Source organism: Paraburkholderia terricola (assembly GCF_900142195.1).
Taxonomy (GTDB): Bacteria; Pseudomonadota; Gammaproteobacteria; order Burkholderiales; family Burkholderiaceae; genus Paraburkholderia; species Paraburkholderia terricola.
In genome coordinates, this window is the sequence record NZ_FRAB01000003.1 from 1 (window position 1) to 113,771 (window position 113,771).

Sequence of the window (113,771 nt, forward strand, 5' to 3'; positions counted from 1 at the left end):
CTAGCAGGCTGTTGAAAAGCGCCCCGTCACGAGGACCGAAGCTATGTTCAGGAGGCTTGCGCGTGCGATTTCCCGCTGAATTACCGGTTCGCCGCGCAATCTGCGCGGGGCATGCGCACGCATGCAGCCCTTGTGGCGCGCAGTCTTCGCGCCGTAGCGGCTCATCGCGTCGCTCCTTGGGGCACCACACCTGGCATTCGGGCCATGCGGGTCAGATTGCTCGCAACCATCGTCAGCTTGAAGTGCTGGTCGACACGCTTGATACCGCGATAGACGGTCTGCCGGATCCGTCCGATGGTCTTGCCCCAGCCGAAATGCTCTTCGATTCGTTTGCGGATGATCTGGCTAATCCGGTAGCCCGCATGCCGCGAAGTGCGACCGTCGATTGCGCTGCCGCCCCAACGCTCATCGTTGCGCGCGACATGCGGTGTCACGTTGCGAGCGCGGCAATCGTTCACGAAGTCGCGGGTGTCATACGCCTTGTCGGCGCCAACTGTCTTCGCATGAGCGCCTGGCACGCAATCGAGCAATTGCAACGCGCTGGCCCGCTCGGCGAAACCATCCGCGTGACTAACCACGGCGCCGACCACCAGCCCCGAGCGATTCTCCATCAGGATGTGCCCGTGGTAGCACAGGATGGCCGGGCTCTTGTGGCTCTTCTTGAACAATCGCGCATCCGGATCAGTAGTCGACTCGTGCGTGGCATTGCTACGTCGCTCGCCTTTCCAGTCAGTGTCGGCGTTGCGGCCACCGCCGGCTGGCGGACCATCGTCCGGGCCGTCCTTGCGGCGGAAGCTCTTGTGACTGGCCCACGCCTGAAGCAGCGTGCCGTCCACCGAGAAATGGTCTCTCGACAGCAAGCCCCGTTTGTCCGCCAGGCTCATGACTTCGGTGAAGAACGCTTCCACGACTTCATGCTCCAGCAACCGGTCGCGGTTCTTCGAGAACACCGAGTGGTCCCACACGGCGTCCTCAATCGCCAGCCCGACGAACCAGCGGAACAGCAGGTTGTAGCGCATCTGCTCCATGAGCATGCGCTCGCTGCGCACCGAGTAGAACACCTGCAACAGCAGCGCCCGCATCAGCTTCTCAGGCGCAATCGAGGCACGGCCGGTGTCCGCGTAGATGACGCTGAACAGCCCGTTGAGCCGTTTCAATGCATCATTCACCAGCAACCGGATCGGTCGCAACGGGTGATCTGCCGGAACGAAGTCCTCCAGCTTGACCGTCGTGAACAGGGGCTCCTGCATCTCATCCATTCCGCGCATCGCATCCGCTGCCAAAGATCATGAACACGATATCCATAACGCCTGTCCCTCAAACCCCGTTTACACGGGATCCAAATTCAACAGCCTGCTAGAACGCCACGCGCGCGCCAGATAATGAAAATTTCAGTTGCGGCGAAGTGCGAGCAGGCGTTATTCGTCGCCATGCTGGCAGAAGCGGCGGCCCGGTATGTGCGATACCACGGCCTGGGCGATTTCGAACGGCGTGCTTTCCGCGGGCACCACGCGGCGGCTGGATTCGGGCGTGTGCTTCATCGTCCATTCGACGAGGCGATACGAACGTCCCCAAGGATGCTGCAGCGGGTCCGAGACCTTGCACGTGTGGATCTGGCGCACCCATTCGTTGCCGGGCATGGCGCGCAGATGCGCAAATACCGTATCTTCAACCATGGTTTGACTCCTTCTTCGCAGGCATGCAGCCCATCTTTCGGCGCGTCGGCGACACCCCTTAAAAAAAGCGCCGCCGATGCTCTGGCGGCTCAACAGGGGGATGGTGAGCGCCATGGTTGCAGGGAAGAATTAAGCCAGACTTAAGATCGGATAAAAGCGCATGCGCCAGCGCCCAGCCGTCCCAACTGTTTTACGGCAACGCCGTTTCCGAAACCGGCTTCGTCCTGCCGAGTTCCTTCTTCACGCCTTCGGCGTAACCGGGGTCGACCTTGTCGAACAGCGCCAATTGCCGGTTGACGATGTCCGGCGCGACGCCCGCCATCGCTTCGGCGATATTGCGGAAAAAACGCTCGCGCTGCGGCGCGTCGAACAGCTTGTACAACGCGCGCGGATGGCTGTAGTAGTCGTCGTCCTCGCGATGGTCATAGCGCTGGATCGCGCCATCCACGGCGAGCGGCGGCTCGTTCACCGAGGCGTCCTGCGGGAATGCCCCGAACCGATTCGGCTCATAGTTCGGCGTGTTGCCGAGATTGCCGTCCGTGCGCATGCCGCCGTCGCGATGATAGGAATTCAGGTTCGCCGTGCGCGGCGCATTCACCGGAATCTGATGATGGTTGATGCCGAGCCGATAGCGCTGCGTGTCGCCATATGAGAAGAGGCGGCCCTGCAACAGGCGATCCGGCGAGAAGCCGATGCCCGGCACGACATTGGCGGGCGTGAACGCGGCCTGCTCGACATCGGCGAAATAGTTGTCCGGATTCCTGTTCAGTTCGAGCACGCCGACGTCGATCAGCGGAAACTCCTTGTGCGACCACACTTTGGTGATGTCGAACGGATTTTCCGCGCGCGCATGCGCGTCGGCTTCCGTCATCACCTGAATGCAGAAGCGCCATTGCGGGAAGTTCTTCTTGTCGATCTGCTCGAACAGATCGCGCTGCGCGCTTTCCCGATCGCGGCCGATCAGCTCGGCGGCCTCGGCATTCGTATAGTTTTCGATGCCCTGTTTCGACTTGAAATGGAACTTCACATAGAAGCGCTCGTTTTGCGCATTGATCAGCGAGAACGTATGCGAACCGAAGCCGTGCATCTGCCGGTAGTTCTTCGGGATGCCGCGGTCGCTCATCAAGATCGTGACTTGATGCAGCGATTCCGGATTGCGCGACCAGAAATCCCACACCATGTTGGCGTCGCGCAAATTGGTTTGCGGATTGCGCTTTTGCGTGTGAATGAAGTCGGGGAACTTGAGCGGATCGCGAATGAAAAACACCGGCGTGTTATTGCCGACAATGTCCCAATTGCCTTCTTCGGTATAGAACTTCACCGAGAAACCGCGCACGTCCCGCTCCGCATCGGCCGCGCCGCGCTCGCCCGCCACGGTGGAAAAGCGCATGAACGTCGGCGTGACCTTGCCGACTTCGAACACCTTCGCTTTGCTGTACCGGCTGATGTCGTGCGTGACGGTGAGCGTGCCGAATGCGCCGGAGCCTTTGGCATGAACACGGCGTTCTGGAATGACTTCGCGGTCGAAGTGCGCGAGCTTTTCGAGCAGCCAGAAATCTTGCAGCGTGATCGGGCCGCGCGGGCCGGCGGTTTCGGAGTTCTGGTTATCGCCGACCGGCGCACCGGCGGCGGTCGTCAAGATTCGATTCGTCATGGCGTTTCCTTTGCTTGCCTGGGCGGGGGAGAATGCATCGACCGCTTGCGTGGCGATCGATGCGCAATGGCGCGCCGGATTGCCGGATGTCCGGCGCGCGGCCCAGTCTAGCAATGCTTCTGCCGCGCCACGCAATAAAACGTTGTTAAGAGATCTAAATCGAGGCGGTTACATTACGTCGGGCGCATTGGCAGTGCGTGTATCGTGCTTCCCCGTCAAATCATTGCTAACGAATCTGTCAAACGCCCGGCGCATCCGGCGGCACCCCGAGCAACTGCAGCGCGCCGCCCGTCACTCCGCTGAACACCGGCCCCGCCACCGTGCCCCCATAGAACGCCTTGCCCGCCGGGTCGTCGATCATCACGGCGACGATCAGCCGCGGGTCGCTCATCGGCGCCATGCCGACGAAAAGCGCGCGATAGCGGTTTTTCGCGTAAGTCGCGCCCACCTGCTTGCGCGCCGTGCCGGTCTTGCCGCCGATCCGGTAGCCGGGCACCGCCGCGGCGCGCCCGGTGCCGCCTTCGCCGGTGGCCATTTCCAGCATCGAGCGAATCGCGCGCGCGGTAGCCGGCGTCGTGACCGCATGGCCGGTTTGCGCTGATTGCATGACCGCACCCGCGCCGTCGCGCACCAGACTCACGCGATGCATCGTGCCGTCGCCGGCATAGGCGGTGTAGACCTGCGCCATCTGCAGCAGCGAAGCGGACAACCCGTAGCCGTAGGCCATCGTCGCCTGTTCGATCGGACGCCAGCGTTTGTACGGCCGCACCTTGCCGGACGCCACGCCCGGAAAAGTCAGATCGGGCCGCGAGCCGAGCCCGTATTCCTGATATTTGGTCCAGATCTTTTCGGCCGGCAGATTCAGCGCGAGCTTGGCGAGCGCGATATTGCTCGACTTCTGCACCGCTTCGGCGACCGTCATCATGCCGTGGTTCGAGGTGTCGTGAATCACCGCCGGGCCGATCTTGTACCAGCCAGGGGCGGTATTGATGACGCTTTGCGGCCGCACCTTGCCCTCGTCGATCGACAGCGCGACGACCAGCGGCTTGATGGTCGAGCCGGGCTCGAAAGTGTCGACCACCGCGCGATTGCGCAGTTGCCGCCCGGTCAGCCGGGCGCGGTCGTTCGGATCGAAGCTCGGATAGTTCGCGAGCGCCAGGATCTCGCCGTTGCGCGCATCGAGCACGACCACGCTGCCGGCTTCGGCGTGGTGTTTGGCAATGGCTTCCTTCAGTTGCGCATAGGCGAGTTGCTGAATGCGCCGGTCGATCGTCAGGTGGATGGTCGCGCCGTTTTGCGCGGGCACCAGCGGCCGGGTCTCGGACACCACGCGGCCGAGCCGGTCGCGGATCACCTCGCGATGACCGGGCACGCCGAGCAACTGCTCGTTGGCGGCGAGTTCGACGCCTTCCTGGCCGTTGTCCTCGATATCGGTGAAGCCGACCACGTGCGCCGCCGACTCGCCTTCGGGATAAAAGCGCTTCGAATCCGCGATCTGCGTGATGCCCGCAAGCCCCAGCTTGTTCAGATGACCGGCGGTGTCGGCATCCACCTGGCGCTTGAGCAGCACGAAGCTCTTGTCGCCGTTCAGACGCCGGCGCAATTCCGCGAGCGGCAGATCGAGCAGCTTCGAGAGCGGCGGCAGCGCGGCCTCGTCGAGCTGTTTGGGCGAGGCCCAGATCTCATAGGTCGCGAGACTGACCGCGAGCATCGAACCATTGCGGTCGACAATGCGCCCGCGTGTCGCATCGAGTTCGATGGTGCGCTGATAGCGCTTTTGCCCTTGATCGACGTAGAAGTCCTGGTTCATCACCTGCACCCAGAACGCGCGGCCCGCCAGCGAGGCGAACGCCGCGAACACCAGCAGGACGATGAGCTTCGAGCGCCACATCGGCAGGCGTGCGGTCAGCAACTGGTTCTTCGCGACGGGCGCGTAGGGTGCGTGCTCGGACTTCTTCTTCTGGGTCATGGGCTTTGCATCTTTGAAAGACAAACAGCAATGAACAGCGGATCGGCCAGCGCCGCCCGAACCGGCGCCGCCGCTCCGATTGTAATCAGAACGTAATCTGTATGCGAGGCCTCCGCAAACCGATCGTGGATGCGCGGCACGTCGCGCACGCCCAAGCAGCATGAAAAAAGCCGCGCGGACTTGAAAATCCGCGCGGCTCGTTCGTTCGATTAATGCGTCAACTCCGACGCGGCGTGTTAAAGAGGCGCTCCCTGCTGTCGAGCGCCTTCTTTCTTTGCGCTTCCGCTAACCTCCGTCAGCGTCCAAATTTATCCTCAAGCCGGCAGCGCAAAGCTCGAAATCGCCTCGCGCAGCACGCCCACCTGATCCTTCAGCGAATGAGCCGCGGCGGCGGCCTGCTCGACCAGCGCGGCATTCTGCTGGGTGACCTGATCCATTTCGCCGACGGCGCGATTGACCTGTTCGATGCCCGCGCTCTGCTCGCGCGACGCGTTGCTGATTTCCTCGAGGATTTCGTTGACGCGGCGCACCGACTGCACGATCTCGCCCATCGTCGAGCCGGCGTTGGACACCAGCGACGCGCCGGCCTCCACGGTATGCGTCGAGGTCTCGATCAACGCCTTGATTTCCTTCGCCGCCGTGGCCGAGCGCTGCGCGAGGCTGCGCACTTCGGCGGCGACCACGGCGAAGCCGCGCCCCTGTTCGCCCGCGCGCGCCGCTTCCACGGCCGCGTTGAGCGCGAGAATGTTGGTCTGGAAGGCGATGCCGTCGATCACGCCGATGATGTCGCCGATCTGCCGCGAGCTGCTGGTGATCTCGCCCATCGTGCGGACCACGTCGTCGACCACGCGGCTGCCGCGCGTGGCGACATCGGCGGCCTGACCGGCGAGCTGCGACGCTTGCTGCGCGCTGTCCGCGTTCTGCTTCACGTTGACCGTCATCTGGTCCATGCTCGACGCGGTTTGGACGAGCGCGGCCGCCTGTTCCTCGGTGCGTTGCGAGAGATCGGTGTTGCCGGCGGCGATTTCGGTCGCGCCGATGTTGATGTTTTCCGTGCCCAGGCGCACGCGCGAAACGGTGTCGACCAGACCGGCCTGCATCGTGCTCAGCGCATGCAGCAGACTTTGCGTGTCGCCCGGCGCGACCGGCACGCGTGCCGCGAGATTGCCGCGCGCCATCAGTTGCGTGGCTTCCACGGCGACTTCGAGATCGCCGCCGAGCGAGCGGCGGATGCTGCGCAACACCAGCAGCATCGCGGCGGTGGCGATCGCGCCGAGCGTGACGGTGATGAGAAGCCAGCGCAGCAGATTCGCATAAAACGCGCGCTGCACGTCGTCCATGTACATGCCGGTGACGAGATACCAGTCCCACGGCGTGAAATGCAACGAGTAGCTGGTTTTCGCCACCGGCTGGTCGCTGCCCGGCTTCGACCACAGGTAATCGACGAAGCCGCCGCCATCGTGATTGCCCGCCTTGACGATGTCGACGAACAGATGGTTGCCCGCCGGATCGGCGAATTGCGCGAGGTTCTTGCCGATCATCTCCTTCTTGAACGGGTGCATCAGCATGACGGGCTGCGAGTCGTTGATGGAGATGTAGCCGTCCTTGCCGTAGCGCATCGACGCGAGTGTGTCGAGCGCCTGCTTTTTCGCGTCTTCCTCCGACATCGCGTGCTGTTGGGCAAGCGTGTGGTAGCGGGCCACGATGTGGTTGGCCTGGTCGATCAACGCGGTCAACTGATCGCGGCGGTCCGCGATCATCGAGGCGCGGCTTTGCCATGCGCCGAAGCCGCCGATCAGAATCAGGCCGATCCAGAGGATGGCGATCATGGAAGCGAGTTTTTTGTTCAGAGTCATAGCGATGGGTTTTGCTTTCGCACAGTGGTCGGTCAGAGGTCGGCTCCGCGTGTTCGCTGGCCGCGGATGGTTTGTCGCTCACTCTGTTTACGGCGTAATGGCCTGCTATCCGCAGTGAGGGGAAACCCGCTGTTTCGCGTTTTTATTCGTCTGAATAAATTGGCGCTTTTCCGGCATTGAACGCATTGGCGGTTATACGTTTTTTCCGCTTGGAGCGGGTTGCTCCAGGTATTTTCGAGTTTCAAGTCACGGGCGCCAGCGCATTGAAAAGTTAATGAAAACCGCGAATTAAATGCGATATTGGAAATGGGCGAATAATTCGCCCGCCAAAAAAGGATGAATGGACAAACCCTTAATCGGAGGACTGGCGCGGCTTGCATCAAGTCTCCACAAAACGCCAACAAAACCCAAAGTCCGGGGCACCGTCCGGGTCACCGCACGGGCGCAAAAAACGACACAGTTTTCCACGTAAGCGCAACGGAACATGCGCTCTGTCATCAAAAAGACAAATAAATAAAAATTCCGCTATAGTCGCCATTTTCCGGCCGACAGCCGGGCAAAAAACAGCACCAATAAGCCCGCCACAGGAGAGAACAGAACATGAACGCCCGCGAACCCGCATTCGTTTCCGCTTCCCGCAGCGCGCGCCTGCGCCAGATGCTGGTCAGCAACGAACTCGAATTCATGATGGAGGCGCACAACGGCCTCTCCGCGCGCATTGTCCGCGAAGCCGGCTTTAAAGCCATCTGGGGCTCCGGCCTCGCCATCTCCGCGCAATTCGGCGTACGCGACAATAACGAAGCAAGCTGGACGCAAGTCGTCGACAACCTCGAATTCATGGCCGACGCCAGCGACCTGCCGATTCTGCTCGACGGCGACACCGGCTACGGCAACTTCAACAACGTGCGCCGTCTGGTGCGCAAACTCGAACAGCGCGGCATCGCCGGCGTGTGTATCGAGGACAAGCAATTTCCCAAGACCAATAGCTTCATCAACGGCGAAGCGCAGCCGCTCGCCGACATGGACGAGTTCTGCGGCAAGATCAAGGCCGGCAAGGACTCGCAGTCGGACGAAAACTTTTCGATCGTCGCGCGCGTCGAGGCGTTGATCGCCGGTTGGGGCATGGACGAAGCGCTGCGTCGCGCGGAAGCCTATCGCCGCGCCGGCGCGGACGCGATCCTGATTCACAGCAAGCTCTCGCGTCCCGACGAAATCCTGGAGTTCGCGCGCGAATGGGCCGGCCGCGGTCCGCTCGTGATCGTGCCGACCAAGTACTACAGCACGCCCACCGAGGTATTCCGCGAAGCCGGCATCAGCACCGTGATCTGGGCGAATCACCTGATTCGCGCGGCCACCTCGGCAATGCAGGCCGTCGCCAAGGAAATTCATTCGAGCCAGACGCTCGTGAACGTCGAGGACAGCATTGCCGCCGTCAACGAAATTTTCCGCCTGCAAGACGCCGACGAATACTCGGAAGCCGAAGACCGCTATCTGACGAGCGGCCGCGCGGCCGGTTCGGCGGTGGTGCTCGCGGCGAGCCGCGGCGCGGGCCTCGAAGCCGTCACCGAGGACCGTCCGAAGGTCATGCTGCCGATCGCCGGCAAACCGCTGCTGCGCTGGCTCGTCGATGCGTTCAAGAAGCAGGGTGTAAACGACATCACGGTGGTCGGCGGTTATCGCGCGGACGCGATCGACACGGCGGGCATCAAGCTGGTCGTCAACGAACGGCATGCGCAAACCGGCGAACTGGCGTCGCTCGCTTGCGCGGTCCAGGGCGACAAACTCGCGGGCGACACTGTGATCTCCTACGGCGACCTGCTGTTCCGCAGCTATATCCTGCGCGACCTCGTGGAGAGCGAAGCGGCGTTCAGCGTGGTGGTGGATTCGTCGCTGACCGACGCGGAAAACGCCAGCGTGCGCGATTTCGCGTGGTGCTCGGCGGCCGACGACCGCGGCCTGTTCGGCAACAAGGTCACGCTGCGCCATGTGTCGAGCGGGCAGGAGGCTTCGTCCGCGATCGCCTCGCAAACGCCGCACGGCCGCTGGGTGGGTTTGCTGAACGTGCGCGGCGAAGGGCGCGAGCGTCTGCAAGCGGTGCTCGGCCAGTTGCAGGCGCGTCCGGATTTCGATTCGCTCGACATGCCCGCGCTGCTGAACGCGCTGATCGAAGCCGGTGAATCGATCGAAGTGCAATACGTGCACGGCCACTGGCGCGGTGTGAACGACCTGGAAGACTTCCGTCGCGCCGGCGATTTCGCGCATGCGCAAGCGCCGTTCGCGGCAACGGCGGTCAACAAGGCCGCGGACGCAACCGGCGGAGCCGCGCAATGATCGAGGCGGCACAGTTCGTCGAGGCGGCGCGCGAACGCGGCTTCGACTGGTATGCGGGCGTGCCGTGTTCGTATCTGACGCCGTTCATCAATTACGTGTTGCAGGACGAATCGCTGCACTACGTGTCGGCGGCGAACGAGGGCGACGCGGTCGCGCTGATCGCGGGCGTCACGCTCGGCGCACGCAACGGCCGGCGCGGCATCACGATGATGCAGAACTCCGGGCTCGGCAACGCGGTGAGCCCGTTGACCTCGCTCACTTGGACCTTCCGTTTGCCGCAATTGCTGATCGTCACGTGGCGCGGCCAGCCCGGCGTCGCCGACGAACCGCAGCACGCGCTGATGGGCCCGGTCACGCCCGCGATGCTGGAGACGATGGAGATTCCCTGGGAGACGTTCCCGACCGAGGCCGACGCGATCGGCCCGGCGCTCGATCGCGCCATCGCGCATATGAATGAAACCGGCCGCCCGTACGCGCTCGTCATGCAAAAGGGCAGCGTGGCGCCGTACGAGTTGAAAGACGCTGGCGCGGGCGCGCGCCGCGTGCCGGCGGCGGCGCGTTCGCAGTTCAGGAACGTGGCCGCGAGCGAATTGGCTTCACGTCACGAGGCGTTGAAGAAGGTTATCGCGCATACGCCGCTCGAATCGACGGTGGTGCTGGCGTCGACCGGCTTTTGCGGCCGCGAGCTGTATGCGATCGACGACCGTCCGAACCAGTTGTACATGGTCGGCTCGATGGGCTGCGTGACGCCGTTCGCGCTGGGCCTCGCGCTCGCGCGTCCCGACCTGCACGTGGTCGCGCTCGACGGCGACGGCGCGGCGCTCATGCGCATGGGCGCGTTCGCGACGCTCGGCGCGTACGGCCCGTCGAATCTCACGCACGTGCTGCTCGACAACGGCGCGCACGACTCGACCGGCGGTCAGGCGACGGTATCGTCGCAAGTTTCGTTTGCGGGAGTGGCGGCGGCGTGCGGTTATGCGTCGGCGATTGAAAGCGACGACCCGAGCGTGATCGACGAGTTGTTCGACGCGGCACCGGCGCCGCACGGCCCGCGCTTCGCGCGTCTCGCGATTCGCCGCGGCACGCCCGACGGCCTGCCGCGTCCCACCATCACCCCGCCCGATGTGAAAACGCGCCTGATGCGCCACATCGGCGCCGCTTAAGGAGTCCGCGAATGCTGCTGCTCAATCCCGGCCCGGTGACGCTCACCGAACGCGTTCGCAACAGCCTGCTGCAGACGGACCTGTGCCACCGCGAAAGCGAGTTTTTCGACTTGCAGGAAGAAGCCCGCACGCGTCTGGTCGATCTGTACGGTCTGAACGCGAGCGAATGGCAGGCGGTGTTGATGACCGGCTCCGGCACGGCCGCCGTCGAGAGCATGACCGCCGCGCTGGTGCCGCAAAACGGCAAGCTGCTGGTGGTGGAAAACGGCGTGTACGGCGAACGCATTGCGCAGATCGCCACGCAATACGGCATCGCGCATGAATCGCTGAAGCACGACTGGATGCAGGCGCCGGATCTCGCGAAAATCGCCGAACGGCTCGACGCCGACAAGGCGTTCACGCACCTCGCCGTGATCCATCACGAAACCACCACCGGCCGCCTGAACGATCTGCCGGCGCTCGCCGCGCTGTGCCGCGCACGCGGTCTGCGTTTGCTGGTGGACGGCGTCAGCAGCTTCGGCGCGGAAGCGATTGATTTCGCGGACGTGAGCCTCGACGCGGTCGCGGCGACGGCGAACAAATGCCTGCACGGCGTGCCGGGCGCGTCGTTCGTGCTGGTGCGGCGCGCCGCGCTTGCGCAGGCGGCGAGCCGCACGTACTACCTGGACCTCGGGCGTCTCGCGCGTTTGCAGGATCAGCGCAACACGCCGTTCACGCCGTCGGTGCATGCGTACTACGCGCTCGTCGAGGCGTTGCGCGAACTGGCCGACGAAGGCGGCTGGCACGCGCGTCACGCGCGCTATGCCGCGCTCGCCGAGCAGACGCGCGCGGGTCTCGCCGAGCGGGGTATCGGCAGCGTGTTGCCGGCGGAGCAATCGTCGGTGGTGCTGCGCGCGTATCGCTTGCCGGCCGGCGTGTCGTATCCGCAACTGCACGACGCGCTCAAGGCGCGCGGCTTCGTCATCTATGCGGGGCAGGGCGGGCTGTCGGCGGAACTGTTCCGCATCTCGACGATGGGCAACCTCCACGCCGCCGACATCGACCGGCTGTTGCAGGGCTTTACCGATCTCATGCGCTGATCGCGGGCGGCTCGGGTTCAGGCGCCGGGCCGCTTTCGGCTCGGCGCCGATTCACGCTTCGGCCTCGCGCCAATTCACGCGTCAAGCCCACGGCGGCGCCAATCCTCATACCGGGTCTTTGTCCGGCGGCCCCTCGGGTTGCTGCGGCTCATCGGTGTGATGCCCCGGCGACGGCGGCACGAGCGGATCGGCTTCCGGGTCGCGGGTCGGATCGGCGTTGGGATCGGGAATCGGGCTGGTATGCATGTCGTAGCTCATTGCATCACCTGTGAGTGGAGAAGAAGGCGTGGCCGGCGATGAAATGCGCGCCGGCCATTTCCTTCAATCGTAGGCGATCCGGCGTGCATGGCGCCGCCTACTTTTTCAAGCGGCGGCCCACGCTCAACTGCCAGTAACGCTCGGTGGCGAACACGTCGTCGTAATTGCCCGCGCCGAACGCACGCAACTGGCTTTCGTAGGCGAGCACCGCTTCGCGTTTGAGCAGCGCGCGGCGCTGAACGTCGATGGTGTGCCCCGCGCTCGGATGCGCCGGCGTCGCGACGATGCCGCGCTGCGCGAGATCGGCGAGCCGCGCCTGCACGACGCCGGGCGTGCGCCGGTGAATCGCTTCCTCATAGCCGAACCACGTCAGATGCGACAGGCGCGGCAGGATTTCGCAGCAGGCTTCGAACACCCGCACGTGGTCGTCGTGATACAGGCCGAGCGGCATCAGCAAGGTGTTCGCGGTCGAGCGATAGATGGTTTCCTCCAGCGCCGCCGCCATCCTGCTGATCGACGGCGAGTCCGAATACTGGGCGTCGCGAAACGGCATGCGCAACGGAATCGCGTCGAGTAGCTCGAGCGCGCGGTTGTCTTCGAGCGTGCGTTCGTGAATCGCCTGATGCGCGTTCGCGAAGCCCGACTTTTCATCCCATTCGGTATGCATCTGCTGCTCGGGCGGCGCGGCGAACACCGTGCAGACCGCCGCGTCGGGATGCGCGGCGAGCAACGCGCCGCAACTGAAGACGGCGTCGTCGAAATGGGGCGAGACGATGAAGAGGCGTCGGCTGGTTTCGCTCATGGACGTGTGGTGGTGTCGAACGCGCGGGGCCGCATTCGAGGCGTAAGCGTGGGCGCAAATCGCGATGTCACCTCAGCTTAGGCGGAATCGGGACGGCTTGCGCAACATCTGATGAGCGCAAGGCGCATGCCTGGGCGCGCCGGGCTGCCGGCAGTCGTCTGCGCACCAGCATCGCGGCCACGCCGCCTACACGTTGCGCAAATCTTCCGGCGTATCGACATCGCGCAAGATGCCCGGATCGTCGACGTCCAGCCGCGTGACATGCTGCGACATCAACAGGGAGCGCGCGCCCGCGTCGCCGTCGAGCTTCAGCAGCGCATCGCGGTGCGCGACGCCGAAGCCGACCGGATGCCCGCGCTGCCCCTCGTAAAACGGCGCGACCAGCGACGCGCCGCCATCCAGCGCACGCGCGAGCGCTTCGATCGTCGTCACGGCGATGCGCGGCATGTCGGCGAGCGCGACGATCCAGCCTTCGGCGTCGTCGCTCGCCTCGATGCCCGCGGCGAGGCTCGCGCCCATGCCGCGCTCGGCGGCCGGGGCGAACACCACCTCGCAGCCGGCGTCGTTCAGCAGGCGCGCAAGGGCGTCCGAGCCGGGCCGCACCACGGCCACCACGCGCGGCACGACCGCGAGCAGCCGATGCGCGGCTTCATGCGCGACCGGCGTGCCGTCGCGCATGCGCGCGAGCAGCTTGTTGTGCATGCCGTCCGGGTCGAAGCGCGAGCCGAGACCGGCGGCGAGCAACACGCCAGTGGCGAGCGAGGCATAGGCCATGAGCGGGCACCGGGAGAAAGGATGAAACCGATTGTGCGTTGCAACGCATGACGAGGCAAGCGCGAAAGCATCCCTTCAAACCCGCACCTGCCCCATCACCTTATCGAGCGTGATCGGCAAATCGCGCACGCGCACGCCGGTCGCGTGAAACACCGCATTCGCAATCGCCGCCGGCACGCCCGTAATGCCGATCTCACCGATGCCGCGCACGCCGAGCGAGTTGATATACGGATCCGGCCGGTCAATGAAGGTAATGTCGAGGGAGCCGATATCCGCGTTCACCGGCACGTGGTACTCCGCGAGGTTCGCGTTGGTGAAGCGTCCAGTGCGCGTATCGAGCGAGCTTTCCTCCTGCAACGCGGCCCCCACGCCCCACACGATGCCGCCCAGCATCTGGCTGCGCGCGGTCTTCTCGTTGAGCACGCGGCCCACGTCGTAGACGGCGACGACCCGCGGCACGCGGATCGTGCCGAGATCCGCGTCGACGTGAACCTCGACGAATACCGCGCCGAACGAGTGAAACGAGTACTTCTGCTTCTCGTCGCCGGGCTTGACGCTCGAGGCCGCCTCGATCGGCTTGCCGCCCGAGCGCGCGATGATCGCCGCCGCCGGATCGCGCTTCGCGGGCTGTGAGCGGCTCATCACCCAGCCGTTTTCCACGGTGACGTCGTCGAGCGCGAGGCCGTGCACGGGCGAGGCCTGATCCGCGAGCGCCAGTGCGATCAACTGGCTGCGCGCCTGGCTCGCGGCGTCGCGCACGGCCGGCGATACGCTCGCCGCCGATTGCGAGCCGCCCGACACCGGCGCGCGAGGCAGCGACGAATCGCCGAGCGCGAAGCGGATGCTTTCGGGCGCGAAGCCGAGCGCGTCGGCGGCCACCTGGGTCATCACGGTGTAGGTGCCGGTGCCGATGTCCTGCGTGCCGGAGGCGACCATCGCGGTGCCGTCCGGCAGAATCCGCGCAATCGCCGCGGCTTCGCTGCGGTTGGCCGGATACGTGGCGGTCGCCATGCCCATGCCGATCAGCGTATTGCCGTTACGCATCGAGCGGGGCGCGCCGCTGCGCCGCGACCAGCCGAACTTCTGCGCGCCGATCTGGTAACACTCGCGCAAGGATTTGCCCGACCACGGCTTGTTTTCCTGCGGATCGGCGTCGGCGTGATTCTTCATGCGCAGCGCGAGCGGGTCCATGTTCAACGCCGCCGCGAGTTCGTCCATGGCCGATTCGAGCGCGAACGAGCCGGTCGTTTCGCCGGGGGCGCGCATGAAGGTCGGCGTGCCGAGGTTCAACTGCACGAGCCGGTGCGTGGTGATCTGATTAGGCACCGCGTACAGCATGCGCGTGACCATGCAGCAGGTCTCGGTCCAATCCTCGATCGTCGACGTGTTCGAGATGCTGTCGTGGCGCATCGCGGTCAGCGTGCCGTCGCGCCGCGCGGCGAGCACCAGGTGCTGCTCGGTTCGCGGACGCGCGCCGACCGGGCCGAACATCTGCGGCCGTTGCAGCACGAGCCGCACCGGGCGTCCCGTCTGCTTCGCCGCCATCGCGCACAACGACACATGCGACCACGACGAGCCCTTGCAACCGAACCCGCCGCCGACGAACGGCGAGATCACGCGCACGTCGCCGGGCGCGATGCCGAACGTTTTGGCGACCGCCTGCGCCGCGCCGCTCACGCCTTGCGTCGAATCGTAGAGCGTGAGTTGCGGGCCGTCCCAGCGCGCCATCGTCGCGTGCGGTTCCATCGGATTGTGATGCTCGATCGGCGTGGTGTAGGTCACGTCGACGTGCACCGCCGCGCCGCGCATGCCGTCCTCGAAGCTGCCGCGCCGCGTATCGGTCTGCCGGCCTTGCGGCTTGTCCGGCGCATGGCTGTTCGACTTGGCCCGCGTGAAATCGAGCATCGCCGGGCTCGCCTGGTAAGCGATGCGCAACTGACGCGCGGCGTCGGTCGCCTGTTCGAGCGTGTCCGCGACCACCACCGCGACCGGCTCGTTGTTGTAGTGAACCTCGTTGTCCTGCAGCAGCGAGAGGCGGCGGCCGGCCGGCGGCGCCAACGCGGGCTTGCCGCCGTTCGGCAGGCGCGGCGCGTTCTGATACGTCATCACGAGCAGCACGCCGGGCAGCGCCTGCGCGCGGGCCGCGTCGATCGACGCAATCGTGCCGCACGCGATCGTGCTGGTGACGAGCACCGCATGCGCGAGACGCGCCTCGGGAAACTCGCCGGCATAGCGCGCCTCGCCGGTTACCTTGAGCAGACCGTCGGTGCGGTCGAACGGTTGTCCGATCAGATTCATGCGACACCTCCGGCACGGCCAGCGGCCTGGTTCACCGCGCGCACGATCGCGCGTTGCGCGAGCTGCACCTTGAAACGGTTGTCGTGTTGGGGCCGCGCATCGCGCAGCGCGGCGGCGGCGGCGTCTCGCAGCGTCGCTTGCGTGAGCGGCCGGCCGTCGAGCATCTGTTCGGCGGCGCTCGCGCGCCACGGTTTATGCGCGACGCCGCCCAAGGCGATACGCGCGGTCTTCACGCGCTCGCCGTCCATCTGCAAGGCGGCGGCGACCGAGACGAGCGCGAACGCATAACTGGCCCGGTCGCGCACTTTCAGGTAATGCGAACGCGCGCTGAAGAGCGCTGGCGGCAGATCCACCGCGGTAATCAATTCACCGGGCTGCAAGGTGGTGTCGAGCTCGGGCCGATCGCCGGGGAGCCGGTGAAAATCGGCGAACGCAATGGTCCGCTCGCCTGCCGGGCCGCTCACGCGCACCACCGCATCGAGCGCGGCAAGCGCCACGCTCATATCCGACGGGTTCACGGCGATGCATTGCGCACTCGCGCCGAGAATCGCGTGCGTGCGATTGTGGCCGTCGAGCGCGGCGCACCCGCTGCCGGGCGTGCGTTTATTGCATTGCGTGAAGGCGGTGTCGTAAAAGTAGCCGCAGCGGGTTCGTTGCAGCAGATTCCCGCCGACCGTCGCCATATTGCGCAGTTGCGCCGATGCGCCCGCCAGAAATGCTTGCGACAACAGCGGGTATTGCTCGCGCACCAGCGCATGATTCGCCGCATCGCTGTTGCGCACGAGCGCGCCGATGCGGATGCCGCCGTCGGGGAGCGTCGTGATCGTATCGAGTCCGCGAATATGCGTGATATCGATGAGCCGCACGGGCCGCGTCACGCCGCCCTTCATCAGATCGAGCAGATTCGTGCCGCCGCCGATGAACACCGCGCCGGGTTGCTGAACCGCGCGCACCGCGCCGGCGATATCGCCGGCGCGTTCGTAAGAGATTGCATCCATGCTGGTCGCTCCGTCAGGCGTTGCCGGTGCCGTTGCCATCGCTCGCGGCGCTGCCGCTCTGGCTACCGCCTTCATGCACCGCGCGCACCGCGGCGACGATGTTCGCGTACGCGCCGCAACGGCAAATATTGCCGCTCATGCGCTCGCGAATCTCGTCGTCGGAAAATTGAGCTGGGCGGCGGCGCACATCGGCCGTCACGGTGCTGGCCGCGCCGTCGCGGAATTCGCTCAGCAGGGCCGTCGCGGAACATAACTGACCCGGTGTGCAATAACCGCACTGGAAAGCATCGTGTTCGATGAAGGCGCGCTGCATCGGACTCAGCGCGCCGTTGGCGGCGAGCCCCTCGACCGTCGTGATGTTCTGGCCTTCATGCATGACGGCGAGCGTCAGGCACGAGTTGATGCGGCGGCCGTCGGCGAGCACGGTGCAGGCGCCGCACTGCCCGCGGTCGCAACCTTTCTTGGTGCCCATCAGGCCCGCGTATTCACGCAGCGCATCGAGCAGGGTCACGCGCGGTTCGAGTCGTAGCGCATAAGCGCGGCCGTTGATCGTCAACGTGACCGGGCGCGGCGGTACGGCGTCGCGAGCTTGCGCGGGCGGTGCGGACGGCGATTGATCTTGCGCGCGAAGGTGCGGCGCCGCACCGACCGTGGCGGCCGCGGCAGCCGATTGCAGAAAGCGGCGTCGCGCGGGTCGACGTGGGGTGGCGTTCTTGTCGCCCGAATCCTGACATTCCTTATTCGAAGACATGACGTTCAGTTGACTCCATTCAAAGGTGCATGCACGCTGGCGATGCGCCGGTATCCGACGCGCGCGATCCGACACACGGCAGGTAGCATGTTCGGTGCCGTTGCGTCTTCAACCGTATGAAAAAATCACGGAGACAGCAAAGATGACTTCACGAAAAAGAGTCACGCCGGCGCTACAGTCCGGCTCACCGGCGCGGGCGATCGCCACGGGCGTGGCGGCCGTTATCGTTCTGACCGCTTGCCACAGCGGTGACGACGACGTCAAGCCTCCGCAAGCCAACGTCTTGCCGAGCTTCATCAAGAGCGCGGTGAAAACCCAATCCTACGACGGCAACGCCGACGATCTGCTGACAGCGGGCCTCGGCAAGACCGGCCTCGCGTCGGCCACCGCGCCGGCCATCGCCAACCCGGCGCAGCCGAGCGCCGCCGAGCTGCGGCGGCTTGCGATCTGGTCGAACTATCGCGCGCTCGTCGACATGACGGCGAACGGCGGTTATGGACGCTTCTGGGGACCCAATGTCGACCTGAACGGCAACGACACGCTGGGCGAAGGCAAGATCGCCGGCAAGGAATACCTCGCATTCGCCGACGACGGCAGCGGCAAGCAGAACGTCAGCATGCTCGTGCAGATACCGGCGAGCTTCAATGCGGATCAGCCGTGCATCGTCACGGCGACGTCATCCGGTTCGCGGGGCGTATACGGCGCGATTTCCGCGGCCGGCGAGTGGGGCCTCAAGCGCGGCTGCGCGGTGGCCTACACCGACAAGGGCGGCGGCAACGGCGCGCATGAACTGTCGACCAACCGCGTCACCTTGATCGACGGCACGCTCGCGGACGCGGGCGCCGCGGGCAAGGCGAGCCTCTTCACGGCGAACCTCGGCAATGTCGATCTGGCCACGTTCAATAGCCAGTTCCCGAATCGCTATGCGTTCAAGCATGCGCATTCGCAGCAGAACCCGGAGCAGGACTGGGGCAAGAACACGCTGCAAGCCATCCAGTTCGCCTATTGGGCGCTCAACGATTCGTATGGTCCGCTCAACGGCTCGGCGCACACGGTGCGTTATGCGAGCGGCAGCATCACGACTATCGCGGCGTCGGTGAGCAACGGCGGCGGCGCGTCGCTCGCGGCGGCCGAGCAGGATACGTCCGGCCTGATCACCGCGGTCGTGGTCGGCGAACCGCAGATCAACTTGCGGCTGCCCGCCTCGGTGTCGGTCACGCAGGGCGGCGCGCCGGTCGGGGCGATCGGCAAGCCGCTCGCCGACTACACCACGCTCGCCAACACCTTGCAGCCGTGCGCGGCGCTCGCGCCGGCCGCAACCGGCGCGCCCTATCTGAGCGCGCTGCCGCTGGCCACCACCAATGCCATTCGCACCGCGCGATGCGCGTCGCTGGCGAGCGCCGGCATCATCACCGGCGGCGACGTGGCGACCCAGGCGACCAACGCGCTCGCGCTGCTGCATCAGAACGGCTATCAGGCCGACTCCGATGTGCTGCAAGCGCCGATGTGGGATTCGCAAGCGGTGCCGGCCGTCGCCGTGACCTATGCGAACGCGTACGCGCGTTCGAGCGTCACGGACAACCTCTGCAACTTCAGCTTAGGCACCACCAGTTCGACGGGTGCGGCCGGCGTGACGCCGGCGGTCTCGCCGATGCTCACGGTATTCGGCAACGGCAACGGCGTGCCGCCCACCAACGGCGTCAATCTCGTCTTCAACGCGGGCGCGACGGGGGCCGCGGATCATCGGCTCGCGACCGCCGACGCCAGCTACGCCGGCGCGGCCTGCCTGCGTACGCTGTGGACCAACGGCACGTTGACCAACAGCGTGGAGGCGGTGCGCGTCAACGCCAATCTGCACGGCAAGCCCGCGATCATCGTGCAGGGTCGCGCCGATGCGCTCGTGCCGATCAACCACGCATCGCGTCCGTACCTCGGGCTCAATCAGTTGACCGAGGGCGGCGCAAGCAAGCTGTCGTTCTATGAAGTGACGAACGCCCAGCATTTCGATGCGTTTCTCGGCGTGGCCGGCTTCGATACGCGCTTCGTGCCGCTGCACTACTACGACATTCAGGCGCTCAATCTGATGTGGAGTCATCTGAAGAGCGGCACGCCGCTGCCGCCGTCGCAGGTGATTCACACGGTGCCGCGCGGCGGCACCCCCGGCGCCGCGCCGCCGCTCACCACGGCCAACTTGCCGGCGATCGCGGCCACCCCGGCCGCCAATGCGATCACGGTCGCCAATGGCGCGGTGAACGTGCCGAACTGAGTGGGCGAGGCCCGCGGCGCGCGCTTTCGGCGCGCGTGACGCGGGCCGCTCAGGTACGACCAGGCCCGACCAGGCACGGCCAGGAACAAGCGATGCTACCGCTGACGAGGTCAAGCGCGTTCAGAGGAGAGCGAATGCAGTTCGACTACCGGCATTTCCACATCGACTGCCGCGCCCGCCATGCGGAAGACGGCTACTACTACGCGAGAGCCCGCATCACGCACGTTCCGCAAGATAACGGGCATTGCCGCTCGCACGATTCCGGCGACATCGACGCCTTTTCGAACGAAGCCGATGCCATTTCATGCGCGAAGTCATGGGCGATGGAGTGGTGCGATACGGCGGCAGCCTAGATCGCCTTGCAGGGAGAACACGCCGTGGCGAAGCTCCGAATTGCAACTTTCAACATCAACGGAATCCGTTCGCGCTTGCCGGCGCTATTGCAATGGCTCGAGCGCGAGGCACCCGACATCGTGTGCCTGCAGGAACTCAAGGCGCTCGACAGCGCGTTTCCCGTCGAGCCGCTGCGCGAAGCGGGCTATAGCGCCATCTGGCAAGGGCAGAGCGCATGGAACGGCGTGGCGATTCTGTCGAAGGGAGAGGCGCCGCATGAAAGCCGCCGCGGCCTGCCCGGTTTCGAGGAGGACACGCACAGCCGCTATCTGGAAGCGGCCGTGGGCGGCGTGCTGGTGTGCTGCCTGTATCTGCCGAACGGCAATCCGCAACCGGGCCCCAAGTTCGACTACAAGCTCGCATGGTTCGACCATCTGATCGCGCATGCGGCGAAGCTGTTCAGGAGCGGCCATCCGGTGGTGCTGGCCGGCGACTTCAACGTCGTGCCCACCGACGAGGACATCTACAATCCGCGTTCATGGCTGAAGGATGCACTGCTGCAACCGGAGAGCCGCGAGCGTTATCGGCGCCTGCTCGCGCAAGGCTGGACCGACTCGCTGCGAACGCATTTCGGCGACGAGCGCGTCTACACCTTCTGGGATTATTTCCGCCGTCATTGGGACACCAACTCCGGCTTGCGGATCGATCACATTCTGCTGAGCGCGGACCTCGCGCCGCGTTTGCGCGATGCGGGCGTCGACCGCTGGGTGCGCGGCGAGCCGCATGCGAGCGATCATGCGCCGGCGTGGGTGGAACTGGAGATGGGCGCGGCGCGCCGCAGGAAAAACGGCTGACCGGGCGATCGCTCACGGCGGACCGCCCGGCGTTCATCGAAGCCGCCGAATAGCGGCGAGACCAGGAGACTAATAGTCGCGCCGCGAGCCGCCGTGCGACCACAGCGCGCCGGCCACGAAACCGGCGAGCGCGACCACCGCGAGCGTGGTGAACGGGCTTTCAGCCGTGGTTTCGCGTAACAGACTGGTGGTATTCGCGCAAAGCTGCTGCGCCTTGCCGCTTAATTCGCGGGCCTTGCCCGCCATCTGCTCGCGTGTGTCGCCGAGCATCTCGCCGGCCGCGCCTTGAACCTTGCCCGCGGCTTCCTTCACCGCGCCTTGTGCTGAATTGGTGTCCATACGTTTGCTCCCGTTGTCATATTTACGTGTGAACTCGTCGCAATTGCAACGCCGCCACACCAAGGTTCGCGCAGGCCGCCCGGCAAAAAGGGCGGCTTACGTCCACCGGACAGGGCGCAAGAAGCGCGCCCGAGGAGCCACGAACAACTGGACGCCGGCAAACGACTACGGCGAGCGGCGGATAAAACTCACCGGCTGCAAGCGCCCGGCCACCGTGGGAATGGCTGAGCTCGCCGGCACGCTGTCGTCGATCGCGGTGCGTCCGCCGTCGTGGAAGAACGCCAGCTCCGCGGCCTTGTTCAGCACGAGGATGCTGATGCGCCGGTTAGTCGGTTCGTCCGTGACGCGGCTGTTCAGCGGCAGCACGTCCGCCAGCCCGCGCACCTGCAGCACCTTGTCCGCATGCATGCCGCCGGCCACCAGCGCGCGGCGCGCGGCGTTCGCGCGTTCGGACGACAACTCCCAGTTCGAATAGCCTTCCGGGCCCGCGGCGAACATCACCGCGTCCGTATGGCCGGCAATCGAAACGCGGTTCTCCACGTCGTTGAGCGCCGCGCCGATCTGCGTGAGGATCGTCACCGCGTACGGTTGCAGCTTCGAACTGCCGGAGGGAAACATCGGCCGGTTCTGCGAATCGACGATCTCGATGCGCAGCCCTTCGTTCGTGATCGAAATGCGGATCTGGTCCTTGAACGACTTCAGCGTGGGGCTCTGCTCGATCAACGCGGTGAGCTTCGCCTTCAGTTGCTGCAGGCGGGCCGCGTCGGCGGGCGACACGGTCGGCGCGGCCGTGGCCGGCGGCTCGATCTGGCTTTTCTTGCCGTCGCCGGGCCGCGTATCGGAGACGTCGCGGCCGCCGCCTTGCACCACGCTGGGACGCGCCGCGGCCGTGCTGTCGTTGCCGCCGAGCATGGCCGACAGCGGGGTGTTGAAGTAATCCTCGATGCCCTGCTTGTCGTACTTCGACGTGGAGCCGAGCAGCCACATCAGCAGAAAGAACGCCATCATCGCGGTGACGAAGTCGGCGTAGGCGATTTTCCATGCGCCGCCGTGATGCGCGCCGTGGTCGCCGCCTTTCTTCGAGCGGCGCACGATCACCGGGGCCGGCGTCTCGCCCTGCGAGCCGCGCGATTTTCTGTCGCTCATCATGGCGCTCCGGTCAGGCCGAGGCCGACGCCGGCTTCGGCGTCTTGGTGGCGCGCACGGCGTCGTCGAGTTCCTGGAAGCTCGGACGGTCCGCGGTGAACAGCACCTTGCGGCCGAATTCGACGGCCACCGGCGGCGCGTAGCCCGAGAGCGACGCGAGCAGCACGGCCTTCACGCACTGATACGGTTTGGCTTCCGCGCGGGCCTTCGCATTGAGCAGGTCGGCGAGCGGGCCGATGAAGCCATACGCGAGAAGAATGCCGAGAAACGTGCCGACCAATGCGCCGGCGATCATTTCGCCGAGCACGGCGGGCGGCGCGCCGACCGAACCCATCGTGTGAACCACGCCCATGACCGCGGCGACGATGCCGAAGGCGGGCAGGCCGTCGGCCATTTTCTGGATCGCGTTGGCCGCGATCGACGCTTCCGCGTGATGCGTGGCCAGTTCCTCGTCGATCAGGTCCTGCACTTCGAGCACGTTGACGTTGCCGCCGGACATCATGCGCAGATAGTCGACGATGAAGTCGAGCAGATGATGGTCGCCGAGAATCTGCGGATACTTCTGGAAGATCACGCTTTCTTCCGGGGCGTTGACGTCGGCTTCGAGCGACATCATGCCCTCCTTGCGCGCCTTCTGAAGCAGTTCGTAGAGCAGCGCGATCAGTTCAAGGTATTTCGCCTTGGTATAGCCGCCGCCCTTGAAGCATGAAGGGATCGCCTTGAGGGTTTTCTTCAGCGTGGAAGTCGGATTGCTCACGACGAACGCACCGATCGCCGCGCCGAAAATGCAGAGCAATTCGAACGGCTGAATGAGCGCCGGCAAATGCCCGCCCACGCCTAGAAAACTGCCCAGGACGGACCCCAGCACGAGGATCCAGCCGATTGCGACGAACATACTCTCTCCGTTTGACTTGGGCGACGCACGTCGAATGGCGCAGCCCTTTTTTCGAGGGCGGGCCGGTGCGTCGTAAGGTTCCGTATGTATTGGTAAACGGCGGGATTCGCGCCGGCTGAAGTGCGGGCGTGAACGAAAGAAGAAATTCGCCGGACGATTGGCTTTTGAACCGGCTGCCGGTAATTTTGCCCGTGTGCTTTGCCCGTTGCGATGCCGTCGTTGCGGCTGCAACGTTGCCGCGGCAGGTCTGCTAGCATGACAGGCAACGTTCAACGATGGCCGGTTCCGGCCGGTGTCCGCACTCGGGCGGCACACCGGTGAGTTGTCGAATAACAAAGGCCGGCAGCCATACACGGCCTGTGGCGATAAGGGGCTTACCCACAGAGGCAGGCAGCATGCGACATCTCAATCGCGCTGTTCACTGTAGGCGCGGGTTCGATGCAGCGCGCTCCATTGCCGGTTTCCTGCTGCTATCCACATCCACGGTCGGTCTCGCGCAGGAATTCTCGCTGTTCGGCGGCGGCTCGCGCGCGGGCAGCACCAACACCTACACCTGGGCGCTGAACTATCAGGAAGGCTTGGGGCGCTACTTCGCCGCCAGCTTCACATGGCTCAACGAAGGCCACATCCCCGGCCATCACCGCGACGGCCAGACCATCCAGCTATGGGGGCGCATCCCCGTGGGCAGCCCGCGATTCGTGCTGCAGGCGGGCATCGGCCCCTACCGTTACTTCGATACGACCACCGCCGAGCAAGGCGGAAATTATGCCGACACGCACGGCTGGGGCGTCGTGTATAGCGTGCGCGCCGCGTACTACGCGTCGAACCGGTGGATCACGCAACTTCAGTTGAATCGCGTGCACGTGCAGCGCGGGCCGGACTCGGCCGGCGTGATGATGGGCGTCGGCTATCAGCTCGATGCGCCGGCCACGCCCGGTCCGCGCGAGAGGGCAAGCGACGGGGCAAGCGACGGGGCAAGCGACAGCGCCCACCCGGTCACGCATAACGAAGTGGCCGTCTACCTGGGCCAAACCATCATCAACTCGAGCGATTCGCCGACCGCGCTGGGCGGCGCGATCGAATACCGGCGCGGCCTCGCGAAGTATCTCGACGTGACGGTCGGCTATCTTCACGAAGGCAGCAGCCGGGAGACGCGCCGCGACGGCATGACGAGCCAGTTGTGGGCCACCCGCGCGTTCTTCGACGACAAGGTCACGCTGGCGGCCGGCCTCGGCGTGTACTACGCGATCAACGGCAACGCGAACGAGCACAGCCTGGACTCGGGCTCGGGGGCCGGCACGTTCTCCGGCCTCGTGACGGTCGCGGGCGCGTATCGCCTGACCGATCACTGGGAGGCACGGCTCGCCTGGAATCGCGTGCTGACCCGTTACGACCGCGACTCGGATGTGATTTTCGGCGGAGTGGGCTACCGTTGGTGAGGGCGTGGGAGCGAGGCGCGAGGCGTGGGCAGCGATTTTTCGAACCGCCGGTTGAGGGTCGAGCGGTTGAAGCCCGCGCGAGGCACGATCAGCCGTCGATGCGTGCCTCACGCAATGTGACGAAGCGCAGACCTTGCTTGCGGGCCGCGTCGATCACACGCGGCAGCACCGCGAGAATCAGCGGCTTGCCCTCGACGGTGAGCGCGGCGTTGCCGTCGTGCAGCAGCAGGATGTCGCGTGGCGCAAGACCGTCGATGAGCCGCCGCGTCACGACCTGCGGATCGCGCTCGCGCGTGTCGTAGCCGCGCCGCGTCCACGAGGCGAGCCGCAGATCGAGCTTGCGCAACACGGGTTCGAGAAAGATGTTGCGCAAGCCGGCCGGCGCGCGGAAGAACATCGGCCGCGCGCCGCCCAGTTCCTCCAGGGTGCGCTGCGCGGCGTCGATTTCACGTGTGAGCGCGCCCGGCAACGTCACCGAAAACGTGTGCACGTGAACCTGCGAATGGTTCTCCAGCGCATGGCCGCGCGCGACGATCTCGCGCGTGAGTTCGGGATGGCGCCGCGCGTTCTCGCCGATGCAGAAGAACGTGGCGCGCACGCCGAACGTGTCGAGCAGATCGAGCACTTGCGGCGTGACGGCGGGATCGGGGCCGTCGTCGATGGTCAGCGCGATGGCGTCCGCGTTGCGCGCGGCGGCGGGCAGGCGCGTCCAGTTCGGGCCCAGCAGCGAAGTGCGCGGCAGCAAGCCGGCCACCGTGAAAATCGCGTGATTGACGAAGATCGCGGCGAGCCACCACGGCCACGCGGCAGGCGCGAGCAGCCATCCGGCCAGCACGAACACATGCCATGCGGCGGTGGCCGTGAGCATCGCGGGATAGCCGGTGTTCGGCCAGCGGCGCGGCGGCGTGGCCTCTCCGGCAGGCGGCGGTGTCGATAGGTCTTTCATGAAGCGTGCTTCCTGTCTTCCTTCTTCCATCCTCGGAAGGCCTTGAATCGCGCGCGTGACGCGCAACGGCGAAAGATACCATTGATGCGCCGTCCGATACGGGCGCGGACAGGAACGGCAAATAATGAAAGCATGCTGAAAGACGTTATGCTTCGCGACGGCCGCCGGGTTCGCGCTCGACGTCGACGGCGGCTCGTCCATGTCTATCCACTTGTGCTTATTCGCCGGTCCGTGCCGGTCATGCGTCCATGCGTTTGCGCCACATCGAAATTTTTCACGCCATCATGCGCACGGGGTCGCTGTCGAAAGCGGCGGAACTGTTGTGCGTGTCGCAGCCCGCCGTGAGCAAGACGCTCGCGCAGGCGGAGCGCAGCCTCGGCTTCGCGCTGTTCAATCGCGTGCATGGCCGGTTGCAGCCGACGCGCGAGGCGGAACTGCTGTTCTCCGAATCGCAGAAGCTGCAAGCGAATCTCGACGGCATTCGCCATCTGGCGCGCAACCTCGCGTTGCAACCGGAAGGGCATCTGCGTATCGGCTGTTTGCCGAGCCTCGGCTTGAGCCTGATCCCGCCGGCGGTGCAAGCGTTCCGGCGCGGCTATCCGCGCGTGTCGCTGAAGGTGCAGACGCGGCACACCGAGGAGTTGCTGAACGCGCTGCTCACGCGCGACCTCGATCTCGCGGTCGCGCTGAATCCGCCGGCGCGGCCGGGCATCACGGCGGTCGAGTTGGGGCGCACGGCGATTGTCTGCGTGTGCCCGCCCGACGATCCCGACGCGCAACGGCCGATCGACCTGCCGGCGTTCCTCGCACGGGAATGGATCAGCATCGGCAACAGCGATCCGCTCGGCGAGCTGATCGGCAATGCGCTCGACGCGCAGGAGCTGGACGAAAGCGTCGCCGCCGTCGAGGCGCAGACCTGGTACGTGGCGCGCGCCCTGGCCGCGCGCGGCGTCGGCTATGCGCTGCTCGACGAACTGACGGCGCATTGCGGCGCGGAGCCGGTTGCGATCCGGCCGGTCACGCCGGCGCTGTCGGCCGGCGTGTTCGCGCTCTGGCGCGACGGCGGGATGGATTCGCAGGCGGGCAACGCGTTTCTCGACGTGTTGCGCGCGCATCTCGCGTGAACTCCGCATGAGCCCGCGTGAACCTCCCGCCGACGTCTTAACCCTGGGTTATGGAGCCGTGCATCTGCTCATTTGATGCGCGTATTTCGTCGCGCCACACTCGCGGTGAACGGATTCCTCGAGGGTGTGGTTGCTATGCGCGTGTGTGTACTCGGTGCGGGCGTGGTGGGTTTGACGAGCGCCTATCAATTGGCGCGCGACGGCCATGACGTGACGATTCTGGAAGGCCGCGACGGCGCCGCGCTCGAAGCGAGCTTCGCGAACGGCGGCCAGTTGAGCTATAGCTATGTCGCGCCGCTTGCCGATCCTTCGGTGTTGCCGCATCTGCCCGCGTGGCTGTTGCAAGGCGATTCCGCGTTGCGTTTCGTGCCGCGCCTCGATCCTCGGCAATGGCGCTGGTGCCTGTCGTTTCTGCTTGCATGCCGCGGCGGCCGCGCGCGGCAAACGGCCGTGGAAATGCTGCGATTGGGCGCGTTGAGCCGCGAGGCGTTGCACGAACTCGTGCAGCGCGAGTCGATCGATTTCAATTACGTGCGCAACGGCAAGCTCGTCGTCTATCGGGATGCGAATGCGTTCGACGCGGCGCGCCGCAAGATGGATTTTCTGCAAGCGGCCGGTTCCGAACAGCGCGCCCTCGACGCCGCCGCTTGCGTGGCGCTCGAGCCCGCATTGGAACACGCGCGGCCCTTGCTGGCGGGCGGTATTCACACGCCGTCGGAAGAGGCCGGCGATTGCCATCGGTTCAGCGTGGCGCTCGCCGGCGTGCTGAACACGCGATACGGCGTGGCGATTCACTACGAGACGCCGGTTCATTCGTTCGTCACCGAGCGCGGCGCGGCGCTTGCCGTGCGCACGCCGCGCGGCGAGCTTCGCGCCGATGCATTCGTGATCGCGTTGGGCAACGGCAGCGCGCCGTTGCTGCATGCGCTCGGCATGCGTCTGCCGATGTATCCGCTCACCGGCTACAGCCTGACGATACCCGTCGCGCCAGGCCACGCGCCGCGCGTGAGCGTGACCGATCTGCATCGCAAGGTGGTGTATGCGCCGCTCGGCGAGCGCTTGCGGATTGCGGGCATGGTCGAAATCGCCGGCATGGATGTGACGCGGCGCGACCGGCGCCTCGACCTGCTCAAGCGCCAGGCGCAGGAAATTTTTCCCGCCGCCGGCAACTACGCCGCGGCGCAGACGTGGTGCGGCCACCGTCCGGCCACGCCCGACAGCAAGCCGCTCATCGGTCCCACGCGGTATCGCAACCTGTGGCTGAACACCGGCCACGGCGCGCTCGGCTTCACGCTGGCGTGCGGCAGTGCGCGCCTGATCGCGGATGCGATCGCGGGCCGCGCGCCGCCGCTCGAACCCGGCGCTTATGCATGGCCACGCTGAGCGCGGCATACCTCGCATCATGTTTCGATTGCAACGATCCGGCTTGCACCCATACAACCGCCGCATAACCGCCGCATAACCGCCGCATAACCGCCACACAACCGCCACACGCCGCTTCGGCACAACCCAAGGAGATGCCATGAAACTTGCAGCAGCACTCACCACGATCGCCATCGCCACGAGCTTCGCCGGCACCGCGCGCGCCGAGGAACCGAGCGCCACACTGAAAAAGATCCGCGACACCGGCGTGATTTCGCTTGGCGTGCGCGAATCGTCGGTGCCGTTTTCTTACTACGATGAACAGCAGCAAGTGATCGGCTATTCGCAGGCGATCGCGCTGAAGATCGTCGACGAGGTGAAGAAGGAACTGAACCTGCCGAACCTCAAGGTGAAGGAAGTGCCGATCACGTCGCAGAACCGGATTCCGCTGGTGCAGAACGGCACCATCGACATCGAGTGCGGTTCGACCACGCACACGAAGGAGCGCGACAACCAGGCGGCGTTTTCGAACAGCTTCTTCCAGTACGGCGTGCGGATGATCGTGAAGAAAAGCTCGGGCGTGAAGGACTTTCCCGACCTCGCGGGCAAGACCGTGGTGACCACGGCGGGCACGTCGGAAGAACGCCTGCTGCGGCAGATGAACAACGAGAAGGGCATGAACATGCGCCTCATCAGCGCGAAAGATCATGCCGAATCCTTTCTCAATGTAAAGACCGGCCGCGCCGTGGCATTTGTGATGGACGATCCGCTGCTGTATGGTGCTAAGGCCAAGGAGGCGGACGCGAACGACTACCTGATCACCGGCAACTCGCCGATGTCCGAGGTGTATGGCTGCATGTTCCGCAAGGACGACCCCGGCTTCAAGAAGCTCGCCGACGGCGTGATCGCGCGGCTGCAAACCTCGGGCGAGGCGGCGGCCATGTACCAGAAGTGGTTCACGCAGCCGATTCCGCCCAAGGGCATCAACCTCAACTATCCGCTCTCCGCGGATATGAAGTCGCTGTTCGCGAACCCGAACGACCGCGCGCTGGATTGACCGCTTGTCGAGCGAACGCTCGATGAAGCCGGGGCGTCGAGGCCGGCAGGTTCGCGTGCGGCGAGTTGGCCAATCGAATCTGCAAGCAAAGGAGACGTGCTGTGACGGGAACGGGAAGCAAAAAAGTCGCGCTGGTGACGGGCGCGGGCAGCGGCATCGGCCGCGCGTGCGCGCTGCGGCTGGTGGAGCACGGCTATAGCGTCGTGCTGGCCGGGCGTCGTCAGGCGCTGCTCGATGCTGTCGTCGAGGCAGCACGGCCGCTCGGCGGCGAGGCGCTGGCCGTGGCGTGCGACGTGACGGACGCCGCGAGCGTCGCCGCGCTGTTCGATACGATCCGCGAACGGCATGGGCGGCTCGACGTGCTGTTCAACAACGCGGGCCGCAGCGGTTCGCCCGTCGATATCGACGAACTCGATATCGACGAATGGCGTTCCGTGGTCGACACCAACCTCACCGGCGTGTTTCTCTGCACGCGCGCGGCGTTCGGTCTAATGAAGACGCAGAGCCCGCGCGGCGGGCGCATCATCAACAATGGCTCGATCTCGGCGCATGCGCCGCGGCCGAACAGCATCGCGTACACGGCCACCAAGCACGCGATCACCGGTCTCACGAAAGCCGTGTCGCTCGACGGCCGCAAATACGACATCGTGTGCGGGCAGATCGACATCGGCAACGCGGCCACCGAGATGGCCGAGCGGATGGCGCGCGGCATCGTGCAGGCGAACGGCGAAATCGCGGTCGAGCCGCTGATGGACGTTCAGCACGTCGCCGACGCGGTGCTGCATATGGCGCAATTGCCGCTGTCGGCGAACGTGCAGTTCATGACCATCATGGCGAGCAAGATGCCGTTCGTGGGCCGGGGCTGACGGCTGTCTTGACGACCGCGGGCTGAAAGCGCGGCGCGGCGGATCAACTTATACTGACTGCTTCCCGCCACTTCGGAAAGCGATTCGCCGTGCCCCGAGCCACACCCAGGGACGACCCGCCGCCGGTGCCGCCCGTGCGGCCCGATCTCGACGATTGTTGTCACAGCGGCTGCAATCCGTGTGTCTTCGATCTCTACGATGAAGCGCTCGAACGCTATCAGGCCGCGCTTGCCGAATGGCAGGCGCGGCAAGCACGGCAGGCACGCAAAGCGGCGCAAGCAAGACAGGGCAAGCCGCGCGCGCCGCGCCGTTAGTCAGCGTTCCGGTTCCACGCGAAGGCCGCAGTCCTACCACGTCCCGTCATGAGCGAACTTCAGCCCGCACACATCGAAACCATCAACGCATCGCACACGCTCGACGATCTGCATGACTTCGTGCAGCATTATCCGCGTCTGTTCGTGCTGACCGGCGCGGGCATCAGCACCGACTCCGGCATTCCCGGCTATCGCGACGACAACGGCGAATGGAAGCGCTCGCCGCCGATCACGTTGCAGGAATTTCTCGGCACGGCCGGCATGCGCCAGCGCTACTGGGCGCGCAGCATGGTCGGCTGGCCGGTGGTCGCAGAGGCGCAGCCGAATGCCGCGCATACCGCGCTGGCCCGCCTCGAAGCGGCGGGCCACGTTTCGGCGCTGGTCACGCAGAACGTCGACGGGCTGCATCAGCGGGCGGGCAGCCGCGAGGTGATCGAACTGCACGGCGGCATCGACGGCGTAACGTGTCTGGACTGCGGCATGCGGCACGCGCGCGCGTCGATTCAGCAGACGCTCGAAGCCGACAATCCCGCGCTCCTGAACATTACCGCCGAAACCGCCGCCGACGGCGACGCGCATCTCGAATGGCACGATCTCGAAGCGTTCCGCATTCCGGCGTGTTCGAACTGCGGCGGCTTGCTGAAACCCTCGGTGGTGTTCTTCGGCGAAAGCGTGCCGCGCGAGCGGGTCGACGCGGCCTCGCAGGCGCTCGACGCGGCGGACGCGCTGCTGGTGGTCGGCTCCTCGCTGATGGTCTACTCGGGCTATCGCTTCTGCGTGTGGGCGCAGAAGCAGGGCAAGCCGATCGTCGCGATCAATCTCGGGCGCACGCGCGCCGATCCGCTGCTGTCGCTGAAAATCGCGGCGCCGTGCGCCGATGCCTTGACCGCGCTGGCCGGTCGCCTTGCGCTGGATTGACCGGGCCGTCCGAACCAGGAACAACCGCCATCAAAGGAACGCAGATGTTGACCACGATCGAACAGCTCGAAGCGCGCTACGGCCAGCCGAATGAACGCTCCGTGCGCAAGGAGATCGCCTACGTCAATGAAGACTATCGCGCCTTTATCGAGGTCGCGCCGTTCGTCGTGCTCGCCACCGCGGGACCGGACGGCCTCGATTGTTCGCCGCGCGGCGACACGCCGGGTTTCGTGCGTATCGTCGACGAACGCACGCTCGCGCTGCCGGATCGCATCGGCAACAATCGTATCGACAGTCTGCGCAACATCATCGTCAATCCGCATCTGGCGCTGTTGTTCATCATTCCGGGCGTCGGCGAAAGTTTGCGCGTGAATGGCCGCGGTCGCATTTCCGACGATCCGGCCATGCTGAACAGTTTCGCCGTCGAAGGTAAACTGCCGCGCACCGTGCTGCTGATCGACGTCGACGCGGTGTATTTTCATTGCTCGAAGGCGCTGGTGCGCTCGAAACTATGGGACCCGGCGCATCATGTCGAACGGTCCCGGCTGCCGAGCGCGGGTGAAATTCTCCGGCGCGTCAGCGGCGCGAATTTCGACGCCGCCACTTACGACCGCGAACTCGCCGAAAGAGTGCGCACGTCGTTGTACTGAACCGAAAGCCTGAACATGACGAATCCCCAAGCGGCGCTGCGGCAACATTCGCCTTCCGCGGAACGCAACCGCGAACCGATCCTCGCCGTGCTGCGCACGGTGCTGCCGGCCACCGGCCGCGTACTCGAAATCGCGAGCGGCACGGGGCAGCACGCGGTCTGCTTCGCCGGCGCCTTGCCGGGCCTCGACTGGCAGCCGAGCGATCTCGATGCGCAAGCACGGGCGTCGATTGCCGCGTGGGTGGCGCACGCGGGGCTGGCGAACGTGCGCGCGCCGCTCGCGCTCGACGTGCACCAGCCGGATTGGGGCGTGGACGCGCTCGACGCCGTGGTCTGCATCAACATGATTCACATCGCGCCGTGGAGCGCGGCGCAGGCGCTTTTCGCGGGCGCGGGCAGTCGGCTCGTGGACGGCGGCGTGCTGTATCTGTACGGCCCTTATAAGCGCGGCGGCGCGCATACCTCGCCGAGCAACGACGCGTTCGACCGGCAATTGCGCAGCCGCGACCCCGCGTGGGGCGTGCGCGACATGGAAGCGGTGATCGCGTTGGGCGCCGCGGCGGGACTCGAGTGCGACGAGCCGATCGCGATGCCGGCCAATAACTTCAGTCTGGTGTTCAGAAGACGGCGGGGCGCGGTGCGGGGCTGAGATACGTTCGTTGGCGGGCGTGCGCTGCGTCGCGTCGGGCACGAACTCATGCGGCAAGGCGGGCGCGCGGCAAGGGTGCTGCAAGAAGCACCGCCGCAATGGCCCACTTCCGCAAGCAATCGCGAAAGGCGAACCGCAACAGCTAACCGCAACAACCAACCGCAACAAACACCGCACTCGGCAAAAAAACTTCCGTCCGCTGCCCGCCATCAAGCGGCAAGCCGGCATTTCTTTTATGCTTTCACCCTCGACGCTCCGCCGATGTTCATTCCGGCGCGGCGTCACGACATTTTTTGGACTCTGGAGAATTCACATGGGCAAACAGGCAATCGGCGTGGTGGGGCTGGCGGTCATGGGCCGCAATCTGGCGCTCAACATCGAGAGCCGCGGCCACGCGGTGTCGGTCTACAACCGTAGCCGCGAGAAAACCGACGAACTCATCGCCGAATATCCGGACAAGAAACTGGTGCCGGCCTTCACGCCGGAAGAGTTCGTGGAGTCGCTGGAAAAACCGCGCCGCATTCTGCTGATGGTCAAGGCAGGCGAGCCCACCGACGCCACCATCGCCCAGCTCAAACCGCTGCTGGACAAGGGCGACATTCTGATCGACGGCGGCAACACGCATTTCACCGACACGATCCGCCGCAATCAGGAACTGGCGAAGGCCGGCCTGCACTTCATCGGCACGGGCGTGTCGGGCGGCGAGGAGGGCGCGTTGAAAGGCCCGTCGATCATGCCGGGCGGCCAGCGCGACGCCTACGATCTGGTGGCGCCGATCCTCACCGAAATCGCCGCCAAGGCGCCGGACGGCGAGCCGTGCGTCGCCTATATGGGACCGGACGGCGCGGGCCACTTCGTGAAGATGGTGCACAACGGCATCGAATACGGCGACATGCAACTGATCGCCGAAAGCTATGCGGTGCTCAAGCAGGTGGTCGGCCTCTCGAACGAAGAACTCGGCAAGGTCTATACCGAGTGGAATCAGGGCGAGCTCGACAGCTACCTGATCGAAATCACCTCGAAGATTTTCAGCAAGAAAGACGAGGAAACCGGCAAGGACCTGGTGGACGTGATCCTCGACCGCGCCGCGCAGAAGGGCACCGGCAAGTGGACCAGCCAGAACGCGCTCGACCTCGGCGCACCGCTGCCGCTGATTACGGAGGCTGTGTTCGCGCGCGTGCTGTCGTCGCTGAAAGATCAGCGCGTCGCCGCGAGCAAGCTGCTGGAAGGGCCGGCGGCGAAGCCGCTCGGCGTCGAGCGCGACGCGTTCGTCGAATCGGTGCGCCGCGCGCTGTATTTCAGCAAGGTGATTTCCTACGCGCAAGGTTTCGCGCAACTGCGCGCGGCGTCGCAAGAGTACAAGTGGGATCTGGACTTCGGCACGATCGCGAAGATTTTCCGCGCCGGCTGTATCATCCGCGCCCGCTTCCTGCAGAAGATCACGGACGCCTATGCGAAAGACAAGGCGATCGCCAACCTGCTGCTCGATCCGTACTTCCGCGACATCGCGAAGAACTATCAGTCGGCGTTGCGCGAGGTCGTGGTGGCCGCGATCAATGCGGGCGTGCCGGTGCCGGCTTTCGCGTCGGCGGTGGCGTATTTCGACGCGTATCGCTCGGAGCGCCTGCCGGCGAATCTGGTGCAGGCACAGCGCGATTTCTTCGGCGCGCACACGTTCGAGCGCACCGACAAGCCGGGCAGCTTCCACGCGAACTGGAACTGAGGGTTCGAGCAGGGGACCGGCGGGCGCTTGCGATAAGGGCGCGCCGGGCCGCGCGAGCGGTTCAGATCGGGTGCCGATTGTTGCCCAACCTTGCCGGCCAGATAGCGGAACTGCCGGACTCGGCCGCTACTGTTGCAATAATCGAAATTGAGTTTCGTCGTTTAAGGGGTTTCCCCTAGATGTCGACCCTCCTAAACTTCTTCTCAAGCGCTACGGGATAACAAGCCCAAGGCGATTCAAAACAAGTTCTGGAGGTTTACATCATGAAGACGCTCATTTCCGCCGTTGTCGTCGCCGCCGCCCTGGCCGCTCCTGTCGCATCGTTTGCTCAATCGAATCAGCCGGTCACGCGCGCTCAAGTCCGCGCCGAACTGGTGCAACTCGAAAAGGCCGGCTACAACCCCACGGGCGATCACATCGACTACCCGGCTAACCTGCAAGCCGCGCAAGCACGTGTCGATGCGCAAAACGGCACCACTCAAGCGGTCAACAGCGGCTACGGCGCGCCGATCGCCGGCAGCTCGCAAGCCGGCCGTCCGGTGAGCGGCAACGACCGTAACTCGGTCTACTTCGGCAACTGATTCGCGCTGAAGAGACTTGTAGAAACACCGCCGTCAACAGGCGGTGCGCGTTAATAAAAACGCCGACCGGTTTTGCCGGCCGGCGTTTTGCTTTTTGTCGTTTGCAGCGCTCGTCAACGCCGAGTCCCGCAGTCGGTTTCAAGCACCGGTTTCAAGCGCCGGTTCAGCGATTCGGCAGATGCGGAATCGCTTCATTGCTCGTCAGGCTGAGCTGGTGAATCTGCCGGTGCGCCTTGTTCAGATGCGCCTGCGCGGCCACGCGCTGCGCCTCGAGTTGCGACACTTCCTTGTGTACCTGATGCTGCCGGTTCGACACCGCATGCTCCTGCGCGCCGCGTCGCTGAAGATCGTTGCGCAGCCTTTCGGCCTGCGCCTCGGAGCGAGCGATCAGGCGCGCCAACTGTTCGTTCTGCGCTTCCAGTTGCGCGCGGCGCGTTTCGCCTTCCGAGAGCCGCGTCGCCTGTTCCTCGAAATGAAGGAAGGCGGTTTCGGCGGCTTCGAGATCGGCGGCCTTGAGCGCGCGCCACAGCGAGCCGTCCTGATACAGCGCGACGTAGTACGTCAGCTCCTTCGCGTGGAACAGCAGGCTGACCGAGTAGTCGAAGCTGCGGAAAACCCGGAACGGCGTCAGCGCTTCCTCCTCGGCGAGCCATTCGATGTCGGCGGTATCGGCGATCTGCACGCCGCGCGCGCTGACCTGCGACGGCACCACCTGCACTTGCCGCAAGGTCGTCACCGGACGCATGGGCGTGGGCGTCGGCGGTGCCTCGGGTGTGACGCCGGCCGCCGCGGCCAGCGCCGCTTCTTCCCTGTCGTCGGGCGAGACGGGGGCGGCGGTGTTTTCCCGCTCGATCTGCACGAGATGCGATGGGCCTGTCAGCACGCTGCGGCGGTTCAGGAAAGTTTTCACGGCGGTTCCTCCGGTTGACTCGCTACAACCCGCGAATGGCGTCGACGGTGAAACTGCCGGCTGCTCCGCGGTGCGAGCGGTGAGCGAAATCTGGCGGACCGGCGACGTTGTCGGCGGGACGCCGGCCGTGCGCGGGCAGCGCGGATGCGAGCCGCGAGCGCGGGCCTAATGCAGCGTACGTTGCCGGCGGGCGATGTCCTCGAACAGCGCGTCGCTCGGCTCCAGGGCAAGCAGCCAGGACTCGTCGTAGCCGCTCAGATTGTCGAGCGCCTCGCGCAGCCGCTCGATCGCGACGGCGGGAATCTCGACGCTCGCCTGCACGCCGCTCGACAACCTCGCAATGCTCGCCAACTGCACCAGCGCGTCGGCGGCCTCGGCCACGTCCGCGGCAAAAACCAGGTGCGTGTTCAGCAACTCGACCAAACCGGGCGATGACGTCACATCGTCGACGTTGAGCTGCACGGCCAGAAAGGTGGCGTTGTTCATCCTCAAATTCCTCGCGAGATTCGTGGTGCGCCGGCAGGCGTCTTGCATATTTGACTGAGTATAGGCGAGGGTCCGGATGATTCAATGCTCACAGGAATGAAGCCCGCCTGGCCGGGCGCGCCAATCCGTGGACCTTATAATGGGGCCAGCAGAAACGCCGGATCGCGGCGGGGCGGACCGCCCGTCATGCCCGCCGCATGATGAACCACGGCGTTGCATTTTTTCGAGCATCCATTGCCATGAAGATCATTCGCAGCAAGAGCTTCACCGCGACGCGCGCCTGGGGCGCGCTCGATATCGCCAACATGGGCGGCATCACGACGCGCCTGCACTGGACCGATCAGCCGTACAAGTGGCACGTCAACGACGGCGAGGAAGTGTTCGCCGTGCTCGACGGTCGCGTGGAGATGCGCTACCGGGAAGGCGGCGTCGAGCAGTCGACCGTGCTGGAAACCGGCGATGTGTTCTACGCGTCGGTGGGTACGGAGCACGTGGCGCATCCGCTCGGCGCGGCGCGCATTCTGGTGGTGGAGGCGGAAGGCAGCGTGTGAGCGCCCATGCGGCGACGCCGTGTCGCCGCGGTTGCAAGCGTAGCCGGCGGCATAATGGCTGGTTGCCGCTCACGCCCGCGCCCACGCCTGCGCGCCGGGCGGCACGGCAAATGCTGGGCTGATTGAATCCGATTGAATCAACATGTCGAGGACATCACATGACAGGACACTGGCGATTGACGGGGACCCGAATGCTGACCGTGGTCGCGCTCGGCGCGATGTTCACGGGCTGTACGAGCATGCCGTGGGACAGCACGCCGTTCTATGGCAATGCGCCCGCCCGCCCGACCACCCTCAACACGGTCCCGGTGCCGGCCGGTTTCTATCGCGTCAATCCGGGCGATACGCTGGCGGGCATCGCCTCGGCGTATGGCCATAAGCCGCAGGATATCGCCGCGTGGAACGGGCTCGCCGCGAACGCCATCGTCAATCCGGGCCAGGTGCTGCGCGTGTCTCCGCCGATGGCGTCCGGCAGTGTCGTGACGCCGCCTGTCGGCGTCGCCGGTCCGAATGCGCCGGCCGCGCCGGCCGCGCCGGCCGGCCCCACGGCTTCCGGCGCGCCGCAACAAGGCGTGCTGCTGTGGCCGCTGCGTGGACCGGTGCTGAAAACGTTCGCGCCCGGCAGGTCGAACGGCATCGTGATCGGCGGCCGTCCCGGCGATCCGGTCAAGGCGGCCGCCACCGGCCGCGTGGTCTATGCGGGCACGGGCATCGAAGCGTACGGTCCGCTCATCATCATCAAGCACGACGACTCCCTGATCACCGCCTACGGGCAGAACAGCACGCTGCTCGTCAAGGAAGGCGACGCGGTCGCGCAAGGGCAAACCATCGGCGAAGTCGGGGTGGACGGCCGCGGCGTGGCGTCGATCCAGTTCGAGGTCCGCCAGAACGGCCAACCGGTCGATCCGCTGGCGTGGCTGCCGAGGTCGGGCGGGTAAGCGAAGTGCAAGGTTCTGCTCGCCCGAGCCCGGCTGGGCCAGGGCGAGGGCGGCATGAGCGTGCGGCACGCGAGAACCTTGCGCCATGCGTCGCCCCTTCAGCGTGAGTCCAGGCGCTGCGTCGCTTAAATAATTTGAATACACTGTGTGGCTTCGCAGCCGGCGCGCCGGCTGCGATCGGCTGTCATCCCTAGATAGACGCACAGGAATTCACCATGATCGATTTGCGCAGCGATACCGTAACCCGTCCGACCCCGGCCATGCTCGCGGCCATGTCCGCTGCCGAAGTGGGCGACGACGTCTGGGGCGACGACCCCACCGTGCTGCGCCTGCAGGCAAGCGTCGCGGAGCGCGCCGGCAAGGAGGCGGGGCTGTTCTTCCCGAGCGGCACGCAAAGCAATCTGGCGGCGTTGATGGCGCACTGCGCGCGCGGCGACGAATACATCGTCGGGCAACTGGCGCACACCTATAAGTACGAGGGCGGCGGCGCGGCGGTCCTCGGCAGCATCCAGCCGCAGCCGCTCGAAAACGCCGCCGACGGTTCGATTCCGCTCGACAAGATCGCCGCCGCGATCAAGCCGATCGACAACCACTTCGCGCGCACGCGCCTGCTGGCGCTGGAGAACACCATCGGCGGCAAGGTGCTGCCCGAGGGGTATGTCGCCGAGGCGGTGCAACTCGCGCGTCAACGCGGCCTGTCGGTCCACCTCGACGGCGCGCGCGTCTACAACGCGGCGGTCGCGTCGGGCAAGCCGGTCGCGGCGCTGTGCGAGCCGTTCGATTCGGTCTCGATCTGTTTCTCGAAGGGACTCGGCGCGCCGGTGGGCTCGGTGCTGGTCGGCAGCCACGCGCTGATCGACGTGGCGCACCGCTGGCGCAAGGTGCTGGGCGGCGGCATGCGCCAGGCCGGCGTGCTGGCGGCGGCGTGCCTGTACGCGCTGGATCACAACGTCGAGCGTCTCGCCGACGACCACGCGAACGCCGCGCACCTGGCGGCCGGGCTCGAAGCGATCGAGCCGGTCAAGGTGCAGTCGGTCGCGACCAACATGGTGTTCGCGCAGTTTCCGCAGCAGCATTGCGCGCCGCTCGAAGCGTGGCTGAAGGAGCGCGGCATTCTCACGCAGATGCTGTACGCGTCGCGATTCGTCACGCACAAGGATGTGTCGCGTGCCGATATCGATACGTTTGTCGCCGCGGTGAAGGGGTATTTCGCGGCGCGGTGAGCGAAGAGACGCATGCTTCTCGAGGCCGGGACCTGAAAAGTCCGCCGGCAGAAACCGTTACCGAACGAGGGCATGAGCATTCAAAAGCGGGCGCACTGTCACAGCAGTGCGCCCGCTTTTTCTATTTCGCCGACGCCTGCACATGCGCCCCCGCGCGATGCGACGGCGCCAGTAGCCGCAGTCCGCTCGCGAGACTTGCCGCGCCCGCGAAGAAGGCGCCGGCCGCGAGCGCGAGCGTCGGACCATGCCGTCCGGCGATACCGAAGCTCAACGCGACGAGCGCCGCGCCGGTGGTTTGCCCGAGCAGCCGCGCGGTCGCGACGATTCCGCTGGCGCCGCCGCTGCGCTCGGGCGGCGCGCTCGCCATCAACGCCTTCAGGTTCGGCGATTGAAAGAAGCCGAAGCCCGCGCCGCAGATCGCCATGCGGATGCCGATGTCGAGCACGTGCGGATGCACCGGCAAGAGCGCGAGCGACGCCATTCCCGCCGACATCACCGCGAGGCCGATCGCGCCGAGCAGTCCAGGCGGATAGCGGTCGGACAGACCGCCCGCCAGCGGCGCGGCCAACGCCACCACCACCGGCCACGGCGTCATCAGGAAACCGGTTTCGACCTGGCTGCGATGCAGCACGTCCTCGAAGTAAAAGGGCAGCGAGACGAACGCGAGCCCTTGCGCGGCGAACGAGCACACGGCGGTCAGCGCGGACAACGCGAACACCGGCCGCTTGAACAGATCGACGGGCAGCATCGGCGCCGGATGACCCGTTTCACGCCGGATCAGCAACAGCCCGAATATCACGGCGACCGCCGCCGCGCTCAGCACGACTTGCGCCGGCGCGCGCTGGGCCGCCTCGCCGAGCGCGAAGATCAGCGCGGCAAAGGTGATGACGTTGAGCAGCGCCGCGACCGGGTCGAAGTTGTGCGTGCCGCGTTCCGTGTGCGGCAACGCGGGCCACGCGAAGCCCAACGCCAGTAGGCCGAGCGGCACGTTGACCGCGAACAGCCACGGCCATGCGGCCACAGAAAGAATCAGCGATGCCACCGTCGGCCCGACCGCGAACGACACGCCGACGATCAGCGCGTTGGTGCCGAGGCCGCGCCCGAGCCGATGCGGCGGATAAAGATAGCGGATCAGCGCGGTGTTGACGCTCATGATCGCGCTCGCGCCGAGCCCTTGCAGCACGCGCGCGGCGGTGAGCATCGGCAGCGTCGAGGCGAGCGAGCAGACGAGCGACGCCAGCGTGAACAGCGCGATGCCGCCGATATAAATCCGCCGATGCCCGACGATGTCGCCGAGCGCCGCGAGCGGCAACAGCGTCGCGACCATCGCGAGCTGATACGCGTTGATGATCCACACCGACGCCGCGGGCGCGGCGTGCAAGTCCGCCGCGATGGCGGGCAAGGCGGTGTTGGCGATCGCGGTGTCGAGCGTGGCGAGCGCGACCGCGAGCATGATCGCGGCCATCGCGCGGCGGTTGGCGGCGGACATGGGGCCGTCTGCCGGACGGATTGGGACGGCGGTGGCGCTGTTCTCTGACAAGGCGTGGCTCGGCGGGTAGGCATGCCGATGCGCGGCATGGTCGAGGATGCGGCGCGCAGGTGGCAGGGTTACGTGGAGAGGCGCGCGCATGACCCAGGTGCAGCGTTCGAGGCGAGCCGCGCGGCGAATGTAGCGATTGTTACAGAGTCGTGGAAATCGTGCTGGGAGATGGGGAGATGGGGAGATGGGGAGATGGGGAGATGGGGAGTGGAGGAAGTGGGCGGCGCGCGGTTGCGCCTTGCGCTGTTGCAACTAACGGCCAGGCCTGCCTCGCGTCCGCGAATCGGCGCGCGCGCCGCGCCATCGCAAGCCGCTTTGGCACAACCTGTCACTCAACGATGACAGCCCGATTCGAGCACGGCTTGCGGCGATCGGCTCATTCATCCCCGCGTCACCCATGCGGAAAATAATCGAACTGCGTTGCGCCCTATGCGCCCTATGCGCCCTATGCGCCCTATGCGCCCCATGCGCCCCATGCGCCCCATGCGCCCCATGCGCCCCATGCGCCCTTGACCGCCCGCAATCGTTTGCCTGCTTTGCGGGCCGATGCACGTGCGCAGTGCTGCGCCCGTGCCGCTTGCACCGCCTGCGTGCGCAAAACCCGCGCGCCGGCGGATGACGGCGGGCATGGCATGTGCGTGAACACGCGCTCGCGCTTGCCGGTGTCCGCGAGCCGTAAAATGTCCTACTCTCTTTTTTAACCCGCCTGACCGGCACGCGCCTCCCGCCCGTCATCTGTGCGGTCCGCGCATGCCGCGTCTTTTTACCGGAGGCTTCGATGACAGCCGTCGATCTGGAATTCGACCAGCTCAACAGTACCGTCGACGCGCTACGGCGCTCAATTTCCAATCGCATGATGTATGGCGTCGGCAAGGACGCCGTCACCGCCCATCCGCATGACTGGCTGCATGCCGCCGCGCTCGCCGTGCGCGACCGGCTGGTCGCGCGCTGGATGAAAACCACGCGCCTGCAATACGAACAGGACGTGAAACGCGTCTACTACCTGTCGATGGAATTCCTGATCGGCCGGACCTTCACGAACGCGCTGCTCGCGCTCGGCATCCACGATCAGATGAAGGAAGCGCTCGCGAGTCTCGGCGTGGACATGGAAGCGCTCACCGATATCGAGCCGGACGCCGCGCTCGGCAACGGCGGCCTGGGCCGGCTCGCGGCCTGCTTCCTCGATTCGATGGCGACGCTCGGCATTCCGGGCTTCGGCTACGGCATCCGTTACGAGTACGGCATGTTCCGTCAGGAAATCGTCAACGGCGAGCAGGTCGAGGCGCCGGACTACTGGCTGCGCGCGGGCAATCCGTGGGAGTTTCCGCGGCCCGAGATCAAGTACATGGTGCACTTCGGCGGGCGCACCGTGCAGCGTGGCGAACACGTGGAATGGATCGACACCGAGCACGTGAACGCGACCGCCTACGACACCGTCATCCCCGGTTATGCGACGGACGCGACCAACACGCTGCGCCTGTGGTCGGCGCGCGCGACCGACGAACTCGACCTCGGCGCGTTCAATCGCGGCGACTACCGCAATGCGGTCGACACGAAGAACATGTCGGAGAACGTCTCGCGCCTGCTCTATCCCGACGACTCGACGCCCGCGGGCCGCGAACTGCGGCTGCGCCAGGAATATTTTTTCGTCTCGGCGACCATGCAGGATCTGATTCGCCGCTATCAGCGCACGCACAGCACCTTCGGGCGCTTCTCCGAAAAGGTCGCGGTGCATCTGAACGATACGCACCCGGTGCTCGCGATTCCCGAACTGATGCGTTTGCTCGTGGACGTTCATCACCTGCCGTGGGACAAGGCGTGGCATCACGTCACGAAGATCTTCTCGTACACGAACCACACGCTGATGCCCGAGGCGCTCGAAACATGGGACGTCGAGATGCTCGCGCGTCTGTTGCCGCGGCATCTGGAGATCATCTTCGAGATCAACGCCGGCTTTCTCAAGCATGTGAGCGAGCAGTCGGGGCATGACGCCGAGATGATCCGCCGCATTTCGCTCGTCGACGAATATGGGCAGCGGCGCGTGCGAATGGCCTATCTGGCGATCGTCGCGAGCCACAAGGTGAACGGCGTCTCCAAGCTGCATTCGCAACTGATGACGCGCGACATCTTCGCCGACTTCGCGCGCATCTATCCGGACCGCTTCACCAACGTGACCAACGGCATCACGCCGCGCCGCTGGCTCGCGCAAGCGAGTCCGTCGCTGTCGTCGCTGATCGATCAGCAGATCGGCCGGCATTGGCGCAGCAATCTGTTCGACCTCGAACAACTGCGCGAGCTGCGCGGCGACAGCGCGTTCGTCGAGGCTTTCCGCGAGGCGAAGCGGCAGAACAAGCTGCGGCTCGTGCAGCGGCTCGCGCATCACACGAAGCTGCATTTCGATCCCGACGCGCTGTTCGATCTGCAGGTCAAGCGCATTCACGAATACAAGCGGCAACTGCTGAACGTGCTGCACGTGATCGTGCGTTACAACCAGATTCGCGCGAACCCGGAGCGCGACTGGGTGCCGCGCGTGGTGATGTTCGCGGGCAAGGCGGCGTCCGCGTACCGGATGGCGAAGACGATCATCAAGCTGATCGGCGACGTGGGGCAGACGATCAATCACGACCCGCTGGTGGGCGACCGCCTGAAGGTGGTGTTCGTGCCGAACTACGGCGTGAGCGTGGCGGAGCTGATCATTCCGGCGGCCGATCTGTCGGAGCAGATTTCGATGGCCGGCACGGAAGCGTCGGGCACCGGCAACATGAAGCTGGCGCTCAACGGCGCATTGACGATCGGCACGATGGACGGCGCGAACATCGAAATCTGCGACGCCGTGGGGCGCGAGAACATCTTCATCTTCGGCCACACCGCCGACGAAGTGGACAGCCTGCGCGCCACCGGCTACCGGCCGCGGCAACTCTACGAGGAAAATCCCGAGCTGCGCATGGCGCTCGACCAGATCCGCACGGGTTTTTTCTCACCTGACGATCCGCTGCGCTTTTCGGACATCTTTCACACGCTGGTCGACTGGGGCGATCACTACATGGTGCTCGCCGACTTCGCCGCGTTCGCCAAGGCTCAGCGCGAAGTGGATGCGCGCTTCGTCGACAAACGCGCGTGGACTGAAAGCGCGATCGAGAACGTCGCGGGCATGGGGCAGTTTTCGTCGGACCGCACGATCGGCGAATATGCGCGCGATATCTGGCGGGTGAGTCCGCTCGACATGGCGTGATTTGAAGGCAGGGTTGCGCGGATTATGTTCCGCGCGCTCGCATGAAAAACAAAGGCCGTGCGATTTTTCGCACGGCCTTTGTTCTTTATCGCCCGCTGAATATCGCCGAGCGTTTACCGAATGTCACTGCACGAGCGTCTCGGTCTCGCTCGCGGCATACAGGCCCAACTGCCCGCGCGGGAAATCGAACAGCACGTCGATGTTCTGCATGCCCATCAGGCCGATCACGATACGGTTGGCGCCCGGCTTTGCCTTGACGATCTCGACTTGCGCGTCCTGATAGCGATGCAGCCATTTGCCCGTGCCGAGCGCCACGTTGTAGTTGCCCTGATTGAGCACCTTGCCCACTTCGTCGTCACCGGTCCAGTTCGGCGCCTTGTCCATTTCGACGCGGATCATCTGCGTGCTGGCGGTGGCGAACACCAGCGGCGCGCAAAAGGTCATCCTGTCGCCGACGTTCACGCAGGCTCGCGGCCATTGCGCCGTGCCGTCTTTCGAGACCGTCATCGGCACCATCGTGTAGTCCTTCGTGAGCGCGTTCGACGGACTCAGCACCAGATACGGCTTGGTGAAGTTCGCATGCACCAGGTACCGCTGACCGATGTTGCCGGGCAATGCGCGCAGCGGTTGCGTGCAGCAGTTGTCGTCCGCTTGAGCCGCGCCGACGCCGAACAGGCCCGAGAACGCCCAGCCGAATTCGGCGGTGTAGCCGTCCATTCCCACGCAGCGCCGCGCGTTTTCCTGGCACTTCACCTGGTCGACCGCCTGCGCGTCGATCTGCGCCGGCTTCGTACCCGCGATGCTGAACGGCACCTTGACCGCCGCGCCGGAAATCTGCGCGCCGTTCGTGAGCGGCAGCGAACTCGCCGGGCCGGCGTTCGGATAGCTCCTGCCGGGCAGGACCGACTTCAACACGCGCACGCCTTGTGTGCCGGTATCGAGCGCCAGATACACCGGCTTGCCGTCGATCTGGACAGGCAGGCCGAGGCGTGCGTGACCCTGATCGGCGCGTTCCACTTGCAGCGGAATCAGCAGGCCGTCGTTGCCGTTGTTGATCAGCGCGGCAGTCGAGGCGGGCGGGGTGGGAACCGGGAACGTCGTGGAGCAGCCGCTCAGCGCGACGAGCGCGCCGGTGACGGCGAGCGCCGCGGCGCCCAGATGACGGAAACGATGAAGCGGGTGCCGGCGTGCGGCATCGGGAGACGACAGGGACATAGGATCACGCTTTGTAAAAATGCGGGTCCCTGGCGAAGGCGATGCATCGTGAGCTGACCGGTAGACGGCACTGAGACAGCACGGGCGGCAATCTCAGTGGATTGCCGCGGTGTCAAGCGGGGAAACCGGGACGCTTGCGGGGCCTGCGGGGCGGGAACACGCGATGAGAGGAGCGGCGACTCTACACGGCCACCCAAGCTCAATTGCAAAGATGTGTCGACGTTTGCGGGTGAGCCGCGCGGCTGGCGACGCGCCTGCGCAAACATTGATCCAGGTCAAGCATCCCCTGGACGACGACTCAAGCGTTAGGCGCTGCCTCCGCCTTCGCTTCGTCCACGGCCGCGCCGACGCGCTCGACGAACTCGCGATCGGTGCTCGACAGCGCCTCGCGCTCGCCGTTGGCGGTTTGCACCATCAGACGATGCGTGACGTCCTGGGTCAGCCACGTGAGCCAGCCCACCACGATCAGCATCGTGCCGCAGACCATGCCCGCCGGCGAATTCAGAATCCCGCCGGCAAGCGCGCCGACGACACCGACGAGCGAGATCGCGCGCGGCAAGACCTTGTTCTTCTGCACGGTGACGACCTGCACGCTCACGATGTCGCGCAGCGGAAAAACCTGACCGGCGGACGAGAGTGCGTTGCGCGTGACCGACACGCCACGATCATTGAAGGGAGTTTCCATCGAGTTCGATGCAAGCAGTTGCGAAGGGCGCAGCGTACCAGAGTTTGAACGCCGGAAATCGTGCGACTTTCTCGCCGCCGTTACCGGCCGAACGGCAGGAAGAGCCCATCAGGATGCCGGGTTTCGGAGGATCGGGGCCTAGCGGCTTTTTTCGGTGCTGCCGCCATAGGCAGCCATGAAAACGTCCAGCGCCCGGTTCACCACTTGCGTAATGTTGCGTGCCGACGTGTCCGTCGGCACGCCGAGAAGACACAGCTCAGCCAGCTCGGCTTCGAATAGCGCGCGAAGATGCGCCGTCGCGACCGTGACATTGCATTTGCGCAAGTGGCCCGCTTCGCACGACTGCTGCAGGAAGTTCGCCACCGTTTGCCAGCCGAGTTTCGGTCCGCGTTCGTAAAACAGCGCGCCCACATGCGAGCGGCCGCCTTCATGAATGGCGAGGCGCCGTACCGCGAGCAACTGCGGCTTGAGGATGGCGATCAGATAGTGCTTGCCGAAGCTCGTCAGCGCCTCGCGGATCGGCACCGATGTCTTGAGCAGCGCGAACGCCCCTTTGATTTCGTGCGCGGCGCACTCGTGCATCACTTCGAAGAACATCTCTTCCTTCGACTGGAAATAGCCGTACAGCGTCGCCTTGGACGCGCCGGCCCGCGCCGCGATGTCGGACATCGACGCCTGCTCGAAGCTTGTTTCGCTGAACACCTCAAATGCGGCGTCGACGATCGCCTGCCGCTTTTCTTCCGTTTTCTTTCTCATTCCCGAGGCTTTCCTGTGCTTTGCCGGAAGGTTCATGAAATCTGTCCGTGCGTGATGTTACCAAAGGCCGTTGCCGGACTTCGCCCCTAAAAACTGAACTGGTCAGTTTATTTTAGTTGACACGCCAACATCCGCATAACTAAACTGCACGGTATTGTTAAGGACGAGACTGAGATCGTGAAAGAAGCTGCGGTAATCGGAGAGAGGGCGCGTTCGGCACGAACCGCGAAACCGGCCATGACGCTCGTCGCGGCGCTTGTCGTCAGCGTGCTGGCGAGCGCGTGCGCGCAATTTCCCGACATGCCGCCAAAGCCGTCGCCAAAGGATGCGGGCCGCTACGAGAGCGCGCGCAGTTTCGGCACGGGCGCGGGCGAGGACGCGCCATCCACATGGCCCACGGAACAATGGTGGCTGCGCTACAACGATGCGCAGTTGAACGCGCTGATCGCCGAAGCGTTGAAGGGCGAGCCGACCCTGGCCACCGCGCAGGCGCGTCTGCACAATGCCGAAGCGTCGGCGCAGGAAGCGGGCGCCGCGCTGTTGCCTGAAGTCAGCGCGCAAGGGTCGGTCGAAAAGCAGAAGCAGAGTTACAACAACGGCGTGCCGCCCGCCTTCGTGCCGCGCGGCTGGCGTCCATACGGCTCCGCCGAACTCAACTTCAGCTACGAGATCGACTTCTGGGGCAAGAATCGCGCGTCGCTTGCCGCCGCCACGTCGGAGCTCGACGCGGCGCGCGCCGATGCTGCCCAGGCTCGCATGGTGCTGGCGGCGTCGATTGCCGATGCGTATGCGGATCTCGCGCGCCAGTTCGCCGAACGCGACAGCGCAGAAGCGGCGGTCAAGGTACGCACGCAGTCCGCGCAACTGTTCGCCGAACGCTTCGCCAACGGACTGGAGACGCAGGCCGGCGTCAAGCAGGCGGAATCGAAGCAGCAAAGCGCGCGCGCCGATCTTTTCGAACTCGACGAATCGATCGCGCTCACCCGCAACCGGATTGCCGCGCTGATGGGCGACGGTCCCGACCGTGGCCTCGCCATCGGCCGTCCGGCGGTGGATCTGGCGCAGCCGGCCGGCATGCCCGCCGACCTCGCGCTCGGCCTGCTGGGCCGCCGTCCCGACGTCGTGATCGCCCGCTTGCGCGCGGAAGCCGCGAGCAAGCGGATCGACGTCGCCAAGGCCGGCTTCTATCCGAACGTGAACCTCTCCGCGATGATCGGCTTCCAGTCGCTCGGCCTGAACATGCTGACGCGCGCGGGTTCGGCGGTCGGCAATGTCGGACCGGCCGTCACGCTGCCCATCTTCAACGGCGGCCGCTTGCGCGGCGAGTTGCGCGGCGCGCGCGCGAATTACGAGGAAGCCGTCGCCAACTACGACGAAACGCTGACCAAGGCGCTGCGCGACGTCGCCGATGTCGCCGTCAGCAAACGCGCGCTCACCGACCGGTTGCAGGCGACGCAAGCGTCGTACGACGCGGCCGCGCAATCGCATCGCGTGGCGCTCGAGCGCTATCAGGGCGGACTGTCCGGCTATCTCGACGTGCTGAGCGCCGCCGACACGCTGGTGAGCGCGGAGCGCCAGCTCGCCGACATGCGCTCGCGCACCTTCACGCTCGACGTTTCGCTCGTGCGCGCGCTCGGCGGCGGTTATCAGGTTGACGCGCAGGCCAACGCACCGGCCAATGCACCAACCACCACGCCGTCCGCCGCCGCAACGAACCCCGAAGCGAACCCCCAAGCGAACCCGAAAAATCAAAGCTGATCCCAAGGACCAGAACATGTCTCAAAGCCATTCCCCCGCGGCCGACGCGCCGTCCATGCCGAGCGCCGACCATTCGACCTATGCCGGCGAGAAGACCACAACGGCCGCCGCGCCCGTCGCTCGCCGCCAGAAGCTGTTCGCCTTGCTGGGCGCCGTCATCGTGCTGGCCGGTCTCGCGTATGGCGGCTACTGGTACTTCATCGGCTCGCGTTACGTGTCGACCGACAACGCGTACACCGCGGCCGAGATCGCGTCGATCACCCCGTCGGTGAGCGGCATCGTGCAGCGCGTCGCCGCGGTCGACACGCAGCATGTCCGCAAGGGCGACGTGCTCGTCGTGATCGACGACACCGATGCGAAGCTCGCGCTCGAACAGGCCGAAGCCGAAGTGGGGCGCGCCGAGCGCAAGGTGCGCGGCTACCTCGCGACCGACGCCGGGCTCGCCGCCCAGGTGGCGGCGCGCGCCGCCGACGAAGCGCGCATGAACGCGCAAATCGCGTCGGCCAAGGCCGATTTCGACCGCGCGGCGATCGACCTGAAGCGCCGCGAAGCGCTCGCGCATTCCGGCTCGGTGTCCGGGGAGGAACTCAGCAACGCGCAGACCTCGTTCGCGAGCGCCCAGGCGGCGCTGATGGCGGCCCGCGCCAACGCCTTGCAGGCGCAGGCGAGCCGTGCGGCGGCCATCGGTTCACAGGACGCCAACAAGGTGCTGTTCGCCGACACCACCGTCGACACCAATCCCGAAGTGCTGCTCGCGCGCGCAAAGCGGGACCAGGCGCGCGTCGATCTGCAACGCACGGTGTTGCGTGCGCCGGTCGACGGCGTCGTCGCGCGCCGCCAGGTGCAGGTGGGTCAGCGGGTCGAGCCGGGCGCGTCGCTGCTGTCCGTCGTGCCGGTGGATTCGCTGCACGTCGACGCGAATTTCAAGGAAGTTCAGCTCGACAAGGTGCGCATCGGTCAGCCGGTGGAACTGACGTCCGACCTGTACGGCGGCAAGGTCGTCTATCACGGCAAGGTCGCCGGACTGGCCGGCGGCGCGGGTTCCGCGTTCGCGATGATTCCCGCGCAGAACGCGACCGGCAACTGGATCAAGGTGGTCCAGCGGCTACCGGTGCGGGTCGCGATCGACCCGGCCGATCTGCGCGCGCATCCGCTGGGCGTCGGCCTGTCGATGGAAGCGACCGTGGATACGCGCGACGGCGGCGACAACAACGCGACGCCCGCAAGCTGAGGCCGCGCCGACCATGTCATCCAGTCAAACGCATCAAACGCGGGACATCCCGTTGCCGCCGCTCAGCGGCGGCATGCTGATCGGCGCGGCGTTGCTGCTGGCCGCCGCCAACTTCGTCGCGGTGCTGGACACGACGATCGCGAACGTGTCGGTGCCGACCATTTCCGGCGCGCTCGGCGCGTCGTCCAGCCAGGGCACCTACGTCATCACGTCCTACGCGGTGGCCGAGGCGATTACCGTGCCGCTGACCGGCTGGCTGGCAAACCGCTTCGGCACGGTGCGCGTGTTCATCACGTCGCTGATCATGTTCGGCCTGTGTTCGGCGCTGTGCGGCATGGCGACTTCGCTCGAAATGCTGGTGCTGTTCCGCGTGTTTCAGGGACTCGCCGGCGGGCCGCTGATGCCGCTGTCGCAGACGCTGCTGCTGCGCATTTTCCCGAAAGAGAAAGCGGCCGCGGCGATCGGCTTGTGGAGCATGACGACGCTGATCGCGCCGGTGCTGGGCCCGATCCTGGGCGGCGTGATCTGCGACCGCATGCACTGGGCGTACATCTTCTACATCAACGTTCCGGTCGCGCTGATCTGCGGGTATCTCGGCTGGCGTTTGCTCAAGCGCTACGAGACGAGCCTGATGCGCGTTCCAATCGACGCCGTGGGTCTCGCGCTGCTCGTCGTATGGGTCGGCGCGCTGCAAATCCTGCTCGATGAAGGCAAGGATCACGACTGGTTCGCGTCGACGGAAATCCGCGTGCTCGCAATCATCGCGGCGATCGGCTTTGCGTCGTTCCTGATCTGGGAGCTGACGGACCGTCATCCCGTGGTCGACCTGCGGGTGTTTCGTCATCGCGGCTTTAGTGCGAGCGTAATCACGATCACGCTGGCGTTCGGCGCGTTTTTCGGCGCGACCGTGCTGACGCCGCTGTGGCTACAGAGCTACATGGGCTACACGGCGACGTGGGCGGGGTGCGCCACGGCGATGACCGGCATCCTCGCCGTGCTCTCGGCGCCGCTCGCGGCCAACCTGTCGTCCCGGTTCGACGGACGCTGGCTGGTGTTCGCAGGCGTGATGTGGCTCGGCGCGGTCACGCTGTGGCGCACGCACGCGAACACCGACATGACGTTCTGGCAAGTGGCGTTGCCGCTGCTGCTGCAAGGCGTCGGCTTGCCGTTCTTCTTTGTGCCGCTCACGGGGCTCGCGCTGAGCAGCGTGGAGGAACCCGAAACGGCATCGGCGGCGGGGCTCATGAATTTCTGCCGGACCTTCGGCGGCGCGATTGCGACGTCGCTGGTCAATACCGGGTGGGAAGACCGCACGAAGTATGACCGGGCGGAGTTGTCGGGACTCGTCGATCAGGCCGGCCACTTCTCGACCATGCTGACGAATTCGGGCTGGAGCGCGGGTCAGGCGCAGGCGCAGATCAGCGACGTGGTGCAGTCGCAGGCCGTGATGCTCGCGACCAATCAGCTCTTCACGATTGCAGGCGCATGTTTCATTTTCGCCGCGCTGGCGGTGTGGCTCGCGCCGAAACCGACGCGGGTCGCCGATACGTCGCAGGCGCATTGAAGCTGCACACCGAAGCTGCGCACTGAAGCTGCACCGAAGCGGCATGCGTCTTTCGCCCTCGCGCGGAATTCGCGAGCCGTAATCAACACGGAACGGTTATGTCCAACGCAACACGCATTGTCATCGTCGGCGGCGGGATCGCCGGCATTCTGCTCGCCACGCGGCTCGGCAACCATTTCGCGCATTCGCACGAGGCGTCCGTGACGCTGATCGACAGCAGCCACACGCATATCTGGAAGCCGATGCTGCACACCATCGCGGCCGGCACGCGCGATGTGAAGCAACAGCAGGTGAGCTACCTCGCGCATGCGAGCGCGCACCGCTTCGCCTGGCAGCCGGGCGAGATGGGCGGACTCGACCGGCAACGCAAGGAAGTCCTGCTCAACGAAGTCAGGACGCCCGAAGGCGAGCTGGTGCTGGAGGCGCGAGCGGTTCCCTACGACGTGCTGGTGCTATCGCTGGGCAGCCGGGCAAACGACTTCGGGGTGCCGGGCGTGAGGCAGCACTGTCATTTCATCGACAGCCAGCAGCAGGCCGAAGCCTTCAACGGCGTGTTGCGCGCGCGCATGCTGCGCGCGGTGGTGCGCGACGAAAGACTGCGCGTCGCGATCGTCGGCGCGGGCGCCACCGGCGTCGAACTCGCCGCCGAGCTGAGCCGGGTGCTCGAAATCGCGCAAGGCTACGGCGATCCCACGCTGCGCAGCCGGTTGAGTCTCACGCTGCTCGAAAGCGGCCCGCGCGTGCTCGCCTCGTTTCCGCCGGCGATTTCCGCATCGACCCAGCAGCAACTCGAACACATCGGCTTTTGCGTGCTCACCTCGGTGCGCGTCACGGCGGCGCAGGAGGACGGATTCCGTCACGGCGACGATCGTCTGGTGAAAGCCGATCTGATGGTGTGGGCGGCGGGCGTCAAGGCGCCGGACTTCCTGAGCGAACTGGCCGGGCTGGAAACCAACCGCTCGAATCAGATCGTGATCGGCGCAACGCTTCAGTCCATCCGCGACGACCACGTGTTCGCACTCGGCGATTGCGCGAGCTTGACGCCGGAGAATCATGAGCGGCCGTTGCCGCCCACCGCCCAGGTGGCCACGCAGCAGGCGGAGCATCTGGCCCGTCATCTGCCTGGATGGCTGACGGGCGCGCCGATGCCGGAGTTCGCTTTTCGGGACTTCGGCTCGCTCGTGTCGCTAAGCGATTACGGCGCCTTCGGCACACTCGGACGGTTCGGCTTCTTCCCCGGCGGCTTCATTCGCGGACGGTTCGCGCAATTGAGCCATGCCATGCTCTATCGACGTCATCAGCAGGCGCTTCACGGTTTCGGCAGAGCGGGGCTAATGTGGACCGCCGAGCAGATCAACGCACTGGTTCAGCCGAAGATCAGGCTGAGTTGATGACGCATTGCCCGTTTTAACGCAGCGGCCCGGCATGCCGCGCTTCCAGATGGATCAGCCATGATGAACGACGACGACACCCGCCGTTCCCGCGCGATGTGGGACGAGATGACGGTGCTGCACACGAGCGTTTCCGCTATTCGCAAGGCGCAGGGCAAACGCAATCCGTCCGACTGCGAAGCGAACACCGCGGAATACGAAAAAGTGGTGACCGACTACGTGGACGACCTCGAACGCGCGATGCGCGAGGCATGGTGGGACAGATGGCCCGACCCGCAACGCTGAAGCGGCGACGCGCCGCTCAGAAGAAGTGACGGACACCCGTTGCGAAAATATAGCTGGACTTCACGGGCTGTCCATGAAGCAGTTCGCCGTAGTAGCTATAGCTATAGGCAGCGTAGAGCGACGTGCGTTTTGACAGGTTATAGATGGCCTCCATTCCCGCCCCGATGTCGCTCTTCGGAAGACGCTTGCTGTTACTGCCCGCCACGCTCGGTTTCAATACCCACTGACCCAGTGGAACACTCGCCCCAATCGACCACTCCGTAGACGAAACCCGCTCGCCCAGGGAGTACAGGTCGTATCGGGACTGCCCTGCCATTGTCATCAATGTGAAGGCGCCAAAGTCGTAGTTGAACGCACCGGTAAGCGTTGTCAGATTTCCCGTCTTCAACCGGTTTGGATCATAGCGTTGCGTGGCGGGGTCGTAATTGCTCGCGGTCGACTGGCGAAAATAGCCGAGGCCGGCGCGGATCCGGTCGCGCGCATAGACGATGGCAAAGGTGCTTGCGGTAATTGTTTTCCTCGGATCATTCATGCCGACCTGAGCGGATAAAGTGACCCCACCCATGTTCGGTGAATCGTAGCGAATGGAGTTATCCATCCGCACATGCGACCAATTGTTTGGGTCTCCAACAACGTTGTTGGCGCCAACAGCCCCTGATAACCCCGTGACTTGCCCGCTGGCGCTCGGAACCGGTGAACCGAGCGGAACCGGCCCCGCGATTCGCCATACGCGCACGAATGGATCGTATGTGTCTCCGTAACCAGGCGCCGCGTTGGATGCGACGTCATTCCAGGCGGAGTAGATGCGACCCAGACGAATCTGACCGAAGCCCCCCGTGAGCCCGATATTGGCTTGCCGATGAAAAAGACGCGCAGGCATGGAGCCGTCCGCGAGCGAGTTCTGTGTTTCGAGCACAAACGTGGCGGACATTCCGTTGCCGAGATTCTCGACGCCCTTGATGCCGAACCTCGACGCATTGATGCCGTAGGGGATCGCACCGATGCTCGCCGTCGGAGACGCCGTCACACCGAACGGATTGGCTGACGATACCGGCGCCGCAACGAGGTTCCGAAAGCTTCCAAACTGTGCTTCCGCCACGCCATAAAACGTCATGGAACTATTCGGTGCGGTTTGGGACATTGCGGGGATCGACAGACTCGAGATGCCAACCAGAAACACTATCTTTTCCAAACTATCTCCAGATTTAATTTGTTTGTATTTGCAGCGCGGGCCCAATTCATTTGCATGCCCGGGCCAGCAGGAGCCCGCTTGAAATCACACCCGCACCCAGGTGATGAATTCAAGCGTTCAATGGAAGGAAAGGAGGGCGATGTGCGGAGGCCGATCGATCACGTCATGTCGACGTCGCGACATCCCCACGCGTACGTAAACGCGAATCCGGCGAGGTAAGCGGAGAAAATGCCGACGAGGTAAATAGCCATGGCCGGCAGGGCTCCGTGATCGGATGTGATCAACGGCAGCGATACGAGGCCCGAGGGGCCGAATACCGTATTGAGGCCGATCGGGAAATGAAACCATGCAAACAACCCGATTACAAAGCCGCCAACCGCACCGCCAAAGCAGGCGGAAATAAAGGGCTTGACGCGAGGGAGCGTGACGCCGTAAATGAGCGGCTCGCCGACACCGAGTAATGCGGGCACGATCGCTCCTTTGATTTGCTTGCGCAAAACCGATTCTCGCGGCGCTCTCACATAAAGCGCGATGGCGGCGCCCACCTGACCCGCGCCCGCCATCGCCAGAATCGGGAACAACGAATTGAAGCCGCGACTTTGCATCAAGGCAAAATACACCGGGATAAAACCTTGATGGACGCCGAACATCACCGCAATCAGGAACAGCCCCGACAGTAACGCGGCACCAATCGGATTGTCGTTCAGATGCCCGAATAACCACGACATGCCGTCGAATAGCAGGACCCCGACAGGCATGATGACCACGTACGTCAACGCCCCGGCAATGAGCAATGTGAGCAGCGAGGTAAGGATCATGTCGAGGTTGGCGGGCATTCGCCGCCTTATCTGCTGCTCGATCCATGCACCCGCTATGCCCGCGATCAGAATGCCGATGATGCTTCCGCGCGGATCGATCTGAAGACCGAAGAAGTCCTGGATTCCCGCATGAAAACTGCCGCTGCCGGTCGAACCGTAATCGAGCAGAAACAGGGACGCGAGGATCGCGCCATTTACCCCTGAACCGCCAAAGGCCTGCTGGGTGTTATAGCCGACCAGAATTCCCAGAAAGCCGAACAGTCCCTTGCCGAACACGTTCATGTATGCGACCAGATGCACGATCGTGGGATTCCGATCGAGGACATTCGCCAGCATCGCCTGTTCGATGAGTGTCGCGCCCCCTAGCAACAGCCCCGCACCAAGAAAGCCGGGGATCAGCGGCGTAAAAATAGTCGCGAATTTGCTCAGGAACTGATGAATCCGCGTTCCGTGGCGCGCTTTCATGGCCTTCTTGTTATCGCGCGCGACCGCGGCCAATTGATCCGCGGCATTGTCGACAGGCGCTTCGGGGGCCGCCCTTGACTCGTGCTTCGCCAGCAGTTCCTTGACCAGGTCCGCGGCGCGCTGCACCTTGCCCGCCCCGATGACGACCTGCAATTGATCCGCGGCGGCAAGTACGCCCTGGACACAGGCGATCCGTTTTAATGCTGCCGTGTCAACGCGGTCTTGCCCGCCCAAAACAAAGCGAAGGCGAGTCATGCAATTGCTGCAACGAACCACATTAGCCGGCCCACCAATAGCATCTAATATTTCTTGTGCTGTTGTTTCGTTAATGCTTTGCATCGTCAGGTCTTCTCTCTGTGGATTGTGCTTTTGGAATGTGGTCGATTTGCATCGAGGGCCAGCAGGGCGGCTCGAACGTGCCCCTTCGTCCGGGCCAGCGCCGCTTTCGCCGCATGGAGATCGACTCCGGCGCGAATCATCACGATGGCTGTCTTGCACTGTCTGCCGCTCTCATTGACGGCCTCGCGCGCACGCTCGCGGGAACAATCGCAGGCCGCGATGACGATCTGGATTTGTCGCTCGACCAACTTTGCATTGGTCGCTTCGACATCCACCATGAGGTTGCCGAACACCTTGCCTAATCGGATCATGGCGCCCGTCGACAGCATGTTCAAAACCAGCTTTTGAGCAGTTCCGGCCTTAAGGCGGGATGAGCCGGTGACCGCCTCGGGACCCACCACGGGGGTGATGGCGATATCCGCCAGCGCGACCATCGGGCCGGTCGGATTGCAAGTGACGGCGATCGTGCGGGCGCCCAGTGAGGCCGCCCACTTCATGGCGCCGATGACATACGGCGTGCGTCCGCTCGCAGCGATTCCGACAAGAATGTCTCGCTCAGAAAATCGGATCTGCTCGAGATCACGCCGGCCCGCTTCGGCATCGTCCTCGGCATTCTCGACGGCGCCCACCATGGCAGCCGTGCCGCCGGCTATCAGTCCCTGAACGACCGACGGGGCGACACCGAAGGTAGGCGGACATTCGCTGGCATCCAGAATGCCCAGGCGTCCCGACGTGCCGGCGCCGACATAAATCAGGCGGCCGCCGTGCGACAAGGCTTCGGTAATGACATCGACCGCCGCCGCGACCGCCGGTAGAACTGCCTCAACGGCGAGTGCGACCTTCTGGTCCTCATGGTTGAGGATGCCCAGCATGGCCAGCGTATCCACGCGATCGATCTGCTCGCTGGCTGGATTGCGTTGTTCTGTGATCAAGTCATGTAGTTGAATCCGCGGCGTGTCCATAGTCCTGTTATTCCATTATTCGTTCATATGGAATAGTTTATTCCTTGAGCCGGGCAAGGTAAACATTAAAAGTGTGGATCGAGTGTCAGGGATGCCAGGAGCGCCGAGGCGCGAGCATGGAAATCGCCCGGCAGCAGACGCGGCATTCCCGCGCAAGGCATGCGGGGCACCCGTTCAAGGTCGTGGGGAGCGGGGAGGTTTAAACGCGTTGAAGTTAGCTGCGTCTTTCAGATCGTTGCCGAGGCGGATCGGTGTCGCCAGTGAGGAAGCGCAATCACAGTGCTTGCCACGATCTCGTTTCGGCGCTGGCGCATCGCTTCGCAATCAGCGCGTCACGGCATCACCGCATCACCGCGAACATGGCTTCATGGCGCAAGGAAAAGAGCCGCGTCGTGCGCCGGCAATTGTCTGTTTTTCGTGCCGCTACCAGCTATGCACAGGGACCGGCGCCCCTCGGTTGCCGTGTTAACATCGCCCTACCGCTGAAGGCACCAGCAGCAGAGCACGCGAATCGAACGTCGCTTAGGGCAAGCACAAATACGACACGCGGCATCCCGCGCAACCAGCACCTGATCCGATGAAGATAATCAACCAGATCGCCCAGTCTCGCAGTCAATTTTCACCCAGCGAACTGAAGATCGCCGAGACCATCCTCGCTCACCAGGAACGCATTTCCAAAATTTCGTCCAGTGAGCTTGCTCAGTTAGCAGCGGTCAGCCAGTCCAGCATCGTGAAGTTCGTCCAGAAGATCGGGTTCAAGGGCATGACGGCTTTTCGCCTCGCGCTGAGCGAGGAGTCGGGTCGCCAGCAAGCCATCCGGCTTCCGTTGGCAACGAACTTCCCGCTGCACAACGCGATCAACAGCGACGACGACGCGCCCACGATCGCGCGAAAATTGATGCAGGAGAAGATTCGCGCACTGGTCGAGACCACCGGTAGTGTCGATTACGAGATCCTGGGAAAGATCGTGACGGCGCTGAGTGAAGCGCGGTTCGTGCACATTACCGGGCTCGGTGGCTCCATGACAGTGGGGAGCGACTTTGCGCACAAGCTCCTTAAAATCGGAGTGATCGCCCTGATCGACCCGGATAGCCATGCCCAGCTCAGCATCGCCAATACGCTGGGTCCGCAGGACATTCAGGTGGCGATTTCTTATTCGGGGCGCAGGAAAGAGATTCTCGACGCCGCACGCGTCGCTCAGCAGCGCAAAGCCCGCGTCATCGCCTTGACCAATCCGGTGGAGAATCCTCTTCGTGCGCTGGCCGACTTGTCTCTCGTCACGTTGGCGGAAGAGGATCAGTGGCGCAGTTCCGCCATTTCCTCACGCACGGCGCAAAACGCGCTGACTGATTTGATCTTCATGGTGCTGATACAAACTCAGTCATGGCGAAACGATCTGATCCGAGACACGCAGTCGCTCATCGACGAGCTCATGTAATCGTTCAGTACGCGATTTATCGTTGGGTGCTCAGGCCGCCGTTGCGCGCTCGCGCAAATAACGAAAACGCCCCGCAGGGGCGTTTTTCACAACCTCGCGACGGCGAGGAACCTGCGTTCCTCGCCTGCAAGACCCGCTTAGAACTTGTGACGCAGACCGACGCGGAACGCCAGTTGATTGTCCGCACCCGTGCCCGACGTGTTGAAGTAGCTCGTGCTCGAACCGATCTGCGCTTGCAGATCCTGGGTGCCGTTGCGGCCGGCGGCGATCTGGTAGATGCCCAGTGCGTACACGTCCGTGCGCTTGCTCAGCGCGTAGTCGATGCTCAGGTCAGCCTGATTCCAGTGGCCGCGGTTCGCATTGCTCAGGTGCATGTACGTGTAGCCCGCACCTGCCGTCAAGGCCGGCGTGAACGCGTATTTCGCGCCCGCTTCATAGGCGGCGAACGTCGTCGCGCCGCCGCTGATCGTCTCGAAGCGCGTGTTCGTGTACAACGCCCACAGCGTCGCCGCGCCGATCGAATAGCGGCCGCCCACACCGAACGTGCGCAGATCGCGGACGTTGCCGGTCGCGACGTTGGCGATGGTCGTCGAGAATGACGGGGTCGACTGGCTCGGGTAACGGATGTCCGTGTACGCCGCGCCGATGCCGAACGGGCCGTTCGCGTAGTTCAGGCCGAAGCTGTACGCACGCGACGAACCTGCAACCGGTGCAGCCGTCGTGCCGCTTGCCGGCGCGCCCGCGAATGCGCCGGCCTGGTTCGAGAAGCCGTACATCGCGCCGAACGTCAAGCCGTGGAAGTTGGCGCTGCTGAACTTGACCGCGTTGTTGATGCGGCTCGACGTGAGTTGATCCACGTCGTTGATGTGATAAGCGTAGTTACCCGCGACGGTCTGGCCGCCGGTCGAGTAGTTGCCGCCGAGATAGTCCGTCGAAAACGAGTACTGGCGGCCGAACGTCAGCGAGCCGATGTCGTTCTTCGACAGACCGACATACGCCTGACGGCCGAACATCGCACCGCCCTGGCCGAGCGTGCCGTTGCCGCTGTTGAAACCGTTCTCCAACACGAACAGCGCCTTCAGGCCGCCACCGAGGTCTTCGGTGCCGCGCAGGCCCCAACGGCTGCCTTGGGCCACGCCGTCGTCGTACTTGAAGAGGTTGTCGTGACCGGTAGCGGTCTTCGAGTTGTTCACGTAGCTGATACCGGCATCGATCACGCCATACAGCGTGACGCTGCTTTGCGCGTGGGCGGCGCTTGCGAAAACGGCGAGGGTAGCGGCGGTCAATAGTTTCTTGTTCAAGACTTTCTCCAATAAAGATTAGGCAATCGCAGCGCCGTGCTCTTTGGTCAGGTCGCGCGATGGCCCGAAATTTAAGGGACCGCAGAGTAAGGTATGTGACAGGCCGAAATTTTTTGGAATCTGTCGCGCCGGCGCGACATGCGCGTGGCTTTACGTGGCTTTTGCAAGCGGACATCACGCAAGGCGTCGTGCGGGCGGGATCGGCAATCGGCGTGTCAAAGCAGATCGCCCGCTGAAAAGCGGGCGATGTTGGGAGGTGAAGCTACGGCCTTGCGAAGCCGTTGCCAGCGTTAAGTTGTTGTCCGTTCAATTGCTCAGCAGCGAGCCGCTTCTGAACGCCTTCGCGCCGGCAATGCGCGCGAATTCGAGCCCCGCCGTCGCGAAACGCGTCAGATGCCGCGCGTACAGCACGCCGGCCACGCTGCTCTTGACCGTGACCGCGCGATCGGTCAACGGGTCGACGATATCGGCGATCTCGTGGCCGGCGTCCACCCACGTGCCGACTTCGCAGCGGTACACCAGCACGCCGCTGATCGGCGCGACGAGCGGTTCGGCGCCGGCAAGGGGGGTCGCGGCGAATTCGAGCGGCGGCAACGGCGCCGGTGTGCCGTCGACCACGCCACGCACGGTCAGATATTCGATGATGGCTTGCGCGTCGTGCTCGGCGTACTCGTAGGACACCTCGCGCTGGCCGCGCAACTCGATCGTGACCGAGATCGAGCCGTTCGGAATCGGGAAGCGCTCGCCGTAGCGGCCGCGCAGATCGGACCAGCAGAAGCTGTGGATCTCGTCGAACGGATTGCCCACCGAATTGAGCGCGAGCAGCGACGCCCTGGCTCGCAGATAGCAGGCCAGCGGCTCGACTTCGGGCCACAGGTCGGGGTTCGTATAGAGGTGCATCGCGGCTTCCCAGTCGCAATGCAGATCGAGCACGACGTCGGCGTCGTAGGAAAGTTTTTGCAGCGCGAGACGTTGCGATTCCAGTTCGGTTTGCGGCTTCTCCGCGTCGAGCGCCTCGCGCATCGCCGTGCGGATCGCGTTGCGATTGGCGTCGATGTCGTCGCTCAGGCGCGCCTCGATAACCGGCTGCACCAGCGCCCCCAGGTCGTGGAAATTGCGGTTGAAATTCTGCGCGGTGTTGGTTTCGAAACGGCCCGTCAGGTGGCCGAGAAAGTGCTGATTCAGGCCGATCGGATTGGCCACCGGCACGATCACGACTTCGCCGCGCAGCTTGCCGGCGGCCTCCAGCGCGGCCAGCTTGCGGCGCAGCGCCCATGACACCAGCATGCCGGGCAACTCGTCGGCATGCAGCGACGACTGAATGTAAATCTTCTGCCCGCCGCCGGGACCGTAGTGAAAACTCGTCAGGTTGCGGGCGGTGCCGAGCGTCGGGGCAATCAGCGGATGGGTTTGGGTTTGCATGGTTTTCAAATCCGCGGGCAAGTTGGGCATGCCGCGCTATGTCGTTGATTACAGGAGGAAAGCGTGCCGTTGGTCCGGTTGATGGCAGGCCGGCCGGGGCGTATTTCGCGGCGTCTCGATCGCACGATCTTAGCCGATATGGCGGGCCGCGTGGTCTTACGCGGCCCGCAAACAAAACGGGCTCCGCGTGTGGCGGAGCCCGTTGCCTGCGAGCCCGCCGGCGCGCCTTCAGATGCGCGCGGCGGGCATGGCTGCCTGTTTAGCTGCCGTACACGTCGAAGTCGAAGTACTTCTTCTCCAGCTTCTTGTACGTGCCGTCCTTGATGATCTCGGCGATCGCCTTGTCGACCTTCGCCTTCAGATCGGTGTCTTCCTTGCGCATGCCGATGCCGGCGCCGTTGCCGAGGATCTTCGGATCGTCGAGGTTCTTGCCGACGAAGTCGTAGCCCGCGCCGCGCGGCGTCTTCAGGAAGCCGATTTCAGCCTGCACCGCGTCTTGCAACGCCGCGTCCAGACGGCCCGACAGCAAGTCGGCGTAGACCTGGTCCTGGTTCTGGTACGGCACGACCTTCGTGCCCTTCGCTTCCCAGTAGGTCTTCGCGTAGGTTTCCTGGATCGTGCCTTGCTCGACGCCAACCGTCTTGCCCTTCAGCGATTCGGCCGTCGGCAGGATGCCCGAGCCCTTCTTCGCGACGAGGCGCGTCGGCGTGTTGAACAGCTTCGACGAGAAAGCGATCTGCTCGGCGCGTTGCGGCGTCATGGACATCGACGACAGCACGCCGTCGAACTTCTTCGCCTTCAGGGCGGGGATCATGCCGTCGAAGTCGTTTTCGACCCACACGCATTTGGCCTTCAGGCGCGCGCAGATTTCATTGCCGAGGTCGATGTCGAAGCCAACGAGCTTGCCATCCGGGCCCTTGGACTCGAACGGGGGATAGCTGGCGTCGACGCCGAAACGGATGGTCGTCCAATCTTTAGCGTGTGCGCCGATCGAGACGGTGGCCAGCAGAGCAACCGTCAAAGCCGCTAGCAGTTTTTTCACTGTTTAACTCCTCGTGTGGTTCAAATACGCCCGCCTGCGGTTGTGCCGCCGCGGGACGCCCGGCGCGACTTACGACCGGGCTTGGGTTGAGTCTGCCGGCCGGGGCGGCCAGCAGCGCGCGCCAAGCTTATCAGTTCAAAAAAATTGGGTAGCTAGTGAAACACCGGATGGCGCACGAGGATAGCTTCTAAAGCCGGGTTGTGCAGGGGTGGGCGGAGGGCGCCGCCGCAGTGCGTGGTTTAAGCGAATTGGATCGCGGCTCCGGCCGCGTGCCGCGCTGTGCGTTGCGTTGTAATGCGTTAGTAATGCAATTGGCTCGCCGGCCGTGGCCCGGCTACGAGTCGATCAACCAGCGCGGCTACTCCTTACTGAAGGAATCCGCGCGTGCGGGGTCGATGCTGCCGCACCAGAGTTCGCCCTTGTCCATCATCTCCGCGTCTCGTGTGCTCATCCCCGCGCAGACGCCGCGCGAGTCTTCTGCCTGACGCTGAACGCGCGCGAGTGATGCGCGGTTCATTTCGCCCTGGAGCCAGTTGCCGAAGCCCGCAATCGATCCGGCCACGACGAGCACCAGCATCCAGTCTGTTTTCCTCAAGCGCATCATCGGTTTCACCTTCAATTGCCCGCCGGGCAGGCCGTGCTTCGCGGTCCGCCGACAGCCGCCGGCGGCGGGTCGGGGCAAGTCATCGTTATCGGCAGCGGCGCGCGGGTTCTTGAGTTGCAGCGCCGCACGCGTTTTAATCGGCCACCGGCCATTAAAGATTTCACACCGATTGCCGTTAAATAGAGATGAGCGCGTTTGTTAAATCACGCCGGAACGTGTTTTTCGGACTCCGGCGACGCCAAAAACCAAAAAACGCATTGCTTGGCGCTATCATCGATGCTCCCCGCGCTCACAACGCAGCATAACGAGTGCATCTGTCTGAAGAAAGTCATCGAGCAACGCGCCCCGCAGCCAAGCGCCGCGGGTTCTGCCGCGCTCGTCCAAACGGCCTTCTGCTAAACGGTGTTGCATATGCACATGATTTCGATGGCAGATGAGATGCGCTGCGGCATACGGTCCGTTCGTGGGCGACTCCTCATGCCGTGCGCGCTTCGCCAAGCCGTTTTTCGCGCAGGTCCGGCGCTTCTGATCACGGCGGTTTTCTGCTGCGGGCTGCTGCTCGCAGGGCCGGTCGCGGCCGGCGACAGAGTGCTGCGCGTGCTCGCCTGGCCGGGCTATGCGGACGCCGACGTGGTGCGCGGTTTCGAGGCCCGCTACCAGGCGAAAGTGGAAGTCACGATGGTGGATTCCGACGAGGCGCTGTGGGCCCAGATGCACGCGAAAGACACGCCGCCTTTCGACGTGCTCGCCGCCAATACCGCCGAAATCCAGCGCTATACGCGCGCCAATCTGCTGGCCCCGCTCGACCTCGCGAGCCTGCCGAACACGAAAAGACAGTTGCCGCGTTTCCAGGCGTTGTCGTCGATCGAGGGGCTCACCTCGGCGGGCCAGGTGTACGGCATCCCATTCACGTATTCGTCGATGGGGCTGATTTACGACCGCAAGCAGATCCCCGTCGCGCCGCGCTCGATGCTCGAATTGTGGAACCCGCGCTATCGCGGCAAGGTGCTGGACTTCAATAGCGCGCAGCACAATTTCTCGTTTACCGCATTGGCGCTCGGCTACGCGCATCCGTTTCAGCTCGACGCCGCGCAGATGCGCGTGATTACCCAGAAGCTCATCGCGCTGCGCCGCAATCTGCTCACCTACTACACGTTGCCGGAAGAGGCGACCGCGTTCTTCATCGAGCACAAGGTCGCGTTGATGTTCGGCAATTACGGCACGCAGCAGGTCGAATTGCTGCGCCGCGCGGGCGCGGATGTGGGCTATGTGATTCCCGACGAAGGCGTGCTTGCGTGGCTGGATTGCTGGGCGATGACGCGCTCGGCCTCGGATCGCACGCTCGCGCTCGCATGGATCGATTACATGCTCGAACCGGAAGTCAGCGGGTTGTTGCCGCAACGCCAGGGACTCGCCAACACGTTGACGGCGCCCGTGGACAACAACGCTAACGCACGCATCATGTGGATCGGCCCGGTGGAAGATATCCAGCGGCGCGAGGAACTGTGGACCCGAATCGTGTCCGGAGACCGGTCGGAGCGTTTTTGATGATACGCCCAGGCTTAACGTTCAAGTTATCGGTGCTGCTCGCGTGCATCGGCGTGATCGCGTCCGGCGCGACCGGCTATTACGCGTATCGCGCCAACCGCGCGATGCTGGTGAACGAAGCCGGGCGCAGCCTGCTGACCTCGACGGAACTGCTGGGGCAGCGCTTTTCCGTCGCGATCGACGACATCGGCGCCGACGCGCTGGTGCTCGCGGGCATGCCGTCCTCGGCGGAGATCGCCCAGACCGACGACGGGCTCGGCGAGAATGCGGCGCGCGAACGGCTCGCGCAGGTGTATTCGAGCTTCATGGTCCATCATCCCGACTATCTGCAGATTCGCCTGATTACCCGTCAGCATTACGGGCTCGAACTGATCCGTTTTGACCGCGACGCCGACGGCCTCGTGCGGGTCGAGGGCAACCGGCTGCAGGAAAAAGGCCAGTTCGCCTACGTTTTCGACACGCTCGCGTTCTCGCCCGGCCGCCTGTACGCGTCGCCGATCTCGGTCAATCACGAGTACGGCGCCCATGCCGCCGAAAACAGGCCGACGCTGCGGCTCGGCACGCCGGTGGCGAACGGGAGGGGGCAGGTGGTAGGCGTCGTCGTGATCGACGTCGATCTGGCCGGCTTGCTCAAACGCTTGCAGAGCGATTTGCCGAGCGACTATCAGGTGTATCTCGCGAACGAATGGGGCGATTTCCTCGTGCATCCCGACAGTTCGAAAACCTTCGGCTTCGACAAGGGCCGGCGCGTGCTGATGCAGGACAGTTTCTCGGTGACCAAGCCGCTCTTCGAGCAGTCGCAAAGCGAAGTGCTGGTGAACGGCCTGACGTATCCGCGGCAGGCGGCGGGGCAGGTGCTCTCGTTCGTGCGCAGGCCGTTCGGCGCGTCCGAAGGCAACCGCTTCATCGTGCTGGGTCTCGCCAAGCCGCTCGAGGACGTATTGTCCGACGCCGATCTGCTCGGCAACCGGATCATTCGCATGGTGCTCGTGTTCAGCGCATTGGCGGTGCTGCTCGCGATTCTGTTCGCCCGCGCGCTCACCAAGCCGTTGCACATTCTCGCGTACGCGGCCACGCATCTGTTCGCCGAGCACGCGATGGAAACGCTGCCGCTCAAGCGTACCGACGAGATCGGCGTGCTGGCGCGCTGCTTCGATCGTCTGCGCCGCGAGATCAAGTCGCAAATGGACACGCTCCATAACAAGCAGACTGAACTCGTGCATCTCGCCACGCACGACGGGCTGACGGGATTGCCGAACCGCATGCTGTTCATGCAGAAGCTCGAGAACGCGATCGAGGAAGCGGCGCGGCGTCAGGAAAGTCTCGCGGTGCTGTTCGTCGACCTCGACCGTTTCAAGCAGATCAACGACCAGTTCGGGCACTCCGTCGGCGACAAGGTGCTGGTGGTCGTGGCGCGCCGGCTGAAGCAGGTGCTCTGCACCGCCGACGTGGTGGCGCGGCTCGGCGGCGACGAATTCATCGTGCTGATCGAGGGACCGCGTGCCGCGGAAGCGGCGCCGGCAATCGCCTCGCGCATCGTGGACACGCTGAACGAGGAACTGCTGATGGATGGGCACAACATGGCGGTGGGCGCGAGTATCGGCATCAGTCAGTTCCCCGACGACAGCGGCACGGCGGAGGAACTGCTGCTCAACGCCGACGCGGCGATGTACGCGGCTAAATCCGGCGGACGGTGCGCCTATTTGCGTTACCAGGATCTGCTCGAAGCGCGCCGGCTCGAACAACTCGAACAGGCGCGGGCGCAGGCGAGCGAAGGGGCCACAGAAGGGCACGAGGCCGAGCCGCTGGCGTGACGCGAGCGCGGTCGCGCTTCATTGCATGGCGGCAACGGCGCGACGCGCTCCGTTTTTCCGCAGCAATTGCAACGCTCCTTGCAGCGCCGTTCTGAACTCGGGGCGCGCGGCGAGCTGTGCCGGAAACACGTCGCGCACGGACAGCAGCGCGTTCATCAGCGCTTGCGGTTCGCCTTGCGCGGAGGCGGCGAGCGCCTTCAATTCATCCGCGAGCGGATCGCCGATCTCGTAGCGCGTGCCGTCGTCCGCATGGCCGCGCAAGAACGTCATCCATGCCGCTACCGCCAGCGCGAGACGCGCGAACGGCTCTCCCGCGTCGATTCTCGCCTCGATCGTGGCGAGCAGGCGCGGCGGAATCTTCTGGCTGCCATCCATTGCAATCTGCGCGCAACGATGCTTGAGCGCGGGGTTGGCGTAACGCGCCAGCAAGGCGTCCCGATAGCCGGCGACATCGAACGACGCGGGCAGGGTGAGTGTAGGCGCGATTTCCTGCGTCATCATCGCGTGAATGAGCTTGTGCATGGCGGGGTCCGCGATCGCGGCGTCGATGGTGGCGAAGCCGCCCAGCATCGAGAGATATGCCAGCGTCGAATGCGTGCCGTTCAGCATGCGCAGTTTCGCCAGTTCGAACGGCGTGACGTCGTCGACGAGTTGCGCGCCGACAGCGTCCCACGCGGGACGTCCCGCCGGGAAACGATCCTCGATCACCCATTGCCTGAACGGCTCGCACGGTACGGGCGCCGCGTCCCGATAGCCGAGTTGCTCGGCGACGGTGGCGCGCTCGGCGTCGGTGGTGGCCGGCACGATGCGATCGACCATCGTTGACGGAAACGCGACTTCGGCGGCGATCCAGTCGGCCAGCGCCGCATCGACTCGCCGCGCGAACGAACAGACCACCTGGCGCAGCGCCGCGCCATTGTGTGCGAGGTTGTCGCACGAAAGCACGGTGAACGGCTGGCCGTCGGCGGCGTCGCGCCGCGCGCGCAATGCCGCGACGAGAATGCCGGGCACTGTGCGCGGCGCGAGCGGATGAGCGAGATCGTGTGCGACCCCCGGATCGTCGAGCGCGACGTCGCCGGTTTTCGCGTCGCGGCAATAGCCCTTTTCCGTGACGGTGAGCGAGACGATCCGCACCAATGGATCGGCGAGGCGCCCGAATAGCGCCGCGTGATCGTGCGGCATCGCCAGCACCTCGCGCAGGGCGCGCACGACCGTGACCCGTGCGCCGCCGGGACCGCGTTCGACGACGCTGTACAAACCCTGCTGTTCCATCAGCGCGTCGCGCTTGCCGACGTCGCCTTGCAGCGTCACGCCGCAAATACCCCATTCGCCGCCCGCCGCCAGCATCGCTTCTTCCGTATAGAGCGCCTGATGCGCGCGATGGAAATTGCCGATGCCCAGATGAACGATGCCGATTGCCGGCTCGCGCCATCGAGGAGAAAGCACATGCGTTTGCAGTGCCGGCAATACGGAGCGGGTGAGGCGAGGCAAGTTGGCTGGCGAGGGCATGGAAGGAAATCCGTCGTGTGAAAAAAGCTGGGAATAACGTCGTGCAGCGGGAAAACCCTGATTTGACGATTAGCAATACTTGTATGGTAGCATTGTTCAAACGACGCCGGACAGCATCGGCAAGGTTGTTTTTCATCTGGGCCGCTGTTCGGAACCGTCACGAAAACCGCGAGTTGCATGCCGTGCGTTCAGCACGTCCGGCACGTTTCGCAACTCGTTTCTGCAAGGAAGGATGTCATGAAAATCGTTCGCGCCGACGTGATCGTCACGTGCCCCGGCCGCAATTTCGTCACGCTGAAAATCGTCACGGACGAAGGCGTGCACGGTATCGGCGACGCCACGCTGAACGGCCGCGAACTGGCGGTCGCATCGTATCTGAAAGACCACGTGTGCCCGCTTCTGATCGGCCGCGACCCCGGCCGGATCGAGGACACCTGGCAGTATCTCTACAAGGGCGCGTACTGGCGCCGCGGTCCCGTCACGATGACGGCGATCGCCGCGGTGGACATGGCGCTGTGGGACATTCTCGGCAAGGTGACGGGCATGCCGCTCTACAAGCTGCTCGGCGGCGCGTCGCGCGAGGGCGTGATGGTGTACGGCCATGCCACCGGCCGCGACATTCCCGAAGCGCTCGACCGTTACGCCGAACATATCGAGGCCGGCTACCAGGCCATTCGCATTCAAAGCGGCGTGCCGAACATGCGCTCGGTGTACGGCGTGTCGAAAGGCAGCGGCATGTACGAGCCGGCCACCAAGGGCGCGGTCGAGGAGCAGAGCTGGTCGTCGGAAAAGTATCTCGACTTCGTGCCGAAGCTGTTCGAGGCCGTGCGCGACAAATTCGGCTTCGACACGCATTTGCTGCATGACGTGCACCACCGCTTGACGCCGATCGAAGCCGCGCGCCTCGGCAAAGCGGTCGAACCGTATCGCCTCTTCTGGATGGAGGATCCCACGCCCGCTGAAAATCAGGCCGGTTTCCGGTTGATTCGCGAGCACACGGTCACGCCGATCGCGGTGGGCGAGGTGTTCAACAGCATCTGGGATTGCAAGCAGTTGATCGAGGAGCAGTTGATCGACTACATTCGCGCGACCTTGACGCACGCGGGCGGCATCACGCATCTGCGGCGTATCGCTGATTTCGCTTCGCTGTATCAGGTGCGCACCGGTTGTCACGGGCCGTCGGATTTGTCGCCGGTGTGCATGGGCGCGGCGTTGCATTTCGATCTGTGGGTGCCGAATTTCGGCGTGCAGGAGTACATGGGCTTTCCCAAGGAAGCGCTCGACGTGTTCCCGCATGCATGGCGCTTCGACAAGGGCATGATGCATCCCGGCGAGGCGCCCGGCCACGGCGTCGACATCGACGAAGCGGTGGCCGCCCGTTATCCGTACGACCCGGCGTATCTGCCGGTGGCGCGTCTCGAGGACGGGACGTTGTGGAACTGGTGAGCCGACCCGTTCGAGTAACCCGCTCATAGCCTTCACGCCCTCGTCATCTTCTTCTCTCGCGGTATTGAACGCGCCACCTTTTGCGATTCGGAGTCCACCATGCTCGCAGCCGTGCTTCACGAACCCAAACTGATCCGCATCGACGAAGTCGATCCGCCCGAACCCGGCAAAGGCCAGGTGCGGGTGCGAGTGCGCGCCGGCGGCATTTGCGGTTCCGACCTGTCCTACTACTTCAAAGGCAAGAGCGGTGATTTCGCGGTGCGCGAGCCCTTCGTGCTCGGTCACGAAGTAGCGGGCGAGATCGATTCGCTCGGCGAGGGCGTGAGCGCGGAGAGTCGCTTGACGCGAGGCCAACGTGTCGCCGTGAATCCGGGGCTGGCTTGCGGAACTTGCCGCTTCTGCGTGAGCGGGATGCCGAACCACTGCCTGAACATGCGCTTCATGGGCAGCGCCTCGACCTTTCCGCACACGCAGGGCATGTTCCGTCAATACATCGTCGTGGCGGCGCGGCAGTGCGTGCCCGTGCCGGACGGCGTCGACTTCGCTCAGGCCTCGATGGCCGAACCGCTCGCCGTCGCGCTGCATGCGGTGAAGCAGGCCGGTTCGCTGGTGGGCGCGAGCGTGCTCGTGGTCGGCTGCGGTCCGATCGGCGGCATTCTGCTGACGGTCGCGCGCCGCGCCGGCGCGCACCGCGTGGTCGCGCTCGATCTGTCGGACCGGGCCTTGCAGGTCGCCCGGCAACTCGGCGCGGACGAGGCCGTGAACGCCGCGGACACCGCCACGATCGACCCCTGGTCCGCGGAGCGCGGCACATTCGACGTCGTCATCGAAGCGTCAGGCAGTCCCGCCGGTCTCGATACGGCGCTGCGCTCGGCGCGCGCGGGCGGCACGGTGATTCAGGTCGGCAATCTGCCGGCCGGTCAATCGCCGGTGGCGGCGAACCTGGTGATGTCCAAGGAACTCCGCTATCAAGGCTCGTTTCGCTTCACCGGCGAATACGCGATTGCCGCCGACGAAATCGCTTCCGGCAAGATCGACTTGCGGCCGTTGATGACGCATGCCTTCGCGATGAACGAGGCGAATCACGCATTCGAAGTGGCGCTCGACCGCGCGCAGTCGATGAAGGTGCATCTGAACTTCGACTGAGTCCCGGCGCTTGCACAGGCATTGCGTTGGCGATGCCTTGCACGGCGAATCACATCATCAAGCCGTTCAAACGCCCGTGAAGAGGCGAACTGAAGGAGACACCCAATGATCAAGAGTCAACGCTGGTTCGTCGTCGCGCTGCTGTTTCTGGCCGGCGTCATCAATTATCTCGACCGCGCCGCGTTGTCGATCGCGGCGCCGTTGATCCAGAAAGACCTGAACTTCTCGCATGCGCAAATGGGCATCGTGTTCAGCAGCTTTTTCGTCGGCTATGCGCTGTTCAATTTCGTCGGTGGCGTGTTGTCCGACAAGATCGGTGCGAAACGCGTGTTCGGCACCGCGATGGGCGTGTGGTCGGTGTTCTGCGGCGCGACTGCGCTCGCGACCGGCATCGGTTCGTTGATCGTGCTGCGCGTGTTGTTCGGCATGGGCGAGGGGCCGTTCAGCTCGTCCAACAGCAAGATGGTCAACAACTGGTTCCCGCGCAGGGAAGTGGCGAGCGCGATCGGCGTGATCAGTTCCGGCACGCCGCTCGGCGGCGCGCTGGCGGGGCCGGTGGTCGGTTTCATGGCGGTGCAGTTCGGCTGGCGTTGGGCCTTCGTCGCGATCATGCTGCTGGGACTCGTATGGCTCGTCGTGTGGGCCGCGACGACCACCGAACATCCGCATGAAAACGCGCGCGTGACGCCGCGCGAGGCGGAACTCATCCGCGCGGGCCAGGCGGACGAACATGTGATCGCCCATTCGGCGGACGGCGCGAAGCTCGGCCTTGGCCACTTCCTGCGCAAGCCGATCATTCTCGCGACCGCCTTCGCATTCTTCTCGTATAACTACGTGCTGTTCTTCTTTCTGTCGTGGTTTCCCACGTATCTGACCGAGGCGCATCACCTGAGCCTGCGCGACATGAGCATCGCGACGGTGATTCCCTGGGTGCTCGGCAGCGTGGGGCTCGCGTCCGGCGGCTTCATCTCGGACTTCATCCTGCGCCTAACGGGCAAGCCGCTGCTCTCGCGCAAGCTCGTGCTGAGTACCTGCCTCGGCGCCGCGGCGGTATGCGTCGCGCTGGCCGGCCGTGTCGCCAGCACACAGAGCGCGGTTGCGCTGATGTCGGTATCGATCTTCTTCCTGTATGTGACGGGCGCCGTGTATTGGGCGGTGATTCAGGACACCGTGCCGCGCGAACACGTGGGCGGCGCGGGCGGCTTCGTGCATCTGCTGGCCAATCTGGCCGGCGTGATCGGACCCGCGGTGACGGGCTTCATCGTCGAGGCGACGCATGGCGCTTATGGCAGTGCGTTCGTGCTGGCGGGCGCGATTGCGGTGCTCGGCGCGCTGTGTTCGCTGGTATGGATTCGCGAGCCGCGCGCCGGTGCGTTGAGCATGAAAAGTGCATGGTAGTATGGTGCGACGTTCGCGCGAAACCACGGAATGAATGTTCGCGGCGCGCAACGTCCCACTTGAAATCACTCGCCGCTTTTCGCTGTTTCGACATGCCGACCAAGAACGTCCACGCCGCCAAGCCTTCTGTTTCCGCCAATGCAACGCCTGGCGCCGCGCCTCGCACACGACGCCGGTCGAGCGTGCAGGCAGGCGCGCGTGCCACCCTGCCCGATCTCACTGCCAACGTTTCTTTCGATACGCACGAGCCGATCGGCAAGCAGATTTTCCGCGCATTGCGGCAGGCGATTTTCGTCGGACAGATGGTGCCGGGCACGCCGCTTTCGGAGAAGGAAGTGTCCGACATGTTTCAGGTGTCGCGGCAGCCCGTGCGGGAGGCGTTCATCAAACTGGTCGAAGCTGGCGTGTTGCAGGTGCTGCCGCAACGCGGCACCTTCGTTAAGCGCATTTCGCCGCGCCAGGTGCGCGAAGGCCGCTTCATTCGCGAGGCGATCGAGACCGCGGTGGTGCGCAAGGCGGCCGTTTCGATCACCGACGCGCAGTTGCAGGCGCTCGCCGACAACCTTCGTGACCAGAAGCTCGCCGCGAAATCGAACGACACCGCCGCATTCCTCGCGCTCGACGAGGCGTTTCATTACGCGATCGCCCAGGCCATCGACTGCACGGCCGCTTGGGAAACGATTCAGGACATCAAGGCGCAAATGGACCGGGTGCGCTATCTGAGCCTGCCCGACGTGTCGCCGCTCGATCTGCTGATCAAGCAGCACGCGAAGATTCTCGCCGGCCTGCGCGCGCACGATCCGGCCGCGGCTGAAGATGCGATGCGCCGCCATCTGCGCGAGATTCTGACGTCGCTCGGGCCGATTGCCGAGCGCAACCCCGCGTGGTTCGAAGCGGATGAGCCGGAGCGCGTGCCGCTGTCGATCTGATCGAACGCGTGGCGTCAAGTCATGCGCCGCAAAACCACGCTCCCTGCTCCAACGCGTCAAACGATCCGTGCGCCGGCGCGATAAGTCGCGCGCGGCACCGGCAACGCGCCGAGCATCGTCACGCGCACGAAGTCCGCGCGCAAGCCCGGTTCGATCGCGCCGCGATCCTGCAAGCCGGCGGTGCGCGCCGGTTCGGCGGAGACCGTCGCCATCGCGCGCGGCAAACTCCAGCCGGCCTTGTCGACGAGTTCGAACACGGCGGTCAGCAAACTGGACGGCACGTAATCCGACGAGAGGATGTCGAGCAGGCCGGCTCGCGCCAGTTCGAGCGCCGACACGTTGCCCGAATGCGAGCCGCCGCGCACGATGTTCGGCGCACCCATGATGGTCGAAATGCCGTGCTCGCGCGCCGCTTGCGCGGCGATGCGCGTGGTCGGGAATTCGGCGAGCACGATGCCTTCGGCTCTCGCCTGTTCGACGTGCTCGATCAACGTGTCGTCGTGGCTCGCGACCGGAATGCCGAGTTGCTTGCAGCGCGCGACGATCTCGCGGCGATGCGCGTCGGCATAGCGCTCCTGCTCGATCGACAGTTCGGCGAGCGCGGTCGCGACGTGTTCGTCGCTCAGCTTGCCGTCGCGTTCCTGAAAGCGGCGCCATTGCTCGCGGTCATGCCACTGACGCTGACCGGGCGTGTGATCCATCACCGAGGCGAGCCGCAGCAGCGGATGCGCGCATAACGAATCGAATACTTCCACCACGTCGGCGGTGGCGATTTCACAGCGCAGATGCAGAAAGTGTTCGGCGCGCAGCAGATTGCGCTCGGAAAAGCGCGTGAGCGCCTCGGCGCATTGCGTTTGCAGATCGCGGCCACGCAGGCCGACGTTCGAACGCGAACCGATGGCGAGCGCGTCGAACACGGTGGTGATGCCGGCGGCCGCCACTTGCGCGTCGTGAATCACGAAGGCGGCATCGGTGTTCCATTGCACGCCCGGACGCGGCGCGAGATGCTTCTCAAGGTTATCCGTGTGCAATTCGATCAGGCCCGGCAACAGATAATCGCCGTCCCAATCTTCCGCTTCGAGCGCCGTGGTCGTGCCGCGCTCGACGTCGCGAATCACGCCGTGCTCGACGCGGATCATGCCGGTGAAAACTTCATCTCGCGTCACGATGCGAGCGTTTCTGATCAACATCGAGTGGCTCCGTGGTCAGTCCGTTTTGAATGCCAGTGTAGTACCGTTTGATGCCGCTCACTGACGCAGGGGCGGCCTCAGTTCGAGACGGCGCGTGGCGACCTTGTGGCGCGTATCTTCATCATGAAAGATGCCGACGATCGCCGCGCCGCGCTCGCGCGCCTCGACGATCAGATCCGCGACCACGTCGCGATTCTCCGCGTCGAGCGAGGCGGTGGGTTCATCGAGCAGCAGGAGCGGATGCTCCGCGATCAAGCCGCGCGCAATGTTCACGCGCTGTTGCTCGCCGCCCGAGAAGGTGGCGGGCGCGAGCGTCCACAACCGCTCGGGCACGTTCAGCCGGGCGAGCAGCGCAGCGGCGCGCGCCCGCGCCTCGTCTTGCGCCACACCGCGCGAGAGCAGCGGCTCGGCGACCAGCGTGAGCGTCGGCACGCGCGGAATCACGCGCAGAAACTGGCTCACGTAGCCCACCACCGCGCGGCGCAGACGCAATACGTCGTGCGGTTCAGCGCCGGTCAGCGACACCGGTTGCCCATCGTTCGCCGCGTCGCGAATCGCAATCGAGCCGCGGCTTGCGAGGTAATTGCCGTACAGGCAGCGCAGCAGCGTACTCTTGCCCGCGCCGGAAGGTCCGACCAGCACCACGCATTCGCCGCGCTCGACATCGAGCGAGACGCCCGTGAGCGCTTCGATCCGCACGCCGCCCTGGCCGTGCAGCGTGAAGGTCTTGCCGAGGTCGACGGCGCGCAGCATCAACGCGCGGTTGTCGATGAATGGCTGCGAGTGCGCGCCTGTTTCGATGGATCGCATTGTGAGCCTCAAACCGGCAGAACCGAGGAAACCAGCGTTTGCGTGTAAGGGTGCTGCGGATCGTCGAGCACCTGATCGGTCAATCCCGCCTCGACCACTTCACCGCCTTGCATGACCATCAGACGATGCGCGAGCAAGCGCGCCACGCCGATGTCATGCGTGACGATCAGCACCGACAGATGCAGCGTGGACGTCAGCGTGCGCAGCAGATCGAGCAGACGCGCCTGCACCGACACGTCGAGCCCCGCCGTGGGTTCATCCATGAAAACGAGGCGCGGCGCGGTGACGAGATTGCGCGCGATCTGCAAACGCTGCTGCATGCCGCCCGAAAACGCGGCGGGGAATTCGTCGATACGCGAGGCATCGAGTTCGACGCGCTCCATCCATTGCGTCGCCGCCTGGCGGATATCGCCATAGTGGCGCGCGCCGACGGCCATCAGCGGCTCGCCGATATTCGCGCCGGCCGAGACGCCGCTGCGCAATCCGTCGCGCGGGTTCTGCTGCACGAAGCCCCACTCGGTGCGCATCAGCAGACGCCGGCGCGGTTCCGACAAAGCCAGCAGATCGAGCTTCTCACCATGCGTGGCGGTGTAATGGAGCGAGCCGCCATCGGCCGCGGTTTTCAATGCGAGCGTATTCAGCAGCGTGGTCTTGCCCGAGCCCGATTCGCCGACGATGCACAGCACCTCGCCCGGATACAGATCGAAGCTGACGTTCCTGCAACCGTTGCGGCCGCCGTATTGTTTGCTCAGCGCGCGCGCGCTCAACAGCGGCGTCATGCGGATTCTCCTTCGCGCGCATCAGATGCTTCGGGCGCTTCGGACGCGGGCAGCGCGAATTCGCGATCGCCGCGGCGTTCGTGGCAGTAGTCGCTATCCGAGCAGACGAACATGCGTTTGCCCGCATCGTCGACGATCATTTCGTCGAGGAAACTTTCCGTCGATCCGCACAGCGCGCACGCATGTTGCCATTGCTGCACCTCGAACGGATGATCGTCGAAGTCGAGACTGCGCACCGGCGTATAGGGCGGAATGGCATGAATGCGCCGTTCGCGGCCGGCGCCGAACAATTGCAGCGCGGGGTTCATATGCAGCTTCGGGTTGTCGAACTTCGGGATCGGCGAGGGCGAAGTCAGATAGCGGTTGTTGACGATCACCGGGTAATCGTAGGTGGTAGCGATGCTGCCGTGATGCACGATGTCCTCGTACAGCTTCACGCTGATCAGGCCGTAATCGGCGAGCGCATGCAGCTTCTTGCATTCGGCGACGCGCGGCTCCAGCCGGAATAGCGGTTCGGGCATCGGCACCTGATAGACCAGAATCTGCTTGTCGGTGAGCGGCGCTTCGGGAATGCGGTGACGTGTCTGGATGATCGTCGCTTCGATGGTGCGCCGTGTGGTCGCCACGCCGGTCGTGCGAGCGAAGAAACGGCGGATGTTGACCGCGTTGGTGGTTTCGTCGGAGCCCTGGTCGATGACCTTCAGCGTGTCGCGCCTGCCGATGATCGCCGCGGTGACCTGAATGCCGCCCGTGCCCCAGCCGAACGGCAACGGCATCTCACGCGACGCGAACGGCACCTGATAACCGGGTACGGCCACCGCTTTGAGCAACGCGCGGCGCAGCATGCGCTTGGTCTGTTCGTCGAGGTAGGCGAAGTTGTAGCCATGCGCGGCGCTGTCGTATGACGCGGCGGCATGAATCGAGTCGGGCGCGTTCATGCTGCCTGCTCCTGATCGTTCGATCCGTTCACGCTTTCACCCTGATCGCGCGTGGCGTGCCGCGCTCGCAAGCGCCGCACGAGTTCCAGCTCCGACTGAAAGTCGACATAGTGCGGCAGTTTCAGATGCTGAACGAAGCCGGACGCCTCGACGTTATCGCTATGCGAGAGCATGAATTCGATGTCTTGCGTCGGCGAGCCGAGCGTTTCGCCGAGTTCCTCGGCACGCAACGCGCGATCCACCAGCGCCATCGCCATCGCCTTGCGCTCCGAGTGGCCGAATGCAAGTCCATACCCTTGCGTGAACGTGGGCGGCACCTCGCTGCTGCCGGCAAACTGGTTGATCATCTGGCATTCGGTAACGTCGATGTCGCCGATCTCAACCGATTCGCCCAATTCGTCGAGTTCCATTTCAACGGCAATCGTGCCGAAGCGTATCTCGCCCGCAAACGGATGCGAGTTCGCGTAGCCGCGCTGTGTCGCGTAACCCATCGCAAGCAGGAAGCCTTCGTCGCCGCGCGCGAGATTCTGCAAGCGCGTGGCGCGGCTCGCGGGAAAGGCGAGCGGTTCACGCGTCAGATCGTGCGGTTGCGGCGCGTCCGGCGTGGGGCGTTCCTGTTCGATCAGACCTTCGTTGTCGAGCAGCGTGACGACGCGCGGCATCGTCTCCGTTTCGGGCGGTGGTGCTTGCAGTGAACAGGCAGGGCTTGAACCCGTATCCGTCGCGGCGTGGCCTTCGGCGAGCAACGCGAAATCCAGCAGACGCTGCGTGTAATCGTAAGTCGCGCTCAGCAACTGGCCGCCGGGGACGTCCTTGAACGTGGCCGAAATGCGGCGCTCCACCTGCATCGCCTCGGTATCGATCGCCTGCGTATAGCCGAAACGCGGCAGCGTGGTGCGGTAGGCGCGCAACAGGAAGATCGCTTCGACCAGATCGCCGGCGGCCTGCTTGATCGCGAGTGCGGCGAGTTCTTCATCGTAGACCGAGCCCTCGGTCATCACGCGCGCGACGGCGAGGCGCAATTGCTCGCGAATCTGCGCGGCGCTGAGTTCGGCGAGCCGCGTGTCGCCGCGGCGCGCTTTATCGAGCAGACGCCACGACGCTTCAATGGCGCGCTCTCCACCCTTGACGGCAACGTACATCAGTTCACCTTCGCTTGAGTTGTGCGCGGCAGGCCGATCAACTCGGCGCCGCAAAGCAGATAGCAATCGACGCCGCACGGAAAGAGCGGCGCGAGGGCCGCGCGTTCGCGCCAGAAACGCTCGGGTAGTCCGACGGGCGCGATGGTCTGCGTGTGCTGAATGCCGGGGCCGCTCAATACGATCGGCGTTCCGTCTGTTAGCGCGTCCACGCGGATCAGCAACGTCGCCGACTGTTCAGGCGATTCCGCTGAACCGAGTGCGAAGCGTTCGAGCGCCGGCATCGTGTCGGCGTCGTGGATATACGCGAAGGCGGCTTGCGCGGCTTCGTCGGCGAGCGGCGCGCCGGTATGAAAGCGCAATGCGGAAGCCAGCGCCGCATCCGGTTGCGCGAGCCATACGGGCGTGGCGTAGTCGCATAGCGTCAGCAGCGCGGCAAATGCGGCGAACTCGGCGCGCGTCGCCCGCGCGTCAGGCAAGACGTTTTCGATGACACCGACCGTGCCCGGTCGCGACAACGCGTCGAGCAGCGTGCGGAATACCGCTTGCGTATCGTGGACAGGGTCCGCGAAACCCGGCGTCAATTCAGCTAATGAGGCGGCCAATGCCATTCGCGAGTTTTCCATCATTCGCCCCGGACCATCGTGAAGAATTCCACGCGCGTGGCCGCGGCGTCTCGCCGCCGCTCGGCGCGCAGAGCCGCCTGCCGCGCTGCGAACGGCTCGATCAACTGCCGATGCAAGGCCGCGTGATGCTCGGGCGTTTGCAGCAACGCATCGGCCAGCGCGGCCAGTTCGGCGCGGCGGCGGTCGCGGCCCAGATGACACGCGACGCCGACGGCCGGCGCGGCATTGCCCGCCACGCGCAAACGCAGCGTGGCGCGCGTGACGGTGGCTTCGCCGAGATTGAACGGATCGCCGCTGCCGCCGACGCGGCCGCGCACCATCGCGAGGCCGATTTCAGGAGGACGCAGCCAGTCGTACGAGGGGACGGCCACGCCTTGCAACGCGCGCTCGAATGCGGCTTCGAGATCGGCGCGCGGCGTGCGGGCCAGCACGGCCATCCAGGCGCGCCGCATGGCGGAGGAAGGCGAGGCGGAAGTGGCGCTCATCGAATGTCCTGTTGATCCAGCGAGTGCTCATTTGACCACTTATTCATCTAAACGTCTAGACGTCTATGCGCGTACATCGACGTTTCATATTTCCATCACCGCTTGCGCACTACAATGCACGTCATGGCGAATATTTGAACCCAGGGGAATGACAGCACCATGACATCGAACGACAGCGCGACGCCGGGCACGACGCTCGAACGCGGCGCGGGCGTTGCCGTCTGGCGGCAGATCGAGCAGATTCTGGCCGCCGAAATCGCCGCCAGCGGTTTCGGAGAAGAAGGGCGCTTGCCGAGCGAGGGGGAACTGGCGAAACGCTTCGACGTGAACCGGCACACCGTGCGCCGGGCCATGCTGGGTCTTGCCGCATCGGGACTCATCAGCGTCGAGCAGGGGCGCGGCACCTTCGTGCAACCCGGCGCGATCGACTATTCGATTGGCCGACGCACGCGCTTCACAGAAAACTTGCGTCAGCAGAATCATGCGGCGGCGGGCAAGATGTTATCGGCCGTGCGTGTGAAGGCCGAGCCGACTGTCGCGAAGGCGCTGGGCCTGCGCGCCGGTGCGCCGGTTTACCGGATCGAATCGCTGCACGAGTCGGACGGCGTGCCGATCACGTTCGCGCGCAACTGGTATCCCGCCACGCGTTTTGCCGACTTGCCCGCTGTGCTCGAACGTACCGGCAGTATCACCAGGTCGATGGCCGAATTCGGCGTGAACGACTACCTGCGCAAGTGGAGCCGTATCGGCAGCGTGCTGCCCGATCCAGAGGTGGCGCGGCGTTTGAACATCAACCGGCAGCAGCCGGTGTTGTGGGTCGAGAACGTCGACGTGGATCTGCAAGGCACGCCGGTCAAATACGGCTTCACGCATTTCGCCGCGGACCGCGTGCAACTGCTGGTGGAGCACGACGTATGAGCGGCGCGGCGTGGAACAAGGGCGCGCGTTTTGCCGTGTATTACGCGCCGTCGCGTGAGTCGGCATGGTGGCGCGCCGGCTCAACGTGGCTCGGCCGCGACGCGGAAAGCGGCGAGCCGTGCGAGCCGCCGCAGCCGCAAGGCTTGACGCGTCCGCTGCAAGAGTTGACGGAAGCGCCGCGCCGCTATGGTTGGCACGGCACGCTCGTCGCTCCCTTTCGGCTCGCCGACGGCGTCACGCAACAGAACGTGCTGGACGCAACGCGCGCATGGGCGGAGACGCAAAGTCCCTTCATGCTGCCGGTGGAAGCGGCGATGCTCGGCGATTTCGTCGCGCTGCGTCCCGCCGATCAGCAAGGCGAGGCGAACCTGCGCGCCGTCGCCGCCAGCGCATTGCACACGCTCGACGCACTGCGCGCGCGGCCATCCGCCGCCGATCTCGCGCGCCGGTTCGCCGCGCCGTTGAGCGAACGGCAACGCGCGTTGCTGATCGAATGGGGTTATCCGTATGTGCTGGACGAATTCCGTTTTCACATGACGCTATCCGGTTCGCTCGCCGACACCGATGAGCGCGCGACGCTGGTGGCTTGGTGGCAGGCGCAAACGCCGGTGCTCGGGCCGCTTTCGATCGACCACGCCGCGCTTTTCGTCGAACCGGCGGCAGGCGAGCCGTTCGTGTTGTGGCAGCGCGTGCCGTTCAGACCCGCGAGGTGAAATAACAATGACAGGTCGTTTGATCTATGTGATGGGCCCGTCCGGCGCGGGCAAGGATTCGTTGCTGAGCTTCGCGCGCAAGCACTTGATGGGCGAGCCGATTCTGTTCGCGCATCGCTATATCACGCGGCCGAGCGGCAATGGCGAGGAGCATGTGGCGCTGAGCATCGAGGAATTCGCCGAGCGCTCCGTGCTCGGTCTGTTCGCGCTCGAATGGTCGAGTCACTCGTTGCGTTACGGCATCGGCATCGAACTCGATGCGTGGCTCGCGCGCGGTTGCACGGTGGTCGTCAATGGGTCGCGGCAGCATGTACCGCATGCGCTGGCGCGCTATCCGCGTGCGGAGATCGTGCACGTCGACGCCGCGCCGCATATTCTGGAAGCGCGGCTCGGCGCGCGGGCGCGTGAATCGGCGGAACAGGTCGCGGCACGGCTCGCGCGCCGCGCGCCGTTTTCGTTGCCCAGCGGCGTGCGCTGCACGACGATCGACAATTCCGGCGCGCTCGAGGAAGCGGGGCATGCGCTGATCGCATTTCTCAAGTCGGAAGCCGACGTTCGATAAAACGCGTTACGCCGCGGCCGCCATGCGCTCCCTGGTCGCTTCCTGCAAGCACGATACGAATTGCAGCACGGCGGGCGTGGGCAGCAGATCGCGCCGCGAAATGATGCTGAGGTCGTAATTCGGCAGCGCCTCTTCGATTTGCGCGACGCGTATGCCGAGCGGCGCGACCCTTTCCGCGAGCGGCCGCGTGAAGCAGCCGATCACGTCGGTTTGCGACACCAGCCCCAGCGTCACCGCGAACGACGACGGCGCGCGCAGCAGCCGCTTCGGCACGGGCAAGCCGTGCGCGTTGAACATCGCCATCATCACGCTGTGCGGAAAGTGATCGGCGCCGACAGTTGCGATCCACTCCGCGTCGAGCAGTTCATGAAGACGCGTGACGTTCGCAAGCGGATGCCCGGCCCGCATCGCGACGACGAATTGCGTCGAGTAGAGCGGCGCTTGCACCAGATCGCTGTCGAGCGCCTGCACATGATGAATCGCCGCGATGTCGAGTGCGCCGTTGCGCAGGCGCGCAACCGCGTCCGGTATCGTCACTTCCTCCAGATGCAGATTCACCAGCGGCATCGCGCGGCGAAACTTCGATACCGCATGCGGCAACGCCGTCAACGCGATCGACGGCATGGTCCCCACGCTCACCTTGCCGGCGAGTTCTCCCTTCACCTGTTCGACCGCTTCAACCGTGCGCCGCACGTCGCCGAGCAATTGCTCGGCGCGCGGCAACAGCGCGTGCCCGCATGCGGTCAACTCGATGCCGCGCACGCTGCGCACCATCAGTTCGGCATTCAGCGCGCTCTCCAACTCGCGGATCGTATGCGTGACGGCCGGTTGCGTCACGCCGAGTTCGCGCGCGGCGGCACGCAGGCTGCGGTGATGGGCGGCGGCGACGAACGCTTGCAACTGCTGGAGCTTCATGAGGGTAAGCCCGTATATAAAGCGTGTTTATCGGGGTGAAAAAAACAGCATCTTATTCGAACAAAATGGCGTGGCTATAGTGCTTGCCTGCTTTTGCCCGCTTTTTGCCTGCCTGTCAGCCGATTTGTCACCTCTTTCGTCAACCGTTTAGCCGCTCGTGCGGCGTGTATCCCTGGAGCAATAGATGAGCGAAGCCGCGCGTTTTACCGAAGTGTCCGACCTGATGCCCGCCGCCGAAAGCCTGCGCGAGATTCGCCACCACATTCATCACCATCCGGAACTGGCTTACGAGGAAGTGCAAACGGGTGCGCTGGTGGCCGAGAGGCTCGAACAATGGGGCTGGCGGGTGACGCGCGGCGTCGGCCAAACGGGTGTGGTGGGCACGCTGAAGGTGGGCGACGGCAAGCGCAGCATCGGCATTCGCGCCGACATGGACGCGCTGCCGATCATCGAGCAAACCGGCCTGCCGTACGCGAGCGGCACGCACGGCAAGATGCACGCATGCGGCCACGACGGCCATACGGCCATGCTGCTCGGCGCCGCGCAGCATCTCGCCGCCACGCGCAATTTCTCCGGCACCGTGCATCTGTATTTCCAGCCGGCCGAGGAAAGCGGCATCGACAGCGGTGCGCTGAAGATGATCAACGACGGGTTGTTCGAACGCTTTCCCTGCGACGCCGTGTTCGGCGTGCACAACCATCCGGGCGAACAGCCGGGCGTGCTGCTGTTTCGCAAGGGGCCGTTCATGTCGGCGGGCGACAAGGCGATCATCACCATCGAAGGCGTCGGCGGCCACGCGGCGCGTCCGCATCTGACGGTCGATCCGGTGGTGGTGGCGGCGAGCATCGTGATGGCGCTGCAAACGATCGTCGCGCGCAACGTCGATCCGTCGCAGCCGGCCGTGGTGACGGTCGGCTCGATGCATGCGGGCACCGCGAACAACGTGATCTCGAGCAGCGCGAAGCTGGAGCTGAGCGTGCGTTCGTTCAGCCCGGAAGTGCGCGCGCTGCTGAAGAAGCGCATCACCGAACTCGCCGAAAGCCAGGCCGCGAGCTATGGCGGCAAGGCGGTGGTGGAGTACATCGAGGGCTATCCGGTGGTCGTCAATTCGGACGCGGAAACGGATCTCGCGGTGGCGGTGGCGCGCGAACTGGTCGGCGACGACAAGGTGATCGCGCAGAGCGACATGCTGATGGGCAGCGAGGATTTCGCCTTCATGCTGCAGAAGCGGCCGGGCACGTTCCTGCGCATCGGCAACGGCGCGGGCGAGGACGGCTGCATGGTGCACAACCCGCATTACGATTTCAACGACCGTAACCTGCCGGTCGGCGCGGCGTTCTGGGCGCGGCTGGTGGAGCGGTATCTCGGTCGATGAAGGGCAACGGGCGACCTGCATGCGGCGCGCGTGAGACGCGCGCCTTCATCGCCATCACCCGCGCCGCGCCACCATCTCCGACACCGTCTGCGCCGCCTGCTGCAGCGGTTCAAGAAACGCCTTCACCATCTGTTTGGCCGAATTGCGCTGTGCATTGCCGCTGATGTTCATCGCCGCGATCACGCGTCCCTGGCGGTTGCGAATCGGCGCGGACAGCGAAATCAAGCCGCCTTCCAGTTCCTGATCGACGATCGCCCACCCCTGGCGGCGCACCTGCGCGATCAGCTTCTTCAACTCTTCTTTATCGGTGACCGTGCGCGGCGTGTGCGCATAGAGCGGCGTCGAGCCGAGCGTCGCGTCGAGCGTTTCGTCGTCGAGCGCGGCCAGCAGCACGCGGCCCATCGACGTGCAATACGCCGGCAAGCGGCTGCCGATCGACAGGTTGATGGTCATGATCTTGTGAGTCGGCACGCGCAGCACATAGACGATTTCCGTGCGATCGAGCACGGCCGCCGAGCAGCTTTCGTGGACCCGCGCCGACAGTGCTTCCATCACCGGTTCGGCGAGATTCCAGAACGGCATCGAGGTCAGATACGCGAAGCCCAGGTCGAGAATCTTCGGCGTGAGGCGGAACAGCCGCCCTTCGGCTTCCACATAACCGAGCGTTTGCAGCGTCAACAGAATGCGGCGGGCGCCCGCGCGCGTGAGCCCGGTGGCGGTCGCGACGTCGGTGAGCGTCTGTTCGGGGCGGCTGGCGTCGAACGCGCGGATCACGGCGAGGCCGCGCGCGAACGACTGCACATACGAGTCGCCCGGCTTCTCCGGGGCCGGTTCGGCGCTGGCGGGAACGGCGGAAGACGGCGGCAGGGCTTTGCTCATGGGCCTTGAAAGTGCGTGCGAGGAAATGCGCGCGCATCGCGCGGACTCGGCCGGCAGCGATGCGGCGCAAAGGCGTGACGATAGCTTAAGCCTTCCGTTTCGCCAACTTTGCGCGCTCTTACTTCAAAACACTCAGGGTTTGCATGGATGCACGCTGCATCGAAAATTTGTATGATGACCCGACGACATGACAAATCGAGGCATCGATGTTCAACAAGATTCCTGCCCGGGCACTGAGCGACACGGTTGCCCAGCAGCTTCTCAAGCAGATCGACAAAGGCGCGTTCCCGCGCGGCGGCAAGCTGCCGACCGAGGCCGTGCTGGCGCAGCAGTTCGGCGTGAGCCGCACGGTGATTCGCGAGGCGATCTCGCGGCTGAAGAACGAAGGCGTGGTCGAGCCGCGCCAGGGCAGCGGCGTGTTCATCGCGGCGCACGGCGCGGTCCGGCCGCTGCGCATCGACTACGCGGAAGCCGTCGAGCCCGGCTCGGTGGTGCAGATCCTCGCGCTGCGGCGCGCGATCGAGGCGGAAGTGGCCTCCGAGGCCGCGATGCGCCGCAGCGATGCCGACATGATGGCGATCGACAGCGCCCTCGCCAAAATCGACCAGGCGGTGGCCGAGGGCGAGGAGGGCGTCGCCGAGGACGTGGCGTTCCATCGTGCGATCGCGGCGGCAACAGGCAATCCGTATTTCCTCAAGACGCTCACGTTCCTGAATCAATACCTCGAAGCCGGCACGTTCGTGACGCGGCGTAACGAAGCCTTGCGCGAGGACTTTTCGCGTCAGGTGCGCGAGGAGCACGCGGCGATCGCCGCCGCGATCCGCGCGGGCGATCCGATGGCGGCGCGCAACGCGGCGCGCACGCACATGTACAACGCGGCACGGCGTCTCGCGGAAGCGGGGATTTGCTGAACCGAGCGCGGAACTGAGCCGCTCCAGGCGCCGTGGGCGCATCAGCGGTTAACGAATTTTCAGAGGTCAAGCATGTCCAGAAATGTCGGTGTCATCGGTCTTGGTGCAATGGGCCTGGGTGTCGCGCGCTCGCTGCTGCGCGCGGGTTTTCGGGTTCACGCATGCGATCTGCGCAGCGAGGTCCTGCAGGCGTTCGTCGCGGAAGGCGGTGTGGGCTGTGCGACGCCCGCCGAACTCGGCGCGCAATGCGAAGTGGTCGTCACGCTCGTGGTCAATGCCGCGCAAACCGAGGCGGTGCTGTTCGGCGAACAGGGCGCGGTCCCGGCGATGAAGCCAGGCGCCGTGGTGATTTCGAGCGCGACGGTCGCGCCGGACTTCGCGATCGACCTCGGCAAGCGCATCGAGGCGGCTGGTTTGCAGATGCTCGACGCGCCGGTTTCGGGTGGCGCGGCGCGCGCCGCGTCGGGCGAGATGACGATGATGACCTCCGGTCCCGACGCCGCCTATGCCGCGTGCGAGGACGTGCTCGCGGCGATGGCGGGCAAGGTGTATCGCCTCGGCTCGGCGCATGGCGCCGGCTCGAAAGTGAAGATCATCAATCAGTTGCTGGCCGGCGTGCATATCGCGGTGGCCGCCGAGGCGATGGCGCTCGGTTTGCGCGAAGGCGTCGATCCCGACGCGCTGTACGAGGTCATCACGCACAGCGCGGGCAATTCGTGGATGTTCGAGAACCGCGTGCCGCACATTCTGAAGGGCGATTACACGCCGCTGTCGGCGGTCGATATTTTCGTCAAGGATCTCGGCCTCGTGCTCGATACCGCGCGTCGTTCGAAATTCCCGCTGCCGCTTTCGGCGGCCGCGCATCAGATGTTCATGATGGCGTCGACCGCCGGCCACGGCGGCGAGGACGACTCCGCGGTGATCAAGATTTTCCCCGGCATCGACGTGCCGGCGGCGCAGTAAGCACGGGAGCGAGCCATGACGTCCCCATCGAAACGCGCGCTTCTGGGCTGCATCGCCGATGATTTCACCGGCGCCACCGATCTCGCCAACATGCTGGTGCGCGGCGGCATGCGCACGGTGCAGACCATCGGCGTGCCCGAGTCGAATGAAACCATTGAAGCCGACGCGCTGGTGGTCGCGCTGAAATCGCGCACGATTCCCGCCGCCGACGCGGTCGCGCAATCGCTCGCCGCGCTCCACTGGCTGCGCGCGCAAGGCTGCCGCCAGTTCTTTTTCAAATACTGCTCGACGTTCGATTCAACTGACGCCGGCAATATCGGCGCGGTGACGGATGCGTTGCTCGACGCGTTATCCGCCGACGCGGCAAGCGCGGCCTTTACGATTGCATGCCCGGCATTCCCCGAGAACGGCCGTACGATTTATCGCGGTCATCTGTTCGTCGGCGATGCGTTGCTGAACGAATCGGGCATGGAAAACCATCCGCTCACGCCGATGCGCGACGCGAACCTCGTGCGCGTGCTGCAACGGCAGACGCAATCGAAGGTCGGTCTCGTGCGTTATGACGCCGTCGCGCAGGGCGTTTCCAAGGTACGTGAAGCGTTCGGCGCACTGCGCGGCGACGGCGTGCGGATGGCGATCGCGGACGCGGTCTCCGACGCGGATCTGTACGTGCTCGGCGAAGCCTGCGCCGACCTCACGCTGATCACGGGCGGTTCCGGCGTCGCGCTGGGTTTGCCCGCGAATTTCCGGCGTGCCGGCTTGCTCGCGGAACAGGCCGACGCCGCGCAATTGCCGCGCGTCGAAGGCTGGTCGGTCGTGCTGGCGGGCAGCGCGTCCAAGGCGACCAACGCGCAAGTGGCGGCATGGCGCGAGACGCGCTCGTCGTTTCGCATCGATCCGCTAGCGGTCGCGCGCGGCGAGCCGGTGGTCGAACAGGCGCTGGCGTTCGCACAGGAGCACTTCGATAAGGCGCAACCCGTGCTGATCTACGCGACCGCCACGCCCGACGAAGTCAAGGCGGTTCAGCGCGAACTCGGCGTCAACGAAGCGGGGCATCTGGTGGAAACGACGCTGGCGTCGATCGCACGCGGCTTGCGCGAACGCGGCGTGCGCAAGTTCGTGGTGGCGGGCGGCGAAACATCCGGCGCGGTGGTGCAGGCGCTTGACGTGCGCACGCTGCGCATCGGCGCGCAAATCGATCCGGGCGTGCCGGCTACCGCGACGACCGGCGCGGAACCGCTCGCGCTCGCGTTGAAATCAGGCAACTTCGGCACGACCGATTTCTTCGAAAAAGCGCTGCGTCATCTCGAAGGAGCCGCGCCATGACCGGCGCGCCCGCACTGCACGTCAACGATGAAGCCAGGGTCCGCGAGGAAATCTGCGTGAGCGGCGCGAGTCTTTATCAGCGCGGCTACACCGTGGGCACCGCCGGCAACATCAGTGCGCGCCTGAACGACGGCTGGCTGATCACGCCCACCGACGCCTGTCTCGGCCGGCTCGATCCCGCCGAGATCGCCAAGGTCGATTTCAACGGTAACGCGGTGTCGGGCGGCAAGCCGTCGAAAACACTCGCGCTGCATCGCGGCATCTATGCGCGCAACGGCGAGGCGCGCGGCATCGTCCACACGCACTCGACGCATCTGGTCGCGTTGACGCTCGCGGGCGTATGGCGCGACACCGACGTATTGCCGCCCATCACGCCGTACTACGTGATGAAAGTGGGCCACGTCCCCCTGATTCGTTATCGACGCCCAGGCGACCCGCAAGTGGCCGAACAGATCGCCGCGCTTGCCGATACCGTGCGCGCGGTTCTGCTCGAACGGCTCGGTCCGGTGGTGTGGGAGCGCTCGGTGGCGCACGCCGCCTATACGCTGGAAGAACTCGAAGAGACCGCGCGCCTGTGGCTGATGACGAATCCGCGGCCCGCGCCGCTTGATGAAGCAGCGCTCGAAGAACTGCGCACCGTGTTCGGCGCGCGCTGGTAAGAACCTGACATACACAATGCCGGACGACACCGCGATGCGGTGCGCACGGCAATACATCGAAGGAGACAATGCATGAGTTCCTATCAGTCCGCATCCAGCCGCCCGCTTGCAGCGGCCGTGGGGCAACCCGGCGCTGACGAAGTCGAGCGCACTTACAAGAAAGTGTTCTGGCGCATCGTGCCGTTTCTGATGCTGTGCTACGTGGTCGCGTATCTGGACCGCGTGAACGTCGGCTTCGCGAAGCTGCAGATGTCGCAGGATCTCGCGTTCAGCGAGACCGTGTTCGGTCTCGGCGCCGGCGTATTCTTTATCGGCTACTTCCTGTTCGAATTGCCGAGCAACATTCTGATGCACAAGATCGGCGCGCGAATCTGGATCGCGCGGATCATGATTACCTGGGGTTTGCTCTCGGCGCTGTTCGTGTTCGTGAAAACGCCGATGCAGTTCTACACCTTGCGCTTCCTGCTGGGTCTCGCCGAAGCGGGTTTCTACCCCGGCGTGATCCTGTATCTGACGTACTGGTTCCCGTCGCATCGGCGCGCGAAGATCATTGCCGTGTTCATGTCGGCGATTCCGGTCTCGGGCATTTTCGGCAATCCGCTGTCGGGCTGGATCATGCAGCGCTTCCACAACAGCAGCGGTTTCGCCGGCTGGCAATGGATGTTCCTGATCGAAGCGCTGCCCGCGCTCGCCATCGGCATCGCCACGATCCTGTATCTCGACAACGGCATTGCCAGCGCGAAGTGGCTGAGCGAGCGCGAAAAGCGCCTGCTCACCGATGAAATCGCCGCCGCGCAACCGCAGGAGAAAACGCAAGCGCATTCGCTCGGCGCGGTGTTCCGCGATCCGCGCACGTGGTGGATGTCGCTGATCTATTTCGCGTTCGTCACGGGGCAATACGGCCTGACGTTCTGGATGCCGACGCTCGTCAAATCGACTGGCGTGAGCGGTGCGTTCAATATCGGCCTGTTGAGCGCGATTCCGTTCCTGTGCGCGATCGTCGTGATGAACCTGATGGGACATAGCGCGGACAAGCGCCGCGAACGCCGCTGGCATCTGATCGTGCCGGCGCTGTTCGGTGCAATCGGCTTTACGGTGGCCGCTTCGTTCGCGGAGAACACGGTGGTGTCGATTACGTTTCTCTCGCTCGCCGCCGCCGGTGTCCTGACCTGCGCGCCGTTATTCTGGTCGCTGCCCACCGCCTTCATGTCGGGTGCGACCGCCGCGGCCGGCATCGCGATCATCAATTCGATCGGCAATCTCGCGGGTTTTGCGAGTCCTTACATGATCGGTTATCTGAAGGACCTCACGCATAGCACGCAAACCGGCATGTATGTGCTGGCCGGCATGCTGGTGATCGGCGCGATCGCCACCTGGCTCACGCCGGCCAAACTGGTCAATCGCTAAACCGGGTCGCGCGCGGCGCACCGATCGTTTTCGTTGCCGCGCGCCGATCCGTTTCAAAGGAGTTGCTGTCATGCCTCGCTTCGCCGCCAATCTGACGATGATGTACAACGAGCACGCCTTCCTCGACCGTTTCGCCGCCGCGGCAAAAGACGGCTTCAAGGCGGTCGAGTTTCTGTTTCCCTACGATTTCCGCGCCAGCGAAATCAAGGCGCGGCTCGATGCGGACGATCTGACTCAGGCCCTCTTCAATGCGCCGCCCGGCGACTGGGCCGCGGGCGAGCGCGGCATTGCCTCGCTGCCGGGCCGCGAGGACGAATTTCGCCGCAGCGTCGATACGGCGCTCGACTACACGCGAGTCATCGGCAATCGCAAGCTGCACGTGATGGCCGGGCTGATCGGCGCGGACGAATCGCGCGCCCGGCATCGCGACGTGTATCTGAAGAATCTCGCCCATGCCGCGAAGGCCGCGCAAGCCGACGGCGTCACGGTGGTGATCGAGCCGATCAACACGCGCGATATCCCCGGCTTCTTCCTGAACCGTCAGGACGACGCGCAGGCGATTTGCGCGGAAGTGGGCGCGCCGAATCTGAAGGTGCAGTTCGACTGCTATCACTGCCAGATCGTCGAAGGCGATCTCGCGGTGAAACTCAAACGCGATATGGCGGGCATCGGCCACATTCAGATCGCCGGCGTGCCGGAGCGGCACGAGCCCGACGTCGGCGAATTGAACTACCCGTACCTGTTCGATCTGATCGACTCGCTCGGCTATGACGGCTACATCGGTTGCGAATACCGGCCGCGTGCCGGCACGTCAGCGGGCCTCGGCTGGCTGGAGCCGTATCTGCATAACGCCTGTTAAGAGAGACGAAAAACATCATGAAAGTACTGATTACCGGCGGCGCGGGTTTTCTCGGCCAGCGCCTCGCGCGTGAACTGCTGGCGCGCGGTTCGTTGAAGGGCGCGGACGGCAAGCCGCAAGCCATTGCCGAACTCGTGCTGCTCGACGTGGTGCGCGCAAGCGATTTCGGCGACAGCCGCGTGCGCGCGGAAGTGGGCGACATCGCCGAGCGCAGCGTGCTGGAACGCGTGATCGACGAGCGGACCTCGGCGATCTTTCATCTGGCCGCGATCGTGAGCGGGCAAGCCGAAGCCGATTTCGATCTCGGCATGCGCATCAATCTGGATGCGTCGCGGCTGCTGCTCGAAGTTTGCCGGCAACGCGGGCACCAACCGCGCGTGCTCTTCACGAGTTCGGTGGCGGTGTATGGCGGCGAGTTGCCCGATATGGTGCGGGACGATACCGCGTTGAAGCCGCAGTCGTCGTATGGCGCGCAGAAGGCGATCGCGGAACTGCTGCTCAACGATTACGCGCGGCGCGGTTTCGTCGACGGCCGCGTGGTGCGGCTGCCCACCATCAGCGTGCGGCCGGGCAAGCCGAACGCGGCGGCGTCGTCGTTTGCGAGCGGCATCATCCGCGAGCCGTTGAACGGCGAGGCGGCCGTGTGCCCGGTGGCGGGCGCGACGCGCTTGTGGCTGCTGTCGCCGCGCAAGGCGATCGAGAGCCTGATCGCCGGGCTCGAACTCGACGCCGCGTTGCTCGGCAACCAGCGCGTGCTGAACCTGCCGGGCATCTCGGTGAGCGTCGACGAGATGGTGGCCGCGTTGCGCGAGGTCGCGGGCGACGAGGCCGTGAAGCGGATCGTGTGGGAGCGCGATGCGCGCGTGGAAAAGATCGTCGGCAGCTGGCCGGGGCGGTGGGATACGTCGCGCGCCGAAAGCCTGGGCCTCACCGGCGAGCGCAGTTTCGCCGACGTGATCCGCAGCTATATCGCGGACGAACAGATTCAGATTCGCTGAAACACTTCAAAAGCTTCGTGCCGGCGGCCCCGAGCGCACTTTCGCCGGCGCGAACGCGTCGATCTTCCGATCCTTCTCCGACTCTCGTCACAACAATAGACGGCCCGCACGTATTCCCTGGTGCGGGCCTGACCGCGCTTGACATGCTTTCGGCCACGCGCCTATTATCGTGTCCAGTTGTTCGATATACGGCCATTGCGTTCATATAACGAACTTTCTGGCAAATCCCGAACGCGTCGCCCACCATCCTGCGCTAAGCTGATCCAACGTCACCGCTGCCCCGCAGCCGATTTCCGTTGCGTTCGCGGAGCCGGTACGTCGGCGCATCTCGCCCGCGCCGCCGTGCTTTACCTCTCGCACCGCGGGGTGCGGGTCCGGGGTGCGGTCCATCACGGCGCGGCGCACGCAGCCTATCAACTGGAGACATCACATGACCGAAGCATTCCTGTGCGACGCGATTCGCACCCCCATCGGCCGCTATGCGGGTTCGCTGTCGTCGGTGCGCGCCGACGACCTGGGCGCCGTGCCGCTCAAGGCGCTGATGGAGCGCAACCGGAACGTCGACTGGAGCGCGATCGACGACGTGATCTACGGCTGCGCGAACCAGGCCGGTGAAGACAACCGCAACGTCGCGCGCATGTCGCTGCTGCTGGCCGGTTTGCCGCAAGACGTGCCGGGCTCGACGGTGAACCGCCTGTGCGGTTCGGGCATGGACGCGGTGGGCATCGCCGCGCGCGCGATCAAGTCGGGCGAGGCCGCGTTGATGGTGGCGGGCGGCGTCGAAAGCATGAGCCGCGCGCCGTTCGTAATGGGCAAGGCGGCCAGCGCGTTTTCGCGCCAGGCCGACATTCACGACACCACGATCGGCTGGCGTTTCGTCAACCCGTTGATGAAGCAGATGTACGGCGTCGATTCGATGCCGGAGACCGGCGAAAACGTCGCGACCGATTACAAGATCAGCCGCGCCGATCAGGACGCGTTCGCGCTGCGCAGCCAGCAGAAGGCGGCGCGCGCGCAACGCGACGGCACGCTCGCGCAGGAAATCGTCGGCGTGACGATCGCGCAGAAGAAGGGCGATCCGATCACGGTGTTGCAGGACGAACATCCGCGCGAAACCAGCCTCGAAGCGCTAGGCAAACTGAAGGGCGTGGTGCGCGCCGACGGCACCGTGACCGCGGGCAATGCGTCGGGCGTGAACGACGGCGCGGCGGCGCTGCTGCTCGCCAACGAAGCAACGGCCAGGCGCTTCGGCCTCACGCCGCGCGCGCGCGTGCTGGGCATTGCAACGGCCGGCGTCGCGCCGCGCGTGATGGGCATCGGTCCGGCGCCCGCCACGCAAAAGCTGCTCGCGCGGTTGAACATGAGCATTGGCCAGTTCGACGTGATCGAGCTGAACGAGGCATTCGCCTCGCAAGGCATTGCGGTGCTGCGCACGCTCGGCGTTGCCGACGACGACGCCCGCGTGAACCCGAACGGCGGCGCGATCGCGCTCGGCCATCCGCTTGGCATGAGCGGCGCGCGTCTGGTGACCACCGCGATGTATCAGTTGCAGCGCACGCAGGGCCGGTTCGCGCTGTGCACGATGTGTATCGGCGTCGGACAGGGCATTGCGATTGCTATTGAACGCGTGTGATGGTTTAGGCGTTATTCGAGCCGAAGCGCAGCCTCATTGAACAGCCCCGTCACGCATGCGACGGGGCTGTTTCATTTGATGCGGCGCATGGGTTCGCGGCTCGATGGATCTATGCTTGATTCACGATCGCCATCACGCCGGATCGAACCGATTTTTCAAGGAGAGCGTCAATGAAACTAGCGACGATTACCGCAACGCTGATAGCGGCGGCGCTCGCGGTGGCTCAGCCGGCGTGCGCGCAAGATGCGATGGCCAGCGCCGCGCAAGGACCCGCGCTCGCCGTGGAGCCGGTGCACGTGAAGGCGGAGATCGTCGGCATCGATCCGGGCAGCCGTGCGCTCACGCTCAAGGGTCCGCAAGGCAACACGGTGATCGTGCTGGTGGGCCAGCAAGTCGCCGCTTTCGATCAACTGAAGGTGGGCGATCGGGTAGACGTGCTCTACAAGAATGCGCTGCTCGTGAAGGCGGAAAAAGTGACCGCGAAGGGCAAGGGAAAGGGCAGTCGTGAACGCGTCGATACGCAGGCGTACGCGCCGGCCTCGGGCGGTCTCGATTCGACGCGCGAGATCGAAACACTCGCCACCGTGCAGAAGATCGATCGGACCAGGCGACTCGTCACGCTGCGCGGCGCATCCCGGACGCAAACGCTCGAAGTCAGTCCCGAGGTCGATCTGGCAGACATCAAGGCCGGCGACACGATACACGCGGTATTCGTCTCGGCTGCGGCCGTGCAGGTGACGCCGCAACAAGCGGCGCAATGAGGCGCAAATAAGTCGCAATGAGACGCCATAGGGCCGCCATAAGGCGCACCGATTCGCGGTGCGCCGGGCAGGCTAACGCGGCGCGGGCGGGCCCAGGCTCAACCATGCGAGACGCCCCAGCCAACGCCTGAACGCACCGGTTTTCGCCGGCAGCGCACTCGTGAGCGAGACGCGCGCGGCGCGTTCGCCGTCGGTGCTGAGCCAAACGCGTTCGCCGCGTTGCAGCCGAAACTCCTCACCGGGACCGAGCCAATGATCGTACGGGGAGCTGACGCGGGTGAGCCAGAGGCGCGCGCCCTGTACGGCGAGCGTGCTGTCGGCGTCGACGCGCCATGTCAGCGTGGCGCCTGGCATCACGGAAAAATGCACCACCACTTTCGGCAGACGTTCGTCCTGCTGACACGCATACAGACTCGAATCGTCGTCCATGCACTGCGGGCTTGCCTGATCCATCTTGCTCTCCGTCATTGAGCCGGCAGACAGAGGCGCCCACAAAACAAAAGGCCCCTTCCGTTACCGGCGGGGCCTTTGGGGTCTTGTGTCGCAGATTCAGACTGCTAACGCGCACATGCTCCCAATGGCCAGCCGATGATGGCTCGCTTTGGGTTTTTAATCGCTACGGCGATGGAGGTGTGCGTCAACATGAAAACGAGTGTGCCGTTTTGCCGCATGGCTTGTCAATGACAGATTGCCGTAGTTCGTTCATCGGCGCGCGCCGCGGCTTGCAACAATCCATGTCGGGATATGTGGCGGTGCAGTCGGGTTGCCCGCGAATGCTTGTGCTCACGCGTCGAGATGAATCCGCAAGCCCGACGCGCTATAAAGCGCGGTGGCCTTGAAGCTGTCCACCGTGACCGTCGAAAAGCGGCCTTGCAGACCGTTGCAATCGAGCAGGGCGATCGTGTCGCCAACCTTCGGCGTGAAGCCGGCGGCGAACTTCACATGCAGCGTGCCGCCGACGATCGACGTCTGCCCGCCGACCGCAAGCCGTCCCTGGTCACCCGCACCGCGATCGATCTCCAGCGTGCCGCCCGCCAGTTGCGTGTATTTGCCGCCGATCTTCACACGCGACGTTGCGTTCACGGCCACGGTGCCGCCGCTCACATACACGTCGCCCGTGCCGAATGCGTTTGCCGATCCGGCCACGAGCACGCCGCCCTGCACCTGAGTGCCGCCGCCATACGTATTCGAGCCCGCGAGCGTGAGCGAACCCGTGCCGTTGAAGGTCAGCTTGCCGGCGCCCGAGATGTCGTTGCGCCACGTGTCGGCTGCGTTGAAGCCGCCTTGCGCGGCGTCCATCGACACGACGACGTTGCCCGCGAACGCGCCATAACCGTCGGCGGCGGCGAACAGGTTCAGACGCCCCCAGCCTTCGGCGTCATCGAGTGCGGGAAAACCGGACGGCAGGGCGGTGGTCTTCAATACGACGCGGCGCTGGTCGGCGCTCAGATACGGCAGGCGCGTTTCGAGCAGCACCTCCGCGCCTTTCGGCACGACGGCGGGCATGGTGGTCGCGGCGCTCGGCGCGAAGCCGAACGTCAGGCGGCGCAGATAGTTGGCCTTGTTGGCCGCGTAATCCGCGAAGCGGTCGCTCGCTGGCGTGCCCGATTCGGCGAACGCGCGGAACGTGACGGCGTTCGTGCCGGTCAGCGTGTACAGCGTGTCATGCGCTTGCCTGAAGGCCGCCTGCTTGAGCGTCGCGTTGTTCGGATCGACGAGGTTCGCGGCGACCACCGCTTCGCCGAGGATGCGTCCGCCGATCACGTCGAGCGGTGAATGCATGCCGGCGAGAATGCGGTTCTCGCCCAGTTCGAGGCCGCGGCTCAGCATTTCCTGGTAGCGCTCGGGCAACGCGTAAGCCATCGCGAGCGCGTCGCGCACGCCTTCGGCGGAATGGCCGCTTGGGAAGCCGCTGTCGGTCGACGGCGTGGCGCTCTCGGCGGGCACGAGCGTCGGCGCGACGATCACGCTGCTGCTCCAGCGGTACGGTCGCGCATATTTGTAGAAGCGCTTCGCGGGTTCCGTGGAACCGTTGGTGCCGATCGCATTGATGAAGCTGACGACCGAGCCGAACTGCGCATTCGCGGTGCCGCTCACGCCGGTATTGTTGCCGCTGTCGTTGTACACGGTGGTGGTCGCGTTCGCCGGAATGCTCGTGATGCTGGTGGTTTGCTGCGCGGCGCTGCGCCATGCGGCGGTGAGCGGGCCCATGCCGTCGGAGACGCTGTAGCCCTTGCCGCGGCGGTCGTCGTAATACGCGGCCTCGGCTTGCGCGGCCGTGCGCTGCGTGGTGGCGGTGACCACATACTGGACGTTCGCGTTCAGCACCGTGGGGTTCAACGCGGTGCCGTTCGGTGTGCCGTCGCTCGGCACGCCGGTCCAGGCGGAAGCCACGACGGCCGGGAAACTGCCCACGGCGGGCGCGCTGACGCCGGCGTCGACGATATCCGTCAACGGTTGCCACAAGGTGCGAAAGCTGTTGAGCACGCGCACGCCCGCGTTGGTTTCCATCGTGGCGTAGCGCGCATCGCCGCGCTGGTTGCTGAACGCGTTGTCGACGAATGCGGCCACCGAACTTTGTACCGGCGCGCTGTCGACAAAGCCGGGATCGGCGGGCGCAGCGGGCACGGCCGCGACCGTCGCGGCCGAACGGGTGCCGTCGTCGATGCCGTCGCCGCCGCAGGCACCGAGCAGAAGTGCGGAGCTCGTGGCGACGAGCAGTAGACTGAAGCGAAGGAATTGCGACGAATGCATGGTGGCCGTGTCCGTAAGGTTGCGCAAGAAAGCGCGCAGTCTAGCGGGGCCGCATGAAGCTAACGTTACACTTGCCGACGCATCCCGGACCTTGCAGGCCGCATCAGCGATGCGGTTTTACCGGGGATCGACGGCCGGCGCATCCACCACCGGCGGCTCGACGATCATCGACGGGAAGCGGATTTCGAACGTGGTGCCCACGCCTTGGCGGGACGCAAAATCGATCTGCCCGTTCAGCACGCGGCACAGCTCCTTGACGATCGCGAGTCCGAGTCCCGTGCCGGGAATGTCCTCGCCCGCGGCGCGTTCGAATTCGTCGAATACGCGGTCCTTGTCCGAAGGCGCGATGCCCACGCCGGTATCCGACACGCGAATCGACCAGTGATCGGCGCCGGCCAGCGCGAAGCTGAATTCGATTTGCCCCGAGGTCGTGTACTTGGTCGCGTTCGACAACAGGTTGACCGCGATCTGCTTCAGCTTGAGCCGATTGGACGTGACCGCGCCCAGCGCCGGATCGAACGATGTGCGCAGCACCAGCCCCTTGGCCTCGATCGCCGGGCGCGATGCGGCGGCGAGTTCGTCGTAAAGCTCGCGCAGTTCGACTTGCTCCAGGGTGAGCGGCGCGCCGTCGCCGAGTACGACGGAGTACTCGACCATCTGGTCGACGAGCTGTTTCATGTCGGCGGCCTGGCGATTGGCGAGCGCCAACGCGGTGTCGGCCTTGGCGGGCGCGCGTTCGATCAATTGCAGCGCGATCGAAAACGCATTCAGGAAGTTGCGCAGATCGTGCACGACGCTACGCGTGATCTGCATCCTCGATTCATAAAGATCGCTGACGAGCCGCTGTTTCAGCGTCAGTTCGTGGTTCGCGCGTTCGAGCCGGCCGGTGTACTCGTCGATCTTGCGGTCGCGCTCGCTGACCACCTCGCGGATCGACGTGAGCGTGACCATGCTGAGCGTCTCCGCAATCAGGCGACGAGCGCGGCTTTCGTGGCGGCGCGTGAACGTGCTGTCACGCTCGGCGAATTGTTCGAGCGCTTCCACGAGCACCTGGTGGAAGAGATCGAGCTCACGCACGAGTTCCTCGATCCGGTAACCCTGGCGCCAGCGGACCTTGCCGTGTTGCCTCGCATTGCGTTCGATCGCCGGCTCGACCCGTTCGAGATCCTCGAGGTCGAGCGCGGCGCACAGACCGTCGAGAATGTCGGGCAGGTGATCCGCAAGTTGCTGATAAGTGAGTTTGTCCGCTTCGACCAGGTCGGCGTCGCCGAACACGGCTTTCATCCATTGCCCGGTCAGTCGGGTCCGCTCCGAGCGAACGAAGTCGGCGAATTGGTGCAGCGGGCTAACGCGTGTGTCGGTCATGATGATGCATCGGGATCGGGTTTCTACTACTTGTCTATGCTCGAACCACACCGGACGCGTCGAACGGAAGGCGGGTCATGACGCCTCGCGAGCAAGCACTTTCGGCTGGGATGAGTGGGCGCCTGGCCGCCGGGCGCTGTGCTCCGGTGTTCGAGAGCGCGTCGCCGCCGCCGATGATTGGCGTCATTATCGCCGCAATGGGCGTTCGCGGAACAGCGCTCGCGTGGCGGTGGCGCAACCGCGATGAGGTTCGACTCCGCCGCCCGCGATGGGCGAGCTTAAGCGCGCCTTGCAGCGTGAATCACCGCGGGCGCGTGCGCGTCGGCGTCACGCGCCTTTAGAAAATCCACGAACGCGCGTAACGGCGCGGGCAGATGACGGCGCCCCGGATAGTACAGAAAGGGCCCCGAAAAGCGTTGCCACCAGGGCTCGAGAATCGGCTCCAGCGCTCCGCTGTCGAGATGCGGGCGCAACATGTGCTCGAACAGATGAATTACGCCCACGCCCGCGACGGCCGCATCGATCGCCAGATCGATCGCGGCGCTGGGGCGCACGAGCAGCGGCCCCGACGGATTCAACTGCAGCACTTCGCCGTCGCGCTCGAAATACCACGCCGGCGTGGCGCCTCCCGCGAATTGCACGCGCAGGCAGGCATGCGAAAGCAGCTCGCGCGGGTGCCCGGGCCGGCCGTGCGCGTCGAGATAGCCCGGCGCGGCGGCGGTGGCGAAGCGCTGCGCGCGCGGCCCGATCGGCACCGCGATCATGTCCTGTTCGAGCCGTTCGTCGTAGCGAATGCCGGCGTCGCAGCCGATCGACAGTACGTCGACGAAGCCGTCTTCCACCACGACTTCCACGCGGATGTCGGGGTACGCCTTCAGGAACGGCGCGATGACCTCGGGCAAGTCGATGCGCGCCGCGCTCAGCGGAACGTTGAGCTTGAGCGTGCCGGTGGGCTTGTCCCTGAAGCCGTTCAGAACGTCGAGCGCGGCTTCCATTTCGCTGAACAGGGGCGTCAGCTTTTCGATGAGACGAAGGCCGGCTTCGGTCGGGGCCACGCTGCGCGTGGTGCGGTTCAGCAGGCGCAGGCCGAGCTTCGACTCGAGACGGCGCACGGCGACGCTCAGACTCGATGCCGACACGCCGCTGCTGCGCGCGGCGTCCCGAAAGCCGCCGGCGCGGGCGACTGAAACGAAGGCGGCAAGGTCGTTCAGTTCCATGGCGATTGTGCATATTTTTAAACAACCCGTGCACGTTAAGCCGATTTATCTAACAACGCAACCGGCTCATACTGCCGCTCAATCGTTCATCAAGGAGAGCGCCATGCCGAATTTCACTTCCGCCACCCGCACCTTTTCGCTTGCCGGCCGACCCGTGCGGCGCATGGGGTACGGCGCGATGCAACTTGCCGGGCCCGGCGTCTTCGGGCCGCCGAAAGATCGCGACGCGGCGCTCGCGGTACTGCGCGAAGCGGTGGCGTCGGGCGTCGATCACATCGATACCAGCGACTTTTATGGACCGCACATCACCAACCAGTTGATTCGCGAAGCGCTGCATCCCTACCCGGACAACCTGACGATCGTCACGAAGGTGGGCGCGGTGCGTGGCAGCGACGGCGCGTGGCTGCCGGCGTCCGAGCCGCAAGATATCGAGCGCGGGGTGCACGACAATCTGCGCAACCTCGGACTCGACGTGCTCGACGTCGTCAATATGCGGATCATGGGCAGCGTGCACGCTCCCGCCGAAGGCTCGATCGAAAAGCAGGTGACGGCGCTCGCCGAGCTTCAACAGCGGGGGCTCATTCGCCACATCGGTTTGAGCAACGTGACCGCGGCGCAGATCGACGAGGCGCGGCGGATCGCGGAGGTCGTCTGCGTGCAGAACCAGTACAACCTGGTTCATCGTGAAGACGATGCGCTGATCGACGATCTGGCGGGCAAGGGGATCGCTTACGTGCCGTTCTTCCCGCTGGGCGGCTTCACGCCGATTCAATCGTCGGCGTTGTCCGGCATCGCGCAAGCGATCGGCGCGACGCCGATGCAGGCCGCGCTCGCATGGCTTCTGCATCGCGCGCCCAACATTCTGCTGATTCCAGGCACGTCGTCAGTCCAGCATTTGCGCGAAAACCTGCAGGCCGCGCAATTGCGTTTGACCGATGACGTGTATGCGGAACTCGATGCAATCGGCAAAGCCGACCACAAGGCGTAATCGCGCCGCGCGAAGTCCGACGCACGCCGATAGCCGCGTCACGCCAAACTACCAGGCGTTACCGCCATTGCTGCAAGAATGACTTGGCGGCGCCTGAGTTTTCCCGGCTGCGAATGGTAAATTGAGTTGCGCGCAATCGGGAGACGAGGTCTATGGCGATGGACTCAAATCAGTCGGGCAGTGCGTTTCCCGCATTGACGAGTATCCGGTTCATCGCGGCATTCGCGGTCGTCGTCTCTCACTACTCGGAAAACAATCTGCTGCCGTTGCCGTCGGCGATATTCGATTTCATCGACGGCGGCCGTTCGGCGGTGTCGTTGTTCTTCGTGCTGTCCGGCTTCATTCTCACCTTCACGTATCGCGACAAACTCGGGCACGGCGGCGTGCGCACGTTCTACGAAGCGCGGATCGCGCGGATCTATCCGATGATCCTGCTCGGTCTGCTGCTGTGCGTTCCCGTGGTGGCCTATCTTCTTTATACCGGCGACGCCTCCCTGATGCTGGAGTGGTATGCAATCAAGGAAGCGGTCTATCCGGCGCTCGTCGTTAGCCTCGTATGCCAGTTACTGTTGATCAACGGCTGGTTTCCATTTTCGGCGATCAAGCAGCCGTGGAACGGGCCGTCCGACAGCGTCTCCTGCGAGGTGTTCTTTTATCTGCTGTTCCCGTTTCTGCTGCGCCGGATGACGCGCATGCGCGCAGCGCGGATCGCGCTTGTCTCGATCGCGCTGTGGCTCGCGACGGGCGTGTGGATCGCGCTTCTGCATGCCTATATGCCGATCTCGCGCAGCGGCGCGATGATCTACTCGATGCCATTGTCGCGGCTCTCCGAGTTTGTCATGGGGATCGCCGCGGCCATTTTCTATTTGCGGCTTCGGGCGAGCGGCACGTCGCAACACGTTAGAGGCGTGGTGCTGATCGGCGTGGCATCGTTTGCCTTGACGGGGCTCAGCGCATGGCGGCCGGTGGCGCCGTCATTTTTTCTCGACGCGCCGTTGTTCGCCGCGCTGATACTCGGCCTCGCGTTGCTGGAGCGGCCGGTCGTGGGTCTGCTGAACTGGCGGCCGCTCGTTCGGCTGGGCGACGCGAGCTATTCGCTGTATCTCATTCACATGCCCCTCGCGCTCTGGTCGCTGATGCTTGGATTCGGACCATCGAACGGCTGGATGGTGATCGTGTTCTGCATCGTGGCGAGCCTGCTCTGCTTCAAACTATACGAAGAGCCGATGCGCAGGCGCCTCAAGGCGCGCCTCGCGAGGGTGATGACACCGCTTTCCGTCGGCAAGCCGGGGCAGCCCGTGGCTCGACCGACGCACGGAATGGACTCCGGTTGATTCGATCGAAGGACGGCGCGCTGGCTGACACGCCGTGCGTGGCGCGCTCTCAAACCGAGGCCGCGATGTGTTCCCGCAGCCATTGATGCGCCGGGTCGCGATGCGCGCGCTCATGCCATAGCATCGCCATCTCATAGCCCGGCACTTCCACGGGCGGCTCGACGGTTCGCAGCGCGCCGGTGCCGCGTACCAGCCGCGCGGGCACCATCGCCACGAGGTCCGTGCTCGCCAGCGCGGAGATCGCGAACAGGAAATGCGGCACCGACAGCACGACCTTGCGCGTGAGGCCGGCCTTTGCAAGCACCTGGTCCGTGATGCCGACGAAGCCGCCGCCGTCCGGCGACACGATCACATGCTCCAGCTTGCGGAACTGCGCGAGCGTCGGCCGGCGCTTCAAGCGCGGGTGGCCGGCGCGGCCCGCGAGAACATACCGCTCCGCGAAGAGCACGCGCCTTCGCAGCCCAGCGGGCGATCCTTCGCTCGTATGGAATGCGAGGTCGATCTCGCCCTGTTCCGCTTGCCTCGCGATGCGCGGCGGGACAGCTTCCACGATCGCGAGACGCGTGCCGGGAGCGGCCGCCCGCAGGCCGGCCAACGCGGGCAGGACGATGGTCGATTCGGCGTAGTCGGTGGCGGCGATGCGCCACGTGTGGGTCGCCCCGGCGGGATCGAAAGGCCTGGCGGGCGTCACCGCGCGTTCGAGCGCCTCCAGCGCTTGCCGCAAGGGTTCGCGCAGCGCCTCGGCTCGCGCCGTGGGCCGCATGCCGCGCGGTCCCGGCAGCAACAGCGGGTCGCCGAGGACATCCCTGAGTTTGGCGAGATGCACGCTGACCGACGGCTGCGAGAAGTTCAGACGTTCCGCCGCGCGGGTGACGTTGTGCTCGGAGAGCAACACGTCGAGCGTGACCAGCAGGTTGAGGTCGAGCCTTCTGAGATTATTCATTGCAATACCTGCAATATCGGTAATTCATTTCCAATATACCGTAGCGAGAACTATCGTGTTGCTTCTCACCACGATCAGCAATGAAGGCCACGATCATGAACGTTCTTATTGTCTACGCTCACCCCGAACCCAAATCGTTGAATGGGTCGCTCAAGGACTTTTCGGTCAAACGTCTCGAGCGTGCGGGGCACGTCGTGCAGGTATCCGATTTGTATGCGATGAACTGGAAAGCGTCGCTCGATGCGGACGATTTTCCCGGCAGGCAGGCCGGCGCACGTTTCGATCCATCGCTCGACTCGAAGCATGCGTTCGAGAATGGCTCGCAGAGTCAGGACATCGCGCTCGAACAGGAAAAGCTCAGATGGGCCGATGCCGTCATCCTGCAGTTTCCGCTGTGGTGGTTTTCGATGCCGGCGATTCTCAAGGGCTGGGTGGAGCGCGTCTATGCATACGGCTTCGCGTATGGGGTGGGGGAGCACTCCGACACGCGCTGGGGCGAACGCTACGGCGAAGGCACGCTGGCGGGAAAGCGCGCGATGCTGGTCGTCACGACGGGCGGATGGGAGTCGCATTATGGTCCGCGCGGCATCAACGGTCCGATCGACGATATCTTGTTTCCGATTCAGCACGGCATTCTGTATTACCCAGGCTTCGACGTGTTGCCGCCATTCGTGATCTATCGGACGAGCCGGATCGACGAAGCGAAATACGCAGAAGCGCGCGATGCGCTCGGCCAACGTCTGGACGCATTGGGCACAACCGCGCCGATACCGTTCCGGCCACAGAACGGCGGCGCGTACAGGATTCCGGCGCTGACGTTGCGGGACGAGATTGCGCCGGGACAGACCGGTTTCGCGGCCCATGTCGCCTGAACGTGACAGGTGTCGCTTCTTGCCGGGGGCGCTCAAGCGCAACGGGAGCGTCGCACCGTTCGCGATGCGCGGTTCACGCTCGCCGCCTGCGACATGCGCTCTGCCGTATCAATCGATGCCGTGAAACACGGCGTCGTCCGGGCCGAGATACGCGGGCGGGCGCCATGCGGCGTCGCGCATCGAATGCTGGACCAGCTTTTCGACGCCCAGCAGCACCGCGAAAATCGCCATCCGCACCGGAATGCCGTTGTCGGTCTGCCGGAAAATCGCCAGCCGTGAATCGTGATTCAGATCGACGCTCAGGTCGTTCGCGCCCGGCCGGCTGTCGCGCGGCAGCGGGTGCATGATCAGCGTATCGGTGCCGCACACGCTGTCGACCAGCGCCTGATTGATCTGGAAATCCGGCGTATAGCCCTCGAACGATTCGTCGGTGAAACGCTCTTTCTGAATGCGCGTGGCGTACACCACGTCCGCGCCGCGCAAGCCGTTGGGCAGATCGCTGGTCTGCTCGATCACGTGGCCGTTGCGCGAAATCTGCTCGATGATGTAGCCCGGCATCTCGAGCATGGGCGGCGAGACCAGCGTGAACTTGATGCCGCGATACAGCGCCAGCAGCTTGACCAGCGAGTGCACCGTGCGCCCGTACTTCAGGTCGCCCACCAGCGCGATATGCGCGCCGTCGACGATCTTGCCGAGCCGCGAAAACTCGCGCTGGATGGTGTAGAGATCGAGCAGCGCCTGGCTCGGGTGTTCGCCGGGGCCGTCGCCGCCGTTGATCACCGGCACGTTGGTGGCGCGCGCGAATTCGGCCACCGAGCCTTGTTCCGGATGGCGGATCACCAGCGCGTCCACGTAGCCGCTCATCACGCGGCTCGTGTCGTAGATCGATTCGCCCTTGGCCATCGACGAAAACGTGAAGCCGGTCGTGTCGCACACCGAGCCGCCCAGCCGGCAGAACGCCGCACCGAAGCTCACACGCGTGCGCGTGCTGGCCTCGAAAAACAGATTGCCGAGCACGGCGCCTTCCAGCACACGCGAGATTTTTCGGCGCCGCGCGATCGGCTGCATGATGTCGGCCACACGAAACAGCGCCTCGACCGAGTCGCGCGAGAACTGATCGACCGACAGCAGTTGCGGCTTGCCCTCGAACAGCATCTGACTCGCGAGCGACTGTGAGTCTACGCTTTGCGTATATTTTTCGCCCGGCTCGCCGTGCACGACGATCTCCGACACGAAGCGCTCCACGATCTCCGGCATGGCCCGCGATTCCTGCGAGTCGTCCGGCAGGAGCCAGGTGTCGAGCGCCCGGCGCGATACGCCGATGCGGCCGGCGAAGGTGTCGCGGGTCATGTTCAGGCGACGCATCGCATCGCGTAGGAAGGCTTGTTGCGGGACGCTCATGCGGGCACCTGTCGGAAGGGAGGAAGTGTACGGGCGATGTACGCGGTGCGTATATTAGTTTCCCGGCGTCAGAAGTCAAGTCATTTTGCGATGGCTTTGCCAGGCAGCGCCGGACGCGGTTACACTGCGCTTCATGCATTCCGGCCAAACGCTCCGACTCCGTCCGTCAATCGCCGCACGCCTCGCTTTCGCGAGCGCCGTGGTTGCACGCGCGAACCGCGCGGGCCTTTCAAGCGTTAGCGCCAAAGCCAAAAAACAGCCGCTCATCTGACCGGAGCACGCTGTTCCGTCAGATGTGCGACGGAACAGCCGGTCAACGCCCGCCTGCGGCATTTCCTGTCTTTCCTCCCTCGCACCGCTGTACGGAATCGATACGGTCGTCATCGAGGTAAAGACATGTCTATTTTTTCGGGTATCTGGGTTCCGCTCATCACGCCTTTCGCCGACGGCGAAGTCGATCACGCCGCGTTGCGCGCGTTGGTGCGCCGTTACGCCGACGCGGGCATCGCCGGGCTGGTCGCGCTGGGAACGACCGGCGAGCCGGCCGCGCTCGACGCCGCCGAACAGGACGCCGTGCTGGCGACGATTCTCGACGAAGCGAACGCCGCCGCCCGCGACGCGCACGATGCGCCGGCACTGCCGGTGCTGGTTGGCGTATCGGGCAATCACACGACGAGCATGCGCGAGCGCATCGAGCAACTGAACCCGCTGCCGATTGCCGGCGTGCTGATGGCCGCGCCGTATTACATCCGGCCGTCGCAGGCGGGCATCGTCGGCCATTTCACGGCGCTTGCCGATGCCAGCGAGAAGCCTGTCGTGCTCTACGACATTCCCTATCGAACCGGCGTGCGCATGGAACTCGGCACGCTGCTGACGCTCGCCGCGCATCCACGGATTCACGCAATCAAGGATTGCGCCGGCTCGCTCGACACCACGCTAGCGCTGATTCGCGACGGCCGTTTGCGAGTGCTCGCCGGCGAGGACATGAATCTCTTCAACACCTTGTGTCTGGGCGGCAGCGGGGCGATAGCCGCGTCGGCGCATGTGCGCCCCGAGCGGTTTGTCGCGCTGTATCGCGCGCTCGCGGCGGGCCGCCTCGATGAAGGGCGGCGCATTTTTCACGCGCTCGCGCCGCTGATGGAGGCACTGTTCGCGGAACCGAATCCGGCGCCGGTGAAGGCGCTGCTGGCCGCCCAAGGGCTGATACGCGACGAATTGCGCATGCCGATGACGCGCGCTGGCGACGCGCTGGTCGCGCGGTTGCTCGCGCTGGAAGGTGATCTCACCTCGGCGTGAAGAATTTACATGTGCTTGCACCACATTGGGCAGGTTCGGAATATTCCGAGATGATCATTCGGCATGCCAGGTGATAATTGCGACACTTTTTTCACGATTATCACCGGGTTCGTCCGGTGCACGCCTTATGCAGTTATCCCTGTTAGTTCCGTTTGCCGATGTCTTGTCCTACTTAGTAGCAGCGCTCAATTCGTGCCATCCGCGCTCCGCGCGTCGTCGCTCGCCGTGCGTGTGGGGCCGCTGATGTCCTCCGTCCTTTTTTCCGGCCGCCTGAGCAGCGGCTCTATCAGCTTCGTTACTCGCCGCACCGCTGTGATCATCGCCGCCAGCGCAGCCCTCAGCACGGCGGCGCTGGCGCTCGCCGCCGGCATCGCGATCGGCTTGCACTGGCCGGCCGAAGCATCCGGCAATCCCGACTCGGGCCGTGTCGAGCGCGACTATACGATCGGTGAACTCGGCAAGTTGAACGCGTCGGTGGCGCAGATCGAACCGCGTATTGCGCGCCTGACCGCGCAGATCGGCGCGCTGCACGATTTCGAGTCGCGTCTGAATACACCCAGGCGGTCGCCACGCGCGCCGGCCATGCCGGCTGGCGCTGAAGACCTGGCTGGCGATAGCGAGGGCGGTCCTTTATTGCCGCCGCGCCGCTGCGTCGACGTGAGCGCGCAGCCCGGCGATCGCGCCGACCCCGCGCGCACCCGGCAACAACTGGACTGCATGTCGGCGGTGCTGTCGTCATTGGAACGGGAGAGCGCCGGCCTCCAGATGGCCTATAACGCGTTTCCCGGCCGCATGCCTGCCGACGGCGCGCGCTTCGGCTCACCGTTCGGCAACCGCGCCGATCCGTTCACGCGTCGTTTGAGCTTTCATTCCGGCATCGATCTGGTCGCGTCAACCGGTACGCCGATTCTGGCGGCGGCCGGCGGCCGCGTGATCTTCGCCGGCGAAAAGTCGGGTTATGGCAAGGTGGTCGAAATCGATCATGGCAATGGTTTCATGACACGCTACGGCCACGCGTCGCGCATTCTCGTGCATGCAGGCGATCTCGTACTGCCGCGCCAGCATGTCGCCGACGTCGGTTCGACCGGGCGTTCCACCGGTCCGCATCTGCACTTCGAGGTGCTGGTCAACGGCGTGCACGTCGATCCGGCCGCCTACCTCGCGCTCTTCGCACCCGCACGTCATGGATGAGCGGCGTTTCTCCCGTAATGCGATCGGCCTCACGCAGCGCGCCTATACATTGCAGCCCGCGCGTTCGCTCGGCGTTCGCGTGATGCTGTGGCTAGCCGCGTGCGCGGCCAGCGCCGCCATCGGCGCAACGGCCCTGATGGTTTGGCAAGCGCAGCGCGCCGGAGCGCTTGCGGACTCGTGCCATGCGGCGCCCGTCCCGCCGGATGTCGTGCAGGCGGAACTCGAGCGCACACGCCTTGCGCTGGCACAGGAAACAGCGGCGCGCGGCGCCGTGCAGAAAACCGCCGACAGCGCGGCTGCCGAAGTCGCGCGTTTGACCAGCCAACTGCAGTTTCTGCAAGGGCGGGGCAAGACGAAAGCCGCTTCTGCAACGGCGTCGAGCCGCTGAGCACGCTCACGCAGCAACCCGGCAACCGCGCCTGACGCAAGCGCCGGACAAGCAAGCCCACCCCCGCTCGTCGCGTGGGACATCACGCGACAACCATTTCCATTCCCGAGAGATCTTTATGTTCAGCAAGAAAAAAACCCCCGGTATCCAGCAATCCAAACTCGCCACCCTGGTCGCTCACGACGTGCGCATCGCGGGCGACCTGCAGTTCAGCGACGGCCTGCGCATGGACGGTCACGTGAAGGGCAACGTCAGCGGCGAGCCGGGCAGTCAGACGCTGCTGGTATTGAGCGACCGCGGCTCCGTCGAGGGCAACGTGCACGGTTATGACGTGGTGATCAACGGCCGGATCGTCGGAGACGTGATTGCCGATCACTTCGTCGAGTTGCAAAGCAACGCGCACGTGACGGGCAACATCTATTACCAGCAATTGCGGATGGATTGCGGCGCCTCGGTGGACGGCAAGCTCACCAAGCGCGAAACCGCGCATGCGGCGCCGCTGCTGGTGGCGGTGACGGACACGCCGTATGAGGAGCGCGAGGACCGCAAGGCGGGCTAGGCGGCCGTGAGGCGCTTCGAACCAAGCCCGCACGGCTTGGCTGTCGCGAAGCGCTTGGAACCGAGCCGGCTGCGACTGGCGTCGCGCGAAGTTGTCGTGGCCGAGCGCTTCGCCGCATTCGCCGGCTATTCACCCATTCATTCGCCCTTGTTTGCCCACTTGTTTGCCCAAGCAAGCCGCGCGCACCTTCACCCTCCAGAACATTCCAGAACATCAGCGACCTCGCATGACAGAAAGGTCGACATCGTCGTGATCGGCACAGGCCGCACCGAAGCGACGCAGGAAGAAATCCTCCGGATCGATGCCGGGTCAGTGTCCCGATGACATTCCCGCCGGAGAGGCGGAACCTCGATTTCGACAGTCTTACGAAACTAGTTGCATTTCGATACCAAATTGCCTACGATCCGAGTGGTTGCACATTAAAACCATTTGGCCGGTAATGCCGCCATCTGGTTCCCGCTCGAACCGCCTGTCCAGCCGGCTCTTCTTGCCCGAAATCTCCGGCTGGCGGCGCGTTCGTCAAACATCGGATTTGGAAGAGTGACAATGGACATCTCATACGCCCGCTCTGGTCGAAACACGATTGCCCTCGCCGCGATTTGTCTCGCCCAGCTCATGTTCGCGCTGGAAATCTCCAGCGTCCCCGTTATCCTGCCGACGCTCGAAAGGCTGCTGCATGCGGACTTCCGCGACATTCAGTGGATCATGAACGCGTACACGATCGCGTGTACCACCGTGTTGATGGCGGCCGGCACACTCGCTGACCGCTACGGAAGAAAGCTTCTCTTCATGACTAGCCTCGTGGTGTTCGGCGTGGCGTCGCTGATCTGCGGGCTCACGCAGAGCGCCCCGCTGCTCATCGCGAGCCGTTTCGTGCAAGGCATGGGCGGCGGCTCGATGTTCATATGCCTGATCGCCATTCTTTCCAACCAGTTCAAGGAAGGCCACGAACGCATCAAGGCGTTCGGTATCTGGGGCATTTTTCTCGGTTTCGGGCTCGGTTTCGGCCCGATCATCGGTGGCGTGATCGCCGAGTTGGCTGGCTGGAAGTGGGTGTTCCTCGTCCACGTTCCGTTAGCCATTCTGACGTTCTTCCTGGCGATCGGTAGCATAGAGGAGTCGCGCGATCCGGACGCGCGCAAGCTCGACCTCGCCGGCATCGTCACGCTCTCGCTCGCCGTCTTCGGGCTCACCTGGTACATCACGCAAGGCTCTGAGCAGGGCTTCACGAGCCGCGGCTCGCTGTACATCATTGCGGCTACGATCCTGAGCTTCGTTCTGTTTCTCGTGGCCGAGCGAGTGAACGCGCATCCCATGTTCGACTTCTCGGTCTTTCGAATCCGCAAGTTTTCCGGTGCGATCATGGGTTCGATCGGCATGAACTTCAGCTTCTGGCCGTTCATTATTTTCCTGCCGATCTTCTACCAGGGCGCGCTGCACTACGACATCGTCGCGGCAGGCCTCTCGTTGCTGGCCTATACACTGCCGACGCTCGTCATTCCGCCTGTCGCCGAGCGGCTATCGCATCGCTATCAGCCGGGCGTCATCATTCCTCTCGGCATGTTCACGATCGGCCTCGGATTCATTCTGATGCGTTTCGGCGCGAGCGCTGAACATGCCAGCGGCTTCACGATGCTGCCGGGCTCGCTGCTCGCGGGCATCGGACTCGGCCTGACCAACACGCCCACCACCAATACCACCACGGGCTCGGTGCCGTCGAATCGTGCCGGCATGGCCTCGGGAATGGACATCAGCGCACGGTTGATCAGTCTCGCCATCAATATCGCGGTGATGGGCTTCGTGCTGGTGGCGGGCATCAGCGATTACCTCAAGAACGTCCTGCCGAGTGTGTTCGACGCGGCACAGCGCCAGTCGCTCGCCGAGCACATCGCGGCCGGCAGCGTGGAAGGGCTGACTGAACGCTTCCCCGCGCTCGTGCAGGCGGACCCCTCTGGCGCGGTCCTGCACGGCGCACTGGTGCACGGCTTTGGCTGGGTCATGCTCTATGGCGGGCTCGGGGTGTGGGCGCTGGGCGCGGTCAGCCTGGTGCTGTTCGGCACGCAGCGCTCGGCGCAACGCGCGAGCGTCTGATACCGGCAAACGGACGGCATGGTCCCGCGCCGCGCAAGACGGTCCGGTCGCACGGCGCGGCGTGAGAAAAAGAAGGCGAACCGAACGAAAACGCGATGGAGCAGCCGATGAACGATCTCCTGAAGCACGTGCTGGATGCCTACGGCGGCCTCGACCGCTGGCATTCGCATTCGCGGTTGAGTGTAAAGAGCGCGACGGGCGGACCGTTCTGGCCGTCGAAGGGTATTGCCGAGAACCACGGCTGGGGCAACGTGACGATTCGCACGGCGAGCGAATGGACTCGCATAGCGCCATACGGTGCGCCAGATCGAACGATGACGTTCGTGCCGGAGCGGGTCGTCATCGAAGACGGCGATCGACAGATCGTGCAGGAACTCGTCGATCCTCGCGCGGCTTTCAAGGGCTACGGTCCACATTCCTATTGGGACGCATCCCGCCAGGCCTACTTCAACGGCTACGCGCTCTGGACCTATCTCGCCACACCGTTTCTGCTGGCGCAGCCGGGTGTCGAGCTCACCGAGGGTGCGCCGTCGTACGAAGACGGTGAAGTGTGGCGCGTCCTCGACGTGTTGCTGCCGGAAACGATCGCCAGTCACAGTGCGGCTCAGCGCTTTTACTTCGGACCCGACTACCTGCTGCGTCGCCAGGACTACCGCCTGGATGTCTCGGGAGGCACGCAGGTCGCGCATTACGTGTCCGATTTCGTCGAAGTGGAGGGCCTGCGCTTTCCGTCGAAGCGACGTGCGTATCCGCGAGGTGAGGGCGGCCAGCCGGATCGCAATCAGTTGTTGGTGTGGATCCGCTTCGATGAGTTTCGCTTCGATTGACGGGCTCGCGAGTAGGCGCATCGCGAAGCGAACGTGGGCGGGAATCTATCCACGAAGCATTAGATAACGCTTGTGGCGGTAAAAAGAAGTTTTATAATGGAACCAGCCGTGTCGACGTTTCACACGGCTGTTCTTGTCGAAGAGGGTGGTCCGCGCGTCGTGCGCCATCTTCTAACGGGCGTAAATGACTGCTCGACGGGGAACGTAGCCGTTGAGGTCTATGTAATCGGTCGGGCCAGTTTGTCAGGCAGCTGGAGGGCCGCGATGGTGAAGCGAACGAGTCACAAGGCAACGGGTTGTCCCATCGCGCGCCCGCTGGACGCCATAGGCGACTGGTGGTCGCTCCTGATCATCCGCGATGCTTTCGATGGCTACGAGCGCTTCGGTGAATTCCAGAAGAGTCTCGGTCTTGCAAAGAACATCCTGACGACACGGCTGCGCAATCTCGTTGAGCACGGCATTCTGGAAACGGCGCCGGCTTCGGACGGCAGCGCCTATCAGAAGTATGTCCTCACGAAGAAAGGGCTCGGTCTCTTTCCACTGCTGGTGGCGTTGCGTCAGTGGGGCGAGGAGCATTTCTTCGAGCCGTCCGAACTCGATGTTCGCCTCGTCGATCGCAAGTTCGGTCAGCCTGTCAAACGGCTCGAGCTTCGTTCGCAAGACGGGCGTTTGCTGGGCCCGGAGGATGCCGAAGTACGAAAGATCAGCAGTGGTTTGCGCGCATCGCCCCGGCCGTCGTCCGCACAGCAGGTCAACGACGGTCGCCGTAAAAAAGATCCAGCCTGACGATCCGCTTCATTGCGGTTTTGGCGATGTCCATTCGAGTCATCGCCGATCGTCGGGTGAATGACAGTTCTTCCCAACGTTCCCGGCCGATAACCACGGTCCGAACTCGCACCGACAGCGTTGCACGAGCTGCGGTCGCGTAGGTGACGTTTCAACCTTTGAAGATTTATTCGCAACGCCAACTCTTCCAGTGAGAGTTTTCGGCGTGCGCTCGTTTTGCACTGGCCGGGTAGCCAGGTATTCGCGCATGCATAAAGGCGCCATTGCACCGGATTCGCTGCTTCAATATTATTTCCGCGCTATGAAGTAGTTACATACCAGAAGCCGAAAAAACGGAGCTATCGAAGTCTGGTTTTCGATAAAAAGGTATTTGCAAGAACGTCGATTAAAATAGTTGCAAGTTGAAACCTCAACATCTATATTGTGAACCGTTGTCCTGGAGAAGATCGTTGCCAGCACGTAGTTATTAAAACTGAATAAAACGTTTTGCTGTCGCTCAAACTAGATCGGGGTGGCCATGTGCATCGTGAAGCTCATGCCTCAGGGCATTGAAGTCGCATTGCCGGCGGGGAGTCCGTTGACCGAACTCGAATTCGAGTTGTACGGCCAGGAATCTATTCCGTTCGGCTGTAAAGCCGGCGTATGCGGCGCCTGTGTCATTGAAGTGCAGGAAGGTCTGGATCATCTCGGCAATAAAGGCAAGGACGAAAAGACTTTCCTCGAATCTCTAGGTTATCCGGACGAGATATTCAGATTGGCATGTCAGTGCCGTGTCACCGGAGCGGTAATCATCAAAGTCGCGGATTCACAGGTTTAACCCATTCCCGCAACACCTATTTTTGCGTAGTTATTTCATTATCATCTTTCAAGGAATGAGCCATGAGTAATCGCGTTAAAAATGTCGGCTTAAAAGATCGCATTCCGTTCATTAATGCGGAAAGATCACTCCAGCTGCGTAAGCAAATCGATGCCATTATCGACGGGCAGATCGAGAACTGGTATGAAACCGTGCCGTATGCCGCCCATCTGGAAGGAAAGAAAATCGACTCCGATTATTATCAGCGTCACCTGATCGAAACCGCCTGGCGGATTCGCCTGTTGCGGGTGGTCGAGTCGAAAACACTCGCCGAAGTCGCCAAGCAGAGCCCGGAGGCGGCGCAAATCTGGGCGAATTACGAGCGCGAGGAGATGTTGCACGACGAGCTGTTCGTTCAGGACCTCGAACGCGCCGGTGTCTCCCGCGAGCAGTTTCTCGCGACCGAACCGTATCTGTCGACCAAGCTGCTCAGCGGCTACTTCTCGTATCTGCTCGATCACGAGGGCCCGCTCGGCGTGATCGCCTATTCGTATCTGGTCGAGTACGTCAACGTGAAGCTCGAGCCGCGCAAGCTCAAGGCGCTCAAGGAGTCGGTGGGCGAAACGAACATCACGGGCCAGATTGCGCATTCGCATACCGACATCAACGACGATCATCCCGGTGAAGTCTGGCAGGCGATCCGCTATCTGCTGCGCAGCGATGACGACATCGACTCGCTCAAGCGCTACCTGCGCGAGCACCAGACCGTCCTCGCGCTCTACTTCAAGGAACTCTACGAAGACAAAATTCTGCCGACGCTCAAGGCGGCGGCCTGACCAATCAGGGGAGACGAGGCGATGTCGTCCGATGGCGTTTTAATTCTGAGTCACTGCGGCTTTTCGTTCGCGGAGGACCTGATCGCGGCGATCAAGGCGCGCGGCCTGCTTCCGTTCGTGCTGAGTTCGCGGCCCGTGCCGGAGCACGGGGAACAGCGGCTGCAAACACTGCGCGATCATGCGGCGGCGGTCTTCGCGACCGATTCGCATGTGTTGCGGATGGAGGACGTCGAAGACGCCGTCGCCTCGTTGCGCGCGGCGGGCCAAACGGTGCTTGCCTGCATCAGCGTGTGGGAAGGCTACCGTCCGCTCATGGCCGAGGCCAACAGCCGGCTCGGCGTGAGCGATCTTTCCGCGCAGCGGATCGAGTTTCTGCGCGACAAGCATGCCGTGCGCAACGCGCTCCATCACGCCGGGCTTTCGCGGGTCACGGCGCGGCGCGTGACGCCGGCCGTGCTCGATGAATTGCGGCGCGACGCGCAGGCGTGGTTCATCAAGCCGGTGCGAGGCATCGCGTCCTACGGTGCGTTCCGGCTCTCGCCTGACACCACATGGGCCACGCTCGAGGCGATCGGCGAGCATGCGCGGGCCGACACGGTCTACGCTTCGGCGCTCGGCGAGCACGTCGAGTTCATCGCCGAAGGCTATCTCGCGGGCACCGAATTCAGCTTCGAACTGCTGGTCTCGCACGGCAAGCCGTTCGTGCTCGGCGTCCACGAAAAGTGCGAACTGACCGAAGCGAACGGCACGGTGCTCGAAGACAGTTGCACGAGCCCGCCGGCGTCGCTTGCCGCGGGCGATCTCGCGAGCGGCCTCGACTGGCTGCGCGCCGTATTCGAGCAACTCGAACTCGGCAGCGGCTGCTTTCATGTCGAAGCGCGCTTTGACGGCGCGCGCTGGGATCTCATCGAGATCAATCCCCGGGTGGGCGGCAGCCTCATCTCGCACAGCGTGAAGGCGCTCAACGAGGAAGCCGGCATGCTCGAACTCTGGCTGGACCTGTTGCTGGAGCAAAGCGGCGGCACGCAGCACCGTGCGTTTGCCGAACGCCTGCAACGCCTCGCCTACACCGC

At 64.6% G+C, this 113,771-nt stretch carries 103 protein-coding genes and 1 pseudogene (1 of these 104 running past the window's edge); 60 read left to right on the top strand and 44 right to left on the bottom strand.

Features of this window, described 5'->3' with window-relative positions; genetic code table 11:
- Positions 1–161: 161 nt before the first annotated feature.
- From BUE39_RS03355 to BUE39_RS03375, 5 genes are all read right to left on the bottom strand, one after another.
- Positions 162–1,268 (bottom strand): IS5 family transposase, encoded by a 1,107-nt coding sequence (locus BUE39_RS03355; RefSeq protein WP_073427243.1) that lies wholly within the window; start codon positions 1,266–1,268, stop codon positions 162–164.
- A gap of 150 nt (positions 1,269–1,418) precedes the next feature.
- Positions 1,419–1,676 (bottom strand): DUF2866 domain-containing protein, encoded by a 258-nt coding sequence (locus tag BUE39_RS03360; RefSeq protein ID WP_073427244.1) that lies wholly within the window; start codon positions 1,674–1,676, stop codon positions 1,419–1,421.
- A gap of 190 nt (positions 1,677–1,866) precedes the next feature.
- Complete coding sequence (locus BUE39_RS03365; RefSeq protein WP_073427245.1) at positions 1,867–3,330, bottom strand: catalase; 1,464 nt, start codon at positions 3,328–3,330, stop codon at positions 1,867–1,869.
- 238 nt (positions 3,331–3,568) lie between these two features.
- Complete coding sequence (locus tag BUE39_RS03370; protein WP_073427246.1) at positions 3,569–5,299, bottom strand: peptidoglycan D,D-transpeptidase FtsI family protein; 1,731 nt, start codon at positions 5,297–5,299, stop codon at positions 3,569–3,571.
- Between the two features lie 314 nt (positions 5,300–5,613).
- A complete protein-coding gene (locus BUE39_RS03375; protein WP_073427247.1) occupies positions 5,614–7,155 on the bottom strand; it encodes a methyl-accepting chemotaxis protein in 1,542 nt (513 codons plus the stop codon).
- A gap of 600 nt (positions 7,156–7,755) precedes the next feature.
- Between BUE39_RS03375 and aepX the strand changes: the two genes are divergently transcribed.
- Genes aepX through BUE39_RS03390 form a run of 3 tightly spaced genes read left to right on the top strand, consistent with a single transcriptional unit; the run spans position 7,756 to position 11,728 of the window.
- A complete protein-coding gene (gene aepX / locus BUE39_RS03380) occupies positions 7,756–9,486 on the top strand; it encodes a phosphoenolpyruvate mutase (protein WP_073427248.1) in 1,731 nt (576 codons plus the stop codon).
- Positions 9,483–10,649, top strand: coding sequence for a phosphonopyruvate decarboxylase (gene aepY / locus BUE39_RS03385; RefSeq protein ID WP_073427249.1), 1,167 nt, complete (start codon positions 9,483–9,485; stop codon positions 10,647–10,649). Before aepX ends, aepY begins: the two co-directional genes overlap by 4 nt.
- A gap of 11 nt (positions 10,650–10,660) precedes the next feature.
- Positions 10,661–11,728, top strand: coding sequence for a 2-aminoethylphosphonate aminotransferase (locus BUE39_RS03390; RefSeq protein WP_073427250.1), 1,068 nt, complete (start codon positions 10,661–10,663; stop codon positions 11,726–11,728).
- 105 nt (positions 11,729–11,833) lie between these two features.
- Here the strand turns inward: BUE39_RS03390 and BUE39_RS35100 are convergent, their stop codons facing one another.
- The 6 genes from BUE39_RS35100 to BUE39_RS03415 form a co-directional block, all read right to left on the bottom strand.
- Entirely contained in the window at positions 11,834–11,986 is a 153-nt protein-coding gene (locus BUE39_RS35100; RefSeq protein WP_167363266.1) for a hypothetical protein, read from the bottom strand.
- 97 nt (positions 11,987–12,083) lie between these two features.
- The gene (locus BUE39_RS03395) at positions 12,084–12,788 is read right to left on the bottom strand and encodes a PIG-L family deacetylase (RefSeq protein ID WP_073427251.1); all 705 of its coding nucleotides are present in this window, start codon (positions 12,786–12,788) and stop codon (positions 12,084–12,086) included.
- A gap of 186 nt (positions 12,789–12,974) precedes the next feature.
- Positions 12,975–13,562 (bottom strand): nucleotidyltransferase family protein, encoded by a 588-nt coding sequence (locus tag BUE39_RS03400; protein WP_073427252.1) that lies wholly within the window; start codon positions 13,560–13,562, stop codon positions 12,975–12,977.
- Positions 13,563–13,637: 75 nt separating this feature from the next.
- Entirely contained in the window at positions 13,638–15,860 is a 2,223-nt protein-coding gene (locus BUE39_RS03405) for a xanthine dehydrogenase family protein molybdopterin-binding subunit (protein ID WP_073427253.1), read from the bottom strand.
- Positions 15,857–16,858, bottom strand: coding sequence for an FAD binding domain-containing protein (locus BUE39_RS03410; protein ID WP_073427254.1), 1,002 nt, complete (start codon positions 16,856–16,858; stop codon positions 15,857–15,859). Before BUE39_RS03410 ends, BUE39_RS03405 begins: the two co-directional genes overlap by 4 nt.
- Positions 16,859–16,871: 13 nt before the next feature.
- The gene (locus BUE39_RS03415; protein ID WP_073427255.1) at positions 16,872–17,609 is read right to left on the bottom strand and encodes a 2Fe-2S iron-sulfur cluster-binding protein; all 738 of its coding nucleotides are present in this window, start codon (positions 17,607–17,609) and stop codon (positions 16,872–16,874) included.
- 142 nt (positions 17,610–17,751) lie between these two features.
- Here BUE39_RS03415 and BUE39_RS03420 point away from each other — a divergent pair, with 142 nt between their 5' ends.
- The 3 genes from BUE39_RS03420 to BUE39_RS03430 all read left to right on the top strand — a co-directional run bounded on the left by BUE39_RS03420 (position 17,752) and on the right by BUE39_RS03430 (position 21,062).
- Positions 17,752–19,875, top strand: coding sequence for a D-(-)-3-hydroxybutyrate oligomer hydrolase (locus BUE39_RS03420; protein WP_073427256.1), 2,124 nt, complete (start codon positions 17,752–17,754; stop codon positions 19,873–19,875).
- 134 nt (positions 19,876–20,009) lie between these two features.
- Positions 20,010–20,228: a hypothetical protein gene (locus tag BUE39_RS03425; RefSeq protein ID WP_073427257.1), complete on the top strand. Its 219-nt coding sequence runs from the start codon at positions 20,010–20,012 to the stop codon at positions 20,226–20,228.
- 24 nt (positions 20,229–20,252) lie between these two features.
- Positions 20,253–21,062, top strand: coding sequence for an exodeoxyribonuclease III (locus BUE39_RS03430; protein ID WP_073427462.1), 810 nt, complete (start codon positions 20,253–20,255; stop codon positions 21,060–21,062).
- A gap of 69 nt (positions 21,063–21,131) precedes the next feature.
- Here BUE39_RS03430 and BUE39_RS03435 read toward each other — a convergent pair whose 3' ends face one another.
- The 3 genes from BUE39_RS03435 to motA form a co-directional block, all read right to left on the bottom strand.
- The gene (locus BUE39_RS03435; RefSeq protein ID WP_073427258.1) at positions 21,132–21,401 is read right to left on the bottom strand and encodes a CsbD family protein; all 270 of its coding nucleotides are present in this window, start codon (positions 21,399–21,401) and stop codon (positions 21,132–21,134) included.
- Between the two features lie 165 nt (positions 21,402–21,566).
- Entirely contained in the window at positions 21,567–22,547 is a 981-nt protein-coding gene (motB, locus tag BUE39_RS03440; protein WP_073427259.1) for a flagellar motor protein MotB, read from the bottom strand.
- 13 nt (positions 22,548–22,560) lie between these two features.
- The gene (gene motA, locus BUE39_RS03445; RefSeq protein ID WP_073427260.1) at positions 22,561–23,442 is read right to left on the bottom strand and encodes a flagellar motor stator protein MotA; all 882 of its coding nucleotides are present in this window, start codon (positions 23,440–23,442) and stop codon (positions 22,561–22,563) included.
- A 395-nt stretch (positions 23,443–23,837) separates the two neighbouring features.
- Between motA and BUE39_RS03450 the strand changes: the two genes are divergently transcribed.
- Positions 23,838–24,881 (top strand): hypothetical protein, encoded by a 1,044-nt coding sequence (locus BUE39_RS03450; protein WP_073427261.1) that lies wholly within the window; start codon positions 23,838–23,840, stop codon positions 24,879–24,881.
- Between the two features lie 88 nt (positions 24,882–24,969).
- Here the strand turns inward: BUE39_RS03450 and BUE39_RS03455 are convergent, their stop codons facing one another.
- Positions 24,970–25,827, bottom strand: a complete 858-nt coding sequence (locus BUE39_RS03455; RefSeq protein ID WP_073427463.1) for a polysaccharide deacetylase family protein — start codon at positions 25,825–25,827, stop codon at positions 24,970–24,972.
- Positions 25,828–26,075: 248 nt separating this feature from the next.
- Between BUE39_RS03455 and BUE39_RS03460 the strand changes: the two genes are divergently transcribed.
- The 10 genes from BUE39_RS03460 (at position 26,076) to BUE39_RS03505 (ending at position 35,070) form a co-directional block, all read left to right on the top strand.
- On the top strand, positions 26,076–26,951 hold the full coding sequence (locus tag BUE39_RS03460) for a LysR family transcriptional regulator (protein WP_073427262.1): 876 nt from the start codon (positions 26,076–26,078) through the stop codon (positions 26,949–26,951).
- 135 nt (positions 26,952–27,086) lie between these two features.
- Positions 27,087–28,334 carry a D-amino acid dehydrogenase gene (locus tag BUE39_RS03465; RefSeq protein WP_073427464.1) on the top strand — a complete coding sequence of 416 codons (1,248 nt, stop codon included), beginning with the start codon at positions 27,087–27,089 and terminating at the stop codon, positions 28,332–28,334.
- A gap of 139 nt (positions 28,335–28,473) precedes the next feature.
- Positions 28,474–29,370 (top strand): glutamate/aspartate ABC transporter substrate-binding protein, encoded by an 897-nt coding sequence (locus BUE39_RS03470; protein ID WP_073427263.1) that lies wholly within the window; start codon positions 28,474–28,476, stop codon positions 29,368–29,370.
- Between the two features lie 101 nt (positions 29,371–29,471).
- Positions 29,472–30,236, top strand: a complete 765-nt coding sequence (locus tag BUE39_RS03475) for an SDR family oxidoreductase (RefSeq protein ID WP_073427264.1) — start codon at positions 29,472–29,474, stop codon at positions 30,234–30,236.
- A gap of 89 nt (positions 30,237–30,325) precedes the next feature.
- Positions 30,326–30,550, top strand: coding sequence for an oxidoreductase-like domain-containing protein (locus BUE39_RS03480; protein ID WP_073427265.1), 225 nt, complete (start codon positions 30,326–30,328; stop codon positions 30,548–30,550).
- Positions 30,551–30,598: 48 nt separating this feature from the next.
- Entirely contained in the window at positions 30,599–31,468 is an 870-nt protein-coding gene (locus BUE39_RS03485) for an NAD-dependent protein deacetylase (protein ID WP_073427266.1), read from the top strand.
- Positions 31,469–31,512: 44 nt separating this feature from the next.
- On the top strand, positions 31,513–32,118 hold the full coding sequence (locus BUE39_RS03490; protein WP_073427267.1) for a pyridoxamine 5'-phosphate oxidase family protein: 606 nt from the start codon (positions 31,513–31,515) through the stop codon (positions 32,116–32,118).
- 15 nt (positions 32,119–32,133) lie between these two features.
- Positions 32,134–32,766, top strand: a complete 633-nt coding sequence (locus BUE39_RS03495) for a DUF938 domain-containing protein (protein WP_073427268.1) — start codon at positions 32,134–32,136, stop codon at positions 32,764–32,766.
- A 313-nt stretch (positions 32,767–33,079) separates the two neighbouring features.
- Complete coding sequence (gene gndA / locus BUE39_RS03500) at positions 33,080–34,489, top strand: NADP-dependent phosphogluconate dehydrogenase (protein WP_073427269.1); 1,410 nt, start codon at positions 33,080–33,082, stop codon at positions 34,487–34,489.
- A 263-nt stretch (positions 34,490–34,752) separates the two neighbouring features.
- Complete coding sequence (locus tag BUE39_RS03505) at positions 34,753–35,070, top strand: DUF4148 domain-containing protein (RefSeq protein WP_073427270.1); 318 nt, start codon at positions 34,753–34,755, stop codon at positions 35,068–35,070.
- A 163-nt stretch (positions 35,071–35,233) separates the two neighbouring features.
- Here BUE39_RS03505 and BUE39_RS03510 read toward each other — a convergent pair whose 3' ends face one another.
- Positions 35,234–35,980 carry a DUF2968 domain-containing protein gene (locus BUE39_RS03510; protein ID WP_073427271.1) on the bottom strand — a complete coding sequence of 249 codons (747 nt, stop codon included), beginning with the start codon at positions 35,978–35,980 and terminating at the stop codon, positions 35,234–35,236.
- A gap of 165 nt (positions 35,981–36,145) precedes the next feature.
- Positions 36,146–36,466: a hypothetical protein gene (locus BUE39_RS03515; RefSeq protein ID WP_073427272.1), complete on the bottom strand. Its 321-nt coding sequence runs from the start codon at positions 36,464–36,466 to the stop codon at positions 36,146–36,148.
- Between the two features lie 239 nt (positions 36,467–36,705).
- Between BUE39_RS03515 and BUE39_RS03520 the strand changes: the two genes are divergently transcribed.
- The 3 genes from BUE39_RS03520 to ltaE all read left to right on the top strand — a co-directional run bounded on the left by BUE39_RS03520 (position 36,706) and on the right by ltaE (position 39,178).
- Positions 36,706–37,017: a cupin domain-containing protein gene (locus tag BUE39_RS03520; RefSeq protein WP_073427273.1), complete on the top strand. Its 312-nt coding sequence runs from the start codon at positions 36,706–36,708 to the stop codon at positions 37,015–37,017.
- 158 nt (positions 37,018–37,175) lie between these two features.
- Positions 37,176–37,955: a peptidoglycan DD-metalloendopeptidase family protein gene (locus BUE39_RS03525; RefSeq protein WP_073427274.1), complete on the top strand. Its 780-nt coding sequence runs from the start codon at positions 37,176–37,178 to the stop codon at positions 37,953–37,955.
- A 215-nt stretch (positions 37,956–38,170) separates the two neighbouring features.
- The gene (gene ltaE / locus BUE39_RS03530; protein WP_073427275.1) at positions 38,171–39,178 is read left to right on the top strand and encodes a low-specificity L-threonine aldolase; all 1,008 of its coding nucleotides are present in this window, start codon (positions 38,171–38,173) and stop codon (positions 39,176–39,178) included.
- Positions 39,179–39,299: 121 nt separating this feature from the next.
- Here the strand turns inward: ltaE and BUE39_RS03535 are convergent, their stop codons facing one another.
- Positions 39,300–40,667, bottom strand: a complete 1,368-nt coding sequence (locus BUE39_RS03535) for an MFS transporter (protein ID WP_083081273.1) — start codon at positions 40,665–40,667, stop codon at positions 39,300–39,302.
- 829 nt (positions 40,668–41,496) lie between these two features.
- On the opposite strand from BUE39_RS03535, the gene BUE39_RS03545 reads away from it, so the two are divergent.
- A complete protein-coding gene (locus tag BUE39_RS03545; protein WP_073427277.1) occupies positions 41,497–43,950 on the top strand; it encodes a glycogen/starch/alpha-glucan phosphorylase in 2,454 nt (817 codons plus the stop codon).
- Between the two features lie 123 nt (positions 43,951–44,073).
- Here the strand turns inward: BUE39_RS03545 and BUE39_RS03550 are convergent, their stop codons facing one another.
- From BUE39_RS03550 to BUE39_RS03560, 3 genes are all read right to left on the bottom strand, one after another.
- Positions 44,074–45,165, bottom strand: a complete 1,092-nt coding sequence (locus tag BUE39_RS03550; protein WP_073427278.1) for a hypothetical protein — start codon at positions 45,163–45,165, stop codon at positions 44,074–44,076.
- 298 nt (positions 45,166–45,463) lie between these two features.
- Positions 45,464–45,850 carry a DUF6232 family protein gene (locus tag BUE39_RS03555; RefSeq protein WP_073427279.1) on the bottom strand — a complete coding sequence of 129 codons (387 nt, stop codon included), beginning with the start codon at positions 45,848–45,850 and terminating at the stop codon, positions 45,464–45,466.
- 138 nt (positions 45,851–45,988) lie between these two features.
- Positions 45,989–46,606: a TetR/AcrR family transcriptional regulator gene (locus BUE39_RS03560; RefSeq protein ID WP_073427280.1), complete on the bottom strand. Its 618-nt coding sequence runs from the start codon at positions 46,604–46,606 to the stop codon at positions 45,989–45,991.
- Between the two features lie 237 nt (positions 46,607–46,843).
- Between BUE39_RS03560 and BUE39_RS03565 the strand changes: the two genes are divergently transcribed.
- The 5 genes from BUE39_RS03565 (at position 46,844) to BUE39_RS03585 (ending at position 52,835) form a co-directional block, all read left to right on the top strand.
- The gene (locus BUE39_RS03565) at positions 46,844–48,364 is read left to right on the top strand and encodes an efflux transporter outer membrane subunit (RefSeq protein ID WP_073427281.1); all 1,521 of its coding nucleotides are present in this window, start codon (positions 46,844–46,846) and stop codon (positions 48,362–48,364) included.
- Positions 48,365–48,380: 16 nt separating this feature from the next.
- Entirely contained in the window at positions 48,381–49,595 is a 1,215-nt protein-coding gene (locus BUE39_RS03570; protein WP_090518689.1) for an HlyD family secretion protein, read from the top strand.
- A gap of 13 nt (positions 49,596–49,608) precedes the next feature.
- Positions 49,609–51,159, top strand: a complete 1,551-nt coding sequence (locus BUE39_RS03575; RefSeq protein WP_073427283.1) for a DHA2 family efflux MFS transporter permease subunit — start codon at positions 49,609–49,611, stop codon at positions 51,157–51,159.
- A 98-nt stretch (positions 51,160–51,257) separates the two neighbouring features.
- Complete coding sequence (locus BUE39_RS03580; RefSeq protein ID WP_073427284.1) at positions 51,258–52,550, top strand: NAD(P)/FAD-dependent oxidoreductase; 1,293 nt, start codon at positions 51,258–51,260, stop codon at positions 52,548–52,550.
- Between the two features lie 60 nt (positions 52,551–52,610).
- Positions 52,611–52,835, top strand: a complete 225-nt coding sequence (locus BUE39_RS03585; RefSeq protein WP_073427285.1) for a hypothetical protein — start codon at positions 52,611–52,613, stop codon at positions 52,833–52,835.
- Positions 52,836–52,851: 16 nt separating this feature from the next.
- On the opposite strand, the gene BUE39_RS03590 is transcribed toward BUE39_RS03585, so the two are convergent.
- The 3 genes from BUE39_RS03590 to murQ form a co-directional block, all read right to left on the bottom strand.
- Positions 52,852–54,027, bottom strand: a complete 1,176-nt coding sequence (locus tag BUE39_RS03590) for a porin (protein WP_073427286.1) — start codon at positions 54,025–54,027, stop codon at positions 52,852–52,854.
- A gap of 158 nt (positions 54,028–54,185) precedes the next feature.
- On the bottom strand, positions 54,186–55,649 hold the full coding sequence (murP, locus tag BUE39_RS03595; protein ID WP_073427287.1) for a PTS N-acetylmuramic acid transporter subunit IIBC: 1,464 nt from the start codon (positions 55,647–55,649) through the stop codon (positions 54,186–54,188).
- A gap of 2 nt (positions 55,650–55,651) precedes the next feature.
- Complete coding sequence (murQ, locus tag BUE39_RS03600) at positions 55,652–56,611, bottom strand: N-acetylmuramic acid 6-phosphate etherase (protein WP_073427288.1); 960 nt, start codon at positions 56,609–56,611, stop codon at positions 55,652–55,654.
- A gap of 577 nt (positions 56,612–57,188) precedes the next feature.
- On the opposite strand from murQ, the gene BUE39_RS03605 reads away from it, so the two are divergent.
- Complete coding sequence (locus tag BUE39_RS03605) at positions 57,189–58,049, top strand: SIS domain-containing protein (RefSeq protein ID WP_073427289.1); 861 nt, start codon at positions 57,189–57,191, stop codon at positions 58,047–58,049.
- A 137-nt stretch (positions 58,050–58,186) separates the two neighbouring features.
- Here BUE39_RS03605 and BUE39_RS03610 read toward each other — a convergent pair whose 3' ends face one another.
- From BUE39_RS03610 to BUE39_RS03625, 4 genes are all read right to left on the bottom strand, one after another.
- Entirely contained in the window at positions 58,187–59,350 is a 1,164-nt protein-coding gene (locus BUE39_RS03610) for a porin (RefSeq protein ID WP_073427290.1), read from the bottom strand.
- A 306-nt stretch (positions 59,351–59,656) separates the two neighbouring features.
- A complete protein-coding gene (locus BUE39_RS03615; protein WP_073427466.1) occupies positions 59,657–60,772 on the bottom strand; it encodes a succinylglutamate desuccinylase/aspartoacylase family protein in 1,116 nt (371 codons plus the stop codon).
- Between the two features lie 259 nt (positions 60,773–61,031).
- On the bottom strand, positions 61,032–61,814 hold the full coding sequence (locus BUE39_RS03620) for an ABC transporter substrate-binding protein (RefSeq protein WP_073427291.1): 783 nt from the start codon (positions 61,812–61,814) through the stop codon (positions 61,032–61,034).
- A gap of 358 nt (positions 61,815–62,172) precedes the next feature.
- Positions 62,173–62,496, bottom strand: a complete 324-nt coding sequence (locus BUE39_RS03625) for a hypothetical protein (protein WP_235004797.1) — start codon at positions 62,494–62,496, stop codon at positions 62,173–62,175.
- Positions 62,497–62,895: 399 nt separating this feature from the next.
- On the opposite strand from BUE39_RS03625, the gene BUE39_RS03630 reads away from it, so the two are divergent.
- Both BUE39_RS03630 and BUE39_RS03635 read left to right on the top strand, forming a co-directional pair.
- The gene (locus BUE39_RS03630) at positions 62,896–63,966 is read left to right on the top strand and encodes an extracellular solute-binding protein (protein ID WP_412534840.1); all 1,071 of its coding nucleotides are present in this window, start codon (positions 62,896–62,898) and stop codon (positions 63,964–63,966) included.
- Positions 63,966–65,780, top strand: coding sequence for a GGDEF domain-containing protein (locus BUE39_RS03635; protein WP_073427293.1), 1,815 nt, complete (start codon positions 63,966–63,968; stop codon positions 65,778–65,780). The genes BUE39_RS03630 and BUE39_RS03635 overlap by 1 nt, the downstream gene beginning before the upstream one ends.
- A gap of 18 nt (positions 65,781–65,798) precedes the next feature.
- On the opposite strand, the gene BUE39_RS03640 is transcribed toward BUE39_RS03635, so the two are convergent.
- Complete coding sequence (locus BUE39_RS03640; protein ID WP_073427294.1) at positions 65,799–67,289, bottom strand: mannitol dehydrogenase family protein; 1,491 nt, start codon at positions 67,287–67,289, stop codon at positions 65,799–65,801.
- Between the two features lie 237 nt (positions 67,290–67,526).
- On the opposite strand from BUE39_RS03640, the gene manD reads away from it, so the two are divergent.
- The 4 genes from manD to BUE39_RS03660 all read left to right on the top strand — a co-directional run bounded on the left by manD (position 67,527) and on the right by BUE39_RS03660 (position 72,208).
- Positions 67,527–68,735 (top strand): D-mannonate dehydratase ManD, encoded by a 1,209-nt coding sequence (gene manD / locus BUE39_RS03645; RefSeq protein WP_073427295.1) that lies wholly within the window; start codon positions 67,527–67,529, stop codon positions 68,733–68,735.
- A gap of 99 nt (positions 68,736–68,834) precedes the next feature.
- Positions 68,835–69,881, top strand: a complete 1,047-nt coding sequence (locus tag BUE39_RS03650; protein ID WP_073427296.1) for an L-idonate 5-dehydrogenase — start codon at positions 68,835–68,837, stop codon at positions 69,879–69,881.
- Positions 69,882–69,986: 105 nt separating this feature from the next.
- Positions 69,987–71,279 (top strand): MFS transporter, encoded by a 1,293-nt coding sequence (locus BUE39_RS03655; RefSeq protein WP_073427297.1) that lies wholly within the window; start codon positions 69,987–69,989, stop codon positions 71,277–71,279.
- 92 nt (positions 71,280–71,371) lie between these two features.
- Positions 71,372–72,208, top strand: a complete 837-nt coding sequence (locus BUE39_RS03660) for a GntR family transcriptional regulator (RefSeq protein ID WP_083082934.1) — start codon at positions 71,372–71,374, stop codon at positions 72,206–72,208.
- Positions 72,209–72,264: 56 nt separating this feature from the next.
- Here the strand turns inward: BUE39_RS03660 and BUE39_RS03665 are convergent, their stop codons facing one another.
- The 7 genes from BUE39_RS03665 to phnG are packed head-to-tail and all read right to left on the bottom strand — an operon-like array spanning position 72,265 to position 78,175.
- Positions 72,265–73,398, bottom strand: a complete 1,134-nt coding sequence (locus BUE39_RS03665; RefSeq protein ID WP_073427298.1) for an alpha-D-ribose 1-methylphosphonate 5-triphosphate diphosphatase — start codon at positions 73,396–73,398, stop codon at positions 72,265–72,267.
- A 57-nt stretch (positions 73,399–73,455) separates the two neighbouring features.
- Complete coding sequence (phnL, locus tag BUE39_RS03670; protein ID WP_073427299.1) at positions 73,456–74,208, bottom strand: phosphonate C-P lyase system protein PhnL; 753 nt, start codon at positions 74,206–74,208, stop codon at positions 73,456–73,458.
- A gap of 8 nt (positions 74,209–74,216) precedes the next feature.
- A complete protein-coding gene (phnK, locus tag BUE39_RS03675; RefSeq protein WP_073427300.1) occupies positions 74,217–74,987 on the bottom strand; it encodes a phosphonate C-P lyase system protein PhnK in 771 nt (256 codons plus the stop codon).
- Positions 74,984–75,925 carry an alpha-D-ribose 1-methylphosphonate 5-phosphate C-P-lyase PhnJ gene (locus tag BUE39_RS03680; protein ID WP_073427301.1) on the bottom strand — a complete coding sequence of 314 codons (942 nt, stop codon included), beginning with the start codon at positions 75,923–75,925 and terminating at the stop codon, positions 74,984–74,986. Before BUE39_RS03680 ends, phnK begins: the two co-directional genes overlap by 4 nt.
- On the bottom strand, positions 75,922–77,067 hold the full coding sequence (locus BUE39_RS03685; RefSeq protein ID WP_073427302.1) for a carbon-phosphorus lyase complex subunit: 1,146 nt from the start codon (positions 77,065–77,067) through the stop codon (positions 75,922–75,924). The genes BUE39_RS03680 and BUE39_RS03685 overlap by 4 nt, the downstream gene beginning before the upstream one ends.
- Entirely contained in the window at positions 77,067–77,690 is a 624-nt protein-coding gene (gene phnH, locus BUE39_RS03690) for a phosphonate C-P lyase system protein PhnH (RefSeq protein WP_073427303.1), read from the bottom strand. Before phnH ends, BUE39_RS03685 begins: the two co-directional genes overlap by 1 nt.
- Positions 77,690–78,175, bottom strand: coding sequence for a phosphonate C-P lyase system protein PhnG (phnG, locus tag BUE39_RS03695; RefSeq protein ID WP_073427304.1), 486 nt, complete (start codon positions 78,173–78,175; stop codon positions 77,690–77,692). The genes phnH and phnG overlap by 1 nt, the downstream gene beginning before the upstream one ends.
- Positions 78,176–78,334: 159 nt before the next feature.
- On the opposite strand from phnG, the gene phnF reads away from it, so the two are divergent.
- From phnF to phnN, 3 genes are read left to right on the top strand one after another with little or no spacing between them, the layout of a single operon-like run.
- The gene (gene phnF / locus BUE39_RS03700) at positions 78,335–79,093 is read left to right on the top strand and encodes a phosphonate metabolism transcriptional regulator PhnF (protein ID WP_073427305.1); all 759 of its coding nucleotides are present in this window, start codon (positions 78,335–78,337) and stop codon (positions 79,091–79,093) included.
- On the top strand, positions 79,090–79,806 hold the full coding sequence (locus BUE39_RS03705) for a DUF1045 domain-containing protein (RefSeq protein ID WP_073427306.1): 717 nt from the start codon (positions 79,090–79,092) through the stop codon (positions 79,804–79,806). The genes phnF and BUE39_RS03705 overlap by 4 nt, the downstream gene beginning before the upstream one ends.
- Positions 79,807–79,813: 7 nt before the next feature.
- Positions 79,814–80,368, top strand: a complete 555-nt coding sequence (gene phnN / locus BUE39_RS03710; protein WP_073427307.1) for a phosphonate metabolism protein/1,5-bisphosphokinase (PRPP-forming) PhnN — start codon at positions 79,814–79,816, stop codon at positions 80,366–80,368.
- 6 nt (positions 80,369–80,374) lie between these two features.
- On the opposite strand, the gene BUE39_RS03715 is transcribed toward phnN, so the two are convergent.
- Positions 80,375–81,283, bottom strand: coding sequence for a LysR family transcriptional regulator (locus tag BUE39_RS03715; protein ID WP_073427308.1), 909 nt, complete (start codon positions 81,281–81,283; stop codon positions 80,375–80,377).
- 184 nt (positions 81,284–81,467) lie between these two features.
- Here BUE39_RS03715 and BUE39_RS03720 point away from each other — a divergent pair, with 184 nt between their 5' ends.
- Positions 81,468–82,658: a M20 aminoacylase family protein gene (locus BUE39_RS03720; protein WP_073427309.1), complete on the top strand. Its 1,191-nt coding sequence runs from the start codon at positions 81,468–81,470 to the stop codon at positions 82,656–82,658.
- A gap of 54 nt (positions 82,659–82,712) precedes the next feature.
- Here the strand turns inward: BUE39_RS03720 and BUE39_RS03725 are convergent, their stop codons facing one another.
- On the bottom strand, positions 82,713–83,537 hold the full coding sequence (locus BUE39_RS03725; RefSeq protein WP_073427310.1) for an IclR family transcriptional regulator: 825 nt from the start codon (positions 83,535–83,537) through the stop codon (positions 82,713–82,715).
- A gap of 206 nt (positions 83,538–83,743) precedes the next feature.
- Here BUE39_RS03725 and BUE39_RS03730 point away from each other — a divergent pair, with 206 nt between their 5' ends.
- From BUE39_RS03730 to BUE39_RS03770, 9 genes and pseudogenes are all read left to right on the top strand, one after another.
- Complete coding sequence (locus tag BUE39_RS03730) at positions 83,744–84,448, top strand: FadR/GntR family transcriptional regulator (protein ID WP_073427311.1); 705 nt, start codon at positions 83,744–83,746, stop codon at positions 84,446–84,448.
- 39 nt (positions 84,449–84,487) lie between these two features.
- Positions 84,488–85,411 (top strand): annotated as a pseudogene (gene ltnD / locus BUE39_RS03735) (L-threonate dehydrogenase); the annotation flags it as partial.
- A gap of 15 nt (positions 85,412–85,426) precedes the next feature.
- On the top strand, positions 85,427–86,737 hold the full coding sequence (gene otnK / locus BUE39_RS03740; protein WP_073427313.1) for a 3-oxo-tetronate kinase: 1,311 nt from the start codon (positions 85,427–85,429) through the stop codon (positions 86,735–86,737).
- A complete protein-coding gene (gene otnC, locus BUE39_RS03745; protein WP_073427314.1) occupies positions 86,734–87,396 on the top strand; it encodes a 3-oxo-tetronate 4-phosphate decarboxylase in 663 nt (220 codons plus the stop codon). Before otnK ends, otnC begins: the two co-directional genes overlap by 4 nt.
- Positions 87,397–87,468: 72 nt before the next feature.
- Positions 87,469–88,803 (top strand): MFS transporter, encoded by a 1,335-nt coding sequence (locus BUE39_RS03750; protein WP_073427315.1) that lies wholly within the window; start codon positions 87,469–87,471, stop codon positions 88,801–88,803.
- Positions 88,804–88,873: 70 nt separating this feature from the next.
- Entirely contained in the window at positions 88,874–89,662 is a 789-nt protein-coding gene (otnI, locus tag BUE39_RS03755; protein ID WP_073427316.1) for a 2-oxo-tetronate isomerase, read from the top strand.
- Between the two features lie 17 nt (positions 89,663–89,679).
- Positions 89,680–90,660: a D-erythronate dehydrogenase gene (denD, locus tag BUE39_RS03760; protein WP_073427317.1), complete on the top strand. Its 981-nt coding sequence runs from the start codon at positions 89,680–89,682 to the stop codon at positions 90,658–90,660.
- Between the two features lie 430 nt (positions 90,661–91,090).
- Positions 91,091–92,293: a 3-oxoadipyl-CoA thiolase gene (gene pcaF / locus BUE39_RS03765; protein ID WP_073427318.1), complete on the top strand. Its 1,203-nt coding sequence runs from the start codon at positions 91,091–91,093 to the stop codon at positions 92,291–92,293.
- 170 nt (positions 92,294–92,463) lie between these two features.
- Positions 92,464–93,054 carry a hypothetical protein gene (locus BUE39_RS03770; RefSeq protein WP_073427319.1) on the top strand — a complete coding sequence of 197 codons (591 nt, stop codon included), beginning with the start codon at positions 92,464–92,466 and terminating at the stop codon, positions 93,052–93,054.
- A 72-nt stretch (positions 93,055–93,126) separates the two neighbouring features.
- Here the strand turns inward: BUE39_RS03770 and BUE39_RS03775 are convergent, their stop codons facing one another.
- From BUE39_RS03775 to BUE39_RS03790, 4 genes are all read right to left on the bottom strand, one after another.
- Entirely contained in the window at positions 93,127–93,507 is a 381-nt protein-coding gene (locus BUE39_RS03775; RefSeq protein ID WP_073427320.1) for a DUF2917 domain-containing protein, read from the bottom strand.
- A 330-nt stretch (positions 93,508–93,837) separates the two neighbouring features.
- Positions 93,838–95,808, bottom strand: coding sequence for an acid phosphatase (locus BUE39_RS03780; RefSeq protein WP_073427321.1), 1,971 nt, complete (start codon positions 95,806–95,808; stop codon positions 93,838–93,840).
- A gap of 117 nt (positions 95,809–95,925) precedes the next feature.
- The gene (locus BUE39_RS03785; RefSeq protein ID WP_073427322.1) at positions 95,926–97,173 is read right to left on the bottom strand and encodes a sensor histidine kinase; all 1,248 of its coding nucleotides are present in this window, start codon (positions 97,171–97,173) and stop codon (positions 95,926–95,928) included.
- A gap of 278 nt (positions 97,174–97,451) precedes the next feature.
- On the bottom strand, positions 97,452–98,390 hold the full coding sequence (locus tag BUE39_RS03790; RefSeq protein WP_073427323.1) for a LysR family transcriptional regulator: 939 nt from the start codon (positions 98,388–98,390) through the stop codon (positions 97,452–97,454).
- A 103-nt stretch (positions 98,391–98,493) separates the two neighbouring features.
- On the opposite strand from BUE39_RS03790, the gene BUE39_RS03795 reads away from it, so the two are divergent.
- Both BUE39_RS03795 and BUE39_RS03800 read left to right on the top strand, forming a co-directional pair.
- Positions 98,494–99,378, top strand: a complete 885-nt coding sequence (locus BUE39_RS03795) for an aldo/keto reductase family oxidoreductase (protein ID WP_073427469.1) — start codon at positions 98,494–98,496, stop codon at positions 99,376–99,378.
- Between the two features lie 152 nt (positions 99,379–99,530).
- Positions 99,531–100,712: an acyltransferase family protein gene (locus BUE39_RS03800; RefSeq protein WP_073427324.1), complete on the top strand. Its 1,182-nt coding sequence runs from the start codon at positions 99,531–99,533 to the stop codon at positions 100,710–100,712.
- A gap of 49 nt (positions 100,713–100,761) precedes the next feature.
- Here BUE39_RS03800 and BUE39_RS03805 read toward each other — a convergent pair whose 3' ends face one another.
- The gene (locus BUE39_RS03805; protein WP_073427325.1) at positions 100,762–101,670 is read right to left on the bottom strand and encodes a LysR family transcriptional regulator; all 909 of its coding nucleotides are present in this window, start codon (positions 101,668–101,670) and stop codon (positions 100,762–100,764) included.
- A gap of 80 nt (positions 101,671–101,750) precedes the next feature.
- Between BUE39_RS03805 and BUE39_RS03810 the strand changes: the two genes are divergently transcribed.
- Positions 101,751–102,527, top strand: coding sequence for an NAD(P)H-dependent oxidoreductase (locus tag BUE39_RS03810; RefSeq protein WP_073427470.1), 777 nt, complete (start codon positions 101,751–101,753; stop codon positions 102,525–102,527).
- Between the two features lie 108 nt (positions 102,528–102,635).
- Here BUE39_RS03810 and BUE39_RS03815 read toward each other — a convergent pair whose 3' ends face one another.
- On the bottom strand, positions 102,636–103,928 hold the full coding sequence (locus BUE39_RS03815; RefSeq protein WP_073427326.1) for an aspartate carbamoyltransferase: 1,293 nt from the start codon (positions 103,926–103,928) through the stop codon (positions 102,636–102,638).
- Positions 103,929–104,324: 396 nt separating this feature from the next.
- Between BUE39_RS03815 and dapA the strand changes: the two genes are divergently transcribed.
- The 11 genes from dapA to BUE39_RS03865 form a co-directional block, all read left to right on the top strand.
- Positions 104,325–105,224: a 4-hydroxy-tetrahydrodipicolinate synthase gene (gene dapA, locus BUE39_RS03820; RefSeq protein WP_073427327.1), complete on the top strand. Its 900-nt coding sequence runs from the start codon at positions 104,325–104,327 to the stop codon at positions 105,222–105,224.
- A 243-nt stretch (positions 105,225–105,467) separates the two neighbouring features.
- Positions 105,468–106,415: a M23 family metallopeptidase gene (locus tag BUE39_RS03825; protein WP_073427471.1), complete on the top strand. Its 948-nt coding sequence runs from the start codon at positions 105,468–105,470 to the stop codon at positions 106,413–106,415.
- On the top strand, positions 106,408–106,803 hold the full coding sequence (locus BUE39_RS03830; RefSeq protein WP_073427328.1) for a hypothetical protein: 396 nt from the start codon (positions 106,408–106,410) through the stop codon (positions 106,801–106,803). Before BUE39_RS03825 ends, BUE39_RS03830 begins: the two co-directional genes overlap by 8 nt.
- Before the next feature lie 118 nt (positions 106,804–106,921).
- Positions 106,922–107,362, top strand: coding sequence for a bactofilin family protein (locus BUE39_RS03835; RefSeq protein ID WP_073427329.1), 441 nt, complete (start codon positions 106,922–106,924; stop codon positions 107,360–107,362).
- A gap of 96 nt (positions 107,363–107,458) precedes the next feature.
- Positions 107,459–107,686: a hypothetical protein gene (locus BUE39_RS34005; RefSeq protein ID WP_143031901.1), complete on the top strand. Its 228-nt coding sequence runs from the start codon at positions 107,459–107,461 to the stop codon at positions 107,684–107,686.
- Between the two features lie 222 nt (positions 107,687–107,908).
- Complete coding sequence (locus BUE39_RS03840) at positions 107,909–109,453, top strand: MFS transporter (RefSeq protein WP_073427330.1); 1,545 nt, start codon at positions 107,909–107,911, stop codon at positions 109,451–109,453.
- Between the two features lie 107 nt (positions 109,454–109,560).
- Positions 109,561–110,280 carry a hypothetical protein gene (locus tag BUE39_RS03845; protein WP_073427472.1) on the top strand — a complete coding sequence of 240 codons (720 nt, stop codon included), beginning with the start codon at positions 109,561–109,563 and terminating at the stop codon, positions 110,278–110,280.
- Positions 110,281–110,544: 264 nt separating this feature from the next.
- Positions 110,545–111,066 (top strand): winged helix-turn-helix transcriptional regulator, encoded by a 522-nt coding sequence (locus tag BUE39_RS03850; protein WP_083081176.1) that lies wholly within the window; start codon positions 110,545–110,547, stop codon positions 111,064–111,066.
- A 535-nt stretch (positions 111,067–111,601) separates the two neighbouring features.
- Positions 111,602–111,883: a 2Fe-2S iron-sulfur cluster-binding protein gene (locus tag BUE39_RS03855; RefSeq protein WP_235004798.1), complete on the top strand. Its 282-nt coding sequence runs from the start codon at positions 111,602–111,604 to the stop codon at positions 111,881–111,883.
- A 62-nt stretch (positions 111,884–111,945) separates the two neighbouring features.
- Positions 111,946–112,698, top strand: coding sequence for a heme oxygenase-like domain-containing protein (locus BUE39_RS03860; protein WP_073427331.1), 753 nt, complete (start codon positions 111,946–111,948; stop codon positions 112,696–112,698).
- Between the two features lie 21 nt (positions 112,699–112,719).
- A protein-coding gene (locus BUE39_RS03865; protein WP_073427332.1) for an ATP-grasp domain-containing protein crosses the window boundary here: on the top strand, positions 112,720–113,771 show its 5' portion. 292 nt of this gene lie beyond the right edge of the window; only the first 1,052 of its 1,344 coding nucleotides appear in the window; it begins with the start codon at positions 112,720–112,722; its stop codon lies off the right edge, out of view.

Excerpts from the sequence above, each read along its gene's own strand:
- BUE39_RS03355 (WP_073427243.1), bottom strand. The coding sequence starts at position 1,268 with ATGCGCGGAATGGATGAGATGCAGGAGCCCCTGTTCACGACGGTCAAG.
- BUE39_RS03360 (WP_073427244.1), bottom strand. The coding sequence starts at position 1,676 with ATGGTTGAAGATACGGTATTTGCGCATCTGCGCGCCATGCCCGGCAAC.
- BUE39_RS03365 (WP_073427245.1), bottom strand. The coding sequence starts at position 3,330 with ATGACGAATCGAATCTTGACGACCGCCGCCGGTGCGCCGGTCGGCGAT.
- BUE39_RS03370 (WP_073427246.1), bottom strand. The coding sequence starts at position 5,299 with ATGACCCAGAAGAAGAAGTCCGAGCACGCACCCTACGCGCCCGTCGCG.
- BUE39_RS03375 (WP_073427247.1), bottom strand. The coding sequence starts at position 7,155 with ATGACTCTGAACAAAAAACTCGCTTCCATGATCGCCATCCTCTGGATC.
- aepX (WP_073427248.1), top strand. The coding sequence starts at position 7,756 with ATGAACGCCCGCGAACCCGCATTCGTTTCCGCTTCCCGCAGCGCGCGC.
- aepY (WP_073427249.1), top strand. The coding sequence starts at position 9,483 with ATGATCGAGGCGGCACAGTTCGTCGAGGCGGCGCGCGAACGCGGCTTC.
- BUE39_RS03390 (WP_073427250.1), top strand. The coding sequence starts at position 10,661 with ATGCTGCTGCTCAATCCCGGCCCGGTGACGCTCACCGAACGCGTTCGC.
- BUE39_RS35100 (WP_167363266.1), bottom strand. The coding sequence starts at position 11,986 with ATGAGCTACGACATGCATACCAGCCCGATTCCCGATCCCAACGCCGAT.
- BUE39_RS03395 (WP_073427251.1), bottom strand. The coding sequence starts at position 12,788 with ATGAGCGAAACCAGCCGACGCCTCTTCATCGTCTCGCCCCATTTCGAC.
- BUE39_RS03400 (WP_073427252.1), bottom strand. The coding sequence starts at position 13,562 with ATGGCCTATGCCTCGCTCGCCACTGGCGTGTTGCTCGCCGCCGGTCTC.
- BUE39_RS03405 (WP_073427253.1), bottom strand. The coding sequence starts at position 15,860 with ATGAATCTGATCGGACAACCGTTCGACCGCACCGACGGTCTGCTCAAG.
- BUE39_RS03410 (WP_073427254.1), bottom strand. The coding sequence starts at position 16,858 with ATGGATGCAATCTCTTACGAACGCGCCGGCGATATCGCCGGCGCGGTG.
- BUE39_RS03415 (WP_073427255.1), bottom strand. The coding sequence starts at position 17,609 with ATGTCTTCGAATAAGGAATGTCAGGATTCGGGCGACAAGAACGCCACC.
- BUE39_RS03420 (WP_073427256.1), top strand. The coding sequence starts at position 17,752 with ATGACTTCACGAAAAAGAGTCACGCCGGCGCTACAGTCCGGCTCACCG.
- BUE39_RS03425 (WP_073427257.1), top strand. The coding sequence starts at position 20,010 with ATGCAGTTCGACTACCGGCATTTCCACATCGACTGCCGCGCCCGCCAT.
- BUE39_RS03435 (WP_073427258.1), bottom strand. The coding sequence starts at position 21,401 with ATGGACACCAATTCAGCACAAGGCGCGGTGAAGGAAGCCGCGGGCAAG.
- motB (WP_073427259.1), bottom strand. The coding sequence starts at position 22,547 with ATGAGCGACAGAAAATCGCGCGGCTCGCAGGGCGAGACGCCGGCCCCG.
- motA (WP_073427260.1), bottom strand. The coding sequence starts at position 23,442 with ATGTTCGTCGCAATCGGCTGGATCCTCGTGCTGGGGTCCGTCCTGGGC.
- BUE39_RS03450 (WP_073427261.1), top strand. The coding sequence starts at position 23,838 with ATGCGACATCTCAATCGCGCTGTTCACTGTAGGCGCGGGTTCGATGCA.
- BUE39_RS03455 (WP_073427463.1), bottom strand. The coding sequence starts at position 25,827 with ATGAAAGACCTATCGACACCGCCGCCTGCCGGAGAGGCCACGCCGCCG.
- BUE39_RS03460 (WP_073427262.1), top strand. The coding sequence starts at position 26,076 with ATGCGTTTGCGCCACATCGAAATTTTTCACGCCATCATGCGCACGGGG.
- BUE39_RS03465 (WP_073427464.1), top strand. The coding sequence starts at position 27,087 with ATGCGCGTGTGTGTACTCGGTGCGGGCGTGGTGGGTTTGACGAGCGCC.
- BUE39_RS03470 (WP_073427263.1), top strand. The coding sequence starts at position 28,474 with ATGAAACTTGCAGCAGCACTCACCACGATCGCCATCGCCACGAGCTTC.
- BUE39_RS03485 (WP_073427266.1), top strand. The coding sequence starts at position 30,599 with ATGAGCGAACTTCAGCCCGCACACATCGAAACCATCAACGCATCGCAC.
- BUE39_RS03490 (WP_073427267.1), top strand. The coding sequence starts at position 31,513 with ATGTTGACCACGATCGAACAGCTCGAAGCGCGCTACGGCCAGCCGAAT.
- BUE39_RS03495 (WP_073427268.1), top strand. The coding sequence starts at position 32,134 with ATGACGAATCCCCAAGCGGCGCTGCGGCAACATTCGCCTTCCGCGGAA.
- gndA (WP_073427269.1), top strand. The coding sequence starts at position 33,080 with ATGGGCAAACAGGCAATCGGCGTGGTGGGGCTGGCGGTCATGGGCCGC.
- BUE39_RS03505 (WP_073427270.1), top strand. The coding sequence starts at position 34,753 with ATGAAGACGCTCATTTCCGCCGTTGTCGTCGCCGCCGCCCTGGCCGCT.
- BUE39_RS03515 (WP_073427272.1), bottom strand. The coding sequence starts at position 36,466 with ATGAACAACGCCACCTTTCTGGCCGTGCAGCTCAACGTCGACGATGTG.
- BUE39_RS03520 (WP_073427273.1), top strand. The coding sequence starts at position 36,706 with ATGAAGATCATTCGCAGCAAGAGCTTCACCGCGACGCGCGCCTGGGGC.
- BUE39_RS03525 (WP_073427274.1), top strand. The coding sequence starts at position 37,176 with ATGACAGGACACTGGCGATTGACGGGGACCCGAATGCTGACCGTGGTC.
- ltaE (WP_073427275.1), top strand. The coding sequence starts at position 38,171 with ATGATCGATTTGCGCAGCGATACCGTAACCCGTCCGACCCCGGCCATG.
- BUE39_RS03535 (WP_083081273.1), bottom strand. The coding sequence starts at position 40,667 with ATGTCCGCCGCCAACCGCCGCGCGATGGCCGCGATCATGCTCGCGGTC.
- BUE39_RS03545 (WP_073427277.1), top strand. The coding sequence starts at position 41,497 with ATGACAGCCGTCGATCTGGAATTCGACCAGCTCAACAGTACCGTCGAC.
- BUE39_RS03550 (WP_073427278.1), bottom strand. The coding sequence starts at position 45,165 with ATGTCCCTGTCGTCTCCCGATGCCGCACGCCGGCACCCGCTTCATCGT.
- BUE39_RS03555 (WP_073427279.1), bottom strand. The coding sequence starts at position 45,850 with ATGGAAACTCCCTTCAATGATCGTGGCGTGTCGGTCACGCGCAACGCA.
- BUE39_RS03560 (WP_073427280.1), bottom strand. The coding sequence starts at position 46,606 with ATGAGAAAGAAAACGGAAGAAAAGCGGCAGGCGATCGTCGACGCCGCA.
- BUE39_RS03565 (WP_073427281.1), top strand. The coding sequence starts at position 46,844 with ATGACGCTCGTCGCGGCGCTTGTCGTCAGCGTGCTGGCGAGCGCGTGC.
- BUE39_RS03570 (WP_090518689.1), top strand. The coding sequence starts at position 48,381 with ATGTCTCAAAGCCATTCCCCCGCGGCCGACGCGCCGTCCATGCCGAGC.
- BUE39_RS03575 (WP_073427283.1), top strand. The coding sequence starts at position 49,609 with ATGTCATCCAGTCAAACGCATCAAACGCGGGACATCCCGTTGCCGCCG.
- BUE39_RS03580 (WP_073427284.1), top strand. The coding sequence starts at position 51,258 with ATGTCCAACGCAACACGCATTGTCATCGTCGGCGGCGGGATCGCCGGC.
- BUE39_RS03585 (WP_073427285.1), top strand. The coding sequence starts at position 52,611 with ATGATGAACGACGACGACACCCGCCGTTCCCGCGCGATGTGGGACGAG.
- murP (WP_073427287.1), bottom strand. The coding sequence starts at position 55,649 with ATGCAAAGCATTAACGAAACAACAGCACAAGAAATATTAGATGCTATT.
- murQ (WP_073427288.1), bottom strand. The coding sequence starts at position 56,611 with ATGGACACGCCGCGGATTCAACTACATGACTTGATCACAGAACAACGC.
- BUE39_RS03605 (WP_073427289.1), top strand. The coding sequence starts at position 57,189 with ATGAAGATAATCAACCAGATCGCCCAGTCTCGCAGTCAATTTTCACCC.
- BUE39_RS03615 (WP_073427466.1), bottom strand. The coding sequence starts at position 60,772 with ATGCAAACCCAAACCCATCCGCTGATTGCCCCGACGCTCGGCACCGCC.
- BUE39_RS03630 (WP_412534840.1), top strand. The coding sequence starts at position 62,896 with ATGCCGTGCGCGCTTCGCCAAGCCGTTTTTCGCGCAGGTCCGGCGCTT.
- BUE39_RS03635 (WP_073427293.1), top strand. The coding sequence starts at position 63,966 with ATGATACGCCCAGGCTTAACGTTCAAGTTATCGGTGCTGCTCGCGTGC.
- BUE39_RS03640 (WP_073427294.1), bottom strand. The coding sequence starts at position 67,289 with ATGCCCTCGCCAGCCAACTTGCCTCGCCTCACCCGCTCCGTATTGCCG.
- manD (WP_073427295.1), top strand. The coding sequence starts at position 67,527 with ATGAAAATCGTTCGCGCCGACGTGATCGTCACGTGCCCCGGCCGCAAT.
- BUE39_RS03650 (WP_073427296.1), top strand. The coding sequence starts at position 68,835 with ATGCTCGCAGCCGTGCTTCACGAACCCAAACTGATCCGCATCGACGAA.
- BUE39_RS03655 (WP_073427297.1), top strand. The coding sequence starts at position 69,987 with ATGATCAAGAGTCAACGCTGGTTCGTCGTCGCGCTGCTGTTTCTGGCC.
- BUE39_RS03660 (WP_083082934.1), top strand. The coding sequence starts at position 71,372 with ATGCCGACCAAGAACGTCCACGCCGCCAAGCCTTCTGTTTCCGCCAAT.
- BUE39_RS03665 (WP_073427298.1), bottom strand. The coding sequence starts at position 73,398 with ATGTTGATCAGAAACGCTCGCATCGTGACGCGAGATGAAGTTTTCACC.
- phnL (WP_073427299.1), bottom strand. The coding sequence starts at position 74,208 with ATGCGATCCATCGAAACAGGCGCGCACTCGCAGCCATTCATCGACAAC.
- phnK (WP_073427300.1), bottom strand. The coding sequence starts at position 74,987 with ATGACGCCGCTGTTGAGCGCGCGCGCGCTGAGCAAACAATACGGCGGC.
- BUE39_RS03680 (WP_073427301.1), bottom strand. The coding sequence starts at position 75,925 with ATGAACGCGCCCGACTCGATTCATGCCGCCGCGTCATACGACAGCGCC.
- BUE39_RS03685 (WP_073427302.1), bottom strand. The coding sequence starts at position 77,067 with ATGTACGTTGCCGTCAAGGGTGGAGAGCGCGCCATTGAAGCGTCGTGG.
- phnH (WP_073427303.1), bottom strand. The coding sequence starts at position 77,690 with ATGGAAAACTCGCGAATGGCATTGGCCGCCTCATTAGCTGAATTGACG.
- phnG (WP_073427304.1), bottom strand. The coding sequence starts at position 78,175 with ATGAGCGCCACTTCCGCCTCGCCTTCCTCCGCCATGCGGCGCGCCTGG.
- phnF (WP_073427305.1), top strand. The coding sequence starts at position 78,335 with ATGACATCGAACGACAGCGCGACGCCGGGCACGACGCTCGAACGCGGC.
- BUE39_RS03705 (WP_073427306.1), top strand. The coding sequence starts at position 79,090 with ATGAGCGGCGCGGCGTGGAACAAGGGCGCGCGTTTTGCCGTGTATTAC.
- phnN (WP_073427307.1), top strand. The coding sequence starts at position 79,814 with ATGACAGGTCGTTTGATCTATGTGATGGGCCCGTCCGGCGCGGGCAAG.
- BUE39_RS03715 (WP_073427308.1), bottom strand. The coding sequence starts at position 81,283 with ATGAAGCTCCAGCAGTTGCAAGCGTTCGTCGCCGCCGCCCATCACCGC.
- BUE39_RS03720 (WP_073427309.1), top strand. The coding sequence starts at position 81,468 with ATGAGCGAAGCCGCGCGTTTTACCGAAGTGTCCGACCTGATGCCCGCC.
- BUE39_RS03725 (WP_073427310.1), bottom strand. The coding sequence starts at position 83,537 with ATGAGCAAAGCCCTGCCGCCGTCTTCCGCCGTTCCCGCCAGCGCCGAA.
- BUE39_RS03730 (WP_073427311.1), top strand. The coding sequence starts at position 83,744 with ATGTTCAACAAGATTCCTGCCCGGGCACTGAGCGACACGGTTGCCCAG.
- otnK (WP_073427313.1), top strand. The coding sequence starts at position 85,427 with ATGACGTCCCCATCGAAACGCGCGCTTCTGGGCTGCATCGCCGATGAT.
- otnC (WP_073427314.1), top strand. The coding sequence starts at position 86,734 with ATGACCGGCGCGCCCGCACTGCACGTCAACGATGAAGCCAGGGTCCGC.
- BUE39_RS03750 (WP_073427315.1), top strand. The coding sequence starts at position 87,469 with ATGAGTTCCTATCAGTCCGCATCCAGCCGCCCGCTTGCAGCGGCCGTG.
- otnI (WP_073427316.1), top strand. The coding sequence starts at position 88,874 with ATGCCTCGCTTCGCCGCCAATCTGACGATGATGTACAACGAGCACGCC.
- denD (WP_073427317.1), top strand. The coding sequence starts at position 89,680 with ATGAAAGTACTGATTACCGGCGGCGCGGGTTTTCTCGGCCAGCGCCTC.
- pcaF (WP_073427318.1), top strand. The coding sequence starts at position 91,091 with ATGACCGAAGCATTCCTGTGCGACGCGATTCGCACCCCCATCGGCCGC.
- BUE39_RS03770 (WP_073427319.1), top strand. The coding sequence starts at position 92,464 with ATGAAACTAGCGACGATTACCGCAACGCTGATAGCGGCGGCGCTCGCG.
- BUE39_RS03775 (WP_073427320.1), bottom strand. The coding sequence starts at position 93,507 with ATGGATCAGGCAAGCCCGCAGTGCATGGACGACGATTCGAGTCTGTAT.
- BUE39_RS03780 (WP_073427321.1), bottom strand. The coding sequence starts at position 95,808 with ATGCATTCGTCGCAATTCCTTCGCTTCAGTCTACTGCTCGTCGCCACG.
- BUE39_RS03785 (WP_073427322.1), bottom strand. The coding sequence starts at position 97,173 with ATGACCGACACACGCGTTAGCCCGCTGCACCAATTCGCCGACTTCGTT.
- BUE39_RS03790 (WP_073427323.1), bottom strand. The coding sequence starts at position 98,390 with ATGGAACTGAACGACCTTGCCGCCTTCGTTTCAGTCGCCCGCGCCGGC.
- BUE39_RS03795 (WP_073427469.1), top strand. The coding sequence starts at position 98,494 with ATGCCGAATTTCACTTCCGCCACCCGCACCTTTTCGCTTGCCGGCCGA.
- BUE39_RS03800 (WP_073427324.1), top strand. The coding sequence starts at position 99,531 with ATGGCGATGGACTCAAATCAGTCGGGCAGTGCGTTTCCCGCATTGACG.
- BUE39_RS03810 (WP_073427470.1), top strand. The coding sequence starts at position 101,751 with ATGAACGTTCTTATTGTCTACGCTCACCCCGAACCCAAATCGTTGAAT.
- BUE39_RS03815 (WP_073427326.1), bottom strand. The coding sequence starts at position 103,928 with ATGAGCGTCCCGCAACAAGCCTTCCTACGCGATGCGATGCGTCGCCTG.
- dapA (WP_073427327.1), top strand. The coding sequence starts at position 104,325 with ATGTCTATTTTTTCGGGTATCTGGGTTCCGCTCATCACGCCTTTCGCC.
- BUE39_RS03825 (WP_073427471.1), top strand. The coding sequence starts at position 105,468 with ATGTCCTCCGTCCTTTTTTCCGGCCGCCTGAGCAGCGGCTCTATCAGC.
- BUE39_RS03830 (WP_073427328.1), top strand. The coding sequence starts at position 106,408 with ATGGATGAGCGGCGTTTCTCCCGTAATGCGATCGGCCTCACGCAGCGC.
- BUE39_RS03835 (WP_073427329.1), top strand. The coding sequence starts at position 106,922 with ATGTTCAGCAAGAAAAAAACCCCCGGTATCCAGCAATCCAAACTCGCC.
- BUE39_RS03840 (WP_073427330.1), top strand. The coding sequence starts at position 107,909 with ATGGACATCTCATACGCCCGCTCTGGTCGAAACACGATTGCCCTCGCC.
- BUE39_RS03845 (WP_073427472.1), top strand. The coding sequence starts at position 109,561 with ATGAACGATCTCCTGAAGCACGTGCTGGATGCCTACGGCGGCCTCGAC.
- BUE39_RS03850 (WP_083081176.1), top strand. The coding sequence starts at position 110,545 with ATGGTGAAGCGAACGAGTCACAAGGCAACGGGTTGTCCCATCGCGCGC.
- BUE39_RS03855 (WP_235004798.1), top strand. The coding sequence starts at position 111,602 with ATGCCTCAGGGCATTGAAGTCGCATTGCCGGCGGGGAGTCCGTTGACC.
- BUE39_RS03860 (WP_073427331.1), top strand. The coding sequence starts at position 111,946 with ATGAGTAATCGCGTTAAAAATGTCGGCTTAAAAGATCGCATTCCGTTC.